Raw genomic sequence first — 115,343 nt, forward strand, 5'->3', positions numbered from 1 at the left:
AGACTTTATGGTGATTATTGCGGTGGGGTCCACCTCTTCCCATTCCGAACAGAGAAGTTAAGCCCACCAGCGCCGATGGTACTGCAGTAACATGTGGGAGAGTAGGTCGTCGCCAGCTTATTATAAACCCTGATTAGTTCTCTAATCAGGGTTTTTTTATGCCCTTTTGGATATGCTCTTATCCTTAATTACGGGTTCTACGGTATTGTATTCACACGTAGTTTTATTGAACTTTCAATCTAAAGTTCAATAAATGCGACAAACAGTAAAGCTCTCCTTTGTGTGGTTTTTGATAGGTGTATGTTCATCTGTGTATAGCCAAGACAAGAAATTTGAGAAGGCCGTCCAGGATTATTATAAGTTCCAATATGTAAGTTCTATTAATGGTTTTGATTCATTCTTAGAAAGAGATGATCTAATTGGTATAAAAGCCAACTATTATACTGCCATGTCTTTTTATGAACATGGGTACACATCTGAAGGCTTGAACTATGCTGTGCAATCATTAGATGTTGCGGCTGCTAAGTATGGGGAGAGTTCACCAGAAGCAGTATATGGCTATATTGGATATGGTAAGTATTATCACGAAATGCAGAGCTATGATACTGCTAAACTTTTTTACAGGGCCGCATTAGAATTAGTTGATCCTTCTAACAGAACAATTGTAGGTGAAATTTTCTGTAATCTAGCTTATGCAATGGATTACAATGGTGAATATGATTCAGCATTAGTCTATTATCAAAAGGCGGCTGATCAAATGGAACAATCACTTGGATTAATCCATCCATATACAGATTGGGTATACAGTTCGATCCCTTATGTAGCCCAACATTCGGAGCAATATGAAACACAGGTAAATACAGCTTTAAAAAGTCTGGATATTAAACGACAGTTACGGGGGGAAGAATCTGAAGATTATGTACTTGCACTAAAAGAAGTAACGGTTGCCTATGAGTGGTTGGAGGATTTTTCTCAAATGGATATTTATGCATCAAGGTTGCTGGAATATGGAAAGTCGTTTTATGGGGAAAGATCAAACGAATATGCTAACTATCTACGGATTAGAGGTAATGCTCAATTGGCTAAGCAGGAATACTCAAAAGCGTTTGATAGTTATAAATCCTCTTATTTACTGCTAAAGGAAATTGCAGGAAATAAAGACGAGAACACTCTGCTATCTTTAGACGCTTTGGCTGATGCTTACTACAGTTTGGGTGATTTTGCAATTGCTCTTGATTACTACATCGAATATCTAAACGCAGTTAAGAAATCAGCTAATTTGTCCGTACAAATCGAAAAAATGGAAGATATCGCTCAGTGCTATGAGCGAATGGGTAAGCTAGAGGATGCAAAAGACTTGTATCAACAGGCATTGGAAAAGAAGAATCCTGATTATTTAAATCAAATACCCAGATCATATATTGCACTAGCTAGAATCGCTGAAAGATATCAAAACTATACTGCTGCAGATGATTACTTAGATAAGGCGATTAGTGCTAACAATCGATACAATAGCGGTGACAATGCTACATATTCCTTCATTCTCAATAATCGGGGAGTTTTGCTGCAAAATCAAAACAAGTTCGCTGATGCACTGAAACTATTTGAACAGGCTCTAACAATTAGAAAGGAACTATTTGGAGAAGATTCTAGAGAATATGCTCAAACAAGTAATGGACTTGGGAATGTTTATCATTTACTAGGCAATAACCAATTAGCGTTAGAGTATTTTCAGAAGACTTTGCTAATTGAACAATCTGAATATGGTGTTAATCACCATTCTGTAGCGAGTACATTAGTCAACATAGCTAATTGTTATTCAGAGTTGGATCAACATTTTGTTGCATTAAAATATTTAAAAAGTGCTGAACAAATATTGGATAAATATGACTTTGGTCCTGCTCTTATAAGCGTTTATTCCAATTTAATTATATCATATATCGAATTATCCCAAACTGGAGATGCTGAGAACTATTTAAAAAAGCATCATGACTTAGTAACAAAGTTATATGGTGACTTTTCGTTGGATCTGGCCAAGAATTATAATTTAAAAGGAATGCTTCTGCATGAAGGAGGAGAAACCGAATTGTCATTTCTTGCCTTTAAAAACGCCATTGATATTTATGAAAAACTTGGTTTAAAAGAGTCGCTGAACATGGCGTCTGTACTTAATAATGTCGGAGTAGCGAATTTGGAATATCATGCTTATTCTGAAGCAAAAGACTATTTTGATGAAGCTCTAAGAATATATGAAACGATTTTGCCAAAGGATCACCATGAGATAATTACCACAAAGATGAATTTGGCACTTGTCGATGATGGAAAGAGGAATTATAAACGCGCCATTGAGCAATATGATGAAATTCTAAACGGGTTTACTACGGGAAAATTAGATACAATAAATGCAGCTACCACTTTACAGAATAAGGCTATTGCCGAACAAATGTTGGGGCTGACAGAGCAATCTATTTTGTCAACAACTCGTGCTATTGAATTGCTTTCTAAAAAACTAGGAGAAAATAATTCTTCTGTGGCAGGCTTAAATAATAATTTGGGTAATCAGCTAATAGCTAATGGACAATTGGATAAGGCTAAATCAGCATTTTCAGTGGCATTACAATTTTATAAGGCCAATGACGAAATGAATGGCCAAATTCGTGTGTACCTAGGGCTGGCAGAAATAGCGACGAACCGTGGAGACTTTATGGGTGCTTTAAATCTATTAGATGAGGCTCTTAAATTAAAAACTGATCCTGAAGTTACCTTAAATCAAACTTTGTTATTCAGTTCTTTAGTGGCTCAAGTTGATGTTTACTATCAATTATATCATAAGGAGAAATCTATAGACTACCTCCAGAAGTCACTGGAGTCGGCGGTTGAGGCAAATAAACAATTGGGGCTAGCTGAATCCGAGATTATAAACGAAGAGGACAGGGTTCAATTCTCAGTTTATAAAAGTTTGCTTACTAACATAGGTGTGAAGGCTGCTGTGGGCCTATATCAGGAAGCGGGTGATCAATCCTATATTTCACAGGCATTTTACTATGCGGAAAAATCAAAGGCCAATGTATTGCTTCAATCTATTCAAGAAAGCAACATTAGAACAATAAAAGGAGTAGATCGAGAGCTCCTTAAGAAGGAGCGTGAGTTACGCTATAATATTGAAAAGTTGGAGCAAGAAGTCTTCAAGTTAACAGGACGCGAGGATGAAAGAAATAAAATGCAAATGCTGTCTTCGAGACTTTTTGATCAGAAAAGAACTTATCAAGAGGTTGTTACAGATCTGAGGAATAATCCAAAGTATAGACAGTTGAATGCATCGCTGGAGATTTCTTCAATTAAAAGGATTCAGGATCGTTTAAATAATGGGGAAGCGGTTATCGAGTTTGCTCCTGGAGATTCCACTTTAATCACTTTCATTATCACAAAATCTGACATTGCGGTGTTCTCTGCGGTATACGATGAAAAATTTAGTGGTTTGGTGACAGCAATTAGAAATGCCATTATTTTCAAGTCAGATGCGGCATTTGACTATGTGTCTAATAAAATTTATGAAGTTGCTCTGGCTGAAGTGGAAACCTATTTTGATGAACAAAACCTTGCTATTGATCAGCTCACTATAGTGCCTGAGGGTTCACTGAATTACTTCCCGTTTGAGAGTTTGAAACGAAATGGAAGATATCTCATTGAAGACTATCAGATTAAATACAGCTATTCTACAACATTGTCAGGACTTCTTACGGATCGTGAGAATAAGTCAAATGGTCAGATATTGTCTTTTGCACCTGTATTTGCAGATCAATCAACGAGTAGATTAACTCCAGGAGCTTTAGATGTGTTTGAAGCGTCTCGTTCTGTGGCATCAGAAGAGTTTCGAGGTTTTAGTGCAAATGGTGAGTTTATTTCAGCGCTTCCAGGGACAAAGGAAGAAGTTGATGCTATTTATCAACTGGCAACCAATAAAGGGAGGAAAGCTGAATTGCTGGTTTATGATCAAGCCAAAGAAGAAGTAATCAAATCTGGAATCTTGGGAGAATATGAATTCATTCATTTTGCTACCCATGGATTTGTCAATGAATCTAACCCATCATATTCTGGTGTATTTATGAGTCAAAATGATAATTCCAATGAGGACTGTGTTTTGTTCTCTGCAGAAATATATAATCTCGAGATCAATGCTGATCTGGTTACTTTGAGTGCTTGCGAAACAGGTCTTGGTCGATATGCTGAAGGTGAGGGAATTGTAGGTTTGACTCGATCATTTTTCTATGCCGGAGCAAAGAATATGCTGGTGTCTCAATGGCAAGTGAGTGATGCAAGCACAGCAAAAATGATGGTTGACTTTTATGATGGTTTGCTTTCTGGAGAAACTAAATCAGCTGCTTTAAGAAACGCGAAATTAAATCTAATTAAGTCTGAGGAATATAAGAAGCCATACTATTGGGCTCCTTTTGTACTTATAGGAGAGTAAAAATAAGAGACATTTAAGTGCTTGTTTCAATCCACAACTATCACATGTGGCTTCATTACCATTCATATAATTCTAATCTTTTCTAAAATGTCCACGGATTAAATTGAAATGATTTAAACAATAAGGAATGACTATGAAAAGATTATTGATGCCTATAGTGGGCATTTTCTTGGCCACAGCTTTAATAGGTCAAACATCTGAAGAAATTGTTGATAAAATAGTTTCTGAAGCCAGTGATAATTCACAACTAGAGCGTCTAGCTCATGAGTTATTAGATGTGGTAGGCCCTAGACTAGTGGGTACTCCAGAAATGAAACAGGCCAATGATTGGGCGGTTAATCAATATGCTGAATGGGATATTTCTGCTGAAAATGAGCAGTGGGGGCAATGGAAAGGTTGGCAACGAGGAATTACCCATATAGACCTTGTTTCTCCCAGAGTTCGTACGCTTAATGGAATGATGTTGGCATGGAGCCCAGGAACACCTAAAAAAGGGGTGACAGCTGAAGTGATTATTTTGCCAGAAGTAAAGGATTCCTTGGCCTTTGCAAAATGGCTTCCTTCTGTAAAAGGTAAAATAGTATTGATATCACAGCCGGAGCTTACCGGAAGACCGGATGATAACTGGAAAGAATATGCTACAGAGGAGTCCTTCGAGAGATTGAAAGAACAACGTGACGAGGCTAGAAATGAATGGAATGACAATATAGAAAAGACTGGATACGGGAGACGAACATTGCCAGTCGTCTTGGAAGAGAATGGTGCTGTTGGAATCATAGCAAGTTACTGGTCTAAGGGATTTGGAGCCAATAAGATATTTAGCGCGTATACGAAAAAAATACCCACTATCGATATGGCTCTTGAAGACTATGGAATGGTTTATAGAATGGTAGAATATGGGGATAAACCTCAGATACGAATCGTAGCAGAATCAAAAAATCTTGATCCACAGCCTACGTTCAACACTATAGCTACGATACCAGGTACCGAGAAGCCAGATGAATACATCATTCTTTCTGCACATTTTGATTCTTGGGATGGAGGAACCGGAGCAACTGATAATGGAACTGGAACGATCGTCATGATGGAAGCAATGAGAATTCTGAAAAAGATATATCCTAATCCCAAAAGGACAATCATTGCAGGGCATTGGGGTAGTGAAGAGCAAGGTTTGAATGGCTCTAGAGCATTCGTAGAGGACCACCCGGAAATTGTTAATGGAGTTCAAGCATTGTTTAATCAGGACAATGGGACAGGACGTGTCGTAAATATTTCTGGTCAGGGTTTTTTACATTCTTACGATTACATTGGTCGTTGGCTACAGCCAGTTCCAAAAGATATCAAATCAGAGATTGAAACCAATTTCCCAGGAACTCCAGGTGGAGGTGGGTCGGATTATGCGTCATTTTTGGCGGCTGGCGCACCAGCCTTTTCATTGAGTTCTTTGAGTTGGGACTATTGGAATTATACCTGGCACACCAATTTAGACACCTATGACAAGATTGTGTTCGATGATGTGAGATCTAATGTAATATTAACAGCCATTCTTGCATATATGGCTTCAGAAGACCCTGTAACTACATCGAGAGAACAGAGTGTTCTTCCGATTAATTCTAGAACCGGTGAGCAAAGAACATGGCCAAGTCCAAGATCTCCGGAAAGAAAGGGAATGTTAGAAGAAAATGACTAAAGTAAAGTTTAATTAAAAAGAGAAGGCCAATCCTACAATTAGAATTGGCCTTCTCTTTTTACTTATTAGGTAATGATAGGAATTAGTCTTTTTTCTTAGATGACCCACCTTTTTTACCAGTTCCAGCGATCGATTCTCTCATATCCGTATCGGCTTGAATGTTCTGGAATTTGTAGTAGTCCATTACACCAAGGTTTCCAGATCTAAATGCTTCTGCTAATGCCTTAGGAACTTCTGCTTCCGCTAGGATTACTTTTGCTCTAGCTTCCTGTGCTTTGGCAACCATTTCTTGTTCTTCAGCAACTGCCATTGCTCTTCTCTCTTCGGCTTTTGCTTCGGCTACTTTTAAGTCAGCAGATGCCTGATCAGTTTGAAGTTTAGCTCCGATGTTTGCTCCTACATCAACATCAGCAATGTCAATTGATAAGATTTCAAATGCTGTACCAGCATCCAATCCTCTTTGAAGTACCAACTTTGAAATTTTATCCGGATTCTCTAATACATCCTTGTGACTTGATGCAGAACCGATAGAAGTTACAATACCTTCACCAACACGAGCAAGAATAGTGTCTTCACCAGCTCCTCCAACTAACTGTTGGATATTAGCACGAACTGTAACTCTTGCTTTAGCTACCAACTGAATACCGTCTGCAGCTACAGCCGCAACAGAAGGTGTGTTGATTACTTTAGGATTTACAGAGATCTGTACAGCTTCAAATACATCCCTACCAGCTAGGTCAATTGCCGTGGCTTGCTTGAACGTAAGGTTGATGTTCGCTTTATCTGCAGAAATCAACGCCTTAATTACTTGAGGTACGTTACCTCCTGCCAGATAGTGTGTTTCCAATTCCTGTGTTTTCAAAGGTCTTGGAGGTGCACCTTCAGTTTCAGGTATAGTCAACCCTGCTTTGGTAGCTGTAATTAATGAATTTACAATAACTGATGGTGGTACCTTACGAATACGCATGAATACCAACTCAAGTAGTCCAACTTTTACTCCAGAAAATATCGCTGTAATCCATAGATTAACAGGGACGAAATAGAGAAAAGTGAAAAAGAGGACAATCCCTCCGATAATTACTACAACGAGCATTATACTGCTTCCCATAGTGTATTAGGTTAAATAGGTTCTACAATTATTTTATTCGGTTCAATTCTTTTGATTTCGATGGTTTGGTTCTCTGTTATGTAATCACCATTAGATTTCACTTCTACAATTTGATTATCAAAAATAGCCTTACCAAATGGCTTCAAAGAAGAAATTGTCTTCCCTCTTTGAGCAATTTGCAAGTTGATGGTAATTCCATCATTATACTTACTTCGATGTTCATCTTTGAGTGAGAAGCGTTCCCAAGCCTTTGATTTAAAACTATAAAAGATAGCTCCACAAGCAAATAGTACAGAGAATACCATGATTATAGTGCCAGTTGTTGCTCCGAAATAATCATATCCAAGATATATGCCAAAGCCACCTGCGGCAAAGCCAAGTATGCCGACAATAGTGGTTCCAGGAACGAATATGATTTCTAATACAATTAGAACAATTCCCAGAGCAACGAGTAGAAGTACACTAAACCATTCCATTAATCAATATGCTTTTGCGAAAAGTACTTTGCCTTTAGACGGTTTACCCGAATACATGCAGGTACCTTCCTCTGATGTTGAATTTAACGGAATACAACGAATTGTGGCTTTAGTTTCTTCTTTTATTTTCTCTTCCGTTTCAGAAGTACCATCCCAATGTGCATAAATGAAGCCACCATCTTTCTCAAGAACTTCTTTGAACTCTTCGTAGGTATCAACCGTACGAGTGTTTTCTTCCTTGAAAGAAGCCGCTTTGTTATAGATGTTTTGTTGAATTTCTTCTAAAAGATTTGTTACGAAATCAACGGTTTCTTCTTGCGCAACAAATTGTTTCTCTTTCGTGTCTCTTCTAGCAATCTCAACAGTACCTTTCTCAAGGTCCTTTGGTCCAATTGCAATTCTTACTGGTACTCCTTTAAGTTCATACTCAGCAAATTTCCAACCAGGCTTATGAGTGTCTCTATTGTCAAACTTAACAGATACATTTCTAGCCTGCAGTTCCTTTTTGAACTTCTCAGCAACTTCTGAGATTGCAGCCAGCTCTTCATCCTTTCTATAGATTGGAACTATCACTACTTGTATTGGAGCCAATTTGGGAGGTAAAACCAATCCATCATCGTCAGAGTGAGCCATGATTAAAGCACCCATCAGTCGAGTAGATACACCCCAAGATGTTCCCCAAACAAACTCATCTTTACCTTCTTTAGTAGCAAATTTCACATCAAATGCTTTAGCAAAATTCTGACCTAAGAAGTGAGAAGTTCCTGCTTGAAGAGCCTTACCATCCTGCATCATTGCTTCTATACAATAAGTTTCAACAGCTCCAGCGAATCTTTCGTTTGGTGTTTTAACTCCTTTTGTAACTGGTACGGCCATGAACTCTTCAGCAAACGTTGCATAAACTTCTAACATTTGTTCTGTTTCAGCTATTGCCTCCTCTTTAGTAGCATGTGCTGTATGACCTTCTTGCCATAGGAACTCTGCAGTTCTTAAGAAAAGACGGGTTCTCATTTCCCATCTTACCACGTTAGCCCATTGGTTAATCAACAATGGGAGGTCTCTATATGACTGGATCCAGTTTTTATAAGAATCCCAAATTACGGTTTCGGAAGTTGGTCTAACGATCAATTCCTCTTCTAGTTTGGCGTCGGGATCAACTACTACACCACCTTTTTCTTCATCATTTTTTAATCTGTAGTGAGTAACTACGGCACACTCTTTGGCAAAGCCTTCTACGTGATCTGCTTCTTTACTCAAAAAAGATTTTGGTATAAATAACGGGAAGTATGCATTGGAGTGACCGGTGTCTTTGAACATTTTGTCAAGGGTCTGTTGCATTTTTTCCCAGATGGCAAAACCATACGGTTTTATTACCATACAGCCCCTTACGGGGGAATTTTCAGCCAATCCCGCCTTCTTTACCAGCTCGTTGTACCACAAAGAATAATCTTCATTTCTGCTTGGAATTGCTTTACTCATGTTAGCTTTATGTTTTTGGTATAGTAATTGCTTGTTAATTCATTGAATATGAGCTCACAAATATAGCCGTCCAAAGCGGAAACTAAGAGGGCCAATTCATTGTATTAATGATATAACGTAGGAATTATGGAAGCTTTTAACAAACTCAAACAATTAACAATGCTTTTTGCATTGGTTATGGTGGCAACGTCCTCCTTCGCTCAGGAGTATGACGATCTTTATTTTACGAAGAAGGATCGGAAAAAAGTGGAGAAGTTGGAAGAAGCTCAAAATAAAAGTACTTCCACTTACGAAGCATATACTAATAACACCTATTCTGATAATTACAGTACTCATCAGGTAAATCCTGAATATATCGCCAGATATCAGTCTGATGAATACTATGATGAAAACGGATATTATCCAGCGGATAGTGTAGAATATCCTGAGCCAACTATGTCGAATATTTCGTATTTCGATGAGGATTTGGCTTACGCTAATAATGATCGTGATCAGGGTACAACTGTTATTAATAACTATTATGGAAATAACTCAAATTGGGGAAATCCATATTATAACAATTCCTGGTATGCCAACTCATGGAATGATCCATGGTACGGATGGAATTCTGGCTGGAACGTGAGCATAGGCTTCGGTTATGGCTGGGGAGTAAGAACTGGATTCTATGATCCATTCTGGGGATATGGTTATCCAGGATTTGCAGGAGGGTATTTCGCATATGACCCATGGTATGGCGGATATTATAATCCATATTATTCATCTTGGGGCTATGGCTGGAATAGATGGAACAGATACAACTTCGCTTATACCAATGGATTCTACGCTGGTTATTACTACGGAAACAATAATGGCTACTACGAAGGAAATTCTTCAAGAAGAAATGTGGTAGTGGGTAGCAGAGCTGTCAGAGGTGGTAGTGTTGCTCAAGGTTCCAGAAACTCTACAAATAGCCGCATAAGTACAGCGAATGCTAGAAATGAAGTGAATTCTAGAGATTATTCGAGAACTCAAAATGAATACTTTAGCCGTTCTAGATCGAGTTCAGGAGGAAGAGTAACTTCAACATCTTCTGCTTCCTCTAGAAACACCGGAGCAACTTACACTGGAAGAACAGCTACTTCTGGACGTAATAATTCAAGCTATTCATCTAATTATGGTTCAAGATCAAGCTCTAGTTACGGTTCTCGTTCTAGTTCCTCGTCGGCAACTAACACAAGATCTTCAGGGGTTGCAAATTCCTCAAGTAGAAGATATAGTACGAATACTTCAAGAAGCAATAGCAGTTATTCATCAGGAAGAAGTAATAGTAGTTATTCTTCAGGTAGAAGTTCTTCTTCAAGCTCTCGGAGCAGCTATACTCCTTCTAGAAGTTCATCAAGCAGTTCAAGTTCAAGAAGTAGTTATTCTCCATCAAGGAGTTCATCTTCTTCAAGATCTTCGAGCTCAGGTTCAAGTAGTAGATCATCGTCATCTTCTAGTTCAAGAAGTGGTGGTGGATCATCTAGATCAGGAAGAGGTGGCTAATAATGGGTCTTAATTCTCGTATTCAGATTCATTTATTCTATTAACTATTCGTCATGAAAAAAGCTTTAAATATACTTTTCACAGGATTGCTATGTCCAGTAATTGGGATGGCACAAGTAGCAGATGGTGCTTTCGGCTATTACAACGATGCTTATATGTTCGGCAGAGCAAACTACACCTACGGAAGTACTGCTAGAATGCAGGCATTGGGTGGTGCCCAAATTTCACTAGGTGCAGATATGAGTTCGGCAGGATCTAACCCGGGAGGCCTGGGTATGCTGAATAGGAGTGTATTTTCCTTTACTCCAAGTCTTAACAATCACAATACAGATGCTACCTATCAAGGAGGAACTTTAGGTACTTATCGAAACAACTTCAATTTTGCCAATTTGGGTGTTGCGTTCAATACGAACAAAGGAGATTATACCAGTGAGAAATTCAAAGGAGGAACATTTGCGATTACTCTGAGTAGGACCAATGATTTCAACGATGAAATTACTTATACAGGTAGAAATTCGGATAACTCAATTATTGATTCATTTATTGAGCAAGCTGGAACAACTAATCCAGAAAATCTAGGTGGTTTTGCTGGATCTGCATATGAAAATTACTTAATAGATCCACTATATGATGATAATGACAACTTGACGGGTTATGGCTCATTGGTACTTGGGTTTCCCCAGCAATCGGAGACAATAACGAGAAGTGGCTCTCAATATGATCTGAATTTTGCTTGGGGTGGTAACTATGATGATAAGGTGTACTTTGGAGCAAGTTTGGGATTTGTTACAGCTAGATATTATACCAAAAGAGTCTATACAGAAGAACAGTTTATTTACGAGGATGAGAACGGTACTCCCATGGAAGATACTTGGATTTTCGATACGAAAATCACAGATGAACTGACTATCAATGGAAGTGGAGTTAATGGAGCTATTGGGCTGATCGTTCGGCCAATAAGTACAGTAACTTTTGGAGTGACTTACAAGACACCGACATTCTACTCAATGGATGAAGAAAGTGAATTTAGACATGATACAAGATGGAATAATGTGATGCTTGATGATGGTACGATATTAAATGATCGAAACTTTACTAGTGACTTATATGTAGGTCAGTACAATCTTAGAAGCCCAGCGAAACTAACTGCAGGAGCATCTTTCTTCATGGGTAAACTAGGATTTATAAGTGGAGAATTTGATATGGTTGATTACTCAAGTAGTCAATTGAAATCATCAGATTTTAGTGTCATTGCAGATAATCAATCTATTCAGGGTATTTATGGTACCACCTTTAATTACAGAGGCGGAGCAGAATTTAGATTGGATAATTTGAGATTTAGAGCCGGATATGCCTACTTTGGTGATCCTTATACTGGTGATGATGGGTTTGATAGAAGCAGTAGAAATATAACGGGAGGTGTTGGTTACAGATCTCAAGATTTTTTCATTGACTTAGCAATAATAAATAGTAAATCACAGGAATTGTACACTCCTTATTCTATTACAAACAATCAACCGGAAGCGGCGTTTGATAAAACAACAACGACTGTAGCAGCTACTGTAGGATTTAATTTCTAAGAGAGGTTTTTTATATCATTAAGCAAAAGGTCCACTTCTCTATGCGCTATGGAGATTTGGGCTTTTTTATATATTGGGAGTCTTGTTTTAAGCAATTTGTCCACTCTGGCTTCGGTGTCCCCTTGCATTAAAGGTCTATGACTTTTTCTGGCTATTCGCTCAATCAAAAGCTCTCTTTCTGTCTCTAGAAAAACCGTAATGCCATGTTGGTTCATATAGTCTATGCCATCATGAAAACATGGAGTACCGCCACCAGTCGAAATGATTTGAAACTCACATTCATTAGTAGTTTCTTTCAAGACTTCATTTTCGATTTTTCTAAAGTAATCTTCACCTTTGGAAGAGAAGATTTCAGCAATCTCCATTCCTTCTTTCTCTTCAATTACTTTGTCCAAATCGATTAGGGCACAGTCAAGTTCTGTGGCTAACTTTTTACCAAAATAGGACTTACCACAGCCGGGCATTCCAACTAAATAAATGATGCCGGTTTTCACGGAACTAATCTGTTAATATCAGAAACTTCAGGAGTATCGTTGTGATGCCATTTTCCAAGTACAGTTCCATTAGATAGTAACATAATACCAGGATTTGAACGAATCATTGTTTTAAGTACTGTCGCATCAGCATAGAAGTATGGTACTGCTAACTGAGCTTCATGACGGAATTTCTCAAATTCTTCATGACCAGAAGCTGTCAAAACCCATGCTTCGGCAGTCTTAACCTGTGCTGCAAGTTGATTTATTTCTTCTATGTGAGCTGTAGATGCTTTATCTGCGCTGTATATGATGAAAAGAAGTTTATTTCCTGTCAATAAGTCATCTGTAAAGTCTCCTTCATCATTCCAAACGCTCAAGTCTGTGATTTTGGGTTGAGCTTCTGGATTTACCAAATTCATTGCTTTGAACTCATAACTCTTATCTGAAGGATAGCTATCAAAGGTGAATTCCTCTCCATCTTTGGTCATCACATACTCATACTTCAACTCTTCAGAAGGCTCCATCAATGTAGGTAAGTGATTGCCTATTGCGTAAGCTCTAAAATCAATGAATGGAAGATGTCTTACCGCATAGTTTGCGACAAGTGTCAAGACGATTGTTGAGCCAATTACTTTGAAGTATCCAAACTTCTCAGAGAACCATGAAGTGTACTGATTGCGACTGATGAAAATGACGATGATCAATACCAATAAAATAATGTCTTTATAGAAGGACTGCCATGGTGTTAACTTAATCGCATCTCCGAAACATCCACAATCTGTTACTTTATTGAAGTAAGCCGAGTAGAAAGTTAGGAATGTAAAAAACACAATCATCAACAGCAATGCCCAACTCGTTCTAGGCATTTTGAAGCCAATGATGAGTGCTATGCCTAAGACAACTTCTAATACACTCAGTAGGATGGAAAAGAAAAGTGCTGCAGGAACGAACCACTCAAAAAACGGAGCAATGTCATAAGCGAATACATCAAAGTATTCTTCCAGCTTTATTGCTGTTCCAATTGGATCATTAATCTTAATAAGTCCTGAAAAAATGAATAGAGCTCCTACAAAATAGCGAGCTACTTCTCTGATGATTTTCATGCTTTTCCTTCTTTCAATTTGATCATGCAAAATACTGAGTAATTGATCATATCCTGATAGTTGGCATCAATACCCTCAGATATAATGGTTTTACCAGCATTGTCTTCGATTTGTTTCACTCTAAGAAGCTTCATGAGAATAATGTCTGTGATAGAACTCACGCGCATTTCTCTCCATGCTTCACCATAATCATGATTCTTGTTTTTGAGTAATTCTAAAGTATCAGAAGCCGCTTTATCATACTTTGGTTCCAACGCTTCGTAGGAAATCTCCATTGGATCATTTTCCGTAAGCTCCATTTGAATCAATGCCATGATGCAGTAGTTGATGATACCAATAAACTCAGAGGTAATGTCCTCCTGCACTTTCATCGAACCTTTTTCTTGAATAGAACGGATCCGTTGAGCTTTGATGAAAATTTGATCGGTAATTGACGGAAGTCTCAGTATTCTCCAGGCTGTTCCGTAATCCTTGGTCTTTTTTGCGAAAATTTCTTTGCACGAAGCAATAACTTCGCGGTATTGCTCAATCGTCTGATCTTTCAACTTTCAGAAATGGTTATATTGTACTAAGTGAAACTAGATGGACAAATCTAATACATTGATTGCTCATACAACGATAAACATCCAAGGGACTCTTATGGATCTTTCTACGCCAAAGGTCATGGGGATCATAAATGTTACACCTGATTCTTTTTTCTCTGGGAGTAGAAAGGAAAGTGAGGCGGATGTTTTGCGTCAAGCTGAAAAAATGATTTCAGAAGGAGCTGAAATCCTCGATATAGGTGGTTACTCTACCCGGCCTGGGGCTGCAGAAGTGACTAATGAAGAGGAGATCAATCGTGTTTGTGGTCCAATCGAGGCGATTTCTAAACAATTTCCTGATATTCAGATCTCCATAGACACTTTTCGGGCTGATGTAGCTACAGCGGCTGTTGGAAGTGGAGCTAGTATTGTCAATGATATATCAGCAGGATTGTTGGACGCTCAAATGTTGGAAACAGTGGGTAAGCTGAAGGTTCCGTATATCGCTATGCATATGCGTGGGACACCTCAGACTATGAAAGAATTGACTTCCTATGATGATCTTCTGAAAGAAGTAATGCAATATTTTTCAGAAAGGATCGCTAAGTGTAAGGAAGCGGGGATAAAGGATATAATTGTAGATCCTGGTTTTGGATTTGCTAAAACAATTGAACAGAATTATTACTTGTTAAATAGTGTTGATTATTTAAAGCAGCTAGGTTTACCACTTTTGATTGGAGTTTCGCGAAAATCAATGATTTATAAGGTATTAAATATCGAACCAGAAGCTGCATTAAATGGTACAACTGTATTAAATACACTAGCTTTGCTCAAAGGTGCATCCATACTGCGAGTGCATGACGTGAAAGAAGCAGTGGAAGCCGTCAAACTCATAAACCAAATAACAGCTTGATCTTAGGATTCAACATCGGATTTCTAGAAGTAGGGTGGGTCGATATCATCGACATCCTGTTTGTGGCCGTGTTGTTGTATCAGGTATACAAGCTGATGAAAGGTAGTGTGGCGATCAAGGTATTCCTTGGCTTCCTGATTCTCTATCTTATTTACCTTGTGGTAAATGCGGCCCAAATGGAGCTCCTTAGTAATATCCTGGGGCAGTTTATGGGCGTTGGAGTTATTGCTGCTATCATTCTATTTCAGCCAGAAATACGAAAATTCCTATTACTTCTTGGGCGAGCCCCGATTTTTAATGAAGGGAATATCCTTGAGAACTTTAAGTCAATCTGGACAAGCCGAATCGGTTATAAAAAAGCGGATATTACTCCATTGATTGAAGCGGCAAAAACTCTTGGGGGTACGAACACTGGAGCATTGATCGTGTTATCAAAGAACTCAGAGTTGAAGTTTTTCGCTGAGTCAGGAGACAGAATTGATGCTGTCGTTTCTAAAAGATTGCTGATGGCGATCTTTAACAAATACAGTCCTTTACATGATGGTGCGGTTATTATTTATGACAATAAGATCATCGCTGCTAGATGTATATTACCTGTAACAGAGCGTGACATGCCTGCTCAGTTTGGTTTGAGACACAGAGCTGCTTTAGGTATGTCTGAAAATACAGATACTTTGGTCATCGTAGTATCTGAAGAAACCGGTCAATTGTCCACCATGAGAAATGGTGAAATCACACATAATCTTTCTACTCAGGAATTGAGAAAGGCAATCAATGAATACTTATATGAAGAGTCCAAAGAAGCTTCTTCAACAGATAGTATTCTGAAAAAGGCCAAAGAAGAAGGCTCCACCAAAAAGGAGGAGCCTAAAAGTTCTGATGCGAAGAAAGAAAAAGAATCCGCCTGAATTATTTAATCACTCCAAGCTCTTTTCCTACTTCGGTAAATGCTGCCACTGCTTTGTCTAGATGTTCTCTTTCATGAACTGCAGACATCTGTACTCTAATTCTTGCCTGACCTTTTGGTACCACAGGGAAGTAGAATCCAATGACATAGATTCCTTTATCTAACAACTTAGCAGCCATTTGCTGTGAAAGCACTGCATCGTAAAGCATGATTGGGACAATCGCATGATCTCCTGGTTTGATGTCAAACCCAGCAGCTGTCATTTGCTCACGGAAATATTTGGTGTTGCTCTCTAGTTTGTCTCTAAGTTCTGTGGTTTCAGAAAGCATATCTATCACAGCGATTGATGCACCTGTAATAGATGGGGCCAATGTGTTTGAGAACAAATAAGGCCTAGATCTCTGTCTTAAAATATCGATGATTTCTTTTTTACCAGAAGTAAATCCGCCAGAAGCACCTCCAAGTGCTTTGCCTAATGTTCCAGTGATGATGTCTACACGATCCATGCAGTTTCTGTATTCGTGTACTCCACGACCAGTTTTGCCCATAAATCCTGTTGAGTGACACTCATCTGTCATTACAATCGCGTCATATTTGTCCGCTAAGTCACAGATTTTGTCCAGCTGAGCAATAGTGCCATCCATAGAGAATACTCCATCAGTCACGATAGCTTTAACCTTAGCTCCAGACGCTTCTTTCAGCTTCGCTTCCAGGTCATCCATGTCGTTGTGATTGTAGCGATATCTCTGAGCCTTACAGAGTCTAACTCCATCAATGATGGAAGCATGATTCAATGCATCGGAAATGATCGCATCTTCTGGGCCAAGTATTGGTTCGAAAACTCCACCATTTGCATCAAATGCTGCTGCGTAAAGGATCGTGTCTTCTGTTCCTAAAAACTCAGAGATCTTTCTTTCTAGTTCTTTGTGGATGTCCTGAGTTCCGCAGATAAAACGCACGGATGACATACCAAAACCATGAGAATCAATGGAAGCTTTTGCTGCCTCAATTACTTTAGGGTGAGAAGACAGGCCAAGGTAATTATTTGCACAAAAATTGATTACTTCTTTGCCATCACTAAGCTTAATAACAGCGTCTTGAGGTGAAGCAATAATGCGCTCTTCTTTGTAAAGACCAGCTTCTATGATTTCAGCAATTTCCTTTTCCAGTTTTGACTTTAAGGATGTATACATGTCGTCTATTTTTTGATTTTTGGAACGATCTTAGGTTTAACACTTTTTGGTTTGACGATAGTCTTTTCTTCTGGCTCCTTCTCCAATTTAAATTTTCTTCGAAGCTTATTAAGTAAAAACAGCTTCTGAGCGGTAAAACTATCTGGATGCATTTGAGAGAACTGCAAGTTGAACTCCTTGTACTTCTCAGGCTCCGCTTTTTTCAGCAGATCCGGATCTATTTTTTTGGTTATCAGGTAGGTTCTCAAATTCATCAGAACAAAGTTATAAGGAATGAAGATTATAAGTTGTGAGAAAAATCAAATTACTACTTTTGCAGCCACAAACGACATTACCCCATGGATAAAATATTAGTCATCGGTGCATGCGGCCAACTCGGTACGGAGTTAACCTTAAAGCTGCGCGAACTGTTTGGTACGGAGAACGTCATTGCGTCTGATCTTCGTGAAGCAGCAGACTTGATAAAAGACGGGCCTTTTGAGTCACTTGACGTGATGAATAAAGAGGCTTTAGATGCTTTAATTGCCAAGCATCAAATCACACAGATTTACCATTTAGCAGCCATACTTTCAGCCAAAGGTGAGCAAAACCCCAAGTTTGCCTGGGATCTGAATATGACCAGTTTGCTGAATGTTTTGGAAGCAGGGAAAAATGGTGTGTCTAAGATTTATTGGCCATCATCGATAGCGGTTTTCGGGCCTGGTACACCAAAGACAAAGACTCCACAAAACACAGTAATGGATCCAAATACGGTTTACGGAATTAGTAAACTAGCAGGAGAAAGATGGTGTGAGTGGTATCATCAGAAACATGGAGTAGACGTAAGATCTATTCGTTACCCTGGCTTGATTGGGTATAAGGCTCAGCCTGGAGGAGGTACTACAGATTATGCCGTGGATATCTTCTGGAAGGCTATTTTGGAAGGAAATTATGATTGTTTCTTGAAGGAAGACTCATTGCTCCCTATGATGTACATGGACGATGCTGTCAAAGCTACTATAGATATCATGCAAGCAGATGCTCAGCAGGTTAAAGTACGTTCTAGCTATAACGTTTCTGCGATTAGTTTCTCTCCAGCGATGATTTATGATGAAATTGTCAAGAGATATCCTGATTTCAAAATCAATTACGCTCCTGATTTCAGACAGCAAATTGCGGATAGCTGGCCAAATAGCATTGATGATACAGAAGCAAGAAGTGACTGGCAATGGAAGCCAGATTTTGATTTGAAAAAAATGGTTGACACCATGTTGGATAATTTGGAGTCCATCCTGGTGACTGCCAAATAAAATGTAACGAAATAGGCTTAATGGCAAATTTGTTATCAAATGAATATAGTCATTAGGCCTTATCTCTGAAAATATTTGAATTAATCTTAAATTTGGTTTTTCTTTCGAGTTCATTTGAAATCCAACTTTATGGCTGACTTGCAGAATCTCTCTTTATCTACTGAAGGTAGTATTCTTACGATTACCATCAATAGAGAGTCCAAACTCAATGCGCTAAATACTGAAACCCTTGCTGAATTGAAAGAAGTCTTTCAGTCTGTATATGACGACAAGGACATCAAAGGTGTGATTATCACCGGAGCAGGTGAAAAGGCATTCGTAGCAGGAGCAGATATTTCACAATTCTCGGAGTTGAATGAAATGAACGCAAGAAAGTTTGCGGAAGCAGGTCAGGAAGTATTTCAGTTGATCGAAAACTGTCATACTCCAGTTGTAGCAGTAGTGAATGGCTTTGCATTGGGCGGAGGATGTGAATTGGCTATGGGCTGTCACATCAGAGTGGCTAGTGCTAATGCTCGTTTTGGTCAGCCGGAAGTTAATCTTGGAATCATCCCGGGATACGGCGGAACGCAAAGATTGACTCAATTGATTGGTAAAGGAAGAGCATTTGAGTTCCTGATGACAGGAGATATGATGGATTCCTCTACTGCATTGAACTATGGTTTGGTCAATTATGTAGAAGCAGATAAAGCTGCTGCTGTTGAAAAAGCCAAAGAGATTTTAGGTAAAATTACTGCCAAAGCTCCAATTGCAATTGGGCTGGTAGTAGACTGTGTGAATGCAGTATTTAATCATGATGAAAATGGCTATCAAACGGAGGCCAATGCATTTGCGACATGTTGCGGAACGGATGACTTCAAAGAAGGAGCTGCAGCATTCATGGAAAAAAGAACCCCTGAGTTTAAAGGAGAATAAGTGAGCCAACTTCGGCAGCTTGCTAGCCAAACGGTAATTTACGGAGCGAGTAGCGTTTTGGGGCGGATTCTCAATTACGCTCTGGTACCACTATATACTAGTGTATTCGTTCCAGCAGAATATGGAATCGTAACGGAGCTATATGTATTCGTAGCGTTTCTTAATATTCTATATACTTATGGTTTCGAGACTACCTATTTCAGGTATGCGAGCAAATCCAATGAAGGAGTTGACTATTTTCAGATAGCACAAACTTCCCTACTCATTACTTCCCTATTGTTTAGTTGCATCATCATGCTATCCTCCACCTGGATTGTAGAAGCACTCAATTATTCGGGAAAGGAAAAATATGTCATTTGGTTAGCGATTATATTGGCGATTGATGCCATTGTTGCGGTGCCATTTGCTCGTTTGCGACTAAAAGGAAAAGCCTTCTTTTTTGCCTCTCTTAAGCTGAGCAACATTCTTGTTAATATCGGACTGAACTGCTTCTTTTTATTGTTCTGTCCGTGGTGGTTGGAGAGCCACCCAGATTCCTTTGTTTCTGCTATCTATAATCCCAAAATGGGAGTGGGATATGTTTTTTTGTCCAATTTAGTTGCCAATGCTCTATACCTCATTCCACTTGGTCGGGATACTTTTTTTGTTCGACCGAAACTTGGAGAGGAGTGGAAAAAGATGCTCAAGTATGCCTGGCCACTGATGATTTTGGGTTTTGCTGGAGTGACAAATGAAATGCTTTCCAGAGTATTGTTGAAATATTTATTGCCCAATGATTTTTACGAAGGTTATTCGAATCTCCATATTTTAGGAGTGTTTGGGGCATGTTACAAGCTGTCGGTTTTTATGACTTTGGCGGTACAGGCGTTTCGTTATGCTTTTGAGCCGTTTTTCTTTTCGAAATCAGCTGATAAAAATTCACCGCAGTTATTTTCGGTAGTGATGCACGCTTTCATCATTTTTGGTGTGCTTGCCTGGATGGTTATTTCTTTATTCTTACCGATAATAGCTCCAATCTTTCTTCAAAATCCAGACTACTTAATGGGGCTTGATATTGTTCCGTGGTTGTTGTTCGGGGGCTTGTTGTTAGGAATTTATTTTAACTTATCCATCTGGTATAAACTAACTGATCAAACAAAATACGGAGCATGGATTTCTATAATGGGAGCGAGTATTACCATTGTAGCAAACGTCGTTATGATTCCTGTATTTGGATTTATGGGGAGTGCTTATGCAACGGTGCTGAGTTACTTGGCTATGGTGGCAGTGAGCTATCTATTAGGTCAGAAACATTACTATATACCTTATTTGACAGCAAAAGGCCTTTTTTACATGATCTTTGGTGGCGTTTCCATAACGGCTCTTTACATTTACGACTTCAATCAAACTTATAAATACATCTTTGCCTCTTGTTTGTTGATCACATTTCTAATATTGGTGTGGTTATTGGACTATCGTCGAGGTACTTTCAAAATCAAATAATCATATGAATCTAGTCATTCCTATGGCAGGTATGGGTAAGCGGTTGAGACCTCACACACTTACTGTACCAAAACCTCTGATTCCGATTGCAGGAAAGCCAATTGTACAGCGATTGGTTGAAGATATAGCTGAAGTTACTTCTGAGAAAATCGAAGAAATCGGTTTCGTAATTGGTGATTTTGGAGAAGAAGTAGTGAAGAGTCTGCATGAGATCGCTGAGTCTGTAGGAGCAAAAGCAAGAATCTTTTTTCAAGAGGAGGCATTGGGTACAGCTCATGCAGTGCATTGCGCTAGAGAAGTTTTGAAAGGAAAAGTAACTGTTGCTTTCTCTGATACTTTATTCAAAGCAGACTTTAAGCTAAACACTTCAGATGATGGAATTATTTGGGTAAAGAAAGTAGAGAATCCTAGTGCTTATGGTGTGGTTAATTTGGATGACAGAGGGATCATTACAGAGTTTGTAGAGAAACCTCAAACTCCGGTTTCTGATTTGGCTATCATTGGGATTTACTATTTCAAAGAAGGTGAGAAACTGAAAACTCAGCTCGATCACATCATTGATAACAACATCATGGCAAGTGGTGAATATCAATTGACAACTGCGTTAGAAAACTTAAAGCAAGAAGGTGTGAAATTCACTGCGGGTACAGTGAATGAATGGCTCGATTGTGGGAACAAAAATGTTACTGTTGAGTCTAATAGTAGATATTTAGGATTTATTGGTGAGAATTTAATTCATGAATCCGCGCAGATAGAAAATTCAACAATCATTCCACCGGTGTTTATTGGACAGGGAGTAATAGTGAAGGAGTCAGTTATTGGACCACATGTTTCCCTGGGGAAAGGATGTGAAGTTCAGGACAGCCGAATCAAAGACTCTCTCATTCAGAACGATACTAAGCTAAAAGGAGTTAATTTAACTAACTCCATGATAGGTAATCACGTTAAGATGGAGGCAAACCCAATGGATGTGAGTTTGGGGGATTATAGTGAATGGAAGAAATAAGTTTATGAGAGCATTTATTATTGGTGGATTGGTTTTGTTGAGTTTAGCCGCTTTTTCACAGAAGAAGAAAAAGGGAAGCTCAGACTTTTCTCCTATTGATGTGACGGAATTGTCGCCTGGGGAAAAGTTAAAAGCTGAAACCATCATAATTGATGCAGAGCGTGAACTTATACTGGAAAACTACTTCAAAGCACTTGAGCTTTTTAAGTCAGCACTAGAAATTACTCCAGATGATGCGGTAGTTAATTTCAAAATAGCAGAGATTCTGACCAAAAACGGAGATAACTCCGGAGCTCTGGTTTATGCAACCAAAGCTGCTGAATTAGATAAGACCAATAAATATTACCTGCTACTTGCTGCAGAAATTCATAAATCTCTTTCCAATTATAAGGAAGCCACTGCTATCTATCAACGAATGATTGATAATGTAGAGGGTACAGAAGAATATCTTTTTGACCTGGCAATCTTGTATCAGTTTCAAGGAGAAGATCAAAAGGCACTTGAAACTTATAGTAGAGCGGAAGCGGTCTTTGGTGTGAATGAAATTGTCCTAAGAGAGAAGCAAAAAATCTATCTAAAGAAGAAGGATTACGAAGGCTTGATGAAGGAGTGGGATAAGTTGATTGCCGAGCACCCGGGAGAAGATACTTATACTATTGAGTTAGCACAGTTTCTGATCACTCACAACATGATTGACGAGGCTAAGGAGCGATTGCAGCAGCTTCATAGTGGCCAGCAAAGAGATTTGCTAATGAGTCAGATCATGTTGACCGAGGGTAAAACTGGAGAGGCATTGGAATTAGCTTCCACCACCCTGGAATCTAAAGACATTGACTATGCATCCAAACTTCAAATCCTTAATAGTTTGTTGCAAAATGCACTGACAACAGAGGATTTTGATATGATCATGACGTTAACTGATGGGTTGGCGGATCAATATCCAGAGATTTATGAGGTTCAGGCATTTTCTGGGGATGTGATGTATCAATTGGAAAATCAGGAGAAAGCACTGGAGTACTATGTAAAGGCTGTGGAGGTAGACCCTGCCCATTTTGAGACCTGGCAAAATATACTTCAGATCGAAGCTAGCTTAAGTGACTTTGATGCGATGATCAAGCATTCTGAAAAGGCGATGGAATATTTTCCTAACCAGGGAGCTCTTTATTATTTCTGTGGTACTGGGTATCTAGTGAATAAGGAATACAAAAAGTCTATCCAGATTTTTGAACAAGGGAAACGCTATGTGACGAACAGTCAGTTGAAGTCTGTCTTTTATGGTCAAATGGGCGATGCGTACAACAGTTTGAAGCAATATCAGAAATCTTATGATTCGTATGAAAGCGCTTTAAAAGAGAATCCTACGAATGACCATGTGCTCAATAATTACAGCTTTTTCTTGAGTTTGAAAAAGGAAAAATTGGATAAAGCCATAGAGATGTCAACCAAGCTTGTGGAGCTACATCCGGATAATCCAACCTACCTTGATACGCACGGCTGGGTGCTGTATACTTTAGAGAAATACGATGAAGCCCTTGTATATTTAAGAAAAGCAGCAAATTTGCAGGAAGATGGCACAGTCATTGAGCACTATGGCGATGTGTTGTATAAGCTTGGCAAGGTTGATCAAGCAGTGGAACAGTGGAGAAGAGCAAGTTTATTAAATGATGCATCTGAACTTATTAATCAGAAAATTGAGCAGAAGAAACTTTTGGAATAAGCAGTTAACGATTGCTTTGTTGGCCTTACTAGTACTTAGTGGCTGTAACAAGAAATTTTCAGATATTTTTGATCGAGTTGGTAACCGCCTTGTTGTTGACGATGTGGAGTTTACCTATTTAACAGCTAAGGCTAAAGTTGACTTTGATTCTGATAAACAAAGTGTTTCAGGTACGGCCAACATGCGAATCCAAAAAGATAGTATTATTTGGGTGTCGTTATCTCCTGGATTAGGCTATGAAGCAGCTAGAATTCTGATTACCACAGATTCTGTTTTCATTCTAAACAAGCACGAGAAGACCTATATGGATTTCTCATTCCCTGAACTAAGTAAGAAGCTGGATTTTGACCTGAATTATTCATTGGTTGAATCTGTCATTATCGGCAACTTGATCTACCCTTATGTGCGTGAGCGTGTGGTAAAGTCAGGAGACATGTATACATACAGTCAGGTGCATAGCGCATTCCAGTTTGATAATTACATCGGTGCCAAAACCATGAAATTGGAAAAAGTGAATGTCAAAGACACTTTAACAAACAATACCGTTTCTGTAACTTACAGTGACTTCCAGCTGGTCAATGAAGAGGTTTTTCCATTTTTGATTAAGGCGGCACTCGAATATCAGAAGGAAGGCAAAAAGAAAACAACCATCGATTTGGAGTATAAGCAGGCAACAATTGAAGAGAAGCCTATTAAATTCCCGTTCAATGTTCCACAGAAATATGAGCATAAATAGACTGCTTTGCGTTTTATTTTGGAGTGTACTCATCCTGTCTGGAGGAAATGCTTTTGCTCAAAAGACTAAATCCCAATTAGAAAAAGAGAAACGAGAAAACCTGAGCAAAATCGCTGAAGCGGAGAAGATTCTTAGTGATACTGAGTCTGAGAAGAAGGCCACAATCGGACAGTTAAGAGCACTTAATCAACAAATTTCAGCAAGAGAAGGTTTGATCAATTCATTGAATCAGGAAATTGGATTGCTCGATGGGGAAATCGGTGATTTAAATATTATCGTTTCTGCACTCCAAAATGATTTGAAGAAGCTGAAAGAGGAATATGCTGCCATGATCTACAGCAGTTACAAAGCCAATCATGGTTTTTCACAGCTTACCTTCCTATTTTCTGCCAATACGTTCAATCAACTATTCATGAGATTGAAGTACCTGGAACAGTATTCAGATGCTCGGACATTGCAAGCGCAGCAAATAGAGGAAGTGTCTAAAGAATTGGATGGGCAGAGAAACGAAGTTCAGATCAAACGAGCTGAGCAGCAAACACTTTTGGACCAGCAATTGGCAGAAGCTAGAAAGCTCAATAAGCTAAAGTCGAAGCAAAGTGGTTTGGTGCAAGAATTGACCAAAAAAGAAAAAGAACTAAAGAAGGAATTAGCTGAACGAAAGCAAGCGCTTGATCGTTTAGATAAGCTCATAGCTGAAATTGTTCGTAAAGAGATAGAACGTTCCAAAACTTTGTCTTCTAAAGCATTGGCTGATGAAGAGGAACTTTCTACAACTTTTGAGCATATGAAAAACAAACTTTCCTGGCCTGTTGAGTCAGGTTTTGTGTCGTCAAAATTCGGTAAACAGCCACACCCTGTATTGAAAGGGATCACAGTTGATAATCGAGGAGTAGAGATACAAACAGGGAAGGATGCACAAGTGAAAAGTGTGCATCAGGGCAAGGTCATTACGGTGGCTTTTGCACCAGGTATGAACAACGTGGTGATGGTTCAGCACGGAGAATATTTTACCCTTTATGCTCGCTTAAAGGAGGTTCATGTAAAAAAGGGCAGCATTGTGGGTAAAGATGATTTAATTGGAACGGTTTATACAGATAATAGTGGAGTAACAGAAGTACATTTCGAGGTTTGGAAAAATTTTGCCAAGCTTGATCCGGAAAAGTGGCTTTCTCCAAAATGATTTTTTAGTAGGAACCTTTTATAGCTATCTTTGAATCAAATTAATATGAACGATATGAATACGGTGTTAGCATTTGGAATGCCAGGAGGTTGGGAACTGATTGTCATTATCTTGTTTGTTATCATATTCTTTGGCGCTAAGAAAATCCCTGAGATCGCAAGAGGTATGGGAAAAGGTATCCGTGAGTTTAAGGATGCTACCAAAGAGATTAAAAACGAAATTGACGAAGCTTCCGTCGATACTGGCGACTCGAAAAAGAAATAACACTTGCAAGCAAACTCTTCATTCTCTGAAATCCGAACAGGGCTGGAAAATGGGACGTTCTCTTGTGTGGATGTAGTTAAGCACTATTTATCAAACATCCAGGAGAAGAACCCAAAACTGAATGCATTGCTTTCAGTTTACGATGAAGAAGCCCTTTCCCAAGCTGAAATAGTAGATCAAAAGATCAAGAACGGTACCGCTGGTAAACTGGCGGGCATGATCGTTACCATCAAGGATGTTCTATGTTATAAGGATCATCCTTTGCAATGTGGTAGCAAGATTCTTGATGGATTTGAATCTCAGTTTACGGCAACGGCGGTTCAGCGATTGATAGATGAAGATGCAATCATCATAGGACGTAATAACTGTGATGAATTTGCGATGGGATCTTCCAATGAGAATTCGGCATTTTCACCTGTGATTAATGCAGATGGAGAAAACAGAGTGCCGGGAGGATCATCAGGTGGTTCAGCAGTAGCTGTTCAATCTGGAATGTGTACTGTTTCGTTAGGAACAGATACAGGAGGTTCCGTCAGACAACCAGCTTCTTTTTGTGGATTGGTAGGGTTAAAGCCTACCTACTCCAGAGTTTCTCGTCATGGATTGGCTGCATATGCCAGTACGTTTGACGTGATTGGTGTGTTTTCACATACTGCGGAAGATGCTGCTTTGGTTCTTGAGGTGATGGCTGGTGAAGACGAGTACGATAGTACGGTGTCTAGAGAGCCAGTTTTAGAGTATAGCAAAAACCTGTCTCAAGAAGGAACCAAAAAGATCGCGTACATTACTGAGACTGTTGATAATGACGCATTGAATGCTGAAGTAAAAGACAGTTTTGTATCTAAAATAGAGCAACTAAAAGCTCAGGGACATGAAGTAGAAGAGGTTTCTTTTCCACTGATGGAATATGCCCTTCCTACGTACTATATCTTAACTACCGCAGAGGCAAGTTCGAACTTGTCTAGATATGATGGAGTGAGATATGGATATAGAACACCAAATCCGAAAAATCTTGAAGAGATGTTCAAGAAAAGCCGTTCGGAAGGATTTGGTCCTGAGGTTGCTAAAAGAATCTTATTAGGAACAGCCGTATTGTCATCTAGTTATCATGATGCGTATTATCTGAAAGCACAGAAGGTTCGTCGCATGATTCAGGAGCAATTGAATGCTTTGCTGGAGCAATATGATTTTGTGGTGCTTCCAACGGCACCAACTACTGCTTTCGAATTGGGTTCGAAAACAGATTCGATGGAAATGTACCTGGCAGATTTATTTACGGTTCAGGCATCTGTTGCCGGAGTTCCTGCCGTATCTATTCCTATAGGAAGAGATTCTGATGGAATGTCAATAGGACTTCAGGTAATTACCAGAGCTTTTGAAGAGCACAAGTTGCTGGCATTTTCAAAGTATCTTTCGGATAATTAATAACATTCAAACTCGTTAGACTTTCATGAGACGATATATCGTAGGATTGCTTGTATGTGTGAGTTTTGTAGCATCAGGTCAGAGTTATTTTAAGTATGACCCAATTCCTGATGCTTCGTACGATGAGATTGAAGATCGACTATCATGTATCGAAAATGAGGTGCCGCTGCACTTCAATGAAAAAGTCAAAGGGTTTATTGATTATTTCACTATTAGAGACAGGCCGTATACTCGAGATGTATTGAGTAAAGTGGATCTGTTTTTCCCAATTTTTGAGGAGGCGCTGGAGCGCTATGGACTCCCTGAAGAATTAAAATATTTATCCATTGTAGAGTCAGGCTTAAGACCAAATGCCATCTCCAGAGCTAATGCTGTTGGATTATGGCAGTTCATGTCGGCAACGGGAAGAATGTACGGTTTGCACAATGACTGGTACCTGGATGATCGAATGGATCCGTATGCGTCGAGTGATGCTGCTGCCAGACACCTAAGAGATTTGTACAGCATGTTTGATGACTGGGAGCTTGCTTTGGCGGCTTACAATTGCGGTCCGGGAAACGTACGTAAGGCCATCAGAAGAAGTGGTTATCAAAAAGAATTCTGGCAGATTTATAATTATCTGCCAAGAGAAACCAGGTCATATGTGCCTCAGTATGTTGCGGTTCTATACACGATGAACTATGCTGCTGAGCATAACTTGTTCCCTGAAAGTAGTCATTTGCTGCCAGCATATGACACGGTGATGGTAAGTCAATATTTTCACCTGGAGACTTTCGCTAATCAATTGAATGTATGTTTGGATGACTTATTGGATTTGAACCCAAATATTAAAAGAGGTGCGATTCCGGAAGGAACGAAAGATTTTGCATTAAAAATCCCTTCAGACTTAAAGCCGTTCGTGGCTCAGAATAGAAGTATTTTATATGATACTGCCGGTAAGGTGGGTAGAGAACACCTTGATTATTTAGCAAGAAACACTCCTGGAAGCACGTATGGCCGTGTACGTCAGGTTTACAGAGTAAGAAGTGGTGATGTGTTGGGTACTATTGCTCAGCGGTACCATGTGAGAGTGTCAGATCTTAGATCATGGAACAATATTTCTGGAAACATGATTCGTGTTGGACAGAATCTCAATATTTGGGTAATGCCTACTTACAACAGCTCTACTAAGGACTTGTATACAACCACCTCTGCAAGAGATGTCAATACGGTAGTGCCTCAAGCCGGGCAGAAAGTTCATTATGTTCAGCCTGGGGATACCTTATGGGAAATTGCCAAAAAGGCGGACGTTTCAATTGAGAAATTGAAGTCAATGAACAACTTAAAAGGCAATACCATCCAGCCAGGACAACAACTTATCATATCTTCCAAGTAAATTCGTTGGTTATAATAGCATCATTGTTAACCTTTACAATAGATCAAAACCCGAATTACTATGAAAACCATTCTTCCTGCAGTTTTTCTGCTTGGCCTGACCTTATTTAGCTGCGGTACCAAGACAGGAGAAAAAATCAAACAGGACTTTATGCCTGTCGCTCGAGGCGAAAATGATGAAATTATTCTAGTTGTAGATTCTGCTCAATGGGCTGGTGAAATTGGTGATGAGTTGAAAGAAACCTATCAGCAATACATGCTCTTGTTGCCACAGGACGAATATGAGTTTTCTGTCAATAAAGTCAATCCAAGAAAATTAAATGATGTATTCCGTCATGCGAAAAACATGATTTTCGTAATGACTTTGGATTCCAGAACTGGAGAAAGTGCGAGTATCAGAGAGAACTTTACCGATAATTCTCTTAAAATGATTCAGCGCGATAGTTCACTGTTCTATACTGTTCGTCGTGATGAATGGGCCAAAGGCCAAATCGTTTTGTACCTGTTTGCTCAAGATGAAGCAACTCTTGCTCAGAAAATTGGAGACAATAGAGCTTCTTTGAAGAGTCTTTTTGCTTCAGCGGTTCGTGAACGGACTAGAGACGAAATCTTAGCGAAGCCTGAAAAAGCAGCAGTTGATGCGATCAAAGAAACTCATGACTATAGTATTGAAGTGCCATTTGGGTATGATATAGCGAAAAATGAACCAGATTTCCTTTGGATCCGCAAATTAAACTCACAATCGGAATGGAATGTGTTCGTTCATGAAGGGACTTATAACGATCGTTCAGTATTCAACAAAGTGGATGTTTATAGAGATTCTATCACATCCAATTACCTAAGAGATGGTGAAAAACCCGAGATTTTCATCAAAAGACAGCCTCAGGTTCCTGTCCTGACTAACCGGGTTTCCTTCAAAGGAATGTTCGCTGTAGAATCTCGTGGATTATGGAAAGTGAGTGATAGTTCTGGGGGAGGACCTTATGTGAGTTACACATTTGTCAATGAAGAGACTCAAAAAATCTATTATATCGAAGGGTATGTTTACTCCCCAGCGACCAAAAAGAAGCATTTGATAAGAGAAGTGGAGGCAATACTTTCTACTTTTGAGCTGGAAAAGCCAACAGAGGCTAACCCTTCATAACCCAAACAAGAACTAACCTAAACCTATAATGGGCGCTAAAATTAGAAAGAAAGAGGCCTTAGACTTCCATGAAGTTAAGCCAGCAGGGAAGATAGAAGTTACCCCAACCAAACCACTTAGCAGCCAGCACGACCTTGCACTTGCCTATTCTCCAGGAGTGGCAGAACCATGTAAAGAAATTGCTGAAGATAAAGAGAAAGTATACCGATATACTGCGAAAGGAAACCTTGTAGGAGTAATTTCCAATGGTACTGCGGTATTGGGACTTGGAAATATTGGGCCGGAAGCATCTAAGCCCGTGATGGAAGGAAAAGGCGTTCTTTTCAAGAAATTCGCTGGTATAGATGTATTTGATATTGAAATCAATGAAACAGATCCAGATAAATTCATAGAGATCGTTAAAAGTCTGGAGCCAACATTCGGTGGTATCAACTTGGAGGATATCAAAGCGCCAGAGAGTTTCAAGATAGAACAGGAGCTTAGGGATAAAATGAATATCCCGGTAATGCACGATGATCAGCATGGTACTGCGATCATTTCATCTGCAGCATTGATCAATGCACTAGAAATCAATGGTAAAAAAATTGATGAAATCACGATCGTTGTAAGTGGTGCTGGTGCTGCTGCAATCGCATGTACGGATTTGTATGTATCTCTAGGTGCCAAGGCTGAAAATGTTGTCATGACTGACAGTAAGGGAGTCGTGAAGAAATCCAGAACGAATCTGGATGAAACAAAGGCTCGTTATGCTACACATCGCGAAGAGTTAGATACTTTGGAAGACGCATTAGTTGGTGCGGATGTATTCCTGGGATTGTCAATAGGAAATATTCTGAAGCCGGCCACTTTGAAAAAGATGGCTAAAGATCCTATCGTTTTCGCGTTATCAAATCCAGATCCTGAGATTGCCTATGATTTGGCAATGAAGACTCGTGATGACATCATCATGGCTACAGGTAGGTCAGATCATCCTAACCAGGTGAATAACGTTTTAGGTTTCCCTTACATCTTTAGAGGAGCCCTGGATGTACGTGCTACAGCCATCAACGAAGAAATGAAATTGGCTGCCGTGAAAGCGATTGCCGAATTGGCCAAAGAAGCAGTACCAGAAATGGTATTGAAGGCTTATGGTCAGAATAATATCAAATTTGGTCCGGAATATCTGATTCCAAAACCATTGGATCCACGATTGATTACAGCGATTTCTCCAGCTGTTGCTAAAGCAGCAATTGAGACAGGAGTAGCTCGAATCGAAATCAAAGACTGGGCTAAGTATGAGTTAGAACTTCAGGAAAGAATCGGAATCGATCAGCGATTGATTTCAAGAATCATCACCAGAGCAAGAAGACATCCTAAGCGCGTTGTTTTTGCTGAGTCTGATGATGTTAACATCTTGAAAGCGGCTCAAATGTCGTATGACGAAGGAGTGGCTATTCCTATTTTGCTTGGAAACGTTGCGAAAATTCGAAAGCTCATTGCTGACAATGAATTAGATGGTCTGAATGACTGTCAAATCATTGATCCTTACATGGAGGAAGAAAAAGTTGAAGAGTTTGCACTTGCGTTTTTCGAGAAAAGGCAGCGCAAAGGAATGACTTTGAAAGGTGCTCGTAAGTCAATGACCAGAAGTAGAAATCATTTTGGCTGTATGATGGTCGAGAAAGGTGAAGCTGATGCATTCATTTCTGGTCTTTCAAATGATTATCCAAAAACAATTTTACCAGCACTTCAAATTATTGGAGTAGAGCCAGGAGTTAATCGAGTTGCTGGAATGTATATCATTAGTAATTCGAAAGGTAATTTCTTCTTCTCTGATACGACTGTGAATTTAAATCCTAACGCTGAGGAGCTGGTAGATATAATTGGCTTGACTTCTCGTGTGGTTAGATTCTTTGATACCGAGCCGAGAATAGCGATGCTTTCTTACTCCAACTTTGGTTCTGCTAGAGGTGAGGTACCTGAAAAAGCGGCTAAAGCGGTGAAACTTGCCAAGCAAAAATGGCCAGATTTAGTGATCGATGGAGACATCCAAGCCAATACCGCTTTGAATAAAGAATTGCTTCAAGAAAATTATCCTTTTAGTGAATTAGCGAAAAATCCAGCAAATACGCTTATTTTTCCAGATCTTGCTTCAGGTAATATTGCTTATAAGTTGTTGATGGAGTTAGGTAGTGCTGAGGCAATCGGCCCAATCCTAATGGGAATGAACAAATCTGTCCATGTATTGCAGGTGGGTAGTACGGTTCGTGATATCTTCAACATGGTAGCAATAGCTGTGGTAGATGCACAGTTAAACGAAAAGCGAGAAAAGAGTCAAAAAGCATGATTAATTACTTAGAGGGCAAGCTCGTTGTAAAGGATCCAACTTATGTTGTGGTCGATATCAACGGGATTGGATACGAAGCTAAAATCAGTTTGATTACTTATTCAGCGATCAAAAATCTTGATGCTGGAAAAATATACACGCATCTTCACATTAAGGAAGATGCGCATACGTTATATGGTTTTGCCGAGGAATCTGAAAAGAGAAGATTCCTCGACTTAATCAGTATTTCAGGAGTAGGGCCCAGTACTGGCTTGATGATTTTATCTTCTTTATCTCCTGAAGAATTGCAGCAGGCAATATTGAGCGATGATGTCAAAACCATTCAAGGAGTGAAAGGGATTGGCTTGAAAGGTGCTCAACGAATTGTATTGGAGTTGAAGGATAAAATGAAAAAAGAAGGTCTGTTAGAAAAAGCAGGCGAATTAATCCCATCTTCTCACAATACTCTAAGAAGTGAGGCGTTATCCGCTCTGACAACTTTGGGAATTGCCAAACCTGCTGCCGAAAAAAGTATCGACATTATTTTGAAACAACATGGGCAGCAAATTAAACTTGAGGAGCTGATCAAATTAGCACTGAAGAGGGCCTAACTTAATTTTTTGCTTGGAGAGGAAGTCGTACATACAGCTGCTTGTGAGTGTGGTGTTTTTGTGTTTCTGTTCTACAGAACTAGAGGCAAAAAAACGCCTGTTTGCTGCTACACTAGTGTTTCAGCAAGAGCAAATTCCGCAGGACACTGTGAAGACGGATACTATTCCTCCTTACGCTCCTAGTAAGAAGTCTACGTATGAACCGTCCTATAGGTTCGGAGATCCTTTCTCAAATCGTATGAGCCCAACTCCGCTACAGCTAGCGGATCCATCATCTATAGATCTGGAAGTGGAATATGATTCATCGATCAACTACTCTGTATATGAGCGAATAGGCGATGTGAATTTCCGACCAGTGACTACCATGAGTTTTGAAGAGTATGATCGATACAATGATCAGCAGATTCAAAAAGATTACTTCAAACAAAAGTCTGCGGGACTAGATGGTGAAAGTGCTGTAAGTGGTAGAAGCTTGATTCCTCGTCTGTATATAAGTCCTGTGTTTGATAGGTTGTTTGGAGGTAGTTATGTAGACATTCAGCCAAATGGGTTTGTGAACCTCGATTTTGGAGGTCGATTCCAGCGTGTAGATAATCCTTCTATCCCGAGACGTCAGCAACGGAACGGTGGTTTTAACTTCAATCAACAAATCTCTCTAAACCTGGTAGGAAAGATTGGGGAGAAACTCCAGGTTACTGCCAACTTTGATAACAACAATACTTTCGACTTTCAAAACAACCTGAAGGTAGAGTATACGGGATACGAGGAAGATATTGTTAAGAAAATAGAGATTGGTAATGTGAGCATGCCTGTAACCAATAGTTTGATGACAGGAGCACAATCACTGTTCGGAGTGAAGACGCAATTGCAGTTTGGAAAGTTATTCTTAACTGGAGTAGTGTCTCGTCAGCAAGGTAAAAGTGATGTGTTGACTATTCCAGGAGATGGAGGAGGAGCACAGCAGAGTGAATTTTCAGTAAGGGCTTCTGATTATGACGACAACAGACACTTCTTCTTAGGGCATTTCTTTAGAGACAACTACGAGTACTGGCATAGAAACTTACCACAGATTGTATCAGGTGTTAACATCACACGAATTGAAGTGTATGTCTCAAATAGAAGTAACGACACCAAATCTACTCGAGAGGTTCTTGCTTTGATGGACTTAGGTGAGGGTGATAACTCTCATATTTACTCTGACCGTGTAAACGCTGCAAGCGGTCAGCAGGCTGGAAATCCAACACAAAACACTGCTAATAATTTGTATAGTGATGTATTGAATACCGGAGGATTTCGAAATAGTAATGATGTTTCTAAGATTTTGGAAAATCAATTCGATTTTACAAATACAGTAGATTTTGAAAGAATTAGTCCGGCGAGAAAATTAGACGATAATGAATATGAATTGAATTCAGAGTTGGGTTATATCACTCTTCTCCGTCCATTAGCTAATAATGAAGTGCTGTCGGTATCTTATGAATATACCTATAACGGTCGAGTGTATCAGGTGGGTGAATTGACAGATGACTACTCTGGGCTCAGCGATGATCAGGTAATTGTTTTCAAAATGTTGAAGCCTTCAAGAGTGAATGTGGAAGTGCCAACGTGGGATTTGATGATGAAAAACATTTATCCAATCACGAATGGAAGAGCGGTAACCAAGGACGGATTCCAATTGAGAATTCAATATCGCGATGATGCTACTGGTATAGATAATCCGTCACTTCATGAAGGTAGAAATACGAAGGACATTCCATTGATTGAGTTACTCGGACTTGATCAACTCAACCAAAACAATGACCGCTCCAAAGACGGAAACTTCGACTTTATTGATGGAGTAACAGTAGATATAGATAGAGGAAATGTGATTTTTCCAGTTTTGGAGCCATTTGGATCTACACTTGATGATCAGTTCACTGATTCTGAAAATACCCTGAAAGAAAAGTATGTATTCGAAGAGCTGTATACGAAAACACAGGTCGAAGCTGAGCAGTTGGCCTCGTTGAATAAATTCTTCCTTGTAGGTAAGTACCGTTCATCAGGAGCATCCAGCTCAATCAGTTTGCCAGGTATTAATATCGCTGAGAATTCAGTAGTTGTCACCGCAGGTGGAACGTTGCTCACAGAAGGTTTAGATTATCGTGTAGATTATAATTTAGGAACTGTTACAATCACCAATGAGGAATGGTTGAAATCGGGAAAGGATATTAGTATTTCCTATGAAAAAGCAGATCTGTTCAATTTCCAATCGAGATGGCTGTACGGTGCTCGTGCCGATTATGTGATCAATGAAAATTTCAATATTGGAGCTACCATTCTTCACTTAAATGAACGGCCTGGAGGTGTGTCGAGGTACACCATTGGCGATGAGCCAACAAAGAATACCAAATACGGATTTGATGTGAACTTTCAGGATGAGGTTCCTTTCCTAACTAAGGCCATGGATTTCCTTCCATTGGTAAGTACCAAAGCACCATCGAGTATTTCTTTCAATGCCGAGTTTGCACAGATTGTTCCGGGTACTTCCAATCTTGTAGATGGAAAGGGAACATCTTACATTGATGACTTTGAAAGCGCTGCGACACCAATCAACTTGAGTGGAGCGACAGGTTGGAAATTGGGAACTACTCCATATACGGAGAATAACCGATTTGATTTATCTACTAGTGATAACCCACTTGGGTTTAACTATCGAAAAGCAAAGATTGCATGGTATTCGATTGATCCATCTGTATTTTATCAGGCTGGTCAAAGACGTCCTGATAATATTTCGGAAGAAGATCTTGATAACCACTATGTAAGACCAGTATTACCACAAGAAATATATCGTCAGCGAGATCGAAATGTTTACATCGTTCCCGAAACCATATTTGACGTAGCGTATTTCCCAAGTGAAAGAGGGCAGTATAACTACAATCCTGACCTGACAGAATTTGCTAATGCAGATGGTGAAGTTTATCCTGTAATGAATTCTCCAGAAAGAAACTATGGAGCTATATATAGAAACATTTCTACAGAGACCAACTTCGTTACCAATAACGTAGAATACCTTGAATTTTGGTTGTTGGATCCGTTCATTGATGATGGAAATGGTCGAGTTTTGGATGGATTGTACAACACAGAAAATACTACTGGAGGACAATTAATTTTCAACCTGGGAGATATCTCAGAAGATTTTAACAATGATGGGCGAAAGGCTTTTGAAAGTGGATATCCGTCCGATGGGGATATAAATAAAACAGTTACTAATGATTGGGGACGGGTTCCAGATGAACCATTCCTTACAAATAACTTCGAACAAACAGGCCGAGACAATCAAGATGTGGGATTTGATGGCTTGAAGGACGAGGATGAGCAGACATTCTTCAATGATTACTTCAGTGCTCTAAACTCTAATGGTGCACTTTCCCAAGATTCACGAAATGCTATTCTGAATGACCCTTCTGGAGATAACTTTAAATACTTCCTGGATACAGACTATGATACGAGGGACGCAAAAATTCTAGAGAGATACAAAGAATTCAATGGATTGGATGGTAACAGCCCGACGCAAAGTGGCAACAATGTGCAGTCCTATACCATCCTTCCAGATAATGAAGATTCCAATATTGATGGAAATTTTGTTACCACAGAAAGCTATAACGAGTATAAAATCGACCTGAAAAAGGATCAGTTAGATGTAGGTAGTAATTACATCGTAGACAAAATCCAAAGTGTTAACACCGAGGACTACTGGTACCTTTTCAGAATTCCTATCAAAACAGCAGGATCTCCTGTCAATGGCGGAATGGATATCAATACGGTTCGATCATTGAGAATGTATTTGACTGGATGGAGACAGCCAGTTGTATTGAGAATGTCAAAACTGCAGTTGGTTGGTTCTCAGTGGAGGAAATATGATGAGACTCCTTTGAATGAAATAGGCCTTAACGAAGTGCCGGAAACTTCTTATTCAGATTTCACCGTAGCTGTAGTTAACATCGAAGAAAACAGTGGTGGAGCAGATAAAATTCCTTACGTAGTTCCTCCGGGGATTAACAGAGATAGAGACAATACCACCATCATTAATCGTCAGCAAAATGAGCAATCGCTCCAGGTTTGTGTAGATGATTTGGCTGACAAGGATGCTCGCGCGGTTTTCAAAAACACTACCATTGACTTGATCAATTACGGAAGAATTCAGATGTTCTTCCACGCTGAAGAATATCAGGGAAAGACCTTGCAGGATGATGAGATGACTGCTTTCTTGAGAATCGGTACACAAGGAAATGATCAGTACTACGAAATAGAAGTTCCGCTTAAAGTCACTCCACAAACGGCAAATACTGCAGAGGAAATCTGGCCAGAACTGAATGAAATTGACCTTTCAATTGATGAGCTTTTAGGTATAAAGTCGGAACGGAATAGAGGAGGATTTAGTGAGACTACTGTTTACTCCACGCCTTCCAATGATGGACGTTACAAATTAAGCATCAAAGGAAATCCGGATATGAGCTCTATACAGACATTGATGATAGGGGTTAGAAACCCAGCAAGTGATGATGGAGCACCAAAGTCAGTTTGTATATGGGCGAACGAACTTCGAGTAACAGATTTTGATAAGAAAAGAGGTTGGGCAGGAAAGGCAAGGATGAGTGCCAAACTTGCTGATGTGGCCACAGTTTCAGCATCAACAAGCTATACATCGATTGGTTTTGGAGGCATACAGCAAACTATTCAGCAAAGAACCAGAGAAGAGACTACTCGATATGACGTAACTGCCAATGTGAACATCGACAAGTTCTTGTTCCCAGAAAAGACGGGATTGAAAGTGCCGATGTTGGTGAGTATGGAAAAAAGTCGAAGTATTCCTCAATACGATCCATTGGATCCGGATGTGCCATTAGAAGCGTCACTTGAAGCGATTGATTCACCAGAGGAGCGCGAAGCTTATCGACGAATTGTTGAAGATCGATCAGAGCGAAGAAGTATCAACTTTACCAATGTTCATAAAGAGAAAACCAATCCTGAAGCAAATGACCATTTCTTTGATGTAGAGAATCTCTCTTTATCCTACGCGTACTCAGATATTACCACGAGTAACGTGAATACAGAAACCTACCTTCAAAAAAGTGTCAGTGGAGGAGTAGCTTACAATTATTCTCCAAATCCTGTAATCATTGAACCGTTTGCCAAGTCTGAAGGATTCAAAAGTCCTTATTTGAAAATGATTAAAGACGCGAACCTCTCCCTATCGCCAAGTAGCATCGCAATACGAGCTGATCTGGCAAGGAATTTCCGAATGACAAGATATTATGAAGAGAATTTGGTTGCAGGAGACGAGTTCTATGAGCGCTTATTCACTTTCAATCGTAACTACGCCTTTAAGTGGAATATCTTCAAGTCACTGAGTATCGACTATTCAGCTAGAGCTAATGCGGTTATTGATGAGATAGAAGACGAGAATGGGCCAACATCTGACAACCCAATAGAGGGAGATCTGGACACTCAGGAAGAAATGCAGTATATATGGGGACAGATAAAGGATCTTGGTAGGATGAAAAACTTCACTCAGGACATTTCTGCAACTTATAAACTGCCATTCGATAAACTGCCATTGACAGACTGGTTAAGTGGGGATATTCGTTATTCTGTTGGATACAATTGGTTAGCAGGATCACTTGGGCAAAACGATGATTCAGGAGATTTCTTTGGGCATACCATTGATAACAGACGAGATCGTGGCTTGACTGGAAAAGTGGATATGGTGAAGCTTTACAATAAGGTAACCTTCTTAAAGAACATCAATCAACCAACACGCAAACGTTCCAAAGATGATGAAGAAAAGCAAGGGCCAAACTTAGGAAAGACATTTTTGCGAATGATGATGTCCCTTCGAAGTATTAATGTGACTTATAATATTCGAGAAACAACTTCCCTTGCCGGATTTACTCAAACACCATTCTTACTAGGTATGGATAGTAGCTGGAGTGCTCCGGGCTGGGGATTCATACTAGGAGAGCAGGATCCAGACATTAGAAATCGGGCTGCTGCCAATGGTTGGATCACACGAAGCCAGAGCTTAACAACACCATTCGTACAGAGCTACACTAATGATCTTTCTGTCCGAGCGAACATTGAACCTCTATCTGATTTTAAAATTCAGTTGGATGCGCAAAGAACCAACAATGCTACTTTCCAGACGCTATTCCGATTTGATACTACGGCAGCTAACCCTGGTTTCAATTCATTAACCCCATCAAGAAGCGGAAGCTATAACATGAGTTTTATCGCTATTAAAACGGCGTTTGATAAGAAAGGGAATAATAATAGTTCGGAGGCTTTTGATGACTTTGCATCCTACATTGATGTGATTCAAAGGAGACAAAATGCCACGGTCAATACTGCTGAGGGATTCTACGATACACTTTCTCAGGACGTATTAATTCCAGCCTTCATTGCGGCTTATACAGGCCAGTCGAGTGCAGAGGTTAATCTTTCACCATTCCCTAAAATTCCATTGCCAGGCTGGCGTGTTGATTATAATGGATTGTCTAAAATTCCTGCCCTTGCCGAAGTGTTCTCATCCATTACAGTTTCACATGGATATCGTGCTGCATACAATGTGAATAATTACAATTTCAATATAGAGAGGTATACCAATAACCCGAACAATGCTTTTGAAGTCACGCTCGATAACAATATCATCGATTACCCAACGGCTACCGTGGCCAATGACTCCAATAGGTTAGTTCCTGTTTATGTGATTTCGCAAGTGACACTTTCGGAGCAATTTGCACCGCTTTTAGGCATAAATGTGCGGACTAAAAACAACTTGACAACAAGACTTGAATACAAGAAAGACCGAAATCTTTCTCTCAATATGTCCAACGCTCAAGTAACTGAAACCGCAAGTAATGATTTTACGATGGACGTTGGGTTGACAAAAGATAAATTTAAGCTACCATTTAAAGTGAAGGGAAGGACAATCTCGCTAGACAATGCAGTGACCATGCGGGTAAGTTTGACTTTGAGAGATTCTGAAACTATCCAACGCAAGGTGGATGGCGAAAGTAAAATCACCAATGGTAATACCAATTTTCAGTTTAGGCCATCCATGACCTATAAACTCAACAACAGTCTTGACCTTACCATGTACTTCGAGCGTAGTGTCAATGAGCCAAAAGTAAGTTCCTTCAAAACAGCAACCACCGCTTTCGGAACGCAGTTAAGATTTAGTCTAGCTCAATAGTTTCAAACTCATTCTTTTGCGTAATTTTGGCAGCTCAACTTTTACTGTGAAGTTGAGATAGAACAAATTCAGATAAACAATCTAATTATGAATATTCCTGATAATTTACTTTACACAGAAGATCACGAGTGGGTTAGAGTAGAAGGTGATGAAGCGTACATTGGTATCACAGATTTTGCTCAAGGTGAGCTAGGTGATATTGTTTACGTAGAGGTAGAAACTGAAGGTGAAGAATTGGAGCAAGGTGCCGTATTTGGAACAGTAGAAGCGGTTAAAACAGTTTCCGATTTGTTCATGCCTATTGCAGGTGAGGTTTTAGAATTCAACTCAGAACTTGAAGGTAGTCCAGAGTTGGTAAATTCTGATCCTTATGGTGATGGTTGGATGATTAAAGTAAAAATCAGTGATAAAGGAGATCTTCTTTCTCCAGAAGCTTACAAAGAATTAATTGGGCAGTAAAACGATACGTAGAATTAGCGTCATTCTGTTGGTCTTATGGACTGCAGAGATGTTTTTTCTTTTGTTCACTAAGCATACACCGGGTAAATCCTGGTTTCAATTCGAGCATGCTGATAAAGTAGCTCATTTTGGTTTGTTTGGTGGATGGAGTTTTCTGTTCTATTTTGGATTTGCCCAGTACTTTAATCGAAAGGTGCTATGGGCATTGCTCGTTTCGCTCTTCTTTGCCATTAGTACCGAGATTATTCAGTATTTCATTCCGCATAGAGATGCGGATTGGCTGGATGGTATGGCTGATATGGTAGGAAGTACAGTCGGTGTTTTATTTGCATTTTTTGTCAAAAAGGAACTTAACCGAGTGGGAAAAGAGTTGTAATAAGTATATATTTGAGATCACTCTTGTAGTAAAGGTCAAAAAACAATTATATGGAGCCAAAGAAAAACCCTAAAGTAGATCTTACGCGCAAGTCCGGAATGTTGATGAACATCGGTCTTTGTGTAAGTTTACTGTCGGTTATCGTTGCATTTGAGTGGAGAACCTACGACGAATCAGGTATTCTGGATTTAGGTCAGGTGCAAGATGACTTTGAAGATATTATGGAGATTCCTCCAACGGAGCAACCGCCTCCCCCACCACCAAAAATTCAGCTTCCTGAAATCATAGAGGTTCCAGATGAAGAGGAAATCGAGGAGGAGATTGAGGTAGAACTTGATGTTGAGGTTACTGAAGAAACGGTAATTGAAGATATCGTGTTCGAAGAAGCTCCAGAAGAAGAGGTAGTTGAGGAGGTATTCACGATCGTGGAAGACCAGCCTGAATTCCCTGGAGGAATGGCAGCATTCTACAAGTATGTTGGAGACAACATGGATTACCCTTCTCAAGCAAGAAGAATGGGTATAGAAGGTAGAGTTTATGTTCAGTTCGTTGTTGACAAGGACGGTACAGTAACTGAAGTAACAGCTGTAAAAGGTATTGGCGCAGGATGTGATGAAGAAGCTGAAAGAGTACTTCGTCAAGCACCTAAGTTCAAGCCTGGTAAGCAAAGAGGTAGAGCGGTAAAAGTACGTATGGTTCTTCCAATCATCTTTAAGCTAAGCAACTAAGAAATAATCTTATTCTTAATAGAAAGACCCTGACAAAGCATAGCTTGTCAGGGTCTTTTGTTTTATAGCTGATGTAGTGATGTAGTGTTATTTATCAAGCTATGCTGTAGTGTTGATGTGGTGGTTTTCTGTCATACAGTTGGGTCTCTGCATACCTTGCTAGATCATATTAACTGATAAAAAACCCACTATGATAAAAACTCTACGAACTGTAGTATGCTCAGTACTATGTTTATTTTTTTGGTCTTCGCACGCTCAGGTAGTACTACGTGATACACTCATTTCCTGGCAGCATCATGATTTTGTACTAGGCGAAGATCACGCCATGTTAGGTTATACCACCAATGATGATGAAATAACAGAGGTTGCTTTCAATGGAAAGGTTATAGAGAATGAATTGATACGTCTTGTTTTGATTCCAGAATATGGCGGTAGAGTCCTTTCCTACGTCTACAAGCCAACGGGCTATGAATATCTATATCAGGCTGAGTGCGGCTCTCCTTATGGAATGAATGACGGTAACTTCTATTATGATTGGTTGATGGTCTATGGAGGGATCTTTCCTACGTTTACCGAACCAGAGCATGGTAAGGCATGGTTGATACCGTGGACATTTGAATTGACTCAAGAAACAGATGATGTCATTTCTATAAAGATGGCACAAAAGGACACGATTGATTTTTCTGGAGCTCCTGGTAATTTCGATAATGGTGTCACAAATATCACGTGTGAGGTAACCATCTCAGTTTATAAGAACAGTTCTGCATGGGATTTTGATGTCAATCTCATAAACAATAACTCCTTTTCACAGAAGTATGAGTATTGGACTTGTACAACGTTAACTCCAGGGTCAGAAATTGGTAAAACAGCTAGTCCTTTAGAATCCAAGATTGTAGCTCCAGTAGAAGAATATAGAGCAGGATGGAGTCCCAATAGTTGGATAGGTAACTGGGGCAGCTCCAATAGCTTCTCAGACATTGATGTATTGGATGAATGGTCCGATATGGGTATTGCCTATGCAGATGAGATATTAGATAACTATTGGGGAGTCATCAATCAGGAAAATCAAGAAGGCATTATGCGAATTTCTCCCAATGAAGAAACACCTGGCCTTAAACTTTGGACCTGGGGAAGGGGAAACGTAGATAATGATCTGTTTGATTTTAGTAACGGTGGTGCGGATAATTACATAGAATTATGGGCTGGTGCATCAATGGAATTTTTTCAGGATGCGACTTTAGCTTCAGGTAGTTCCAAATCGTGGAAAGAGACCTACGCTGCCACTACGAGTATGACAGATATTAAAGGAATAAATGAATTGGCAGGGGCTAATTTTTATTGGAACGATGAAGATCAAGCATTGGATTTTGAAGTCAATGTTTTTAGTAGTGAATTAAATCCTAAGGTAGTTATTACTCTCAATGGTGATCAAACCATTTATGAGGAGCAACTGGACTTTGATCCAATGGGATATGTGGAATCCATCGTTCTGGATGAGGTCACTGCGCGTGTATCGGGTGATTACCTTGTCAATGTATCCATTTACAATGAGCAATCTGAGTTGGTTCTAGAAATAGAAGATGATGTATTTATCAATAATAGTGGTCCTCTAGAAGTGTCTGCTATTTCTGAAATGATAGTTTATTCTAAAGTACCAGGAGAGGTTTCTGTGGAGTTGACCGACTCGAATGGCGTTTTGCAAATTGTTGATATTCAGGGAAGAGTTATTTCTAGAGTGAATGTTACTCAAAAGGATATGGATGTTAGGGTGCCGACTTCAGGTCTTTACATCGTGACTTATGAAGCTGAAGACCAAATCACTTCCAGAAAAGTAGTAGTTAAGTAAAAATAATGGAGGCTGACTTAAAAGATCCTTTTAAGACAGCCTCCAAATACTTAGTTTAGGCTTGATAAGATTTGATCATCTACTAGATTCGGTAGAGTAACTTTAAGTCCTGGAGTTCTCTCCATTTCTCTTTTAATAGCGAAAAGGGCTTCTTCATTTCTAGCCCAGCCTCTTCTGGCTATGCCATTGTTAACATCAAAGAACAGCATGTTTTTAATGTTTTCATCTGCTTCTTTGGATCCATCTAGCAGCATACCGAAGCCTCCATTGATCACTTCACCCCAGCCTACTCCGCCACCATTGTGAATGCTCACCCAGGTTGCGCCTCGGAACCCGTCACCAATTACATTGTGAATGGCCATGTCAGCGGTGAACTGAGAGCCATCATAGATATTGGAAGTCTCCCGATATGGGGAATCAGTCCCACTAACATCATGGTGGTCTCTTCCTAGCACTACTGGTGCGGAGATTTCTCCATCTCTAATGGCTTTGTTAAAGGCAAGAGCAAGTTTCATTCTTCCTTCTGCATCAGAATATAGAATACGAGCCTGTGAGCCAACAACCAATTGATTTGATTCTGCTTCTTCTATCCACTGGATGTTGTCTTGCATCTGCTGTTGGATTTGCTCTGGAGATTCTGCTGCGATCTCTTTTAGAACTTTCGCTGAAAGTTGGTCGGTAGTTTTAAGGTCTTCAGGATTGCCAGATGTGCATACCCATCTGAATGGTCCAAATCCCAAGTCAAAACACATAGGACCTAATATGTCTTGTACGTAGGAAGGATACTTGAAGTCTTTTTGATTGTCTGCTAAAATATCGGCTCCGGCTCTGGAAGCCTCTAATAAAAAAGCGTTGCCATAATCAAAGAAGTACGTGCCTCTTTCATGGTGTGCATTTACTGCAGCTACATGACGCCTTAAGGATTCCTGAACGTGTGACTTGAAAGCCTCTGGATTGTTAGCCATCATTTCTTTCGCTTCTTCAAATGACAGGTCAACCGGATAGTAGCCTCCAGACCATGGGTTGTGAAGTGATGTTTGATCAGAACCTACTGTAATCTCCACGTTTTCAGATAGAAACTTTTCCCATACTTCCACCACGTTACCTACATAGGCAATGGATACTGTTTTCTTTTCGTGTTGGAAATTTTTAACGGTAGATACTAACTCATCAATATCCTCAATCAGAACATCTACCCAGCCTTGTTCATGTCTTTTGTGGGCAGCCAAAGGGTTCACTTCTGCACAAATTGTGATACATCCAACTATGTTCCCGGCTTTGGGTTGTGCTCCGCTCATACCACCTAGTCCGGCAGTCAAGAAAATATGACCAGCAGGAGAAGCACTATTTCCTAGTTTTTTTCTAAATGCATTCATCAAGGTGATCGTCGTTCCATGAACAATGCCTTGTGGCCCAATGTACATGTAAGAGCCGGCCGTCATTTGACCATATTGTGTTACCCCAAGTGCATTGAATTTTTCCCAATGATCTGGTTTGGAGTAATTCGGAATCATCATGCCATTGGTAATGACTACTCTAGGAGCATTGGGAGATGAAGGAAATAATCCCATGGGATGACCAGAGTACATGTGCAACGACTGGTTTTCATCCATTTGAGATAAGTACTTCATGGTTAGTAAGTACTGTGCCCAGTTCTGGAATACAGCACCGTTTCCTCCATACGTGATTAACTCTTCCGGGTGTTGCGCCACTCTGGGATCCAAGTTGTTTTGGATCATCAGCATGATGGCTGCGGCCTGTTGACATTTAGCCGGGTATTCTGAAATAGGTCTTGCGAACATCTCATATTCGGGCATGAATCGATACATGTAGATTCTGCCATAAGTATTCAGTTCTTCCAGGAATTCACCAGCTAGTAAAATATGCCATTCACGAGGGAAATAGCGCAATGCATTTCGGACAGCTAGTATCTTTTCATCATCCGATAAAATATCCTTTCTTTTTGGTGCATGACTTACCTCAGGGTTAGGAGTCTTCGGTTGAGGTAGTTCCGCTGGAATACCTTGTTTTAGTTGTTCCTGAAATTCCATTTGAGATCTATTTATCGGTTGCATTAATATTGATCAAAGTCGTTGTAATATTCACTTGCCTTAGAAAGCTCTTTCATTGCCTCAGTTAGTTTTCCTGAGTGGACCAACTCTTTTGTTGAATCCATAAAGCCAGTCATGATCTGATCTTTTTCTATGTGAGGAACCGATTCACGAACCAGGGCGTGGATTTCTTCCATTTTCTCACCGGATTTCAATGGTCGGTGATAATCCATTGCCTGAGCGGCACACATCAATTCAATTCCAAGGATTTGCTCTGTATTACTAATTACCTTAAGTGCTTTTCGTCCACCAATTGAACCCATACTTACATGATCTTCCTGACCCAATGAAGTGGGAATGCTGTCAGCGCTTGCCGGGAAACAAAGTCCTTTATTTTCACTTGCTAATGCGGCAGTGGTATATTGAACAATCATAAACCCAGAATTTGTCCCCGTTTCTTTCATCAGCAGTTTTGGAACACCAGGAGTGTCTCCTTCAAGAGATAGATAAATTCTCCTATCTGAGATATTGCCAATTTCAGATGCAGCAATACAAGCATAATCAATTGGTAAAGCCATTGGTTGACCATGGAAGTTTCCACCACTGATAGTGTTTTCACGATCTAAAACTACTGGATTGTCAGTTACAGAATTGAGTTCAATCTCTAACATATCACGAAGGTGCTTCCAGCTGGTGCGGCTAGCTCCATGCACTTGCGGCATACATCTTAAGCTATATGGATCCTGAACGCGAGCGCAGCCTATGTGTGAGTGAACAACCTCAGATTCGTGAAGTAGGGTTCGAATACGTTCGGCCACATATTGATTTCCCGGATATGGTCTTAATTGGTGCAGTTCAGGGCTAAATGGCTTGACAGATCCTTTCAGACCTTCAATCATCATTGCTCCGGTAATGTCAGCACATGTCAATACATTGTGAAGCTGCTCTACCATTTGCACAGCATGCGCAGCGATGAATTGAGTTCCATTAATGAGTGCAAGACCTTCCTTTGGAGACAATTGAATTGGTTCTACACCTAAAGAAGCCAAGACTTTGCCAGCTTCCTGAGTTTTGCCATTGTAGTCTACCATACCCATTCCGATAAGCGGTAAGAATACGTGAGATAGTGGAGCCAAATCTCCAGACGCTCCTACAGATCCTTGAGCCGGAACTATTGGAGTGACATCTTGCTCCAACATCCATATCATTCGTTCCAGAGTGTGGAGAGCAATGCCTGAGAACCCTTGAGCTAATGCTTGAAGCTTCAATACCATCATGAGTTTGACCTGTTCATTGGTCAACAATTCTCCAACTCCAACTGCATGACTCATCAGGATGTTGGTTTGTAATTGAACTAAATCCTGTGCGGAAACACGGGTGGTGCATAAAGGACCAAACCCAGTATTGATACCATAAACAGCGCGTTCTCCTGAAGCAATCTGAGCAACGTCCTGATAGCTCTTCAGAACTTTACTTCTTACTTCGTCCGTTAAAATTCCTTTTACTTCACCTCTTGCAATAGAAAGAGCAATTCCTGCAGTCAGTTTTTGGGAGCCGTATTCAAAGATCTTTGACATATATCGATTGGGTAATTGTCCACTTTCAAAATTATGAGATACTTTTAATATCTCTAAATACCATTTTAGTCATTATGTAATAACTATGAGTTATCAGATAGAGCTAAGACATCTCCGTTATTTTCAGGTTTTGGCTGAAGAATTGAACTTTAGAAAGGCATCAGAAAGATTGTTTATTGCTCAGCCAGGCTTAAGTAGACAAATCAAACAGCTTGAAGAAATTCTAGACGCTCAGTTGTTTGCTCGTACGAAAAGATCGGTGAAATTGACCACTGCAGGAGTGTATTTGAAAGAGGAGGTAGATCGGATATTGAATCAGTTGGATCTGGCGAAAAAGCAAACAGCACTTATTCATCAAGGTGATTTTGGAGAGATTAGAATTGGATTTGTTGGCTCAGCTATTCATCACGTATTGCCTAAATTAATTTCCAGGATCAATAAACAATATCCTAATATTCATACCTCACTCGATGAGTTGGCTAATCATGTACAGCTTTCCATGTTGCAAAATGGTCGATTGGATTTGGGGTTTGTACGTGTAACATCCATTCCATTGGGATTGGAATCTAAAGTAGTTCATGAAGACTCATTTTCAATTGTTCTTCCTCAGAATCATGAGATGTCAGCCAAGGAGTTTGAAAATATCGGACAGCTAAAAGACGAGAAATTCATCTTGTTCTCGAGTGAGTATAGCTCAGAGTATTATGATAAAGTGGTGAGTATTTGTCGGGATCAAGATTTTGAACCAACAGTTTCTCACAAGTCCATCCATGCATTTACCATCTTCAAACTGGTTGAAAATGGATTGGGGATAGCAATTGTTCCTACTTCCCTAGTGGATGGATATGAATTGAAAATCAAAGCAATTGCATTGACCAAAATACCTCAACGAACTCAACTGGCAGCAGTTTGGAAGAAATCCAATCGTAATTCTTCGCTTTCAAAAGCGTTGGAATTTTTGTTCGATACTTGATTTACCAGGCAGATTCGGCAAGCGTTTCTTTGAGAGCGCTGGCAGTATTGATCAACTGCTGATGTTCCGATGGTGATATCATTGTTTTCAATTCATTCAGCATGTCATTGGCATAATTATTCAAGCCAGATTTGATAGCTGCCATCACATACCGCTTACGATATACAACATTGGTTTTGTTGATATCAATTGCTTCTACCAATATCTGGTATGCAGTGTTGAGATCACGGGATTCAGCATAATTGACGATACCCAGCACTAGTGGTTCATTGTATGCATTGAGGTTGGCTATGTTGACCAACTCGTGAATTTTAGAGGTGTCACCAGATAATACAATTTGACTAACCGGATGGTCAGATGCAGGAACTTGCTTATTATTTAGTAACGCTAAAACGAGTTCCGGCTCAGTAAAGAATTCCTTCTCCAAATAGCTGTCGAAGACACCCTTGTAATGAAGGTAAGTTTCAATATCGCCTGTTGAGATGGTCTCTTTAGCAACCTTAGCCCACATACTTTGAACATATGTGTCAGGAGCATCTTTAAGTAACACACTTATTTCCGCTAATGAGTATTGCTTGTAGTAATAATACAATCTCATCTTTTGAAGATCTTCAGAAAGGCCAGAAGGAGTTTCAATAGCCGAAAGATCTTGTTGCAATCCCTGGTATGACGAGTCTATAGAAACCAGGTATTCAGACCAGTTTGCCGCTTCCTCAAAATTGGCGATCTCTAACAAACTAGCTTGTTTATTGAGTAGTGCAGCCTGGCTTCCTTCTGCCACAGCTTTCTCAAAGAAACGAAGAGCTTCTTCAATGCTGTGCTGAGATAAAGCAATCAATCCCATGTGGTTGAAGAGTCGAGCTTTTTGATCTTCAGTTGATTCAGGAATTAATTGATCGATCGTTCTTAAGGCATCATTGATTTTACCTTGTCCATAAAGCGAAAGTGCTGCAGCCCATTTCGCCTTCCAAAATACTGTTTCATTTACTGGATTCGCTAGAGTCCTTTCTATTTCTCTTGGTATTTCTTCATTGGTAAAATACCAGCTGGCATTGATGAGATAAGCCAATCGATGCAAAGGATATGATGGATATAAGCTCGCAGTGTCAAAGCTAATATTCGACTGATTTCCAGATTTTAGGAGGTTGTTTAGGACGTTGGCTTTAACCGCTACATTTCCTCTATCAAAATCTTCTTCTGCCGATTCGGTAGTCGGCTTGATTTTCCACAAGTTCACCAAATTGGCATTGGTCCATTCGCCACTTAATGAGTTATCACTAAGTAACTCCACCGCTTCATTGATTTTGTCCTGATCGATATAGGTTAGTCCGAGGTTGTTCTGAAGTTGTGGGTTTTTAGGAAAGTCTTTCAAGCCTTCTTTTAACGCTACCAGCGAAGGTGTCGCTTCAGACATTAATGCATAGGTGCTTGATTTATTGATATATGCTTGTGGAGAAGGATATCTTAATGCCGCTCTTCCAAATCGGAAGTTGGCTTCCTGAAAATCACCTTTTTGAAGCTCTCGATAGGCTAGTTTGTAATTGGAGAAGTGATTGTCATGTCCAAAAACTGTCCCTTCATCATAATATCCAACTGCCAAAAGGTCTTCACCTTTTGCTTCTGACTGAGCTCCGAGATAATTGTATTGTCCTGCTTTAAAAAGTAGCAGCGGCTCTTTGTTAGCCAAGAAGAAAAATGCGGCTACTCCAACCATTCCAGCTAATCGTGCGCTGGCGTATGGGAAGTTTTGAGACTTGTAAACCACTTTATAGACCTCCAATCCACTAACCAATGGAGTGAGTAAATTGATCAGCACATAGATCAGGAAGAATATGCCAAAAGCTAAATGTGCATACACAATGACATAGTGAAACCCTTCATAGATCGCATCATTGCCTCGATACATGGCCAAAGAAAGAAAGCCAAAGGTGATGATTCCCAATGCAGCGATCAGATTTCTCATCTCTTCACTGCTGAACAGGTTTTTGTATAAGTCTACTTTGTGACCGTAGCTCCACAAAGCGACCAAACCACTTACTACCAAAAGGACAAATGGATCGAAGAAAGCTACTTCTGTAGATATGCTCCCAGATTTCTTTCCATAATACAATCCTAAAATGCCCAGGTAAACGAGGCTAAAAACAACGAAGTGAATGTGATTATTCTTACCACCCTTAGATTTTGTGATCAGATATAAAATCGCAAAGACATTCTCTTCTGCTATGAAGAATAAAAATAAAATGCCAATAATGATCAGTCCAAAATTGCTGCCAACTGTGAATTGATCAACAAGCTCTTGCTGAGAAACTCCAGAGAAAAGAACAATTCCAGCGATAACTATACTGAAAGTAAGAAAACGAATCAGCGTTTTGACTTCAGGAAAAAATGCATGGAATAAGTAGGAAGGCAATACAATCAATGCCATGACTACTATTGAAGCAAATGAGCTTTCTGAATCAAACCCGAAAAAGCCTATGTCTTGCAATTTTAACCCAATGATGAAAAGTATGAACAGCGCCATCACTCCTATGAAGAAGGTGCGTGATAAGGTTGTTACCACACTCAATGTCAAAGCCAGTCCAATTAGGATTAGAATTAAAATGCCAGTCTCGGCATTGATATCTCGGGTGATAGGTCCTGCGGCAAATACTTCTGCCAGGGAATAGGTGTCTCCTTTAAAGCTGAATTGAAAAGGTCCTTTGCTAAATGGATATGCAGCGAACTCTGTAGATTCCGCAGAAGTAGTGACATTGTAGGCTATACTGTCATCATATCCACGGTGATATCTGTATAATAATAGGATGGTTGCTCCTATAAAAAGAGCAATGATGAATCTGCTAATCTGTTCTTTCATGTAGGTAGGTCTTACTCCAGCACTTTAGGTACTTTGAAGTAATCTTCGTCCTTGTCTGGAGCATTTTTTAACGCTCGATCATGCTCAATCGTATTTGAAACCTCATCGTTTCTAAATGCATTCACTTCAAAAGACATGTTGGTAAGTGGTTCCACACCTTCGGTATCCAGTTCATTCAACTTCTCCACCCAGGTCAAAACTTCTTCAAGATCTTTGATATAGGTATCCTCTTTGGTATGGTCCAGTTCTAATCGGGACAGATGTGCCAATTTTTGTAGTGTTTCCTTATCTATTTTCATATACCTATGATTGTAACAACAATATTAACCAACACTTTTGATTTTATCAGGGTGATGCTTGAGAAGTTCCTCTTGTATCACATTGTACACCTGTTCTTTAAGCTTTGGAATCTGTTTTTCACCAGAATCGTCCGGGAAAATAGGATCGTGAATGATGAGTTTACATTTATGCGGATGTAACCTTACAGGAGACTCATCTGGTAATATCAGAAAGTTATAAGGCATGGTCACCGGGACTATCGGAACGTTTTTCTCAACGGCTACTTTAAAAGCTCCATCTTTGAAGGAGTTCATATAGGGAAGGTTTTCTCCTCCCACAACAATTCCTCCTTCAGGGAAAAAGGAAACACTATAGCCTTCATCTATAGCATTTTTCGTTTGTTGCAGACTCATTCCACGGCTTTTGGCACTTTCTCTGGTGACTGGAATGTGGATTTTCTTAAAAAAGTAGCCAAATAAAGGGATTTTAGTCAACGAGCTCTTTCCAATGAATTTCGCATGATAAATCAAGTAGAAAGCAGGGATGTCCAGATAGGAGAAGTGATTCGCACAGAAGATGTATTGACGATGCCGTTTGAGCTTTTCTTTTCCGATAACTTCTACAGGCATAACAATCGTAAAAAATACTTTAGCCCAGATCAAATGTAGCTTCAGTGCAGTTTCATGCCACTTTTTGTTAGTAGCCAGAATGGCTAACGATGGAATGATCACCGATGAGATGATCAAAAATATGATCAGTGCATAGGAGGTGTATAAAAACAGCCGTAATTTCACTTTCTGATTGACTTCTTGAGTTTGTGAAAAGATTTTTCGAGATCAAGTGTAATAAATTCAAGACATATCAGACTAATCTACCGTAACTAAAATTTCATACAACTTGGAACTACTACGTATTGAAAACCTTAGTAAATCCTATAGCAACCACCAGGCTTTAAGTAATGTCAGTATGGCAATTCCGAAAGGAAGCATATTTGGTTTACTGGGCCCCAATGGTGCAGGAAAAACTACCTTAATCCGAATTATCACCCGTATTATTGAGCAGGATAGCGGCGAAGCTTACCTGGGAGGAGAGAAAATCACTCCGGAACTGGTAAGACGCATCGGATATCTTCCAGAAGAACGAGGCCTCTACAAAAAAATGAAAGTAGGAGAGCAGCTGCTTTATTTAGCCCGTCTAAAAGGTCTTAGCAGAACAGACGCCGTAGATAAAATCAAAAACTGGCTTAGAAGACTTGATTTAACGGAGTGGCACAACAAGGCTATTGAAGATCTGTCTAAAGGAATGGCGCAAAAAGTACAGTTTATTGCAACAGTGCTTCATGAGCCAGAATTGATCATTTTGGATGAGCCATTTTCAGGTTTTGATCCTGTGAATGCCAATTTGATCAAAGATGAAATCTTTAAACTTCAAGAAGCAGGAGCAACTGTGATATTCTCTACTCATAGAATGGAGTCAGTTGAGGAGCTTTGTGATCACATTGCCTTGATCAACAAATCGCAAAAAATTCTCGATGGTAAAAAGCTCGATATCAAAAATGATCATAAAGATGGTACTTTCATTGTAACGCATGAAGGAAGTCTCGTCGGTGGTGCGCATTTTGAATTACTCAGCTCATCCAGAACTGAAATCGGTCTTACAGAATCTATTATCAAAGATCGTACTGCCGGAGGACCTAATAATTTGGTGAAGGAATTGATCAACCATGTAGAGATTCACTCTTTCATTGAAAAAGTACCAACCATAAATGAAATTTTCATCAGTAAAGTGAAAGGAGGAAGCCATGAATAATATTGGACTGATCATTGCTAGAGAGTATTTGTCAAGAGTAAGAAAAAAGTCATTCATTGTGATGACCTTGCTAGCTCCTATTTTATTTGGAGGGTTCTTCTTTTTCATTGGGTGGTCTGCAACTAGAGAAGCAGACACACAAACTATAGTGGTAGTTGATGAAAGTAAACTGTTTGAAAGTGTTTTTGAAAATGACAATGAAACAGTCTTTAGTTATACCAGTACAAGTTTGGATAACGCTAAGGAAGAAGTGCTTACTGGTCTTTTTGACGGATTGTTATACATACCATCTGTTGATGTAGAGAAACCCGAAGGTGTTGCTTTTTACTCTACAAATAATCCTAGTATTACCATGATGCGTAAACTAAGTAGACGGATTGAAGGTGAAATTGAGAACATTAAGTTAACAAGATCTGGAATTGATAAAGAAGTACTGGATGGATTAAAGGCTGATGTTGATATTTCTACATTTAATTTATCAGAATCAGGTGATGAGGTAGTTAGTAGTTCAATCGGAGCAACTGCCATTGGTTGGGCTTCAGGATTTATCATCTACATGTTCATTTTCGTTTATGGAGCTATGTGTATGCGTGGTGTCGTAGAAGAGAAGACCAGTAGAATAATTGAAGTCGTCATTTCTTCAGTAAAACCATTTAATTTAATGCTTGGTAAGGTACTTGGTATTGCGGGAGTTGGGTTGTCTCAGTTCATCCTGTGGGTTATTCTTAGTATTGGAATAAGTACTTTTGTGGGTGGAATGTTTGCTGGTAATGCTACTTCTGTAAAAGATGCTCAGGCTCAACAATTGGAACAAATGGATATCCCACAGGATGAGGGACAGTTAGCTCAACAAGAAGCACAAAATACTGTTTTCTCTGATTTTACGGGGGCTCTTTCTACTGTGAATATTCCATTAGTAATTATATGCTTTTTGTTTTATTTCTTAACGGGATATTTACTCTATGGAGCATTGTTTGCGGCAATTGGTTCAGCTGTGGATAGTGATGCAGATGCGCAGCAGTTTATGTTTCCTGTCACAATACCTTTGATAATTTCAATTGTTGCTTTGAATGGAGTAATTAATGATCCAAATGGTTCTATGGCATTCTGGATGTCTATCATTCCATTTACATCACCAGTTATTATGATGATGCGAGTGCCTTTTGGTGTGCCTGTTTGGGAACTTGCTTTGTCAATGGTATTGATGGTAGGTGGATTCTTATTTACTATCTGGTTAGCAAGTAGAATTTACCGAATTGGAATATTGATGCACGGAACCAAGGTGAACTACAAGACACTTGGTAAGTGGATTATGATGAAGAATTAGTAAAAATATTTGTCAAATAACTCTTTGTTGGTTAGTTTCAAATTTTGATTTAAATGTTTAACTAATTTTTACTCTAACTATGAAACAAATTCGAAAATTTATGCTGAAGTGGTATGTAGCAACTGTATTATCAGTGCTAGTATTAACTATTCAGAGTTGTAATACTCAAACAAAAGATACAGTTGTATCAAATGTGTCTGGAGAGGAACTATTTACAGCTATTTATTTCTTACAAGGACCAATTGCTAATCAGATTGAATTCTTTCAAGGGATGATTGAGTTTAGAGAAGAATATTTTAATTCAGATCAACTTGCTGCTCTTGATGAGACTAGAGAAAATATCATTTCTAAGATGAAGGAAAATGATCCGGCCTTTTTTGATGCCTTTAAGGAGATGATTGTTAGTGGAGATCATTATAGAATTAATGAGGCAATCGATTATGCAAATTCGTCTTTTAACGCTGCTCTTGATGAAAGTACACGAGAATTAGCTGAGCGGTACCAGAGTATTCAAGTTGATATACGAGATTTAAACATTAATTCTGAAGATGGATTTCAGAAAGGAGAATTAGAACTACTTGCCCATGAGTATGAAACTCAAATAATGTTGATGGACTCCCATAGTACTTCTGATCGAATCGATGACAATACATGTCTAGCCTTAGCTATTGCAGCTGTAGTTGTTATGGCGGTTTATAAGTATATTGATTTTTGGGAAGATTGGGGGCCTTTTGAGGAGGAAATAGCTAGAACGAGTAACATTCATAGGGAAACACTAGTAAACAATATAGCTGAACTTACTTTTGAATAAGGTAAGACTAATTTTTGTTGCCCTAAGCTTTTTATACATCTATCTTATAGTTGGAATAGCCCTTAGGGTTGTTCCAACAAATCCAATAACAATTTCGAGTAGTCGTGGATTGTGGGTTGGTTCTTTGTTTCCAGAGGGATTCAAGTTTTTTACAAAAAACCCAAGAGAACCTGTTGTTCAAATATACGAGAAAGGTTTAGATGGCTCCTGGGAGGTAATACGCCACTATCCGAATTTTAAATCGCAAAATCTTTTTGGAATTAAGAGAGAGTCTAGAGCAATTGGGCTAGAGGTTGCTAATATATTGAAATACATTAAGCCAGAGGAAATGATTTCAATAGCAAGAAGAGAATTGAAAAATATAGATATTGATTTAATCAATGTCCCAGCTGATGAAAATAGTCCAATTATGTGTGGAGAATTTTTAATCTCAAGTGAAGAGCCCATTCCTTGGGCTTGGCTATCAAGTTTTGATATGCAAAATCAGAAGCTTAATGTGGTTCACATTAACATAGATTGTAATTCTAATAATTGATCAGCGATGATTTTTGATAAGGTTATAAACAACATACTCGAAAGAAATATTTGGACCCCAACTTTGGGGCTAGGAAGAAGTATATTGGCTTTTGGTACGTTGTTAACTCTTGTTTTTAATGAAGTATCTGTATTGTTTAAGTCACTTGGCAAAGAAGAGTTAATCATAGAAAAGTCAGCAATAGCTAAAGTTAGTTTATTTGAAATAATGCCTTTGGGACCTGCAAAATGGCTAGCAGTTGTGCTCTTAATTGTGGTGATTTTGGGGTATTTGCCTAGAATAATGGGGGTAGTACATTGGTGGATTTCGTTCAGTTTTATTAATTCAGCCACGGTAATTGATGGAGGTGATCAAATAACGTCAATAATTACGCTATTACTGATACCAGTTTCTTTAGTGGATTTTAGAAAGAATCATTGGAACAAGCCAATTACATTAACGAATGAATTTAATGACAACTTGAAACAACTTATTGGTTTCTTTTCAATGATATCAATAAAGCTTCAAGTAGCATTTATCTATTTTGACGCTGCAATAGGTAAGTTTTCAGTCAATGAGTGGGCTGACGGCACAGCTATTTATTACTGGTTTACTAATCCTGTTTTTGGAATTAATAAGTTATTTGCTTCTGTTTTAAATCCTTTACTTGCAAACAAATACTTTATAGTACTTTCTACATATTCTGTTTTATTACTTGAAGTTCTTCTTTTTATGGCTGCTGTCATGTCATGGCAAAGGAGAAAGTATTTATTATTTGTTGCGATATTATTTCACCTCTCAATTGTATTTATACATGGTCTTGCTAGTTTCTTCTTTGCGATGGCAGGATGTTTAGTATTATATCTAGTGAAATGGGATAATTATAAATTTATATATTCATTTAAGGATCTGGTATTAAGAAATGAACGTTTTGGATTTTTAATTAATCTGCTCGATAACCATGGATCAATCAACTCCAAAAGCACAAACCAATAATATGTTTCCTGTTCATTATAGAAAGTTACTGAAGGTGATTCGGGGAATTGTTAAATTTTTCGAGGGTGGATCATGATGAAGAATTAATTAAGCCAATTAGAAACGATTTGAAAAAAGCATTCTTCATTTGAGGAATGCTTTTTTGTTTGCCTCTCCGGTTTTTACATAATGTTATACGTGATTCTGTGTTATTCATCAGTCTGAATTGATCTTTCCGCTTTTCTTTGCTCTAATTTGAAGAGCTGATAGTAAGCCAATTGTTAATCAGTCTCAGATTCAAACTGTTAAAGTGTTTCATTGTATGTTTCCCGAATCATTCGGGTTAAATTGCCCAGTAGAAGAAGGTTAAGTGAGCTTAAAAGAAGACCCTACATTCAATATTTATTCGGAACGGTCCAGCTTCAAGTGGATTGTATTGGCTATTTCTGTGGTGATTAGTGCAAGTTCTATTGTCTACACCAGTCAGCTAGTTCAAAAAATTCGTGCACGAGAAAGTAAGCAGATTGCTTTATATGCAAAAACACTCGAATACTTGTCTCACGAGGAGGAACTTCCTAATGCAGTATTTATCCTCGAGGAGATTGTTGATGCCAACAATACCATTCCAGTTATTGTGGCCAATGAATATGGCGAGCCTGACTTTTATAAAAACATACCAAAAGCGGATGGAATAAGTGATCCTGCCAAAAGGAAAGAATTTTTGTTGAATGAGATTCAAGAAATGCGAGATCAGCATGAGCCCATTTTGGTGACTCTTGCGGATCAGGGTCAAATTCTAGGTTATCTAACGATCTACTATAAGAATTCGCAACTCCTGGCTCAGCTAAAGTATTATCCATACATCCAACTATCTGTAATTGCCATTTTTGGACTCATCGTATTTGCTGTATTCAACTATTCCAGAACTGCTGAGCAAAACAGGGTTTGGGTAGGGATGGCAAAAGAAACAGCTCATCAGTTAGGGACACCTTTGTCTTCTTTACTCGCTTGGACAGAATATTTTAAGGAACAGTTTCCTGATCATCGAGATGTGTTTTTGGAATTGGAAAAAGACGTGGATCGATTAGAAATGATCACCGAGCGCTTCTCCAATATTGGTAGTGTGCCTCAGCTTAGAGAGGAGAATGTGCCTGATGTAGTTACTGAAGTGGTAAAGTATCTTCAGAAAAGGATTTCCAGAAAGGTATCAATTGAAATAGAAACATTTCCATCAGATGATATTCTAGGAGCGCTGAATCGATCGCTTTTTGCCTGGGTTATCGAAAACATCATCAAAAATGCCGTGGATGCTATGGGTGGAGTAGGCAGTATTCATGTAAAGATCATGAAGGTGAGCGAAGGAATGGTGTCTATAGATATTAGTGATACTGGGAAGGGAATTGCAAAAAATAGAATCAAGCAAGTGTTTGAGCCTGGCTTCACCACCAAGAAGCGTGGATGGGGTTTGGGGTTGACGCTAACTAAAAGAATAGTAGAGAATTACCACGGCGGGAAGATCTTTGTGAAGTCCTCAGAAGTGGATAAAGGAACAACTTTTAGAATATTACTGAAAACATAGTGAGTTTTCAACTTCATTTTTTTCAGTTAATCAATTTTAGGTTAATTTCGCACTCGATTCGAGATACGCTGATTTAAATCAATAAATAATGGCTAATACAGGTAAAATTACCCAAGTTATCGGTCCAGTTGTTGACGTAAGCTTTGAAGCTGAAGGCTCTAAGCTACCAAACATCATGGATGCATTGCAAATCACTAAGAAAGATGGTACCAAAGTAGTGTTAGAGGTACAGCAGCACTTAGGAGAAGATACTGTTAGAACCATCGCGATGGATGCGACTGATGGTATGATGCGAGGAATGGAAGTAGAGGACTTGGGTAGCCCAATTCAAATGCCGATTGGAGATGACGTAAAAGGTCGTCTATTCAACGTGGTAGGACAGGCTATCGATGGTATTCCACAACCTGCTACTACTAAAGGTTTACCAATCCACAGACAAGCACCTAAGTTTGAAGACCTATCTACTTCAACAGAGGTACTTTATACAGGTATTAAAGTTATTGACTTGATCGAGCCATACGCTAAAGGTGGTAAGATTGGATTGTTCGGTGGTGCCGGTGTAGGTAAAACCGTATTGATCCAGGAGTTGATCAACAACATTGCAAAAGCTTACTCTGGACTTTCTGTATTTGCCGGTGTAGGTGAGCGTACTCGTGAGGGTAACGACCTTCTTCGTGAGATGATCGAAGCTGGTATCGTTAACTATGGCGAAGACTTTAAACATTCAATGGAAGAAGGTGGATGGGATCTTTCTAAAGTGAAAACTGAAGATCTTAAAGAATCTAAAGCAACCTTCGTATTCGGACAGATGAATGAGCCTCCAGGGGCACGTGCTCGTGTAGCTCTTTCTGGTTTGACCATTGCAGAATATTTCCGTGACGGAGATGGTGAAGGACAAGGTAGAGATATCCTTTTCTTCGTAGATAACATCTTCCGATTCACACAGGCTGGTTCTGAGGTGTCTGCACTTCTTGGACGTATGCCATCAGCGGTAGGTTACCAGCCTACTCTAGCAACTGAGATGGGTGCGATGCAGGAGCGTATTACTTCTACTAAGAACGGTTCCATTACTTCAGTACAGGCAGTATATGTACCTGCGGATGACTTGACTGACCCTGCTCCAGCAACTACATTCTCTCACTTGGATGCTACTACAGTACTTTCAAGAAAAATTGCTGAGCTTGGTATTTATCCAGCGGTGGATCCTTTGGATTCAACTTCAAGAATTCTTTCTGCTGAAATCCTTGGTGATGAGCACTATGACTGTGCACAGCGTGTGAAGGAGCTTCTTCAGAGATACAAAGAACTTCAGGACATCATTGCTATCTTGGGTATGGACGAGCTTTCTGATGAGGATAAGCAAGTTGTACACAGAGCTAGAAGAGTACAAAGATTCTTGTCTCAACCTTTCCACGTAGCAGAGCAGTTTACTGGACTTAAAGGTGTGTTGGTAGACATTAAAGATACTATCAAAGGGTTCAACGAAATCATGGATGGTAAATATGATCACCTTCCAGAGGCAGCGTTCAACTTGGTAGGTACTATCGAAGATGCTGTAGCTAAAGGTGAAAAACTAATGGCTGAGGCGTAAGCCAAAGTCTTTGAGATCTAAACAACTTAGATATGTTTTTAGAAATAGTAACTCCTGACGAGAAAGTATTCGAAGGTGAGGTAGATAACGCTACTTTTCCAGGAAGCGATGGGTCATTCCAGGTTTTGGAAAACCACGCTGCTATGATCTCTACTTTAGGAGACGGAGATATCACTTATGTTAGAATAAAGGAGAAGAAGCCAGTTGCTACGCACATTCACGTGAGTGGTGGTGTGGTAGAAGTGCTTAATAACAAAGTGACTGTACTAGCTGAAAAAATCGTTTCAGAGTAAGATTTATAATTTCTTGATATAAATAAAAAGGGACCTAATTGGTCCCTTTTTTTATTCCTCTTTAAGCTGATCCACAGGATTTAACCTGGACGCTTTGATCGTTTGAATGCTGGTGGATAGCACTGCGATGAGTACCATTAATAGGCCCGCCATAAAAATTGTGAATAGAGAGATGTCTGTACGCAATTCATAGTTTTGAATCCACCGACTCATCATATACCAGCTAAGTGGTGCGGCAATGATAAAGCCGACTAGCAAGAGCCTTCCAAAATCACTGGAAAGCATCATCCAAATATTGGCTACCGTAGCTCCTAGTACTTTTCTTACGCCAATTTCCTTTGTTCTTTTTTCTATGACATAAGCTACTAGTCCAAACAAGCCTAAACAAGCGATGATCACTGCGAGTATTGAGAAGGCTGTTAGCAACTTTCCGAAATTGATGGTTTGGGTAAAAATCTCAGCATATTCTTGATCAGCAAATGTGTAGGAGAATGGACTTTTTGCAGTAATCGTCTGCCATTTGCTTTCAGCAGAATTCAAGATATCTTGTATCTCATCGCTTGTAGCTGATTCATTAAGGTCTACAACCATCTTTGTTTGAGGGTTTCTAAAAATAGGGGCGCTATGATCTAGAATGGCCACTGGGTATTTCGTTTGCGAAAGCGAGGTGTTGAAATCATTCATAACACCCACTATTTTGAAATCCACAGAATGGTACTGAATGTCTTCCCCAATAGCATCTAGATTGGATTCGAATCCGAATGCCTTCACAAAGTATTCATTCACTACAATGTTCGTAGAGTCAAAAAAGGACTTTTCTAAACCCCGACCTTCGATAAGTTGGATATCAAAACTAGGAATGAATGATTCATCAGCGGTGAGGTAGTTTACAGACAGGTTATAGTCTTTGTCTCCTCGCCTCTTGAAATTGTCAAAGTCAAAGATCATAGGAGGAGTATCACTAACGATGCTCACATATTTCACCTTAGGGTTAGATAAGAGTTCGTTTCGGTAAGTTTCCATCTGAGATTCTGAGCCCAATCTATTCACATGCTCTACAATGATTTTATTTTCCTTGTCAAACCCAAGATCATAATTCATCCAGTAGCTCACTTGATCCTTAACTATGAGTGTACAGGCAATCATAGTGATGCTAATGGCAAATTGCGCTGTTACGAGTATATTTCTAATCTTTCCATCTTTCAGGCCGAGAGAAAGCTTTCCTTTAAGCACTTTGGCTGGCTGAAATGATGATAAGTAAAATGCAGGGTAAAGTCCACCTAGCATCCCTACAAGAAGTGTAGAAAACACGATTGTGAGTAATGCAATTGGTGAGAGCATTGTAGATGTTGTTAATTCTGTGTCCACAATACCGTTGAAGAATGGAAGAATAAGCTCAGTTAAGAAAAAGCCAATAAGAACTGAAGCAACTACATAAATCAGGGATTCCGTCAGGAATTGGTAGATAAGATTAGATCTGCCTGATCCAATAACTTTTCGAATGCCCACCTCCTTTGCACGGCTGGCAGATTTGGCGGTAGAGAGGTTGATGAAATTGATTAGTGAGAGAATAAGAATTAGGCTGCCAATTCCCCATAAGACATAAATATTCTGAATGTTTCCGACCTGATTCAGTCTGGAATAAACATTAGTAGACCGCAAATGAATGTCTAAGAGAGGTTGGATATAAAGATCCCATTCCTCACCGGATGCAATAAACTCCTGATAACTGATACCTCTATACTTCTGCAGGAATGCTTCCAGGTATTTACCAGGGACTGCCGCTACTTTATCAGCAACTGAAGTTGGGTTTGCATCTTCTCTAAGTAATCCGAATGTCACAAAAGTGGTCCACATCCAGGAATCTCTTCTATCTGCTACATTTGGAAGAGAAGTCATAGAAATAAGGAAATCAAACTCAATATGAGATGTAGGAGGTACATCTGTGGTGATACCAGTAACCTTATATGATTTTTTATCCGCACCTTCACCTATTTCCAAATATTCGCCGAGTGCTTCTTGATCCTTGAAGTATTTCTTGGCTGTTTCTTTTGTGAGAATTATCGAATTTGGGCTAGAAAGAGCGGTTGATTGATCTCCTTGTAAGAGAGGGAATGTAAAGATCTCCAGGAAGTTCTCATCGACAGCTAGGACTTTTTCTTCTTCAAATACAATGGGTTGAGAGCCAATAGAGCGACTGATCACCTGAGGTCCAGTTGGGTGTGCCCTCGTGAGTGCTTCGAATTCTGGTACTTCTTCACGCAAAGCATGAACTACAGCAGGTCCAGTGGAGCCAAACAGAGCATCGTCATCTCCCCAGATGAAGGTTTGATTGATTCTGTAGATACGCTCTGCATTGGAGTGAAACTTGTCGTACTGCAATTCATAACTAGTATAAAGGGCGATGGTAATGCATACCATAATCCCTAGAGATAGGCCTAGTATATGGATAAAGGCAAAGAATCTTTGTCTTTGAATAGAGCGGATAGCAACTGTGAGTAAATTCTTAAACATGGACTTTCGGTTTGGATTTACCATACCAAAATTGCTGCCACATAATGTAAGTGGTTGATAAATAATGTGTTGTGTGTTTTGGTGTGCTGGATGACTGCTCGAATATGGACAGTTTTGTTCGATATTATGATGAATTTACGTAGGCTTTAAGGGAAACGCGTAATTTCAATGTTTAGGCGATACCCTCTTATAATCCTCTTGCGTCATTCTCATCTTTGTATTGTAGTTATGACAAATAAACGCAAACCGACTAAAAGACTAAAAAATATGACAACTTCAAGCATCGCAGCCCCAAGTTACCTGACATCTTATACCAATACTATGACAGGTTTTTCATCACAGTCACAAGGGTTTGTTCTGGATGCAACGTCAACTACCCCATTGATTAAATACAGCAAAAGTCATAATTCACTTGTGGTACGTGGAAACTCTATATCCACAAACATGGAAGACTTTTATAAGCCAATCATGGCTATGTTAAAAAATGATGCGCTCACTAGCAGATCGGTAACTGTTGAAGTGAGTTTGATCAACATGAATTTGCCGACTCTAAAGGTATTGTTTGACCTATTCAAATACCTGGAGCTAAAGAAATTAACAGGTGGCAATGTAGAGGTGATTTGGAGAGTTGATGCCACCAATCCTGAAATGATCGATACAGGTTTGAACTTTTCAGACCTGTACGATTTGGATTTCAAAGTATTAACGAAATAGGTTTTTAGATTAGTTGTTAGTTAGGTTTTAGCGATTAAGGGGTGCACAATAGTGCACCTCTTTTTTTGTAAATAGGGGAAGTGCCTATCCATTCAGGTGAATTGCGTAATCTTTCAAGATGAGTAAAATGCTCTAATAATTCCTTGATTGATACAATAATTTAGTGATCGTAACCACTTTGAGTATTTATTGAAACTATAACTATCACGATTATGAACACCAACCAGATTGTTCACACAGGTTTACGTGTGTCTAAGCCGCATGGCAATTATTCTGAAACAACTAAAGCTCACAATTCACCCGTGAAATTCGACCCGATAAATGGAACATTGATCTTAAAAGGAAAAATAACGCAAAGGGATTTGCATCACTTTTATTTTCCAATTAAAAGTCAATTAGCAATGCATCTTGAGAAGAAGCAAGAGCTGATTGTAGGTATTTTCTTGTCTGATCTTGATTTCGCGAATGTGAAGATGTTATTCGAGCTTTTCACATATGTGAGACGGGTGAAGAAGAGTGGAGCTAGTATTAAAGTAAAATGGTTTATCAGTCCGTTTGATGCTCACTTGTTAGATATAGCTCAAGATTTTGAACAATTGTTTAAAGTAGGTACAGAAAACGTTTTGACTAGAGTTCAATACTAGAAACCGGAATTTCTATTTCCCCGAGATTCAACATGGCGTTGATTAGCGATATCTTTTGAAATGACTGAATATCGACTAAGGAAATCTCTATCTCGGAGATCAGCCCCATTTCCAATAAATATTGCCTCTTTACCCCAGGTAGTAGATAACTTTTTGGAGTAAGCCAATTGGAGCCGTCATAAAAAGCCAGGTTGGCATAGTAAGAATCTGTGACTAAGTTATTCTTCACTATGATGATGTCGTCAAAAGCACCACGTTTTTGAAAGAGACTCGTAAGGTATTGCCGATCTTCAAACTTATACTCATATTCTACTGTGTCGTCCTGAACTACTTTTAGGGATTTGATCGGATTTACCTTGTATTCTGAGTATTCAATATCAATTACGTCCTGCGAATACACTACACGTACTTTGTGGCGTTCATCAAAATCGATTTTTGGTAAAACATCTGCCAGATCAATGGGGTGGATATTTGGGTAAAACTTTTCAAAAGTTCGGTTGACTCTCTTCTGGTGATATTTAATTAATTGATATTCACCGTGTTGAAAACAGATGGATTCTATAAATTTCTGATCTAGATTCATTTCACTTACCGTTAAGATAACCTAATCCGCCGTTATGAGACGATTTCTATTGGATACTGTCTTATGCTCTCTTTTCATTTTTAGTTTAATGGGCTTATTCTCCAGTGTCACTTATTTTCGAATATTTGATGTTTTAGATCCTGTTGGAGAAATGTTCGCTGATTTTGAGATGAGTGACTTAGTCATGTCTCAATTGAGAGAAGCTCCACTTGCTAGTGAAGATATAGTTGTTGTCAATATTTCTAATGCTAACCGTGAAGAAATAGGCTACATGATTCAAATTTTGGAGCAGTATCAACCTGCTGTGATTGGCGTAGATGTCACCTTTTCTGTACCAAAATCATATGCTGAGGATAGTGTGTTTGCACAAACGCTAGCCATGTATGACAATGTGGTTATTGGTAGTGAGTTGAGGCTGCCTGTTATGGATGATACTAAGGGATATGGGTTTGATACATTAGTTATTCCGGTGCCTCGACTAGCAGAGCACGCAGATTTTGGTTTTGTGAATTTGTTGACTGACGCAGAAAATCAGGATGATGTCAAGTTTTGTCGAGAATTGGTTTTAAGAGCGAAGGTGCGAGGAATAGAAGAAGAACAACTGGCATTCGCAGTAAAGCTGGCACAATATAAAGATCCAGAAGCAACTCAGGTCTTTCTCGATCGCAATAACTTGATTGAAACCATCAATTATAGAGGAAATGTGATGGATTTTGGTCGATCAGAGTTTGGGACCAAATACTTTGCATTGGATATTCATGAGGTGTTTGATGAGAACTTTACTGAAGATCTGCTTAAAGACAAAGTGGTCATCATGTGCTTTTTAGGAAATTATATCGGTGACATGAACACACGTCAGGATTTATATTTTACACCATTAAATAAGAACTACGTTGGTAAATCTGAGCCTGATATGTTTGGTGGCGTTATTCATGCTAATACTGTTTCGATGATATTGGAAGAGGATTACATTGAATACATGCCATCTTCTTATGGAATTGTGTTAGCCATTTTTGGTTGTTTGATAACTGTCTTTTGCTTCAAGTGGGTGTATGGAGCCTTGCCTAGCTGGTATGATGGAATCACTAAGATTGTTCAATTGGTATTGGTGGCTAGCTTGACTTTATTAAGCATTTACATGTTTATCAGCCATAATTACAAAACCGAACTAACTCTACTGTTAGTGGTGATAGCTCTTTCTGGAGACTCTATTGAGGTCTATCATGGGGTGGTCAAAAACCTGTTCTCTAGAAAAAAGAGATCTCAACTCTTTAAGTTAAACCGCCATTTTTGGAAAGAATAAGGTGTTACACGCGTAAATCTCGTGTGTCTACGAGAAGTACTTAGTGTGATAGATGCGTAATGTCCTTAGCCGTATCCCTCATTTGTTTTGAGGCTGTCTCGCGTTTTTTGAATTCAGTGTTTCGCTCTCGTTTTCAGGTAGTTAAAGTGGCAACTTTGATTTGTAATAAAAACACAAAGAGACCATGAAAACTATATTCACAACATTCGCACTAGTAGTAATAACAACATTCGCATTTGGACAGGACTTATCTCTTAAAAGCTACATTGAGCAAACAGAAGTTGGTCCAAAAGTAGGGTCAGCTTTAGGTTTCAATACCAAATCAGGAATTGAAATTGGAGGTTTTTTCCAAAAGGCAGTAGACGGTATGTTAACAGAAGAATCCACTCCCTGGAACTGCGAAAAAGAATTTTATGGAGCCTATTTTACCTATCCGGTTGTTTCAGGACAATTCTTTGATTTAGGCTTCAATGTAAGAACAGGAGTGAGTAACGGCGAGAACTTCACCATTACTCCAAGTTTGCTGACGAGCGTATCACCAATCAAACAGGTAAAAGTAGGTGCAGGACTTGGCGTACGTGCCATGAGACCTACAGTACAAGGTATGATTACTATCCGATTGAACGCTGGAAGTAAAGGCGGTGTGTTAGCTTCTAATTAATCAGTGGTAAAAATTAATAAGACGATGATAAGCGCATTAAACTATTCCTTGAGTTTAGCGATTTTCGCAAGTACAATTGAAGAGATCATCGAGCCAACGTTGACTACTCCCTATGTGAAGTATGACCGAAGCAGCAACTACCTAATGATAAAAGGAACCTCAACAAGAGACAACATAGAGTTATTCTATGGCAAAGTGTTGAAGGAGTTCAAACAAAAAATCAAACAAATGAATACGGGTGTATTGCACTTGAACTTCAAGACGTTCAATACCTCGACTGCCAAAGTATTGTTTGACCTGTTCAGAAGTTTGCTGGATGCGCAGAATGCAGGTCACCTTGTAGCCATCCAATGGGATGTGTATAATTCGGAAGAGGATATGATAGACACAGCAAGGGACTTTGCTGAGCTATTTGATCTGAAGATCAAAATAAAGTAAGTGTTTTAGTATATAGTTTCATGGTGATATGGCCGGCCACGCAAGTGGTCGGCTGTTTTTTTGTATCAATATTTGATTTTTAAACAGCCTGTTTCACTTTGAGTATCACAAGCTATAAGTCGAGTAATGATCCTGTCCTCTTCTTGAAACCACCTTTGACCTTATTGCCAGGATTATTGGGTTCAATTCTATGGGTTCTGTAGTTAATGACTATTCAATTCAATCAGTGGTATGAATGAGAAAGTTCTTCAAAATGTCGATTTGGAGGTTGATTGAAGGTGTTACACGCGTAAATCTCGTGTGTCTACGAGAAGTACTTAGTGTCATAGATGCGTAATGTCCCTAGCCGTATCCCTCATTTGTTTTGAGGCTGTCTCGCGTTTTTTGAATTCAGTGTTTCGCTCTCGTTTTCAGGTAGTTAAAGTGGCAACTTTGATTTGTAATTAAAACACAAAGAGACCATGAAAACTATATTCACAACATTCGCACTAGTAGTAATAGCAACATTCGCATTCGGACAGGACTTATCTCTTAAAAGCTACATCGAGCAAACAGAAGTTGGTCCAAAAGTAGGGTCAGCTCTAGGTTTCAATACCAAATCAGGAATTGAAATTGGAGGTTTTTTCCAAAAGGCAGTAGACGGTATGTTGACAGAAGAATCCACTCCCTGGAACTGCGAAAAAGAATTTTATGGAGCCTATTTTACCTATCCGGTCGTTTCAGGGCAATTCTTTGATTTAGGCTTCAATGTAAGAACAGGAGTAAGCAACGGCGAGAACTTCACCATTACTCCAAGTTTGCTGACGAGCGTATCACCAATCAAACAGGTAAAAGTAGGTGCAGGACTTGGTGTACGTGCCATGAGGCCTACAGTACAAGGTATGATTACTATCCGATTAAACGCTGGAAGCAAAGGTGGAGTGTTAGCTTCTAATTAATCAGTAGAAAAATTTAAAATTGACAAGACGATGTTAAGTGCGATCAATTATTCTCTTAATTCTGTACTGCACGCTTTAGTAGCAGAGGATATTATCGAGCCAACATTCACAACTCCGTTTGTGAAGTATGACAAAACAAGAAATGCCTTAACGATCAAAGGATCATCTACAAGAAAAAACATTGTTCAATTCTACGATCGCGTTTTAGGAGATTTTAAATACAATTTGAGAACTAAACGAAGAGGTGAACTTCATTTAAACTTCACCAAGTTTGGTCCATCAACGCTAAAAATATTATTCAGCTTATTACGCTTCGTTAGCAAAGAGCAACAATTAGGAACCAAAGTCGATGTTGTCTGGAGTGTAGCAGGAGCTGAAGTAGAGATGCTTGATACCATTAGGGATTTTGCTGAACTATACGATTTGAGATTAAAGATTAGGTGAGTTTTATTAGTTTCATGGTGATGTAGCCGGCCACTTAGTGGTCGGCTTTTTTTATATCGGAAGGTAAACCTTGTCTATTATTTCCTGATATTCACTTTCGGCTTTACTGAAAGATGTGGTTCCGCCACCACTTTTATAAACCAATGATCCGTCCTTGTTTTCGATGAAACGGATCATTACACCTGAGTCCAAAGACTCACCATCAAAAACGCCACACACTCCAGTGTAAAAGTTGCGATCATAATTTTCTGCTTCAGTGATTATTCGGATCGTTTCTTTCTTTGGAGCGCCAGAAATACTACCTGCAGGCAATAGCTTAAATAAGATGTCTCCCAGTTGGCTTTGCCAGTTTTCACTCAGCTCGCCAGCAATTTCTGAACTTACCTGAAACAGCGATTTTTCATGCGTGATGATTTTCGAAATAAATCGAAATTTGGGCACTGTCACTCTTTTGGCAATTTGACTGAGGTCATTTCGAATCAAATCAACAATAGTGACATGTTCAGCCGTTTCTTTAGGGTCATTCAGGATGATTTTTTCTGCATCAGGGATCGTGGCGTCAATGGTTCCCTTCATAGGATAGGAGTAGATTCTATTCTCCTTTATTTGAATGAAAGTTTCTGGTGAAAACAATACAAACTGATCCTGAAAGCGCATCTTGTACTTGGCGGAAACCATCTCGTAGATTTCCTCAATACTCAAGTTGGTCTCAATTGGCGTCTCAAATGTCAAGTTAACCAAATAGGAGTTGCCAATATTGATCTGATTGACGACATAGTTGAATGCGGGCAAAAACTCTTGAAAAGAGATCGGGTATTTCTGAAAAGAAAACGGCCACTGACTATCCTTATTGCCAGATTGTTCCGATCGGAATGTAAACTCTACATCATTTGGTAACTCAGAGAGAGGTTTTACAAATGCTTTGGTTCCTAAGAAATCTGTGAAGAAGAAAAATGGGGTTTTCGCTCTGCCCAAATTATTCATTTGGGTAATAGCAGCCTGTCTAATTAACATGTTACTTCCTACCTGTCATTCGGTTCCACATGCGCTTTTCAAACTGCCAAAAGAATTGAAATTGGCCAAAAACAAACCCATAGAAAAGTAAAATCACATTGTATATTGGAAGAATCAGGATGTAGTAAATGACTGTAAACCAAATGTTTTGTTCACCCTCAGAAGTGAAGAATGCGACGATTGGCTTTTTTAAGAACAGTACAGTGAATCCTGTGCATGCAAATACAACAAGCACAATGACTACTTGCCAGCCATTTTTGAGATTCCATCTATTTTGTAGTTTATCTATCCAGCCCATCTATTTGATGTTTGAACTCTCTCCATTTAGGAGTGCAGGTAAAAGTTACTGATTCTTTTTTTACGGGATGCACAAAACTAATTTGAAAGGCATGCAAATGAATGCTTTTGTCAGGATTTGCTTCTGGATATCCATATTTTAAATCGCCTTTAATACTTGTTTTCATAGAAGCTAGCTGCACTCTGATCTGATGTGAACGACCCGTTTTAGGCATTACTTTGAGAAGCGAATGCTTATCTTCATTTCCCAAAAGTTCATAATCAAGCTCGGCTTCCTTGGCACTGCCCATTGGTTTTTTATAGGCTTTGACTAAATTTTTTTGACCGTCTTTGTATAGCCAATGAATCAACTTTCCATGATCGTTTTCGGGTTTTCCTTTTACTACAGCGAGGTAAGTTTTTTGGATGTTGTCATCTCTGAAGAGCTTGTTCATTCGCTCCAAAGCTTTGCTGGTTCGTGCAAAAACAGTGATTCCACTCACAGGTCGGTCTAGTCGGTGGGTAGGATGAAGAAAGACCTCTCCTGGTTTATTATATTTCTTTTTGATGTATTCCCGGCCCCAGTCCGTAAGTGTTTTATCTCCGGTTTTATCACCTTGCACTAACCATCCAGATGGCTTGTTCAATAATAATAAGTGGTTGTCTTCGTATATAACTTGAGGATCTTTCACGACTATCATTTGAAAAAGGCAAAACTACTTACAATACTGTTCAGAGATTTTATTGTTTACAATTTCATTTTTACTCTGGCAGGTGGATACTACCTATGGTTCTTTGAAGCGAAGAGTTATCCCTATCTATTTTGGATCAAAATCATTGGCTATGCGGTCTTAGGGCTATGGTATTATCAGTCTAGAAAAGAACGATTGTACTTTTATCACAACATGGGATGGACGATTAAATCATTGATCCTTTATACGCTTCTGATCGATTCTTTCATCACTTTCGTTTTTTACGCACTTGTTTATGCAATTACTTGAAATAGATAGCGTCAATTTCAAATATGGAGATCGATCCATATTGAGTAATGTCTATTTGAAGGTATATGTAGGAGAAGCTGTAGGTTTTTTGGGACGAAATGGGTGCGGTAAGTCGACCTTACTCAAAGTAATTTTCGGCTCTTTGAAAGGTGAAAATCAATCCGTTCGAATTGATGGCGTTTATCATGCTACTCCTTTTGAATCTAGTCAGGTGATGTTCATGCCTCAAGAGGGATTGTTCCCAGGATTTTTAACCATTCGAAAAGCATGTGAGCTTTATCAAGCTGATTTTCAGCAAATGCAAAAGCATCCAGAGGTCTTGGAATACTTAGAGTTTCAGTTTGATCAGTTGTCCGGTGGCATCTCAAAGTTTATCGAGACGTTGATTGTACTTTATTCACCAGCTCCATTTATTCTGCTAGATGAGCCGTTCTCATTTATAGCGCCGGTGTTGGTGGAGCGATTGATTCCTACTATCAAGGAAGTTGCACAATATAAAGGAGTGCTACTAACGGATCATCAATACAAGTCCATCCTGGCAACAACTGATCGATTATACCTATTAAGAAACCAGAGTATTCGACCAGTGACTGAGGTACAAGAGCTAAGAGATATGGGTTATATTAGTTAAGGGAAACGATCCAATCAGGCGATTCGGTGAGTTCTAATGTCTGCTGAGAGCTGTTAACAGCATGGATCAAATCTATACTAGGGTTCCAAAACGCATTTTGATCAACTAGATCTGTTTCGCAAAATAAATACGCTCCACCGATTACCAGATTTCTATTTCTCGAGTCAAGTTCTTTCAGTGGTGAAACGGGGTCCTTGTGATGAGCACTCAATTGCAAAGATTCTGTCTTGACTTCTTGATGCTCTATCCATCGTGTTTTATTTGTGGGCAGGTGCGCAGATTCGTAAACATGACTCGCAAATTTGCGTCCAGCCGCATGGTCCTTTTCTCCAGTTATCACCATCAAAAAAGTATTGGAATCTATCCTTTTATAGGTGTCATGTGCACCAAGTTTTAGGTATTTGAATCCCGGTTGGCACAGTACTAAGCCAGAAACATGAAGACCATTTTCATTATGGTTATTGGCAATATTAGAAGCGATGACTCCACCAATGGAATGTCCAATCAGGATCAAAGAAGTCACATCTACTTGATGATCCGAATTGAGTTGTTTCTTTGCGTCACGAATCACTTCTTCTGTTCTATGGGTAAATGCGTTTGTTCTGGGAAGGAAAGTGCCAATTTGAAATTTCGGGAAAACCACGGCATTTCCTTGCTCGGTGAGCGATTTGATCCATCCTCCATAGCATCCAGGATTGGAAGCTCCATAGCCATGGAGAAACACCACCAGGTTTTTGTTGATATCCTGATCAGCGTCGTATATCAGCCAGTACTCATGAGCTCCTCGGCCATGTGCCGTCATTGTGAGCTTTGCGTGGCTCGTGGAAGATATACAAATCAGAACAATGATGGAGAGGTAGCTATGAAGTTTCATAGTCTACCTAACGATGTAAATATCCGACTTGTTGTTTAGAACTCGCTGATAAAGTGGAAGTTGATGTCTGGGAAGTTGTCCTGAACCATCTGTAACCAAGCTTTGGATTCAGCCATGAATACCAATTTTCCTTCTTTGTCTTTGGCGATGTGACGGTATTTGTCCTTCACAAATGCGTCTAACTTAGCAGGGTTTTCTGCACTGATCCAACATGCTTTGTAGATGTTCACTCCATCAAAACGAGCCTTGGCGTTGTATTCATTGAGCAATCGGTATTGCAATACTTCAAACTGTAGTGCTCCAACAGTTCCAACCACTTTTCTAGAACCCATCTCAAAAGTAAATAGCTGCGCTACTCCTTCATCCATTAGCTGGTTAAGTCCTTTTTCAAGTTGTTTGGACTTCATAGCGTCCATATTGATCACTTCTCGGAAAAGCTCTGGTGAGAACGATGGGATTCCTTTGTAGATCCCTTTTTCTCCTTCGTTAAGTGTATCCCCAATTTTCAGGTTTCCAGTGTCATACAAACCAACAATGTCACCAGGGAATGCCTCATCCACTGTTTCCTTCTGCTGTGCCATGAAGGCGGTTGCATTGGAGAAACGGAATTGCTTGTCCTGTCTTACGTTGTAGTAATTGGTACCTCTTTTGAAAACACCTGAACAAATTCTTGCAAAAGCAATTCTGTTACGGTGCTTCGGATCCATGTTCGCGTGAATCTTGAAAATGAAGCCGCTGAATTTCTTTTCATTTGGCTCCACCAAACGCTCTTCTGTCTCACGAGCTTTTGGAGATGGAGCGATATCGATGAAGCAGTCCAGGAGTTCTCTCACTCCGAAGTTGTTGACAGCACTTCCAAAGAATACAGGCGCAACTTCTCCGTTCAAATATGCATTGACATCCAGCGGATCATAAACTCCGTTAACCAACTCAACTTCTTCACGAAGGGTCTTTACTGCAGATTCTGGTAGTTGTTGATCTAGTTTTGGATCATCGACTCCTTTGATTTCTACTACTTCAGTTACTTTTTTCGTTTTATTAGGCTCGTACAAGTTTAGGTTGTTCTCATACATGTTGTAAACACCACGTAAGGATTTACCCATTCCTATTGGCCAACTCATTGGACGAACCTTGATGTTGAGTTTTTCCTCAATTTCATCTAGCAGATCGAAGGCATCTCTTCCTTCACGGTCCAGTTTGTTGATAAAACACAGAACAGGCGTGTTTCGCATTCTACAAACTTCCATGAGTTTCTCGGTTTGTTGCTCCACCCCTTTCACACAGTCAATAACCATGATTACAGAGTCCACAGCAGTCAATGTACGGTAGGTGTCTTCAGCAAAGTCTTCGTGACCAGGAGTATCCAGGATGTTAATTTTTAGGTTTTTATAGTCAAAACCCATCACGGAAGTAGCAACGGAAATACCTCTTTGCTTTTCTATGTCCATCCAGTCAGATCGAGTACTTACGTCAATCTTGTTGGACTTTACGGCACCAGCGGTTTGAATCGCTCCACCAAATAGCAAGAGTTTTTCAGTAAGTGTGGTTTTACCAGCATCCGGGTGTGCAATAATTCCGAATGTTCGTCTCTTCTGTATTTCCTGTTCTAATGTCATTCCCTGTCAATTCAGGGCGCAAAGTTAATTGATTCTACCACAAAATCGTGTGAATCGGATTGGTTAGCTATTGAGAATCTTACTCTTAACCTCAGGCTGATAGTTTCTGCCTATTGGTAAGTATTTGCCGCCAATCTCTACCTGGTTGCCATCAATCGCTTTGATTTTCTCTAAAGAAACCGTGTAACTTCTATGAATTCGCATGAAAGTTTCGGCTGGTAATAGCTCAGTAAACGACTGCAAGTTGTGATGTACTATCAAATCTTCGTTGATGGTATGCACCATCACATAATCTTTCAGACTTTCCACATAGAGGATATCCTTTAAGAATACCTTCACCATTTTCTTATCCACTTTAAGGAATAAATGATCTTGTTTGGGATCATTTGATGTGGTTGGTTGTGGCTGTGGAGAGTTTGGCTTTATTTTCAGACGTCCCATGACCTTCTGTACCATTCGGAAAAACCGTGGAAACTCAATAGGCTTGACCAGGTAATCCACAACATCATAATCATAGCTTTCTACTGCATATTCACGATAAGCAGTAGTGATGACTACTAGTGGAGGATCTTTTAGTGTTTGTAATAGCTCCATGCCGGTCAGTTTGGGCATGTTGATGTCCAGAAAAATAAGGTCTACTTTGTTTTCTTGCAGCATTTTTAGTGCCTCCAATGCGTTTTCACATTTCCCAACACATTGAAGCTCATCTACTTCATCTACATATTTTTCTATGACTTTGATGGCCAATGGCTCATCGTCTATAATCAAACACTTTATTTGCATAAGCTACTCATTCAGTGGTAGGGTCAAATGTATCTTGAACTTATCATTTATCTGGTCAATATCCAGTTGATAATTGTCTTTGTAAAGGAGTTTTAGTCTACGAATGGTGTTTTCCAGGCCAATTCCTTCTCCATTTAGACGTTCATTTTCTTCGGAATCTTTGTAGTTTTTCAACCAATTCTCAACTTCAAAGATCAAGGTTTTTTCTTGTACGTGAAGTTTGATGTTGATGTCAATCGTTCCTTCAGGAGATAATCCTCCATGTTTGATGCTGTTTTCTACAAACGGTGAAAGAATCAATGGTGGAATTTTACCATCAAGCTCTCCGCTTATTTCAAAGTCTATGTTGAGTTTTGATCCAAACCTGATTTTTTCCAGCTCAATGAAGTTTTTCATATGAGTCACCGTTTCCATCAAACTAACCACATCGGCTTTCGCTCGATAGATCACGAAACTCATCAGATTCGATAACTTCAAAATCGTATTAGGTGCCAATTCGGATTTCTCCAGGGTTAGAGCATACAAGCTATTGAGCGTATTAAAGAAGAAGTGCGGTTGAATTTGACTTTTTAGATAGGCCAATTCCGTTTCCAGGCTATTTTTTTCTAGCTCTCTCTGCGCATCTCGCTCTTTCAGTCGATCTATCATCAACTTAATGGCAGCGGTTACTCCAACAATATAGAGCTCACCAACATATACGGTGATGATATAGCTTAATCCAAACAAGTTGGTTTCCTCATAAGCAGACTCTGGCCAAATGTTAGTGGTCACCAATCCATAAGTTAACAATATCTTCACAAAGGACATGACCAATACAGAGACGAACAACCCAATAATGTAAAGAGTGATCTTCTTTTTAGATAACAATCTTGGTATCAACCAATACAAATGGAAATAACACAGGATGATATGAATAGGGAATTCTACCAGGTTGGATTTGATCGAATATTCGTAATCATCGAAGTAATGACCCCACCGTACATAGTTGAATGAAAAGTAACTCACCCAAAAAATGATGTGTCCGAGTGTTTCTCTATGTTCTTTAAGTTTATTCAATTTCAGGTTGCTGTAAAGGGCAGAATATGTTCAATATCATAAGACTAGTGCATTTTTGCTTATTTTGCTTGGAATCGCCTTTATTTTATCTAAACAGCTGGTTTTTAGCGCCTAATAGCTTGAATGCGGTTCGTAGTAAATCGTATGTCATTCAGCGATAGAACCTTGTCGTACTGCGAATAAATTTTCAAGAATTCTTAACACTATCTTAATTAGATGTCGAGGCTGCTTGAAACAGCCGCCTAACCACAATAAACTTAAAGTTATTCTTATGAGGAAAATACTACCATTTTTTATGATGATGCTGATCAGCGTCTTAACTTTTGGGCAGCGTACATTGTCCGGAACAGTTAAGGACGCGGGTACAGGTGAGCCAATACCTGGAGCGACAGTACTTATAAAAGGAACTAGTAATGGTACTACTACAGACATGTCTGGTAATTACCGTTTATCTGTTTCAGATGATGATGCTGTTCTTATTTTTTCATTTATTGGTTATACCAATTTTGAAGTAGCGATTGGAAGTAGGTCTGTGGTAAATGTAGACTTGCAGGAAGATGTTACCGAACTAGGCGAAGTTGTTGTTACTGCGCTTGGTATTGAAAGAGAAGAACGTTCACTGGCGTATGCCGCTGCTGAAGTAGACGGTGGTGAGTTAGCTCTTGCTCGTGAATCGAACATTGTGAACAACCTATCAGGGAAAGTGCCAGGTTTAGCTGTGTCACCATCCGGTTCTGGTATGGGTGGATCGTCTAAAATTACTATTAGAGGAAGTAGCTTTTTATCTGGTAATAACCAGCCATTGATCGTAGTAGATGGTGTGCCTATAGATAATATGGGAGCTGCAACTGACGATACATGGGGTAATAGACAGTTAGATTATGGTAATGGTCTGAATGATATTAATATGGATGACGTAGAAAACGTCTCTGTACTAAAAGGTCCTGCCGCATCAGCACTTTATGGTTCAAGAGCTGGTAATGGGGTGATTATGATTACTACAAAAAGTGCTAAGAAAGGAACTAGTGGAATTAATTTCAATTCCAATACTGTGGTAGAAATCCCAAGAGAATATCTTGAAATGCAAAACACGTATGGTCAAGGTACCAATGGAGTATTTGATGCAGAGTCAGGCGTAAGCTGGGGACCTGAAATGACTGGACAGTCGGTTACTGACTGGACTGGAGAAACCAAACCACTTGGAGCAGCTGATAATGACATCTTAGACTACCTTCAAAATGGGGTAACTACCGTAAATACATTAGAAATGTATTCTGCTGATGATAAAAAGAATATCAGAGCTTCAGTGGGGCATACTTATACAAAAGGAATATTTCCTACTAGTAACATTCAAAAACTGAATGCAGCACTTAAAGGAGGTAGTAAACTAAATGAAGTATTTTCTGCTGACTTCAGCATGAACTACAATAAGACACAGGGTGAGAATAGAATTAAGTTGACAAGAGACCCTGACAATCCATATTATTCTTACACCATCATGCCTCGAAGTGTGAGCTATTCTGATCTTGAAAGATATGTTAGAGATGAGACTACCTATGAGCCATTGCGTTGGGCTCAAAATGGAGGCGTGATTTTAAACCCTTATTTCACGACTAATTATAGTACAAATGAGGATTCAAGAAACAGATTCATTGGTTACGGTAAATTAGTTTATAGTCCAGTTGACTTCCTTTCTTTCCATGTACGTTATGGTTTGGATCATTATGATATGAGACAGAGAGATCAATTGGGTACAGGTGTTCCTTATTGGTTCTCGTCAGGTGATGTTAGACAAACTGTTACGAGTAGCACAGAAACTAACGTTGAATTTTTGGGTCAACTTAAGCCAGTTAATTTAGGTGGTGGATTAAACCTAAGTGTTACTTTGGGAGGTAACTTATTGGATGCGGAAAGTCACTCGCAAACATCGTCAGCTAATGGTTTAGTGGTGCCAGATTTCTATTCATTGAATAACTCATCTAACAAGGATGCTTCTGAATATATCTACAGAAGAGCGATCAATTCAGTATTTGGAATGGCTCAGTTGTCATTCAAAGAGTTTTTGTACCTTGATTTAACTCAACGAACTGACTGGTCATCTACCCTACCTGAGGAAAACAGATCATTCTCTTATCCCTCTGTTGGTTTGAGTTGGGTAATTTCAGATTCTTTTGATGGTATTCCTTCTTGGATGAGCCTGTTGAAAGTTAGAGGCTCTTATGCGGAAGCAGGAAAAGATGCGAACCCTTACAGCTTGTACTTGATAAATACTATTGGAGCATCAGGTGCTTCTCAGCCTAACACCAAGCCAAATGAAAATTTGAAGAGAGAGTTGGTGCAATCGAAGGAAGTTGGACTTGATCTTAACTTGTTTGAGAGTAGAGTGTCTTTGGCTTACACTTATTATCACAATAATACAGTTGATCAAATTATGCCAATTCCTGTGAATCCGGCTACAGGTTTCTCTTATGAGATGATCAATGCAGGTGATATGCAGAACTCTGGTCATGAGGTTGGGTTGAATGTTGGAGTGGTAAGATCTCAAGCGTTCAGAGCTAATATTGGCTTTAACTGGGCTAAGAATAAAAATAAAATCATCAAACTACATGATGAGCTAGATCGCTATTTGATAGGTGATGGTCTCGTACAGGTAGTAGCGGAAGAAGGTGGTACATATGGAGATATCTATGGATACACCTTTATGACGGATGATAATGGTAACATGATTTTGAATGAGGACGGTCAGTTTCAAAGAAGCAACGAGCGTGTTAAACTAGGAAACTTCAACCCTGATTGGACTGCAGGTATTACTGGGTCAGCTAGTTATAATGGTGACTTTGGAGCAGTATCTTTTTCAGTATTATTTGATCTGATGCAAGGTGGAGACATATACTCTTATACCAATGCGCAGGCAGCGGCATATGGAACTAGTGCTATCACTGCTGAAAATGGCCGAGGAGATTATACAATTTCTGGTGTTAATGCAGAAGGTGAGAGTGTAACAAGTACCTTGAATGCACAACAATACTGGACATCACTCTCTTCAATTGATTCTGAGTGGGTATATGATAAAAGTGAAGTTAACCTAAGAGAATTGACTGTGGGTTATAGTTTCCCATCATCAATGTTTGGTACAACTGGTATTAAAGGGGTTTCATTAAGTCTAGTGGGTAGAAACCTTGCCACTTTTGGAAGTAAACTGAATGGAGTTCCTCCTTATGCTTACACTACTTCCAACCAGCAGGGAGCTGAAGCATTCTCTGCACCGCGTACAGCAACTGTAGGTTTCAACTTAAAACTTCAATTCTAAAATTATGAATATCATGAAAGTGAAAATACTATCAAGTGTACTTGTTCTGACGTTCATCTTCACTGCATGTTCAGATTGGGATGAATTAAATACGGATCCAAATCACCCTTTAGCGGTTAATGTAGATCCTGGATTAAAGCTTGGAAGTGTGTTCAAAGAAGCATGTCTTAATGCACACTTACATCAGCGTGTTCACAACCTTTATATTGACATGTTTAGTCAATACTATACTGGAACTGGTTTTGGTACTTATCAAAATCAATCTCAGGATGGATGGACTACAGATTATTGGAATGACCATTATCGATGGTACAACTCATTATCCAATTTGATAGATCAATATAGTGATACAGAAACTTACGTTAATGCAGTAGCAGTGATGAAAATCTGGCGAGTATGGATCACGCACAGAGCTACAGATTTGCTAGGTGATATTCCTTACTCCAACGTTCTGGAAGGAGAATACGATTCTCAGGAAAGTATCTACAAAGACATGCTGAATGAGTTGGAGTTGGCAGTAGCTAATATTGATCCTAACTATACCATGTTTGATGATCCTATCTATGGTGGTGATCTGACCAAGTGGACGAAGTTTGCGAATTCTTTGAGATTAAGACTGGCTTTAAGAATTTCTGAAGTTGAGCCAGATTTGGCAAAAACACATGCTGAAGCTGCAGTAGCAGGTGGCGTATTGGATGCTCTTGCAGATATGCCAACCATGTATGCAAATACTGCTATCTGGGGTGAAGGCTATAGCTACAACTATTATTTCTGGTGGGGATCAGGTAATGGCGTTGGAATGACGAGTACATTTTATGACCTAACTGCAGGAATAGGGGGATTACCTTTTAACCTTTCAGATGTTGGGGATGCAACTGACTATCCTGCTGTTGTAGATCCTAGAGCGACCATAATTTTCGGATCTTCGGATCAAAATGGTGATGTTCAGGAAGGTTACCTTGGGCGTTGGTCAGGTATCGCTGCAGGGTTATCAGCAGATGCAAGACAGGAGCCAGAAAACTTCGTTCAGAATAACTCTAGAATCAACGTAACACTTAGAGGGGATTTTAACGGAGATAATGGAAGAGCATGGACTATTATGCCAATAGCAGAAATCTGGTTCTTGAGAGCAGAAGGTGCATTGAACGGATGGTCTATGGGTGTTAGCGCTCAAGAGGCATATGAAAGTGGAGTGGCTGCTTCTTTTGAATATTGGGGATTAGGTACGGCTAGCCAGTATTTGGCCTCAACTGATGCGAACATGGCAGGAATATCTGCTGCATGGGGTGATGGAAATGGTACGGATTTAGAAAAAGTGATGACTCAGAAATTTATCGGAGGTTTCCCTGATAATGGTTGGGAAGCATGGGCAGACTTAAGAAGGTTAAAAATGCCAGAAGTTGATTTTGGGGTACAGTTTAATACTAACGTTCCTCAAGGTGAAGTAATTCAGCGTGTTAAATATCCTTCATCACAAGCGATATTGAACGAAGCAAATTACGCTGAAGTAGCAGCATCTGACCATGAAGGAACCAAGATGTGGTGGGCTCAATAAGACTTGATAAGAAAGTAGATTACATTGTGTTTATAAGTTAGCGAAATAAGCCTCCCTCTGGGAGGCTTTCGCTTTTTATAATGAGTGGTAAAAAACAATCGCTAAACGGAGTAAATGCAGTTTAGGGTGTTTCAAATGTTGTTTAGCGATGATCCTATACCATACCGCTAATAAATTTTAAGGAGTGGTTTTAGACCTGTTATTTAGACCTTGAGAAGATATAAGAAACCACTTATGGACGTTAAAGGAACATCAGGAGAATTTGTCATTTCGGAAACACAGCAAGCTTCCAAAAACAACCATGGAGCCATTGCTTTGATGGTTTCTCTATTTTTCATCTTTGGGATCATTACCGTATTCAACGATGTTCTTATTCCTCACTTAAAGTCAGTATTTAATTTATCATACATTCAGGCCATCCTGATTCAGTTCACGTTCTTTAGCGCATACTTTTTGATGGCTATGCCCGCTGCTAAAGTGATTGCAGCCAAAGGTTATAAAAACTCTATTGTTATAGGACTTTTAGTGGTGATGTTTGGCTGTTTGCTTTTCTATCCAGCTGCCTCCATGGTGTTCTATCCATTGTTTCTTTTGGCGCTGTTTATCATGGCGTCAGGAATTACCTTGCTACAAGTTTCTGCCAATCCGTACTTATCAGCTCTTGGACCTGCTGAGACTGCTTCAGCACGATTGAATCTTGCCGGCGGTTTTAACTCTCTGGCAACTATCATTGGTCCGTTGATTGGTGCGCATTTTATACTAAGTAGTAGTGAAGCACAGCGAGGAGCAGAGGCAGTCCAGATTCCATATATTGTGCTTGCTCTTTTTGTATTAACGGTTGCAGTAATAATATACTTCTATCAATTGCCTGTCTTGTCCATAGAGAGCAAGTCATCAACGAAAAAAGGAGCCTGGAAATTTAAAAATTTAAGATTAGGAGTAGTTGCTATTTTCCTCTATGTAGGAGCAGAAGTTACTGTCGGTAGCTTCATGATCAACTACTTGTCTTTAGAAAATATTGCTGGATTAAGTGAGCAAACAGCTGCCAATTATGTTTCAATGTATTGGGGTGGAGCTATGATTGGGAGGTTTATAGGAGTCGCTTTCCTAAATCGGGTAAAAGTCACGAAAGCACTTACAGTCGTTTCTATAGTTGCATTTCTATTAGTGACCGTCTCGATCCTCTCATCTGGCTCCTTATCTGTGTGGACCATCGTAGCAGTTGGATTATTCAACTCAGTGATGTGGCCTTGTATTTTCCCATTAGGAATCAAAGGATTGGGAGAATACACCAGTGAAGGTTCTGGTCTAATGATTATGGGTGTAGTTGGAGGGGCAATTATTCCATTGATTCAAGGTGTGATGGCTGATTATTGGTCATTACAAGGTTCATTCTGCATTGCGCTGGTGTGTTATGCCTATTTGATCTACTTCGCTATAGTGAGTGGGAAAACGGAGGCTAAAGGATGAAAGCAGCCATTGGGATAGATATCGGAGGAACCAACGTACGTGTTGGACTGGTTCTGGAACTTGGCGAGGTTATTCATCAGTCAAGAATTGAAGTAGCTACTCATGCTGATGGAGAACTGTTCTTGAATCAGCTGATTCGTACTGTCCATGAGTTCTTAGCTTTTTCTGAAGATTTAAATGTTCTGGGAATAGGAATAGGTTCACCAGGAGCAAATATAGAAGAGGGAATTATAGAGCGGGCATCTAACTTGCCCTGGAAGAGACTCCCAATTGTTGAAAGGTTGTCCTCTGTTTTTGATTTGCCAGTCTTTCTGACCAACGATGCCAATCTGTTTGCGATTGCAGAAAAGGGATATGGTCATGCATCACAAATGACTGATTTTTTAGCTGTAACACTTGGTACTGGTGTTGGAGGAGGGGTTTATGCTTCTGACCAATTAGTCACAGGTGCGAACGGATTAGCGGGTGAAGTGGGACATGTGATCTATGAAAGAAATGGCAGAGCATGTAAGTGTGGAAGGCAAGGATGTCTGGAACGATATGTTTCTGCATCCGGTGTAGTGGAAACCGCTAAAGAATATATTCTAGCTAAAGAATTTCCAAGTGAATTATATGGCGTGCCTGAGCATTTGATCAACGCACAATTAGTAGCGGATTCTGCAAAGGATGGAGATGTACTTGCTATGAAAGTATTTGAAGATACTGGGAGAATTTTGGGTGAAGCACTAGCTGGTTTTGTAGCTGTTTTGAATCCAGAAGCCATTTTTCTCTCTGGAGGATTGTCCAATTCGGGAGACCTCCTTTTAAAACCAGCTCGAGCAAGTTTTTCTAAAAGCTTGCTTTCAATCTATCCCAACGAACCAGTAATTCGAACTTCTGCAATTCCAGATAATGATGCAGGAGTATTAGGAGCTTCAGCTTTGGTATGGGAATACAGTAAGAAATTGAATGAATCGTCTTTGACAGAGATATGATAGAAAACATGAAGATTAAACAATTTGACCAAAAGGAATGGGAACGTAGCTCATTCACCCAAAAGGAAAAGATTCATACGGCTATTTTCAGTCAGCCGGAGGAGGCATCAGCTCTGATTGCTAAAGAAATTGCGGACTTGATTCGCGAAAAGTCAGGTAAGGGAGAAAAATGTGTGCTTGGTTTAGCTACAGGTTCCTCTCCTAAAGGTGTGTACAAAGAGCTTATTCGATTGCACAAAGAAGAGGGTCTATCATTCAATAACGTATGCACCTTCAACCTTGACGAATACTATCCAATGAACCCAGACGAACTTCAGAGTTATGTCAAGTTCATGAACGAAAACTTGTTTGATCATATCGATATTCCTTCTGAGAATGTACATATTCCAGATGGTACATTAGCTCTAGAGGAGGTCGCTAATTACTGTGCGGAGTATGAGCAAAAAATCGCTGATCTTGGAGGATTGGATCTTCAGCTATTAGGTATTGGTAGAACAGGTCACGTTGGGTTCAATGAGCCGGGATCTACTGTGCATTCTAAAACCAGAATGGTCAATCTGGATAACATTACCAGAATTGACGCTGCTTCGGACTTTTTTGGTGAGGAGAATGTGCCAAGAAAAGCCATCACTATGGGTGTTGGTACCATCATGGCTGCTCGCCGAATTATCATCATGGCGTGGGGTGAAGGAAAGGCAAAGATTAGCCAAAAAGCTATTGAAGGGCCAATGGTAGAGCAAGTGCCAGCAACATTCCTTCAGACACATCCAAACACTACATTTGTAGTGGATGAAGCGGCTGCTGCAGAGTTAACCAGACAAAAAACGCCGTGGACACTCGGTACAATTAACTGGACTCCAGAATTAATCAAAAGAGCGGTTATTTGGTTGGCACAAAAGCTAGAAAAGCCTGTACTGAAATTAACAGATCGTGAATATTCTGATCATGGAATGAGCGACCTGATTTTGAAAGAAGGGCCAGCTTACAATATCAATTTGAAGGTATTCAACTTACTTCAGCATACCATTACTGGATGGCCAGGAGGTAAGCCAAATGTGGATGATACTAACAGACCAGAAAGAGCAAATCCTGCTAAAAAACGTGTATTGATTTTCAGTCCGCACCCAGATGATGATGTGATTTCCATGGGAGGAACATTCCTTCGTTTGGTGGATCAGGGTCACGAAGTACACGTAGCGTATCAGACATCAGGAAACATTGCGGTTTTTGACGATGACGTAATTCAGTACGCTGATTTCTTTGGTGATTTAAATAAAGAATTCAATCAGCCGAAAGATGGACAATCCATTTACGAGTTGGTAGTTGATCAGATTAAGAACAAAAAAGCTGGTGATCAGGACTCTTACGAGGTTCAAAAAATTAAAGGTTTGATTCGTAGAAGTGAAGCAAAAGCAGGAGCTAGATATGTAGGCGTTCCGATGGAGCAAGTGCACTTTATGGACATGCCTTTCTACGAAACTGGACAGGTTAAGAAAAACCCTCTAGGGCCAGAAGATATTAAAATCACAGCTGATTTAATTAAACAGATAAAACCACATCAAATCTATGCCGCAGGTGATTTGTCAGATCCACATGGTACCCACCGAGTGTGTTTATCGGCCATCTTCCAGGCGGTAGATCAGATCAAGAATGAAGACTTCATGAAAGACTGTTGGGTTTGGTTGTACAGAGGAGCCTGGCAAGAGTGGGCTGTAGAAGATATTGAGATGGCAGTGCCTATTAGTCCAGATGAATTGATGAGAAAGCGAAGAGCGATTTTTAAACACCAATCTCAGAAAGACAGTGCAGTGTTCCCAGGTAGTGATAAGCGAGAATTTTGGCAGCGTGCTGAAGATAGAAACCGAGGAACAGCCAAATTATACGATTTGCTCGGTATGGCAGAATATGAAGCTATGGAAGGCTTCAAGAGATACCATTTTTAAGAAAGAATTCTCTTCATACTCACTATAAATAAGGGAGGGCCTTTGGCTCTCCCTCTATTAACATTTTTAAGATGATCGATATGAGAAATATTTACCGCCAGTACATTTTTTCTATTCTCTTCTCTCTAGTGATAGTTGCTGCCCACGCTCAGACAGCATTGCCATTAATGCCGTATCCAAAAGAAGTACAGTTGTCAGAAGGGAAATTGTATTTAACCGAAGAAACAAGTCTTTCTATTAATGGCAAATACAGCGATCGACTATCAAAGGAAGGTACCCAATTTTTGCGCCAGTTAGTAGAGCAAACCGGTTTGTTCATTAATCAGAGCAAAGTGGTTGGAGCAATTGATCAGGCTACCATACAAGTTCAGTCATTAGCAGTTGGTCAGGTTGAAATAGGCGAGGATGAAAGTTATACTATTCAAATAGATCAATCTGGAGTTAAGTTGAATGCATCCAATGATATTGGTGCATCTCGTGGTTTGATGACCTTATTGCAGCTTGTTCAGGCTGATTCAAAAGGATATTATTGGCCTCACGTGGCTATTGATGATGAACCTCGATTCAGATGGAGGGGAATGATGATCGATCCTTCTCGACATTTTTTGCCAGTGACTGATTTGAAGCGAAACATCGATGCAATGGCGGCTGTCAAACTCAATGTGCTTCATTTGCACTTATCTGATGATCAGGGTTTTCGATTCGAATCGAAGGTGTTTCCAAAGCTCAATTCATTAGGGACGGATGGTAACTATTATTCACAAGAAGAGCTAAAAGATATTGTTGATTATGCCTCTCAAAAGGGGATTTTAATCGTTCCGGAAATTGATGTGCCTGGTCATGCTACTGCCATTCTCACAGCTTATCCAGAGCTAGGAAGTAAAGACACCACCTACGTGTTGGAGCGTTTTGCAGGTATTTTTGATCCAACACTGGATCCTACTAATGAGGAAGTGTATGTGTTTCTTGATAAGCTATTTGCTGAGATTGTAACCATTTTCCCAGGTCCTTATTTCAATATCGGTGGAGATGAGAATTTGGGTAAACACTGGAATGAAAGTGAGCACATACAAAAGTTCATGAAAAAGAATGGAATTAAGTCCAATCATGAGCTTCAAGGGTATTTCAATTTACGTCTTCAGAAGATTTTAGCTCAATACGAAAAACGAATGATGGGCTGGGAGGAGATTATGATAGATGATCTGGAGAAAAGTGCGTTGATCCACAGCTGGAAAGGTGCCTGGGAAAAGGCTACTCCAAAACAATCATTATATAAGGCTGCTGCTGAAGGTTATCAAACCATATTATCTAATGGCTACTATCTGGATTTGATGTTAACTACAGAGTCAAGCTATCTGGTCGATCCTGCTCCAAAAGCAGATAATCTAAGTGATTTTCAAAGAAGTAATATTCTTGGCGGTGAAATCTGTATGTGGAGTGAGTTGGTGATTCCTCAAACCTTGGAAAGCCGACTATGGCCAAGAGCTGCTGCTATTGCGGAAAGGTTCTGGTCACCTGAGGAAATTAAAGACGTGGAGGATATGTATGATCGAATGGATCATATCAGTCTTTGGTTGGAAAACTTCGATCTAAAGCATATTTCTGAACCAAATCGAATTATCCGTAAGTTGGCAGCTGGTCATGATACTGAGCCATTGCACCTATTATTAGATATGGTGGAGCCTATGAAAGGTTATACCAGAAATCCTGGTGGAACTATGTACAATACGTTCTCCCCATATACTAAGTGGGTAGATGCTGCTACTGCTGACGCTCCCGGAGCTAGAGCGTTTAACAACCAGGTGGATTGTTATTTAAATAGTAAAATAGGGTGTCAGGATCTAAAGCCAGTACTTGAGTCTTTGGCAGAAAATCATGATCAAATAATGAAAATTATTGCGGATTCTCCTTCTCTTCAAGAAATTCAGAGCTTATCAGCGAATGCATCCCGAGTAGCTTCTTTGGCATTGGAGACTCTTGATTATTTAGAAACGAATTCAAAACCCAAGTCTAAATGGTTTGTGGATGCTAAGGACATTCTAAATGAAGCTTCAGAGCAAGGTGGGCGCACTGAGCTCCAGGTAATTTCTGGAGTAAGTGATTTGGTAACTGCTTTGGAGGGAGAGGTGAAATAAATACCGCTACCTTAGTGGTATGAATAAATCTATTCGGCCTGTATTTTACCTACTATTAGGAGCTGCATTATACTGGATCATCGATGCAGATGACAATCCACAGGTAATTGACAAATTTCATCAATATGCACCTTTTGCAATCCTGATCTTATTCGTTTTGATTTTAGTGGTACGCCAGATTCGAAAGAAGCAGGATGGAGATCAAGAGGGTTAGTTAATTTGCCTGAGGCTATAAAAAGAAAGGCCCGGTAATAAAAAATGACCGGGCTATTCCTTTTGGTTGATGAGCGCCGTCCGTCGACTGACACTCAAATGCTCACTTTGAAACTATCTATCATTATGTCATCGTTGTGATGATTATGATAATGCTAAGGTCTACTAAATTTTTCGCCAGATATATGACGGCAGTCATTCCCTTATATGACATTTGTCATATAAAACGAAAGGGCTGGTGAAAACCAGCCCTTAGATATAGGTGAATGAATTTCTATAATTTGTGCTCTGCTTGTAGCTCTTCTCGTATTTCTACCGTTTTTTCAAGAGACGGTAATGACACATCGATGTGTTGTTTGTGACCGCAGTATGCGCATTCATAGTGTTTTCTCAATAATCCTTCATTAGATAAAGTAGGCTCATTGACCACTTCTTCATGCTTGTCCATTAAGGTTCTGTAGTTACATTCTTCACAGATCAAAGTATGAAAGTGAGTGTCATATTTCTCTATTACTTTCTCACCACTTACATGGTCGATCCAGACATCATAGTCGGCACTGAACTCATTTTCTTCGTCGATCATTTCAGCTGTAAGGTGAATGTCTTCTTCATTCTCATTGAGTAGCTGCATGTCATGACCGCCTACTGATTTCATTGGTCTAAACCGGATTTTATGTAAGCGCTTTTCCAAAACAAATGGGTAGTAGTAGTCCAGGTATACCTTAATGGCATATCCAACCGCCAGTCCTATGATGGCAGACACAAATACTACAAAAGCATATTGGTAGAGTTCGATGCTAGTGCCTAATGCTTTGCCTATAAGTCCTATTGCTGCCAGAGCTACGGAAACGCCAAACATGTTTCCTGCTCTTTCGTAATGTCTAATCTCTTTTTGAGAAGCAAATTTGTATTGCTCAGTACGTCGCTTCAGCGTTCTCAATTGATAATGGTAACCAATCAAAATCAAGCCTGAATATCCTAAAAAGAACCATCCCATGATGATGGAGAGGTTCAGCCAATTTTCAATGACATTTTCCATGATTGTTGATTTTAGAATTTCTGCTATGCTAATATGAAGTAAGTCACTTTAATAACATTTAACTATGACTGGAGATTCCTGATCAGTTGATAAATGTCATTTGACTGCCATGATCAGGCGATAAATAGCAAAGTGTCGGACAATATGGGAGTGGTGATTATAGATTTCTGACAATCTGTCACAATTCAACTGACATTGGCATTTTCTAAAGGTATTGGCACAACCATTGATCATTAGACTCTCGAAGACAAGAAATTTCAAAGAATTTAATAATAAATAGACACACAATGGGAAAAATAATCGGTATAGACTTAGGTACTACCAACTCCTGCGTGGCGGTAATGGAAGGTAACGAACCTGTAGTTATTCAAAACAGTGAAGGACGCAGGACAACCCCATCAATCGTAGCGTTTTTGGATAATGGTAATGGAGAGAGAAAAGTAGGTGATCCAGCAAAACGCCAGGCAATCACAAACCCTCAGAATACAATCAGCTCAGTGAAGAGATTCATGGGTAAAAAATTCTCTGAGGTATCAGAAGAAAGAAAAAATGTATCCTATGCATTAGAGTCAGGTTCTAATGACGTAGTAAGAGTTAAAATCGGAGATAGAAACTATACTCCGCAGGAGCTTTCAGCAATGATCCTTCAAAAAATGAAGTCTACTGCTGAAGATTTCTTAGGTCAGGAAGTGACTGAAGCTGTAGTAACTGTACCTGCATATTTCAACGATGCAGAGCGTCAGGCTACTAAAGAAGCTGGTCAGATTGCTGGTCTTGAAGTAAAAAGAATTATCAACGAGCCAACTGCTGCGGCTTTGGCTTATGGTCTGGATAAGAAGAATGCAGACATGAAAATCGCTGTGTATGACCTTGGTGGTGGTACATTCGATATTTCAATCCTTGAACTAGGTGATGGTGTATTCGAAGTAAAATCTACTAATGGTGATGTACACCTTGGTGGTGATGACTTTGACTCAGTAATCATGAACTGGTTGGCTGACGAATTCAAAAATGATCACAATGTGGATCTAAGAAAAGATCCTATGGCACTTCAGCGTTTGAAAGAAGCTGCTGAGAAAGCGAAAATTGAGCTTTCTTCATCTTCTTCTACTGAGATTAACTTGCCATACATCATGCCGATCGATGGTATTCCTCAGCACTTGGTGAGATCACTTTCTAGAAGCAAGTTCGAGCAATTGAGCGAAGACTTGATCAGAAGATCTATGGAGCCATGTAAGAAAGCATTGAGCGATGCTGGTCTTTCTGCTTCAGAAATTGATGAGGTAATTCTAGTAGGGGGATCTACTCGTATTCCTAAAATCCAGGAAGAAGTAGAGAAATTCTTCGGTAAGAAGCCATCTAAAGGTGTAAATCCTGATGAGGTTGTGGCAATTGGTGCTGCTATCCAGGGTGGTGTATTAACTGGAGAGGTTAAAGACGTATTGCTTCTAGATGTTACTCCACTTTCTCTAGGTATTGAGACTATGGGTGGTGTAATGACGAAGTTGATCGAATCTAACACTACGATCCCTACTAAGAAGTCTGAGACATTCTCAACTGCTGCTGACAATCAGCCGTCTGTAGAGATTCACGTACTTCAAGGTGAGCGTCCGATGGCGAAAGATAACAGAACGATTGGTCGATTCCACTTAGATGGTATTCCACCAGCACCAAGAGGCGTTCCTCAGATCGAGGTGACTTTCGATATCGATGCGAATGGTATCATGAACGTGTCTGCTAAAGACAAAGGCACTAACAAAGAGCAGAAAATCAGAATCGAGGCTTCTTCAGGATTGACTGATGAGGAAATCGAAAAAATGAAGCAAGAAGCTCAGGCTAACGCTGAATCTGATAAGCAAGCTAAAGAGAAGGTAGAGAAAGTGAATCAAGCAGACTCATTGATCTTCCAAACTGAGAAGCAGTTGAAAGAATTTGGTGACAAACTTTCTGATGGCAACAAAACAGCTATCGAAGGTGCATTGGCCAAATTGAAAGAAGCTCACGGTTCTCAAGATCTTGCTGCTATCGATGCTGCAATGGAAGGCATGAACAAAGCATGGGAAGCTGCTTCTCAAGAGATCTACGCTGCACAGCAAGCTGCAGGTGGAGCTGAGGCTGCTCAAGGTGCTGATCCTGCTGGAGATGCTAATGCTTCTGGAGGATCTGACTCAGACGTGTCTGACGTAGAGTTCGAAGAGGTAGACGAAGAGAAAAAGTAATCCCTTTCGGGATGGGAAAATAGTTGGGCAACTGACTATTTTCAACTTTCGGCCTTGTTTTCCAGGCGAACGCCGGGCCCCTGTTTAGTTGACGAACTAGCAGTGTTCTTGTAGTCACCCTACAGAGATAGATTAAGACCCTGACAAGCTATGCTTCGTCAGGGTTTTTGCTTTATATCCAATTGAGTAAACAATCGTATATTTACTTATTATGAAAGTGCTGTTAGATATTAAGGACGATAAGTTTGATTTTGTAATGGAGTTATTAGGTAACCTTAAATATGTGAAAGCCGAAACCATTACTCCTGAGAAGGCAGAGTTAATCTCAGAGATTAAAGAGGCCGTAGATAACTTAAATCAAGCGAAAAAAGGTAAGCTTAAACTAAAATCTGCCAAGGAGTTATTGGATGAGCTTTGAGATTTTAACAATCCCGCCTTTTGACAAGCAATTAAAGAAGCTTGCGAAAAAATATCCATCAATTAAACAGGACTTTACTTCACTACTAAAATCCTTGCAAGAAGATCCCCAGCAAGGAACTCTTTTATGTAAAGGCTGCTATAAAGTTAGAATGGCCATTTCCTCCAAAGGCAAGGGTAAATCTGGAGGAAGCCGGGTAATCACTCATTTGGTGATTGATGATCAGACTATTTACCTGCTCAGTATTTATGATAAATCCGAAAAGGCATCAATTTCAGATGCTGAACTAAAAGAATTGTTAGGCTGGATTGAGGATTAAGTGAAGCCAGATGCGTGAAATATGAATCCTCTGAAATATTAATGTGCTAATTTCTATGCTGCTATCATGGCGTTTATTATTAAAAAAGTATAATTAATTGTCATTTTAATATATCTGATTATTATTTAGTTAACTATTTGATATATAGTGTGTTGTGGTAATTTTATTTGGAAAATATCTTGCTTGTTAAGTTAGGAATTCTCACCTTTGTACAATAGATAATGGCAATAACCAAGCCATCAATTCCATTCTGTCTCGCCGAGACGTTGGGGTTGATGGCTTTTTTAATTTTATAAGTTGTGGAACAATTTAAACTGTTTATTAGAAAAATGGACCTATGGAATGTTCCAGCGATTATGATGTGGTGGGAGAATAATGATAAGATACATTTTATTATAATTTTCGTCATTATGATGATGGTACGGTTAGCTATTCTTTTTTCGAGACAGAAATTTGTAGCCAGCCAATCTTCGAAGATTAAAAAAGGAATAATTAGAAGTGGCGATATTGTTGTTGAGAAGAAGTGAACTCGTTTGTGGTCTGTAAGATCTAGGGTTGTTTCAGGTTGATAATTCCAAGAATTATATATTGTTGAGCTAAACGTTCATTGAGCCTTCTGTCATCCTGATACATATCAGGATCTAGAAGGCGAGCAGGGTAAAATGTGTTAGAAGATCCCGAAACTGGTTCGGGATGACACGACGGATTGGTGATTGTCTTAGTGTTGTTCGGTCATTCTTTGATGGAGCAGCAAAGAAAGGTCACCCTAAATCTTGTTTCAGGGTCTTTACAAATGATTGTGTTATTGACTTTCAGATGTGAAAAGTTCTTGAAGTCGAGCAGAGTAAATATTTAAGCAGATGCTGAATCAAGTTCAGCATGACACCACAGATTGGTGATTGTCAAAATTCATCATTGATCTCTTCAAATAGATCCTTCAGGTTAGGATTCATTTCTTTGATCAAATTCCATTTCCATTCTCTATGCCAGTTCTTTAACTGTTTTTCTCGGCCAATGGCATCACTGATTCTTTGGAAATACTCCCAGTAAATGAGATCATAACACTTGTATTTAGATGTATAGTTGGATTCATTACTGCGGTGTTGGAGAACTCTGGCTACTAGATTATTTGTCATTCCGATATAAAGAACTGTTCTATTCTTGTTTGACATGATATATACATAACCAGGTTTCATAGTGTGGAAGATAAGTGTTATTTCCTCGGCCTTTTGTCATCCTGATGCCTATCAGGATCTAGAAGGCGAGCAGGGTAAATATATCAGAAGATCCCGAAATAAATTCGGGATTACACCACGGAAGGTGAGCAATGTAAATGTGTTCGAAGACCCTGAGTCAAACCTGTTGCACATAGGTTTATTTCGGTATCTGAAAGATGCCTGGCTGGATTGACAAAGTGAGGATATATTGATTGGTTTTTAGATAAGGCTCTCTTATTATAGAATTTAGGACAAGTATGTCATATAGTATACTTTATTGTACTGGGAAATACATTGAGTCTCCTAGTCAATACACCAAAAACTGATAAAAATCAGGTATTTTATTAGTACTATTCAATCACTATAATTTCACTAAAATTCCTACCTGGAATGAGTCATTTCTCGACTAAACGAGGTGTTATATCGATTGCAATGTGAAATTGTACGACAATTTTCATGATAGTCGTTATTTGTGAAAATGGTATTTATCTAATAATGGTGGCAACTTTTAATTCGTTATTCCATCTTTGAATTAGCTTATCCTTCTGTAGTATTTCGAGTGAAAAAGACGAATAGGTAATTCACTTAAGTCACGTAAGAGATTTACCTATATACGCATTGCATTTACCGCTATGTGGTATGTGTTCTACTTGTTATGCATGCCGAATAAATCGATTAAAAACCTGAAAATAAAGCATTTATGAAAATTTGTTGAAATGTGTATTCGTTGAAAATTACCTATTCCTCGTTGACTCATCGATTATTCTCTTTGGCTCATCATTCCTTACAGTCAATTTCTTTTTGAAATCAGCCTTTCCAACTTTTACATCGTGGAATTCGGCAGCCTGACTAAGTCGATAGGATTTGTGAGATTGGATTATTTAGTGAAGGGCTTGCAGGTTGCAGAATGAAACAACGCCAAAGAATCATTAAAAACTATTACCACAATGCCCAGCCCGTTACAAATTCCGGAGGACATTATTAAAGACGATCTGAGAGTATCGTTTTCCCTTTCAAAAAGGAAAACAGTCAAGAAGATCTTCATTAACATCTCTGGAAATTTTACCATCAAGCATGTAGAGTCAATCTCCGATGCGATGCAGTTGGTGATCAATCAGTATGATCAAATTGCCCTTAAGCTTCAGGACGTAGAGCAAATTGATATAACAGCCGTACAGTTATTGTACAACTGTTTGAAGAAAGGAAGTCACATCACTCTTGAGGTAGATTTACCACCTATAGTGAGGCAATTACTGTCTATTACAGGATTGTCAGAAATATTTCAGCGCACGCAAACACCTATTTCAGCAGTTTAAGAACTCTAAGCATCAATTATTTAATCATGGGAGAAAGTACTAAGAAAATATTAGTCGTAGATGATTCCGAAAGTATTCGTGAAGCTATCGATATGGCTCTTACTGGGGCAGGGTATCAAGTACACAAGGCAATAGATGGTTTAGATGGAGTAAAAACATTAGGAGATAAGTCATTCGATCTAGTGATTACTGATTTGAATATGCCAAACATGGACGGAATTAGTTTGGTCCAGGAAATTCGTAAAAACGACAAGAATAAATTTTTGCCAGTATTGATTTTGACTACCGAATCTCAAAACGCGAAACGGATGGAAGCTAGAAATGCTGGAGCGACTGGATGGATTGTGAAACCATTTGTTAAAGACCAACTGATCGGAGTAGTAAAGAAAGTACTTAGATAATGGATAGTGTTCGGTCGACATTTATCAACGAAGCAACAGAGCTTCTGCAGGAGCTGGACGTAGCCTTGCTTACTTTGGAAAACAATCCTAACGATACAGTAGGAGTGGAACATGTTTTTCGGGTAATGCATACGCTCAAAGGCAATAGCAAAATGTTTGACTTTGCCATGATAGGAGACGCTGTTCATGATCTGGAAACGGTATATGAGGATGTCAGAACAGGTCAGAGAGCGATATCCAAGCCGCTTTTAGACTTATCCTTTCAGACTTTAGATCATTTAAAAGCCTTACTTGACGATCCGGACTGCAAGGATGAGGCAAACAAGACTAGACATATAACATTGCTGAAGGAATTACATGCATTGAGTGCAGAAGATTCCGGACATCAAAGTGTGAGTGAAGCGCTAAGCGCTACATTTCATATATTTTTCAAACCAAGTAAATCATTCTTACTGGATGGTTCTAATCCTCTGTATGTATTGGAAGACCTGGCTCAGGTCGGAAAGGTTTTGATGATTCCTCATTTCTCTGAAGGAGATTTTTCAGTAACTGACTGTCAGACTTATTGGGATATTCTCCTCGAAACCAGTGCAGGCTTAAAAGAGATTAGAGAGGTCTTTGTGTTTGCAGAAATGAATTCAGAGATCAATGTTCAGGAATTGAATTACTCTGGACTTATTGCCAATCCTTCCTTTGCAAAAGAAGTTCTCAAAACGCGATTTGATGATACACCTCTATCTCGAGAGCAGCTTCAGGTATGGGCTGAAATGTATGGTCAGCAAACACTTAGCAAGACTACAACATTAGATAAATCAAACACTTCATCCAAGGCTTTTTCAAGTGTTAGAGTGGGGTCAGAGAAGCTGGAGGAATTGATGAATTTGGTCAGTGAATTGATCACCACTCAAGCAAGTTTGAGTTTGTTTGCAGAGCAAGCCCAAAATCAGGAATTAGAGACCATTACGGAGATATTTGAGAAGTTGTCCAGAAGATTACGTGATGTGGCTTTTGGTATGACACTTATTCCTATCAATAACTTGTTCAATCGCTTTCAGCGAATGGTTCGAGATATATCGAACGATCTAGGGAAAAATGTGAATTTGATTTCACTAGGGGGTGAGACAGAGTTGGATAAGAACATCATCGAGAGTCTTTCTGATCCATTGATGCACATCATCCGCAATAGTGTAGATCATGGTATTGAGCTTCCGGAAGTCAGAGCGGCAAAAGGAAAAAGTGAAGAAGGAAGAATTACCTTAAAGGCCTATTACTCAGGGGTGTTTGTCTATATACAGATCATTGATGATGGAAAAGGAATTGATCTGAAGTCGGTGAGACGTAAAGCATTGGAGAAGGGACTGATCCAGGAAGGCGATGAGCATACTGAATCAGAAATTTATGATTTAATCTTTCATCCAGGCTTTAGTACGAGTGAGTCGGTTACCGACCTGTCTGGTCGTGGAGTGGGAATGGATGTGGTTTATCGTACTATTCAAGGACTTAGAGGTAGTATTTCTGTTGAATCTACACTCGATGTTGGAACAACCATGACAATCAAATTACCGCTGACATTGTCAGTGATTGATGGATTATTGGTGGCAATTGGAGGGGAAAAATACTTGTTGCCTTTATCAGTTGTTGAAAAGTGCTATGAGATTGAAAATAGCCGTTTGATTAACAATTTCAATGAATTGATTGTGCTGGATGGTGTCCAATATCCTTTCATCAACCTGTCAGGAGAATTTGGTCAGCAGTTAGATCAAGCGAAAAGATCACAGATCATTCTTGTAAAAAACAACGATTCATTTGTGGCTCTTACCTGTGATCACATCATTGGTGAATATCAGGCAGTAGTCAAACCCTTAGGTAAATATTTTCAGGATCAGGATTTTGTGTCTGGAGCAACCATCCTCGGAGATGGTACCATCGCCTTAATTCTTGATTCTCAAAAAATGGTGGAGCTCTATGTGGAGCGTCATCAGCATGTTAAAAAATTGGCTTAATCAAACTAAATATGAAACACCAACCGCACGATTTTCAAAAGGCCAGTGACACAGTGAGGTCTTACTTGTCATTTAAGCTTGATGAGGAGTTTTTCTCTATCCCAGTGATGAAAGTATTGGAGATTTTGGAAGTTCCAAAGATTACTAAAGTTCCTCATTCACCGGACTTCTTGAAAGGTGTCATTAACTTGAGAGGTGCAGTATTGCCAGTGATCGATACCAGGGTAAAGTTCGGCATGACTCCTACAGAATTTGGTATTAATACGAGCATTCTGGTGTTGAGTGTTCAGCACGAAGAGGATGTTTTAACCGTAGGAATACTTGTTGATTCTGTTGTAGAGGTCTTCGAAATAGACGATAACGAAATAAAGCCGTCTCCATCAATAGGAGCGAAGTATAAAGCCGAGTTCATCGAAGGAATGATCAACTATGAAGATCAGTTCATGATGTTATTGGATATCGATCAGATATTCTCTTTGATTGAGATCCAAAATGTATTGATGAATACGGAAGAGTTGCACGAGACATCCAAAGAAAACGCTTAGTCACTACGAAGATGAAACTTAGTATTCGTAATCGTCTGATTCTTGCATTTGCATTTTGTGTGGGAATGACCCTTATCGTTTTCTTCATAAGTCGATCTAATGGGATCAAATTCCAAAATCAACTGGATGAAGTCTCAAATATTAACTTCCAGCGAGTAATTCTTGCTACAGAGCTTGCCGAAAAGGTTCAGTTCGTCACCAAAAGAGAGAAGGATTTAATCCTAACAAATGATCTTAAGGAAAAGCGAGGGTATTTGGATCAGATTAAGCAGGAGAATGAAGAAATGTCGGCGGATCTTTTAAAATTGGAATCAATTTCCAGTGCCAAAGGGGTTGCCATCATCCGTGATTTTCAATCATATTATGCTCGATATCAGAGAAATTTTGCGGAGATCAGTTCATTGTCTTTGGTTAATACTGAAGAGTCTTTGAATCAGGCTAGAATTATTTCTGCAACTGATGCTCGTTCGAATGCTCTAGGTGCAATTGATGCTATTAAGCTCATTGTAGAAAAGAATCTGGGAGAACTAGAAGAAGCAAAAATTGAGGCAGAAAATTCATTCAACCGATCAAGTTTGTTGATGATAATTGTAATTGCTGTTAGTGTATTCTTTGCAATCGTAGTATCCGTAGTAATCATTCGAGGCATATTGAATGATCTAGGTGGTGAACCGGCATATGTGGCAGGTATAGTAGGGCTTATTGCACAGGGAGATCTATCAGTTTCTTTCGAACGAACAGATGGTAAGGAGAATAAAGGTCTTCTTAAATCAGTGGAAGAAATGACGACTAAACTTCAAGAGATTATTGGTTATGTAATCAATTCAGCAAACAACATCGCTTCTGCAAGTGAACAAATGTCAGCTTCTGCTCAAGATTTGTCTCAGGGAGCCAACGAACAAGCTAGTTCCTTGGAAGAAATTTCATCATCGATGGAGGAAATGGCAAGCACTATTCAGCAAAATACTGACAACTCCAGACAGACGGAAAAAATTGCAAAACAAGCGGCAACAGATATCAACTCCAGCAATATCGCAGTTGGTAAAACGGTAAAGTCTATGTTGACTATCACAGAGAAAATTAGCATCATAGAAGAGATCACCAGACAGACTAACTTATTAGCGTTAAACGCTGCCGTAGAGGCAGCACGAGCAGGAGAGCACGGAAAAGGTTTTGCAGTAGTTGCAGCTGAGGTCAGAAAGCTCGCTGAAAGAAGTCAGATAGCTGCCACAGAAATAAATGAGGTCTCATCTGTAAGTGTCAAAGTAGCGCAGGAATCAGGTGAAATGCTTAGAAATGCCGTTCCTCATATTCAAAAAACATCAGAACTAATATTAGAAATATCGCTCAGTAGCAATGAGCAGAACAGCGGAGCCGATCAAATCAATTCAGCTTTACAACAATTCAACCAGGTTGTACAGCGCAATGCCACCACAGCAGAAGAAGTAGCTGCAGGGGCGGAAGAGTTGGGAACACAGTCGGATAAACTTAGAGAGGTAATCAGTTTCTTCAAGACCAATGATCAACATGGGTTTCATCACTTGAAGAGCTCTCTTAAAAGCAAGCAGAAACCTGTAAGTACAACACCTGGAAGAGTAAAAATAGACAAGTACGCTTTGGAATATTAAGCGTCTCACTTCCATGTATTTTCCACCAAACCACAAAAAAAGTATTAATCATGAAAAAGGTAATTGTAATTGCTACATGGCTGATTTCTCTGGGCTTTCTTACGCAAGCTCAGATTACAGCTGATGCAGAATTCCGATTTAACCCTGTCTATAGCCGAGGATTTAGACAGCCTCTTTACGAGGGAGATAAGCCTGGCTATTTCACCATGCAAAGAACACGGTTTATTGTAAATTATAATGCTCCAGAAGATTTAAAAGTAGAGGTCGTTGTTCAGGATAGAAGGTTTTGGGGTGATCAAAATGAGAGAGCTGATGTGCCAAATATGGCAATCTTCAGAGCATGGGCAGAGAAGTTCTTCACTCCAAATTTATCACTGAAACTTGGTAGACAGGGCTTGATTTACGATGATCAATACCTTTTCGGAGAACTAAACTGGGGAGGAACCCTGGCACATGATGTAGCTCTATTGAAATATGAGAGTGAGGCAGGTAAAGTTCATTTAGGTGTTGCGTATAACGCCAATAGAGGTGAGTTGAAACGTGAGCATTATGAATACAACATGCCTAAGGCCATGCAATTCCTATGGTTGCATAAAGAGCTGGGTGCGTTGAAAAGTTCCATTATGATGGTTAACTATGGTTTTGAAACAGCAGATACTGTGGTTCACTTTTCACAGACTATAGGTACTAATACTTCCTATAAAGTGAGTAAGGCGTTGACCTTAAAAGGAATCTATTACTTCCAAACTGGTGAGGATATTAACTCCCTAGATCTGAGCTCCTATTTATTGTCTGCTCAGGCACTTGTGAAAGTATCAGATAACTTATCATTCAATCTGGGTGCTGACATAAGTTCAGGTACTGCACAGTCAACATTGGCGGAGCCAGAAAACACCGTAAGCAATACATTTGAGAGACATTTCGGATTGCTTCATGCACAGTTTGGATTGCTGGATTTATTCTTCGTAAAACCTACCAATCAGGGAATCAAGGATTTCTATATAAAATCAAAAATTAAGGCGGATGCATTGAGTATTACAAATGATGTTCACGCTTTTGCGTCTGATAAAACCTTGTTACATACCACCACCGGTGAGGAGATGGATGATTTTCTGGGAGTTGAAAATGACCTTAAAGTCAGCTACAAGTTTACAAGCACTTTCAAGGCCACACTTGGTCATAGTATCATGTTTGGCACCAATAGTCTGGATCAGTTATTTGGAGGTACGCCTATCAAAGACTGCCAGTATATCTACGCTGTAATCACAGCGAAACCAAGATTATTTGAATCTAAAAACTAACTAAGAATAACGTGGATTTTAGCAACTTAAAAGTAGGAACCCGAGTACTGATCACATTCTTGATTTTGATCGTTCTCTATGTAGGTAACATTGTCTACAACCTGATAAGTATCGATAGTATACGTGGAAATGTTTCCAGTATTTACGAGAATCGATTAGTAAGTATTAGCAGTCTTTTAGAGGCTGATAGAGATGGCTACCAATCTAGAATAGCTTTTGCAGAAACATTGATCTTAGCCAGATATCAGAATGACTCATCAGAGGACATCAGAACTGGGGCCAATGAAATTCTTGCAAAGAATTTTGTGGCTATTGATGAGAATGTCCAGCAGTTAAAGGAGCGTTTTTATAAATTTAAGGGCATCTATTTGGCCGCTGGAGGCTTAAATGATGGCAATTTCCAGGATTTTGATAGAAACTATGCTTTAATTCTTGAGCACACTGCAAAAATCAACGAAGCACTTGAAAAGGGAGATATTGAGAAAGCAAGAGAGATATACTTTAGTGACTATACACGTCATTTCGAAATTCTTAGAAACGCTATTGATCAATTAACTCAGGTCAGTGCTGATGAGGCGGAGCTGGAATATATAGCAAGTCAGGAAAAGTCAGATGAAATCACACAATTAGCCATTGTCTTTTTCCTTGTGGTTCTAGGTGCGTTAATCATTTCAGGAATCTTGTTGACCAGAAATATCTTGAATCTTTTAGGGTGTGAGCCATTCGAAGCTGCTCAAATCGCTAAAAATCTGGCTAACGGTCATTTGACAATCGGTATTTCCAAGAAACGTGAAGTTGGCCTATTCAAAGACCTGAAATCCATGGTACAGAGACTGAGCAATGTGATGGAAGAAATTATTTCTGTCTCAGACAATTTGGCAAACGCATCAGATCAATTATCATCAGGAACACAGCAAATATCGCAAGGTGCCAATGAGCAGGCTTCATCGGCGGAAGAAGTAGCTTCCTCGATGGAAGAAATGTCTGTATCCATTAGTCAAAATACAGACAATGCGAAGCAAACAGAATCAATCTCGTTAAAGGCTGCTGAGGATGTGACCAAAGGCAATGATTCGGTAATGCAGACAGCAACATCAATGAAAACTATTGCTGAGAAAGTGAAAATTATCGGTGAGATCGCCAGACAGACGAATATTCTTGCATTGAATGCAGCAGTAGAAGCAGCAAGAGCTGGTGAGCATGGTCGCGGATTTGCAGTAGTAGCAGCAGAAGTGCGAAAGTTGGCAGAAAGAAGTCAAAATGCAGCTTCTGAAATAGATGAGCTATCTATAAATAGTGTAGAGATTGCTGAAAATTCAGGACAATTGCTTCAGCAAATCGTTCCGGATATTCAGAAAACAGCCCAGTTGGTGCAAGAGATTGCGGCGAGCTCTTTGGAGCAAAGTGAGTCTTCTGGTCAGGTAAATATGGCCTTGCAGCAATTGAATCAGATCGTGCAGCAAAATGCCGCTAATGCAGAGGAAATGGCAAGTAGTTCTGAGGAGCTGGCAGCTCAAGCTGATAGTTTAAAGGATTTGATCTCGTTCTTTCAGCTAGAAGGGCAAGAAAAAAGAGCTGCACAAGTCAGACGAGTAAAAGTATCTTCAAATGGGCACTATGAAAATAGACAGCCAGTATCTAAGGTTTATTCTAAAGGAGAACCTGTTATCAATGGGGTGGACATTAAGTTGGATGAGGATCCTTCTGATAGTGAATTTGTGAAGTACTAAGTCGGAAAGCGCATCACCATGAACTCTTATCAAAGTAAATTAAGCGATACAGACTTCAGTCGATTAAGTCAATACATCTATTCAAACTATGGAATCAAGATGCCTGACTCTAAGCGTCAGATGCTGCAGGCAAGGCTTCAAAAAAGATTAAGAGCAAATGAACTTACCTCTTTTGAAGATTACTGTGATTTACTTTTTGCAGGTGAGTCGAATGGGCAGGAGCTCATTCACATGATTGATGTGGTAAGTACGAATAAAACAGATTTTTTTAGGGAACCAAATCATTTTGAGTTTCTGAAAACAGTGGCTTTAGGAAGCCTTACCAGATCATCCACTTCACCATTAAAAGTATGGAGTGCAGGGTGTTCTAGTGGTGAGGAGCCGTATACCATTGCTATGGTAATTAATGAGTTTTTGGGGGCGGGAAGTATTGTTGACTTCTCGATTCTAGGTACCGATATATCAACTAGTATACTTAGAAAGGCGGTCAATGCCATTTATACAGAGGAACGCGTTTCAGGTATTCCATTAGAAGTGAAGAAAAAGTACTTCTTACGCAGCAAAGACTCTGAAAAACAATTGGTGCGCATTGTTCCTAAAGTAAGGAGTAAAGTGAAGTTTCAGCGGTTAAACTTTATGGATCCTGATTATCCATCTGTTCCGATGGATTTTGATATCGTATTCTGTAGAAATGTGCTGATTTATTTTGATAAGCCTACCCAGGAGCGAGTTATCAATCGTTTGTGTGCACATCTAAAGCCAGGAGGTTACTTTTTTCTAGGTCACTCTGAGTCCATTATGGACATGAAAGTACCCCTGAAACAAATCAAGCCTACTATTTACCAAAAGGTGAATTAAACTGTTCGCAACATGAAAGAAAAGTTAAATGACAATGAGCTGATCCAGCAACTAGAATCCAGACCTGGACTTCTGGCTAAATACCTCAATGGAAGAGAGCAGAAGTTAATGGATGAATTGATGTCAGTCAATAAAAAATTGGTAGTGGCAGAGCAAATCAAGACTGATTTTCTGTCTAACATTCGCAATGAAATTATCAACCCGATAAGCGCTTTGTTGGAGTTGTCACAGAGTCTGGTCGATCAGTCCTCTGAGCGGTCCTCACGAATTGCCTCCCTCATTTATGATGAGACCTTCCAGCTGAATTTTCAAATGACCAATATCCTGGCCTCTGCAGAGTTGGAGGCTGGTGAAGTGGAGATGAAGGTAAGTAGAGTCAATCTGAAATCACTTGTCAATAGTGTGATTAATAGCTTTAAAAAGCTATTGAAAAAAAAGAAAATGAGCATTGAGTTAATTGGTCTCAATGAGAGTCAAGTTTTTGTTACTGATTCAGAGAAGCTGAACCTGATTCTTTCGAATCTAATATCAAATGCCATTCAGTTTAGCTTCACAGGCGGAAAAATTGAAATTTCCTGTCTAGTAGAAGAAGGAACATTACATCTAAGTGTTTGTGACTTTGGAATTGGAATAAGTAAGGCAGATCAGGAAGAAGTCTTTAGTCGATTTACGCAGCTTGATAGAGGAAGTGTAAAGGCACATCCAGGTCACGGTCTAGGTTTAAGCCTAACCAAAGCTTTGCTAGAGACATTGGATGGAAAGCTGACATTAGAAAGCGAGTCAAATAAAGGAAGTGTATTTGCTATTCATGTACCAGAGCTAACAGAGAGTCTAGACTCGTCAACATTCTCATCGGTTGGCAACGAGTTTTTATTTGACGATAACGACGGAGTTTTCTAATAGCCCAATGACAGACACGCTGCAGAAATATTATTTGTTACCGAGCGGGATTTTTGTGGAGAAAGAACCTCATGTGGTGGATACAGTTTTGGGGTCATGCGTGGCAGTTTGTCTGTATGATGATCGATTGAAGGTTGGTGGAATAAATCACTATATGCTGCCTTTTTGGAATGGGCAGGGATTGGCTTCTCCCAAATATGGAAATATTGCCATGGATAAGCTGATTGAAAAAATGGAGCTAATAGGATCCAAACGTACCAATATGATTGCCAAAGTTTTTGGTGGTGCCAATCAAATGCAAAGCAGTCTTGGAGTAGGGCAGCGCAATGTAATGATGGTAAAAGACTATTTGGCAGATGCTCGAATACCAATAGTTGCAGAAAATGTCGGTGGAGAAATCGGTAGAAAGATTCGATTTAATACGAATAATGGTCAGGTGTTGATGAAGTTCTTACAAAAGCAGACTCATGATAGTTGAAAAGGTTTCTAAGTCCGTAAGGACAATTGAAAAGAAAATAAAAGTCCTAGTTATTGATGATTCTGCTTTGGTGCGCAATACACTGAGCTCTATTTATAATTCAGATGAAGAAATTGAGGTAATTGGTACTGCATCGGATCCATATGTGGCAGTAGAAATCATACGTCAGGAGGTTCCAGATGTAATCTCTCTAGATGTGGAAATGCCTAAAATGGACGGAATCACCTTTTTGTCCAAACTAATGTCACAACACCCAATTCCGGTTGTGATTCTGTCTACTCTGACAGAGAAAAGTGCAGAAAACGCCATTTTGGCTATGGAATATGGTGCGGTAGAAGTGGTCGCAAAACCAAGGTTGGGTACTCGCCAGCAATTGGAAAACGTGAAAGCGCAGCTTTGTGAAAAAATAAAAGCAGCTTCTAAAGCACACGTTAGGAGAAGAGGTATTTCTTCAAATGCTTATAAAGCACCTGCAAGAACATCGCATTCTTCTCCTATTCAGACAACAGAAAAGGTTATTGCCGTTGGTGCCTCTACTGGAGGTACGGAAGCCATTCGCGTGATGCTCTCAGAAATGCCATTGGACTGTCCCGGGATCATTATTACCCAACATATGCCGGAGGTGTTTACCACACAATTTGCCAAACGTTTGGATGAAATTTGTCCGATAAATGTCAGGGAGGCCAAGCATGGAGATACCGTGTTGAGAGGAACAGCACTGATTGCTCCAGGGAATCAACATATGTGCCTGAAGCGAAGCGGAACAAGATATTATGTAGAGCTAAACAGCCAGCCACATGTAAACAACCATCGACCAAGTATTGATGTTTTGTTTCATTCGGTAGCACAATATGCTGGTAAAAACTCGATTGGAGTATTGCTCACAGGAATGGGAGCAGATGGAGCAAAGGGTATGAAAAATATGAGAGAAATGGGAGCCTATACTGTAGCACAGGATGAGGCTTCATGTGTGGTGTATGGAATGCCAAAAGAGGCGGTCAAATTAGAGGCCGCTTCGATTTCCTTGCCATTGGATAAAATTTCAAATCATATCATTCGGAAGATATTACAGACTAATTAATCACAGAAACTATGAGTAAAACAGTTTTAATAGTTGATGATTCCATTTACATGCGAATGCTTATTAAGCAAGCGGTGGAAAAAATTGGCTACACAGTAGTAGCGGAAGCTGCCAATGGGGCTTCTGCCATTGAGTTGGCTTTAGAGCATGAGCCAGATCTTATCACCCTGGATAATGTAATGCCAGATATGTTTGGCGCTGAAGTTTTGAAAACATTCAAAGATGAAGGACTAACCTCTGAAGTAATTGTCATTTCTGCAGTTGGTCAAAAAACTGTTATTGAAAAAGAAAAAGCACTTGGTATCGCTGAATTTATTGTTAAGCCATTCACGGAGGAGCAATTAATAGATGTGATAACTAACGTGATGCAAAGTAAAGCAGCTTAATAGCTGTTTGTTTTTACTGTTTCTGGCGACTGCCTCTGTACCTCTAGAGGCAGTCTTTTTACAATACACAGTTTGATGTGATTGTAACAATGATTAGTTTGGTGGAACCATCAACCTAGTCCCTATGAGTGTCATCTTTAACAATGATGACGATATTTCGCGTATTCAAAACCGTGTAATCGATCAATTATTGATTGCGGTAAGCATTTTGGGTGCCGTAATTATCGTGCTTTCCCTTCTTGGAGTCTTTCTTTTTGGGCCTCGCGTTACCACAATTGTTCACTCTACAGTGTTTGTTTTAGTGGTCGCCATAACAATTCTGAGGCATCGATTCAGGCCTGTGGTAAAACTGGCTTTCTTGCTTACCTGTCTTGGACTGGATATTTTATATAGTGTTTACCATGACGGGTATATTTCTTCGGCCAAGATCGTAATGACCATTTTGCCGGTTTTTATCTCCTTTATCTGTCCCATTCGCAGAGCCATTTACTTTTTAGTTGTCATGGTAACGGCCTATCTAACACTAGGCTATTTGCATATCAATGGAGTTTTGGAGTCGGCGTTAGCTGCTGGTGAGTTCATCACAAGACCATTCGCCTGGATCATGGATTGTGCCATTATTGCATTCTCATCAATAGGATTGATGTATGTTGGGAAGATGTATAATCAGGCTGTTCTAGAGAACTCTGAATTGATCAAATTACAGAATGCCGAGATTTTAAACCGAGGTAAGAAGTATGAGATGCTTTTTCAAAGTTCTAACGATGCCATCATGCTCATTCGGGAGATGAAAGTGGTTGATTGTAATGAGAAGGCACTAAGCTTATATGGGTATTCAAGAGAGGAACTATTAGGAGCAAATCCCTTAATGTTGAGTCCAGCATTGCAACCTGATGGGCAAACATCAGCTAGTAAGGCAGATTATTATGGCAAAGCGGTAGCTAAAGGGGAGCCTCAATTTTTTGAGTGGCTTCATTTTAAAAAAAGCGGTGAGTCATTTAATTCTTTTTTGAGTTTGAAATTGGTAAAGCTTGAAGGATCCAGGTTTGTTCAGGCAGTGATACGTGATATCACACGACAAAAACAGATAGAGAACGAGCTGCTAAACCACCAAAATCACTTAGAGAAACTGGTGGAAGAGCGCACTTTAAAGCTAGAACAGGCTAATAAAATGCTGTCTGATGCCAACAATGAATTAAAGGAAACACTCAGTCAGCTACAGCAAACTCAAGCACAACTAGTGGAAAGTGAAAAAATGGCTTCAGTGGGTATTCTTACGGCCGGTATTAGCCATGAGATCAACAATCCACTTAATTTTATTCTTGGTGGACTGTATAAACTAAAAGATACTTTTACAAATCCTGAAGAATATGAAGATGAGGATGAGTTAGAAGAAACCAGAGTAGAAACAATCGAAATTATTGATGATGGGGTTACTCGAATTCGGGATATTGTTAAAAGCTTAAATCATTTTAACCGAGCGAACGATCGCATCATGCAGCCCTGTGACATTCATTTGATTCTGGACAATTGTCTGCGAATTTTGAATCATGAATTGATGGGCCAGCAGGTAATAAAGAACTTTTATGAAGGTGATTTGAAAGTTTATGGGAATGATGGAAAATTGCATCAAATATTTTTGAATTTAATTCATAACGCCAACCAATCAATTCTAGGCAAAGGGGAAATAGAAGTGGTCACCAGTCTGGGCAAAGAATCTCAGAAAGTACTAGTCACAGTTAAAGATAATGGTACCGGTATATCCGATGAAAACATTAATCGAGTGTTTGATCCATTCTTTACTACCAAACCACCTGGAGAAGGGGTTGGTTTAGGGCTATTTATCGTCTATCAGATTGTGAAAGATCATGAAGGTGACATCCAGATTTTCTCTGACAAATCCGGGACAAGTGTCACTATTGAATTGCCAATTGGTTAGTCCAGATTTTTCAGCCATTGGATAAGTAGGTCTGGCCAGTCAGCAAGATGATCCTTTTCTAGTGCCAGGCTGAAACCATGTCCACCTTCAGGGTAAATGTGCATTTCTGCAGGGACCTTGTTTTTGACTAATGCTTTATAGAATACTAAACTGTTCTCCACTGGCACAGCCCCATCATCAGACGCATGAAGTAAGAAGGTAGGCGGAGTATTCGTATTGACCTGCAGCTCGTTTGAGTATAATGTCACTAAATGATTAGATGGATTTTTGCCAATTAAATTGTTTCGAGAACCCATATGCGTGAATTCAGAGTTCATGGAAATAACAGGATATATCAATGCCATAAAGTCAGGTCTTGTGATTTCATCAAAATGTGTACCTAACGTAGAAGCCAAGTGACCTCCAGCGGAGAAACCCATTATGCCCACTTTGCTCCTGTCGATGTTCCAGGAAGAAGCATTTTTTCGCACTAGTTTCATGGCTTGCTGTGCATCCATTAAAGGAGATTTATGAGGATCAATATTACTCTCATTTTCAGGTAATCGATATTTTAGTACAATAGCCGCAATACCATGCCCATTTAAAAACTTGGCAACGTCAGTTCCTTCCCAATCATATGCCAATATCTGATAGCCACCACCAGGGCAAATAATGACAGCTTGACCCGTGGCATTTTGTTTGGAAGGTAAGAATACATCAATGGTAGGATTGATGACTTTGGAAATACGGACAATGTCGCTTGAGTCACTGTATTCCTCTATGCTTGTTGATTTAGAGTTTGGCACTTCATCTGGCCAAAGTGGTAAAGTAAAGTTTTGAGCAATTACAGTAAAATTTATCAGTACCAGGGTGATGGTAATAACGGTTCTCATCATTGTTGAATTTAGATGATAAAGTTAAGAGACTTCTTGATTTGCCATTAATTTGAGAAATTAATCTCGTATATGATTTATAAAAGAAAAGAACCAACTCCGGAGTTGAGTGATTTCATAGAATGTTTTTGGATTGTGGATAGCGAAGGAGATACCACGCTTTTTCCACAAAAAATCATACCTGATGGCTTTCCTGAGTTGATTTTTCACTACGGGGACCCGTATAGAATTTGCATTTCTGGAGAATGGGAGCTGCAATCCAAGAACCTTATCGCTGGTCAGATAACCAAATATTTTTATCTGGAGAATTCTGGTGTTTCAGGGATGATCGGAGTGAAGATGAAACCCTGGGCAATCCATTCATTGTTTGGCTTGAACATGGCATCGTTGGTGGATAAAGTTTGGAGACTTGAAGAAATAGTTCCGGATTTCGTTTGTCCAGAACCTGCTCTTCACAGCTTTGATGAGTTTTGTGTTGCCATTGAATCATTGATTTTGAGTCGAAAGCCAAATGAATCTCGTGTCAAACGAGGAGTAGAGGCCATACAGTTGAATCATGGTATGTTGGATTTGTCTTATTTGTCCAGTCAAATAGGTGTTGGCGAGCGTCAATTGGAGAGGTTGTTCAAAAATGAGATTGGATTAAGTCCAAAATTCTATGCAAGAATTATTCGCTTAAGCTACATTTTCCAGCAAGTGGAAGAAGGTGACTATGGCTGGGCTCAATTGGCTTATCAGGCCGGATTTACGGATCAAAGCCACCTCATCAAGAACTTTAAGGAATTTACAGGTGAGGACCCTTCGAAGTACGATTTTGATCACCCTGATATGGCTAATTTCTTTATGAGGAAGTGATGTCGGTTTTTTACTAGATCAATTTTTGGAAGCATCCTTTATTTGACGTTAAAAAACTATGAGAGCTATACTAATGCTTGCGGGTCTGACACTTTTCATTTCTTGTTCTGGGCAAAGTGACATGTCGATAAAAGAAATTGCCTGGATGATGGGCAATTGGGAGCGGACTGACCTAAAACCAGGAAAAAAAGGTTATGAGATTTGGTCATTGGAAAATGCGGATTTGGTAGGTATGGGGGTTTCCATCACTGGAAGTGATACCACTTTTGTTGAAAAGCTAAGAATTGAACTGGTTAACAATGTTTTCTATTATGTTGCTGAAGTTCCTGGTAATTCGGAGCCAACCAGATTTGAGGTTACAGTTTTGAGGCAGAATTACCTAAAATGTGAAAATCCAACTCATGACTTTCCTAAAGAAATTATCTATGAGCGAGATGGTGAACGACTGACAGCTATTATTGCTGCCGGCCAAAAAAAGATGTCCTTTGCTTTCAGGGAAATGAAATAGATGTACAACTTTTCATCTATATCTGCCGCCTAACACCAATGAAAGCATGGTTGTGAGTGTCCTTCTCAGGGTATATATAAATGATAATATTGATCTATTGATTTGTTAGAAATGGATTAAGCTGACCATTCGTTTTGTGAGGTATGGACTGTTCACTCATTGGAATGGATAGGTCTTAAATTAAGGATTTGAAGAATATTCTTTTGTCAATCTTTAAAATGCTTATACTTTCTCCTACCTTCGTACCTTCATTTTTAGGGTATGAGACAGAAGTTATTAAGAGACGGAGCTAGTGAATTGTCTTATGAAATTCGCGGAATAGTAAAGAAGGCGGAACAACTGGAGCAACTTGGTTATGAGATTCTTTGGGAAAATATTGGCGACCCAATCCAAAAGAACCATAAGTTGCCTGAATGGATGAAGGATATCATAGCCGGCTTGCTTTATGAAGATAATACTTATGGATACAGTCATTCTAAAGGAGTATTGTCAACGCGTCAATTTTTAGCTGACCTTAACAATAAGCGTGATGGAGTACAGATTGGGGCTCAGGACATTACTTTTTTCAATGGCCTTGGCGATGCAATTCAAAAGATCTATCAATACCTATTACCCACATCACGAGTAATAGGGCCGTCTCCAGCATACTCAACCCACTCTTCTGCCGAAGCAGCGCATGCCAACCATCATCCGATGACTTATAAGTTGGATCCAGATAACTCCTGGTATCCGGATATGGATGATTTATATAATAAGGTAAAGTATAACCCTAGCATTGTGGGGATACTTATCATCAATCCGGATAACCCAACGGGAATGGTGTATCCGAAGCATATCCTACAGCGAATGGTGGATATCGCTAAAGAATTTAACCTGTTCCTGATCTGTGATGAGATCTACATGAACATCATCTACAATGGCGCTGAGACGTGTACGCTAGCTGAGGTGGTTGGCGATGTGCCAGCCATTTCATTGAAAGGTATTTCCAAAGAATTCCCTTGGCCAGGTGCCCGCTGTGGGTGGGCCGAATATTACAATCGTACTAGTGATACAGAGTTTTCAAGACTTTGTGATACCATTGACAATGCAAAAATGATCGAGGTGAGTTCTACCAAGCTACCTCAGTTGTCTATTCCCAGAATCATGCAGGATGACAGATATCCTCAGTTTATTGCAGAGACGAAGGAAAAAATTGGTAGAAGAAGCGCTTACTTGAATGAAGTATTCAAGGATGTACCTTACGTGAAATTCAATCAAACCAATGGTGCATTTTATAACACCATGATTTTTGAAAAGGACGTGCTGAAAGAAGGACAAAAATTGAAGATTGATGACCCTAAAGTACAGGCGCTTTTAGATAATTGGTTGGATAGTACGACCATGACTCAGGATAAACGATTTGTATATTACTTGTTAGCAGCCAAACAAGTGTGTATCGTTCCAATTTCCTCGTTTGCCTCTGATCTTCTAGGCTTCCGATTGACATTGCTTGAGGAAGATGAAGAATTGATTGCAAAAACCTTCAATAGAATCAAAGAAGGCGTAATCGAATACTGCGAGTCAGTTTAATTTAAATTGGCAAGAAATTCTTCTGCATTCATAACCGGAAGTGAAGAGGATTTGAAGTCTTTCTGATTTCTGGTTATAATGATATCAGCCTTGAATTCTGTGGCAGAGAAGTACTGCAAAGCATCTTCAAAATCCCTGAAATCGGAATTGAGTGATAGTTCTATGATTTTGCTGTTCAAATCAAGAATAGTGGTTAGCGATTTTAGATTTCTCAATATTTGACGTGTTTTCACGTCTGTTAATTGCTGAGATAAAATGTAGTAAGTGTTGGCGAAAGAAAGAGATGATACCATCAACGTTACTCTGCCACGATCTGCTAGTGAAAAGAGCTTGCTTGCTGCGTTATAGAATGGGGCTCTCTGTGAGAGAAGATCAATAATAATGTTGGTGTCAACTAAAAGTCTGCTCATTGGTATTTCTTATCCAGAAACTTTGTGTATTCCAGTTGATCTTCATCCTGAGGGATTTCAATTACACCAGATAAGCTTTTTACCAGAGGGGTTATTTCTTGATCATATGGATTTTGGGTAACAGCTAGTAAATAGTTTTCCACCATTTTGGAAACGCTAGTTTGATGCTTTTTGGCATACTTTTTCGCTTCCTCTATGATGCTGCTTTCTAGCTTAAGTGTCAATTTAGAATCCATTATACGTGCTTAATTTTATAATAGATACGTATAAAAATAAATAGAAGTTGCTAATTAATCAAAAATCACTGTCTTGTTGTTGTGAACCAGGGCTTTTCGTTCCAAATGGGTCCAAATAGCCCTGGACAACACGATCTTTTCCAGGTCTTTCCCTTTGCGAATCAAGTCTTCGACTGTGTCTTTGTGCGTGATTTTGGCGACATCTTGTTCTAAAATTGGACCAGCATCTAGATCGGCAGTGACGTAGTGACTTGTAGCTCCTATGATTTTTACACCACGCTCGTATGCTCGATGATAAGGCTTTGCTCCTGCAAATGCTGGTAAGAAGCTATGATGAATATTGATGATTTTGTTAGGATAGCTCTTGATGAAATTATCACTTAGGATTTGCATATACCTTGCGAGTATCATGAAGTCTATATCCAATTCTGTGAGCAAAGTCATCTGAGCCCGCTCTACTTCAGATTTGTTTTCCTTGTTGATTTCAAAGAAGTAAAAAGGGATTCCGTATCTCTGAGCTAGCTCTTCATGCATTTTGTGATTGGAGATGATCGCCGGAATTTCTACTTGCCACTCACCAGAATAGTGTCTGGATAAAATGTCATACAAACAATGGGAAGCTTTGGATACGAAGACGGCCATTCTAGGCTTACGATCTGTAAAATGCAATTGCCACTGCATTTCATATTCATTGGCTATTTGGTTGGCAAAGGCATCTCGAATGTCTTCTTTAGGAATGTCAAAAGCATCAAGTTCCCACTCCACACGCATGAAAAAGACACCATCTGATTTGTCAACGTGCTCATCCAGGTCAATGATGTTCCCATTGTGCTCAAACAAGAAATGTGTGATCGTACTGATAAGACCTTTACGGTCATTACAGTGAATTAATAAAATAGCGTGATTTTTCAGGCCCATATCCAATCAATTAGCAACAAAAAACGGGGTCTGTTTATTCTTGGGATGGTAAATCTATATTAGCTCTGGGATAAATCGGGTAGTTTCCAGTGGTATTTTACAGCTAGCACTCTGAAACTTACTATGAAAGAAACGGTGATCAATACATTGACAATTTGTTCTACTCCAAAGTGCTCCATGATGGCATAAATAATCCCTCCTGCGATACAGGTAAGTGCATAAATCTCTTGTCTAAAAATCAATGGAATATCGTTGCAGACTATGTCTCTAATCACTCCACCAAATACGGCTGATACCATCCCCATCATGATAGCGATTACTGGATGAACACCAAAAGTCAGAGCCTTCTGTAGTCCTAAAACTGTAAAAACGGCAATTCCTACTGTGTCGAATATGAAAAATGTTCTTCGAAGCTTCATGACTGTTTTGCCAAAGAATAAGGAGATAATCAGGCCAGAACCGATCATGATTAGGTAAATGATGTCTTTCATCCAGCCAACGGGGGTACTGCCTAGAAGTAAATCTCTTACCGTACCACCACCTATTGCTGTGATGAAGCCTACAGCAGCTATGCCGAACATGTCAAGCTTTTTATCTCGACCTGCCAGCGCACCACTGATGGCAAAAACCATAGTTCCGATGATATCGATAAAATAAAGAATGTTCACAGAAACGAAGGTAAGGGTTCAATTGGTCTTTTTAATGAAATCGAGATTCCTTTTCAATCCCCCAAACTTTGTTCGCTTAACTGCAGATTTTTTAAAGACTTTTTGGAACACTTCTTCAGTCATTTCTTCCCAGTCTCTGGAATTAAACCCTTCCCAACCTTGAGGTTGAAATTTGGGTTCATTGTGAGGTTTTGAAAAACGATTCCATGGACATACCTCTTGACAAATGTCACATCCAAATGCCCAGTTTTCCATTTTGTCTTTGAATTCATTCGGAATTTCCTCTTTTAGCTCAATAGTCAGGTAAGAGATACACCTGCTACCATCGATTACATATGGCTGAGGAATGGCATCGGTGGGGCAGGCATCCTGACAGGCGGTACAGGTACCGCAGTAATCTTTAATAGGGCCATCTGATTCTAGTTCCAGATCAATGATCAATTCAGCAAGGAAAAAGAAGCTACCCATATTCCGATTAAGTAACAGGGAGTTTTTTCCAATCCATCCTAAGCCACTTTTGGCAGCCCATTGACGCTCCATTACTGGAGCACTATCTACAAATGCTCTTCCTTCTACCTGTCCAACCTCTTCGGTTAATCGTAGGGTAAACTCTTTCAGTTTGTCCTTTATGACATGGTGATAATCTTGCCCATAGGCATACTTGGCAATTTTAGGGCCTGCCTCAGATTGGTGTGTCTTTTGTGGAGAGTAATTGTAAATAAGTGATACCACAGATTTTGCTCCAGGAACAAGTTTGGATGGATCCAGCCTTTTGTCAAAATGGTTTTCTAGGTATCCCATTTGACCATGGTAGCCTTTTTTGAGCCATTCTTCAAGTTTAGGAGCCTCTTGTTCTAGAAATTCTGCTTTAGAAATGCCGCAAAATGAAAATCCCAGCTCTGTTGCTATCGATTTAATTACTTCTGTATTGCTGTGGATACTCACAGCTCAAAGTTATTTCTTATCTGAATGACCTAAACTTTTTTGAGGTGCAATTTTGTCACGAACTAGTTGCTTGAGCTCAGTGATTTCAGGAAAACGCCCTTCCTCTTTTCTGGAAAAGATTAATTCTCCATCTGCATAGATATTGTAAATACCACCTGTATTTTGTTTGAGAGTCACTTCTTCCAGCTCATCAGAAAAAGTAGTGAGTAGCTCTTGAGCCATCCAGGTTGCTCGCATCATCCAGCGACAAAGCTTACAGTATTCTATCGTTACGTTATGCATTATGTGTTGAAAATAATAGATTATAATAGTATAATGACATTTCCATTGAATTAAAGTCTCAATAGAGACTACTTAATATTAAGTATTTTCAGGGTCAAATTTTCATCCAAAGGGCAGGATGGCTAACATTACAGGATTATGCGACTTGGTGGACCACTTTTCTTGGCATTTATTCTCCTTTCCGGATCAATATTGGCACAGCAAAAAATAGATAGCCTGCTTGCAGTCAGCGATGATTCTGTTGGAATTGAATTGGCTCAAGAGGCTTATGAAAAAGCTCTTGCCCTAAGTATAGAAACCAAGGACTATTCCAGATCTGGTCTTGCGGAGAAGAAGTTGGGAGAGCTGTTTGATAAACACTCCCAAAAGGATAATGCCAGCACACATTTTTTTAAAGCTTTAGCATATTTTCAGCAGGTTGAAAATACTTTAGAAATAGGTAGGGTGTATCAGCAGATCAGTAATAACTACTATTTAAAGGGTAAAAATGATAGTGCGACTACCTACATTCTCAAATCTTTGGATATAGTTAAAAAGTACGGAACCAAGCTCGATATAATGAAGTCTTTAAATACTAAGGCCAATATTTATACATCGGTTCAGCAATATACAAAGGCAATAGAGTTCTATGAAGAGGCCTTAGCTGTAAGTCCGGAGGATGAGTTTCATGCTGTGATATTTGCAAATATGGCCATGAGTTATGCGTATTTGAGAGAATATGATCTGGCTTTGAAATGTGTTGACTTGGGACTACAAGCTTGTGTTGACTCAGATGATGAATCCACTAAATACTTATTGCTCAGTCGAAAAACAATGGTTTTTCAGCGGGCAGAACAGCTTGATAGCGCAGAGATGTATGGGTTAATTGTTTTGGCTTATTCAGAAGAAAATGATCCTAAAATTGACTTGATGGTTAATTACAACCAGATGGGATTGATATATGTGAAACAAGAAAAATATGCTCTAGCCCAACAATATTATGAGAAAAGTTTAAAAGTAGCTGAAGAGTTGAAGTTTGACAGGATTCACTACATCGTGGCAAAT

At 39.5% G+C, this 115,343-nt stretch carries 101 protein-coding genes and 1 rRNA gene (1 of these 102 running past the window's edge); 71 read left to right on the forward strand and 31 right to left on the reverse strand.

The window, feature by feature from the left end:
* Window positions 1–6 precede the first annotated feature (6 nt).
* The 3 genes from rrf to NXS00_RS20875 all read left to right on the forward strand — a co-directional run bounded on the left by rrf (window position 7) and on the right by NXS00_RS20875 (window position 6,161).
* Window positions 7–118 (forward strand): 5S ribosomal RNA (rrf, locus tag NXS00_RS20865).
* A 135-nt stretch (window positions 119–253) separates the two neighbouring features.
* Window positions 254–4,471 carry a CHAT domain-containing protein gene (locus NXS00_RS20870; RefSeq protein WP_258101216.1) on the forward strand — a complete coding sequence of 1,406 codons (4,218 nt, stop codon included), beginning with the start codon at window positions 254–256 and terminating at the stop codon, window positions 4,469–4,471.
* Window positions 4,472–4,604: 133 nt separating this feature from the next.
* A complete protein-coding gene (locus NXS00_RS20875; protein WP_258101217.1) occupies window positions 4,605–6,161 on the forward strand; it encodes a M20/M25/M40 family metallo-hydrolase in 1,557 nt (518 codons plus the stop codon).
* Window positions 6,162–6,243: 82 nt separating this feature from the next.
* Here the strand turns inward: NXS00_RS20875 and floA are convergent, their stop codons facing one another.
* The 3 genes from floA to proS are packed head-to-tail and all read right to left on the reverse strand — an operon-like array spanning window position 6,244 to window position 9,224.
* Window positions 6,244–7,269: a flotillin-like protein FloA gene (floA, locus tag NXS00_RS20880; protein ID WP_258101218.1), complete on the reverse strand. Its 1,026-nt coding sequence runs from the start codon at window positions 7,267–7,269 to the stop codon at window positions 6,244–6,246.
* 11 nt (window positions 7,270–7,280) lie between these two features.
* Complete coding sequence (locus tag NXS00_RS20885; protein WP_258101219.1) at window positions 7,281–7,745, reverse strand: NfeD family protein; 465 nt, start codon at window positions 7,743–7,745, stop codon at window positions 7,281–7,283.
* Between the two features lie 3 nt (window positions 7,746–7,748).
* Complete coding sequence (gene proS / locus NXS00_RS20890; RefSeq protein WP_258101220.1) at window positions 7,749–9,224, reverse strand: proline--tRNA ligase; 1,476 nt, start codon at window positions 9,222–9,224, stop codon at window positions 7,749–7,751.
* A gap of 126 nt (window positions 9,225–9,350) precedes the next feature.
* On the opposite strand from proS, the gene NXS00_RS20895 reads away from it, so the two are divergent.
* Both NXS00_RS20895 and NXS00_RS20900 read left to right on the forward strand, forming a co-directional pair.
* Window positions 9,351–10,748, forward strand: a complete 1,398-nt coding sequence (locus NXS00_RS20895) for a hypothetical protein (RefSeq protein WP_258101221.1) — start codon at window positions 9,351–9,353, stop codon at window positions 10,746–10,748.
* Window positions 10,749–10,801: 53 nt separating this feature from the next.
* Window positions 10,802–12,328, forward strand: coding sequence for a hypothetical protein (locus tag NXS00_RS20900; RefSeq protein ID WP_258101222.1), 1,527 nt, complete (start codon window positions 10,802–10,804; stop codon window positions 12,326–12,328).
* Here the strand turns inward: NXS00_RS20900 and NXS00_RS20905 are convergent.
* The 3 genes from NXS00_RS20905 to NXS00_RS20915 are packed head-to-tail and all read right to left on the reverse strand — an operon-like array spanning window position 12,325 to window position 14,452.
* Entirely contained in the window at window positions 12,325–12,822 is a 498-nt protein-coding gene (locus NXS00_RS20905; protein ID WP_258101223.1) for a shikimate kinase, read from the reverse strand. The genes NXS00_RS20900 and NXS00_RS20905 overlap by 4 nt on opposite strands.
* On the reverse strand, window positions 12,819–13,907 hold the full coding sequence (locus NXS00_RS20910; RefSeq protein WP_258101224.1) for a BT_3928 family protein: 1,089 nt from the start codon (window positions 13,905–13,907) through the stop codon (window positions 12,819–12,821). The genes NXS00_RS20905 and NXS00_RS20910 overlap by 4 nt, the downstream gene beginning before the upstream one ends.
* The gene (locus tag NXS00_RS20915) at window positions 13,904–14,452 is read right to left on the reverse strand and encodes a DUF1599 domain-containing protein (RefSeq protein ID WP_258101225.1); all 549 of its coding nucleotides are present in this window, start codon (window positions 14,450–14,452) and stop codon (window positions 13,904–13,906) included. Before NXS00_RS20915 ends, NXS00_RS20910 begins: the two co-directional genes overlap by 4 nt.
* Window positions 14,453–14,489: 37 nt before the next feature.
* Between NXS00_RS20915 and folP the strand changes: the two genes are divergently transcribed.
* Together folP and cdaA are read left to right on the forward strand one after the other, a co-directional pair.
* Entirely contained in the window at window positions 14,490–15,344 is an 855-nt protein-coding gene (folP, locus tag NXS00_RS20920) for a dihydropteroate synthase (protein WP_258101226.1), read from the forward strand.
* Entirely contained in the window at window positions 15,341–16,252 is a 912-nt protein-coding gene (gene cdaA / locus NXS00_RS20925) for a diadenylate cyclase CdaA (RefSeq protein ID WP_258101227.1), read from the forward strand. The genes folP and cdaA overlap by 4 nt, the downstream gene beginning before the upstream one ends.
* Before the next feature lies 1 nt (window position 16,253).
* On the opposite strand, the gene kbl is transcribed toward cdaA, so the two are convergent.
* Both kbl and NXS00_RS20935 read right to left on the reverse strand, forming a co-directional pair.
* Window positions 16,254–17,444: a glycine C-acetyltransferase gene (kbl, locus tag NXS00_RS20930; protein ID WP_258101228.1), complete on the reverse strand. Its 1,191-nt coding sequence runs from the start codon at window positions 17,442–17,444 to the stop codon at window positions 16,254–16,256.
* 5 nt (window positions 17,445–17,449) lie between these two features.
* Window positions 17,450–17,698 (reverse strand): hypothetical protein, encoded by a 249-nt coding sequence (locus NXS00_RS20935; protein ID WP_258101371.1) that lies wholly within the window; start codon window positions 17,696–17,698, stop codon window positions 17,450–17,452.
* A gap of 84 nt (window positions 17,699–17,782) precedes the next feature.
* Here NXS00_RS20935 and NXS00_RS20940 point away from each other — a divergent pair, with 84 nt between their 5' ends.
* The 18 genes from NXS00_RS20940 (at window position 17,783) to NXS00_RS21025 (ending at window position 43,535) form a co-directional block, all read left to right on the forward strand.
* Window positions 17,783–18,733 carry an NAD-dependent epimerase/dehydratase family protein gene (locus NXS00_RS20940; protein ID WP_258101229.1) on the forward strand — a complete coding sequence of 317 codons (951 nt, stop codon included), beginning with the start codon at window positions 17,783–17,785 and terminating at the stop codon, window positions 18,731–18,733.
* A 129-nt stretch (window positions 18,734–18,862) separates the two neighbouring features.
* Window positions 18,863–19,648 (forward strand): enoyl-CoA hydratase-related protein, encoded by a 786-nt coding sequence (locus NXS00_RS20945; RefSeq protein WP_258101230.1) that lies wholly within the window; start codon window positions 18,863–18,865, stop codon window positions 19,646–19,648.
* Window positions 19,649–21,130 (forward strand): oligosaccharide flippase family protein, encoded by a 1,482-nt coding sequence (locus tag NXS00_RS20950; protein WP_258101231.1) that lies wholly within the window; start codon window positions 19,649–19,651, stop codon window positions 21,128–21,130. It begins immediately after the preceding gene.
* Between the two features lie 4 nt (window positions 21,131–21,134).
* A complete protein-coding gene (locus tag NXS00_RS20955; RefSeq protein WP_258101232.1) occupies window positions 21,135–22,136 on the forward strand; it encodes a sugar phosphate nucleotidyltransferase in 1,002 nt (333 codons plus the stop codon).
* A 4-nt stretch (window positions 22,137–22,140) separates the two neighbouring features.
* Window positions 22,141–23,853 carry a tetratricopeptide repeat protein gene (locus tag NXS00_RS20960; RefSeq protein WP_258101233.1) on the forward strand — a complete coding sequence of 571 codons (1,713 nt, stop codon included), beginning with the start codon at window positions 22,141–22,143 and terminating at the stop codon, window positions 23,851–23,853.
* On the forward strand, window positions 23,828–24,589 hold the full coding sequence (lolB1, locus tag NXS00_RS20965) for a lipoprotein insertase outer membrane protein LolB1 (RefSeq protein ID WP_258101234.1): 762 nt from the start codon (window positions 23,828–23,830) through the stop codon (window positions 24,587–24,589). The genes NXS00_RS20960 and lolB1 overlap by 26 nt, the downstream gene beginning before the upstream one ends.
* On the forward strand, window positions 24,576–25,772 hold the full coding sequence (locus NXS00_RS20970; protein ID WP_258101235.1) for a murein hydrolase activator EnvC family protein: 1,197 nt from the start codon (window positions 24,576–24,578) through the stop codon (window positions 25,770–25,772). The genes lolB1 and NXS00_RS20970 overlap by 14 nt, the downstream gene beginning before the upstream one ends.
* A gap of 45 nt (window positions 25,773–25,817) precedes the next feature.
* A complete protein-coding gene (tatA, locus tag NXS00_RS20975) occupies window positions 25,818–26,036 on the forward strand; it encodes a twin-arginine translocase TatA/TatE family subunit (protein WP_373418675.1) in 219 nt (72 codons plus the stop codon).
* Between the two features lie 3 nt (window positions 26,037–26,039).
* Window positions 26,040–27,461 (forward strand): Asp-tRNA(Asn)/Glu-tRNA(Gln) amidotransferase subunit GatA, encoded by a 1,422-nt coding sequence (gatA, locus tag NXS00_RS20980; protein WP_258101236.1) that lies wholly within the window; start codon window positions 26,040–26,042, stop codon window positions 27,459–27,461.
* 25 nt (window positions 27,462–27,486) lie between these two features.
* Window positions 27,487–28,836: a lytic transglycosylase domain-containing protein gene (locus tag NXS00_RS20985; RefSeq protein ID WP_258101237.1), complete on the forward strand. Its 1,350-nt coding sequence runs from the start codon at window positions 27,487–27,489 to the stop codon at window positions 28,834–28,836.
* Window positions 28,837–28,896: 60 nt separating this feature from the next.
* Window positions 28,897–29,979: a DUF4837 family protein gene (locus NXS00_RS20990; protein ID WP_258101238.1), complete on the forward strand. Its 1,083-nt coding sequence runs from the start codon at window positions 28,897–28,899 to the stop codon at window positions 29,977–29,979.
* A 28-nt stretch (window positions 29,980–30,007) separates the two neighbouring features.
* Entirely contained in the window at window positions 30,008–32,305 is a 2,298-nt protein-coding gene (locus tag NXS00_RS20995) for an NADP-dependent malic enzyme (protein ID WP_258101239.1), read from the forward strand.
* Entirely contained in the window at window positions 32,302–32,895 is a 594-nt protein-coding gene (gene ruvA, locus NXS00_RS21000) for a Holliday junction branch migration protein RuvA (RefSeq protein WP_258101240.1), read from the forward strand. The genes NXS00_RS20995 and ruvA overlap by 4 nt, the downstream gene beginning before the upstream one ends.
* A gap of 13 nt (window positions 32,896–32,908) precedes the next feature.
* The gene (sov, locus tag NXS00_RS21005) at window positions 32,909–40,126 is read left to right on the forward strand and encodes a T9SS outer membrane translocon Sov/SprA (RefSeq protein ID WP_258101241.1); all 7,218 of its coding nucleotides are present in this window, start codon (window positions 32,909–32,911) and stop codon (window positions 40,124–40,126) included.
* Between the two features lie 87 nt (window positions 40,127–40,213).
* Window positions 40,214–40,585: a glycine cleavage system protein GcvH gene (gene gcvH / locus NXS00_RS21010; protein ID WP_258101242.1), complete on the forward strand. Its 372-nt coding sequence runs from the start codon at window positions 40,214–40,216 to the stop codon at window positions 40,583–40,585.
* A gap of 49 nt (window positions 40,586–40,634) precedes the next feature.
* Entirely contained in the window at window positions 40,635–40,961 is a 327-nt protein-coding gene (locus NXS00_RS21015; RefSeq protein WP_373418676.1) for a VanZ family protein, read from the forward strand.
* A gap of 50 nt (window positions 40,962–41,011) precedes the next feature.
* Complete coding sequence (locus NXS00_RS21020) at window positions 41,012–41,689, forward strand: energy transducer TonB (RefSeq protein WP_258101243.1); 678 nt, start codon at window positions 41,012–41,014, stop codon at window positions 41,687–41,689.
* Window positions 41,690–41,879: 190 nt separating this feature from the next.
* Window positions 41,880–43,535: a T9SS type A sorting domain-containing protein gene (locus NXS00_RS21025; protein WP_258101244.1), complete on the forward strand. Its 1,656-nt coding sequence runs from the start codon at window positions 41,880–41,882 to the stop codon at window positions 43,533–43,535.
* A gap of 50 nt (window positions 43,536–43,585) precedes the next feature.
* Here the strand turns inward: NXS00_RS21025 and hutU are convergent, their stop codons facing one another.
* A complete protein-coding gene (gene hutU, locus NXS00_RS21030) occupies window positions 43,586–45,586 on the reverse strand; it encodes a urocanate hydratase (RefSeq protein ID WP_258101245.1) in 2,001 nt (666 codons plus the stop codon).
* A 23-nt stretch (window positions 45,587–45,609) separates the two neighbouring features.
* Window positions 45,610–47,163, reverse strand: a complete 1,554-nt coding sequence (gene hutH / locus NXS00_RS21035) for a histidine ammonia-lyase (RefSeq protein WP_258101246.1) — start codon at window positions 47,161–47,163, stop codon at window positions 45,610–45,612.
* Window positions 47,164–47,248: 85 nt separating this feature from the next.
* On the opposite strand from hutH, the gene NXS00_RS21040 reads away from it, so the two are divergent.
* Window positions 47,249–48,136, forward strand: coding sequence for a LysR family transcriptional regulator (locus tag NXS00_RS21040; RefSeq protein ID WP_258101247.1), 888 nt, complete (start codon window positions 47,249–47,251; stop codon window positions 48,134–48,136).
* 1 nt (window position 48,137) lies between these two features.
* Here NXS00_RS21040 and NXS00_RS21045 read toward each other — a convergent pair whose 3' ends face one another.
* The 3 genes from NXS00_RS21045 to NXS00_RS21055 are packed head-to-tail and all read right to left on the reverse strand — an operon-like array spanning window position 48,138 to window position 52,063.
* Window positions 48,138–50,990, reverse strand: coding sequence for a tetratricopeptide repeat protein (locus NXS00_RS21045; protein WP_258101248.1), 2,853 nt, complete (start codon window positions 50,988–50,990; stop codon window positions 48,138–48,140).
* Window positions 50,991–51,001: 11 nt separating this feature from the next.
* Complete coding sequence (gatC, locus tag NXS00_RS21050) at window positions 51,002–51,289, reverse strand: Asp-tRNA(Asn)/Glu-tRNA(Gln) amidotransferase subunit GatC (RefSeq protein WP_258101249.1); 288 nt, start codon at window positions 51,287–51,289, stop codon at window positions 51,002–51,004.
* Between the two features lie 24 nt (window positions 51,290–51,313).
* Window positions 51,314–52,063 (reverse strand): lysophospholipid acyltransferase family protein, encoded by a 750-nt coding sequence (locus NXS00_RS21055; protein ID WP_258101250.1) that lies wholly within the window; start codon window positions 52,061–52,063, stop codon window positions 51,314–51,316.
* A gap of 103 nt (window positions 52,064–52,166) precedes the next feature.
* On the opposite strand from NXS00_RS21055, the gene NXS00_RS21060 reads away from it, so the two are divergent.
* From NXS00_RS21060 to atpC, 8 genes are all read left to right on the forward strand, one after another.
* The gene (locus NXS00_RS21060; protein ID WP_258101251.1) at window positions 52,167–53,078 is read left to right on the forward strand and encodes an ABC transporter ATP-binding protein; all 912 of its coding nucleotides are present in this window, start codon (window positions 52,167–52,169) and stop codon (window positions 53,076–53,078) included.
* Window positions 53,071–54,405 (forward strand): ABC transporter permease, encoded by a 1,335-nt coding sequence (locus NXS00_RS21065; protein WP_258101252.1) that lies wholly within the window; start codon window positions 53,071–53,073, stop codon window positions 54,403–54,405. Before NXS00_RS21060 ends, NXS00_RS21065 begins: the two co-directional genes overlap by 8 nt.
* A gap of 79 nt (window positions 54,406–54,484) precedes the next feature.
* Window positions 54,485–55,216, forward strand: a complete 732-nt coding sequence (locus tag NXS00_RS21070; RefSeq protein WP_258101253.1) for a sporulation delaying protein family toxin — start codon at window positions 54,485–54,487, stop codon at window positions 55,214–55,216.
* Window positions 55,209–55,751 (forward strand): SdpA family antimicrobial peptide system protein, encoded by a 543-nt coding sequence (locus NXS00_RS21075; protein ID WP_258101254.1) that lies wholly within the window; start codon window positions 55,209–55,211, stop codon window positions 55,749–55,751. Before NXS00_RS21070 ends, NXS00_RS21075 begins: the two co-directional genes overlap by 8 nt.
* Window positions 55,752–55,757: 6 nt before the next feature.
* A complete protein-coding gene (locus NXS00_RS21080) occupies window positions 55,758–56,726 on the forward strand; it encodes a sporulation-delaying protein SdpB family protein (RefSeq protein ID WP_258101255.1) in 969 nt (322 codons plus the stop codon).
* A gap of 349 nt (window positions 56,727–57,075) precedes the next feature.
* Entirely contained in the window at window positions 57,076–58,284 is a 1,209-nt protein-coding gene (locus tag NXS00_RS21085; RefSeq protein WP_258101256.1) for a sensor histidine kinase, read from the forward strand.
* 88 nt (window positions 58,285–58,372) lie between these two features.
* Window positions 58,373–59,875: a F0F1 ATP synthase subunit beta gene (gene atpD / locus NXS00_RS21090; RefSeq protein ID WP_258101257.1), complete on the forward strand. Its 1,503-nt coding sequence runs from the start codon at window positions 58,373–58,375 to the stop codon at window positions 59,873–59,875.
* A gap of 32 nt (window positions 59,876–59,907) precedes the next feature.
* Complete coding sequence (gene atpC / locus NXS00_RS21095) at window positions 59,908–60,168, forward strand: ATP synthase F1 subunit epsilon (RefSeq protein ID WP_258101258.1); 261 nt, start codon at window positions 59,908–59,910, stop codon at window positions 60,166–60,168.
* 51 nt (window positions 60,169–60,219) lie between these two features.
* Here atpC and NXS00_RS21100 read toward each other — a convergent pair whose 3' ends face one another.
* Window positions 60,220–62,682 carry an ABC transporter permease gene (locus NXS00_RS21100; protein WP_258101259.1) on the reverse strand — a complete coding sequence of 821 codons (2,463 nt, stop codon included), beginning with the start codon at window positions 62,680–62,682 and terminating at the stop codon, window positions 60,220–60,222.
* 267 nt (window positions 62,683–62,949) lie between these two features.
* Between NXS00_RS21100 and NXS00_RS21105 the strand changes: the two genes are divergently transcribed.
* On the forward strand, window positions 62,950–63,396 hold the full coding sequence (locus tag NXS00_RS21105; protein WP_258101260.1) for a SiaC family regulatory phosphoprotein: 447 nt from the start codon (window positions 62,950–62,952) through the stop codon (window positions 63,394–63,396).
* A gap of 212 nt (window positions 63,397–63,608) precedes the next feature.
* Window positions 63,609–64,040, forward strand: coding sequence for a SiaC family regulatory phosphoprotein (locus tag NXS00_RS21110; RefSeq protein ID WP_258101261.1), 432 nt, complete (start codon window positions 63,609–63,611; stop codon window positions 64,038–64,040).
* Here NXS00_RS21110 and NXS00_RS21115 read toward each other — a convergent pair.
* Window positions 64,024–64,623, reverse strand: a complete 600-nt coding sequence (locus NXS00_RS21115; protein WP_258101262.1) for an aminotransferase class IV — start codon at window positions 64,621–64,623, stop codon at window positions 64,024–64,026. The two genes, NXS00_RS21110 and NXS00_RS21115, sit on opposite strands and share 17 nt — an antisense overlap.
* A 34-nt stretch (window positions 64,624–64,657) precedes the next feature.
* Between NXS00_RS21115 and NXS00_RS21120 the strand changes: the two genes are divergently transcribed.
* The 5 genes from NXS00_RS21120 to NXS00_RS21140 all read left to right on the forward strand — a co-directional run bounded on the left by NXS00_RS21120 (window position 64,658) and on the right by NXS00_RS21140 (window position 68,407).
* Window positions 64,658–65,926, forward strand: coding sequence for a CHASE2 domain-containing protein (locus tag NXS00_RS21120; protein WP_258101263.1), 1,269 nt, complete (start codon window positions 64,658–64,660; stop codon window positions 65,924–65,926).
* A gap of 184 nt (window positions 65,927–66,110) precedes the next feature.
* Window positions 66,111–66,587: a hypothetical protein gene (locus NXS00_RS21125; protein ID WP_258101264.1), complete on the forward strand. Its 477-nt coding sequence runs from the start codon at window positions 66,111–66,113 to the stop codon at window positions 66,585–66,587.
* Window positions 66,588–66,611: 24 nt separating this feature from the next.
* The gene (locus NXS00_RS21130) at window positions 66,612–67,025 is read left to right on the forward strand and encodes a SiaC family regulatory phosphoprotein (RefSeq protein WP_258101265.1); all 414 of its coding nucleotides are present in this window, start codon (window positions 66,612–66,614) and stop codon (window positions 67,023–67,025) included.
* 461 nt (window positions 67,026–67,486) lie between these two features.
* A complete protein-coding gene (locus NXS00_RS21135) occupies window positions 67,487–67,963 on the forward strand; it encodes a hypothetical protein (RefSeq protein WP_258101266.1) in 477 nt (158 codons plus the stop codon).
* 30 nt (window positions 67,964–67,993) lie between these two features.
* Window positions 67,994–68,407 carry a SiaC family regulatory phosphoprotein gene (locus tag NXS00_RS21140; RefSeq protein ID WP_258101267.1) on the forward strand — a complete coding sequence of 138 codons (414 nt, stop codon included), beginning with the start codon at window positions 67,994–67,996 and terminating at the stop codon, window positions 68,405–68,407.
* Between the two features lie 51 nt (window positions 68,408–68,458).
* On the opposite strand, the gene NXS00_RS21145 is transcribed toward NXS00_RS21140, so the two are convergent.
* The 3 genes from NXS00_RS21145 to NXS00_RS21155 are packed head-to-tail and all read right to left on the reverse strand — an operon-like array spanning window position 68,459 to window position 70,398.
* Window positions 68,459–69,421: an aminodeoxychorismate synthase component I gene (locus NXS00_RS21145; protein WP_258101268.1), complete on the reverse strand. Its 963-nt coding sequence runs from the start codon at window positions 69,419–69,421 to the stop codon at window positions 68,459–68,461.
* A gap of 1 nt (window position 69,422) precedes the next feature.
* Entirely contained in the window at window positions 69,423–69,719 is a 297-nt protein-coding gene (locus NXS00_RS21150) for a DUF6787 family protein (protein ID WP_258101269.1), read from the reverse strand.
* Window positions 69,703–70,398: an RluA family pseudouridine synthase gene (locus NXS00_RS21155; protein ID WP_373418677.1), complete on the reverse strand. Its 696-nt coding sequence runs from the start codon at window positions 70,396–70,398 to the stop codon at window positions 69,703–69,705. The genes NXS00_RS21150 and NXS00_RS21155 overlap by 17 nt, the downstream gene beginning before the upstream one ends.
* On the opposite strand from NXS00_RS21155, the gene NXS00_RS21160 reads away from it, so the two are divergent.
* Together NXS00_RS21160 and NXS00_RS21165 are read left to right on the forward strand one after the other, a co-directional pair.
* Window positions 70,399–70,698, forward strand: a complete 300-nt coding sequence (locus NXS00_RS21160) for a hypothetical protein (RefSeq protein WP_258101271.1) — start codon at window positions 70,399–70,401, stop codon at window positions 70,696–70,698. It begins immediately after the preceding gene.
* Entirely contained in the window at window positions 70,685–71,329 is a 645-nt protein-coding gene (locus tag NXS00_RS21165) for an ATP-binding cassette domain-containing protein (protein ID WP_258101272.1), read from the forward strand. Before NXS00_RS21160 ends, NXS00_RS21165 begins: the two co-directional genes overlap by 14 nt.
* Here the strand turns inward: NXS00_RS21165 and NXS00_RS21170 are convergent.
* From NXS00_RS21170 to NXS00_RS21185, 4 genes are all read right to left on the reverse strand, one after another.
* Entirely contained in the window at window positions 71,322–72,203 is an 882-nt protein-coding gene (locus NXS00_RS21170; RefSeq protein ID WP_258101273.1) for an alpha/beta hydrolase, read from the reverse strand. The genes NXS00_RS21165 and NXS00_RS21170 overlap by 8 nt on opposite strands.
* A gap of 35 nt (window positions 72,204–72,238) precedes the next feature.
* Window positions 72,239–73,819: a peptide chain release factor 3 gene (locus tag NXS00_RS21175; RefSeq protein ID WP_258101274.1), complete on the reverse strand. Its 1,581-nt coding sequence runs from the start codon at window positions 73,817–73,819 to the stop codon at window positions 72,239–72,241.
* 63 nt (window positions 73,820–73,882) lie between these two features.
* Entirely contained in the window at window positions 73,883–74,602 is a 720-nt protein-coding gene (locus tag NXS00_RS21180) for a LytR/AlgR family response regulator transcription factor (RefSeq protein WP_258101275.1), read from the reverse strand.
* Window positions 74,603–74,605: 3 nt separating this feature from the next.
* Window positions 74,606–75,658 (reverse strand): sensor histidine kinase, encoded by a 1,053-nt coding sequence (locus tag NXS00_RS21185; protein ID WP_258101276.1) that lies wholly within the window; start codon window positions 75,656–75,658, stop codon window positions 74,606–74,608.
* 271 nt (window positions 75,659–75,929) lie between these two features.
* Here NXS00_RS21185 and NXS00_RS21190 point away from each other — a divergent pair, with 271 nt between their 5' ends.
* The 7 genes from NXS00_RS21190 (at window position 75,930) to NXS00_RS21220 (ending at window position 87,259) form a co-directional block, all read left to right on the forward strand.
* Window positions 75,930–78,968 (forward strand): SusC/RagA family TonB-linked outer membrane protein, encoded by a 3,039-nt coding sequence (locus NXS00_RS21190; RefSeq protein ID WP_258101277.1) that lies wholly within the window; start codon window positions 75,930–75,932, stop codon window positions 78,966–78,968.
* Between the two features lie 13 nt (window positions 78,969–78,981).
* Window positions 78,982–80,523 (forward strand): SusD/RagB family nutrient-binding outer membrane lipoprotein, encoded by a 1,542-nt coding sequence (locus NXS00_RS21195; RefSeq protein ID WP_258101278.1) that lies wholly within the window; start codon window positions 78,982–78,984, stop codon window positions 80,521–80,523.
* Window positions 80,524–80,733: 210 nt separating this feature from the next.
* The gene (locus NXS00_RS21200) at window positions 80,734–81,993 is read left to right on the forward strand and encodes a sugar MFS transporter (protein WP_258101279.1); all 1,260 of its coding nucleotides are present in this window, start codon (window positions 80,734–80,736) and stop codon (window positions 81,991–81,993) included.
* Complete coding sequence (locus tag NXS00_RS21205) at window positions 81,990–82,967, forward strand: ROK family protein (protein WP_258101280.1); 978 nt, start codon at window positions 81,990–81,992, stop codon at window positions 82,965–82,967. The genes NXS00_RS21200 and NXS00_RS21205 overlap by 4 nt, the downstream gene beginning before the upstream one ends.
* A gap of 8 nt (window positions 82,968–82,975) precedes the next feature.
* A complete protein-coding gene (gene nagB / locus NXS00_RS21210) occupies window positions 82,976–84,910 on the forward strand; it encodes a glucosamine-6-phosphate deaminase (RefSeq protein ID WP_258101281.1) in 1,935 nt (644 codons plus the stop codon).
* A gap of 80 nt (window positions 84,911–84,990) precedes the next feature.
* The gene (locus tag NXS00_RS21215) at window positions 84,991–87,045 is read left to right on the forward strand and encodes a beta-N-acetylhexosaminidase (RefSeq protein ID WP_258101282.1); all 2,055 of its coding nucleotides are present in this window, start codon (window positions 84,991–84,993) and stop codon (window positions 87,043–87,045) included.
* 19 nt (window positions 87,046–87,064) lie between these two features.
* Entirely contained in the window at window positions 87,065–87,259 is a 195-nt protein-coding gene (locus NXS00_RS21220) for a hypothetical protein (RefSeq protein ID WP_258101283.1), read from the forward strand.
* A 273-nt stretch (window positions 87,260–87,532) separates the two neighbouring features.
* On the opposite strand, the gene NXS00_RS21225 is transcribed toward NXS00_RS21220, so the two are convergent.
* Entirely contained in the window at window positions 87,533–88,297 is a 765-nt protein-coding gene (locus NXS00_RS21225) for a hypothetical protein (RefSeq protein ID WP_258101284.1), read from the reverse strand.
* Between the two features lie 287 nt (window positions 88,298–88,584).
* Between NXS00_RS21225 and dnaK the strand changes: the two genes are divergently transcribed.
* The 3 genes from dnaK (at window position 88,585) to NXS00_RS21240 (ending at window position 91,253) form a co-directional block, all read left to right on the forward strand.
* A complete protein-coding gene (dnaK, locus tag NXS00_RS21230; protein WP_258101285.1) occupies window positions 88,585–90,516 on the forward strand; it encodes a molecular chaperone DnaK in 1,932 nt (643 codons plus the stop codon).
* Between the two features lie 211 nt (window positions 90,517–90,727).
* Window positions 90,728–90,934, forward strand: a complete 207-nt coding sequence (locus NXS00_RS21235) for a hypothetical protein (RefSeq protein WP_258101286.1) — start codon at window positions 90,728–90,730, stop codon at window positions 90,932–90,934.
* The gene (locus NXS00_RS21240; protein ID WP_258101287.1) at window positions 90,924–91,253 is read left to right on the forward strand and encodes a type II toxin-antitoxin system RelE family toxin; all 330 of its coding nucleotides are present in this window, start codon (window positions 90,924–90,926) and stop codon (window positions 91,251–91,253) included. Before NXS00_RS21235 ends, NXS00_RS21240 begins: the two co-directional genes overlap by 11 nt.
* 902 nt (window positions 91,254–92,155) lie before the next feature.
* On the opposite strand, the gene NXS00_RS21245 is transcribed toward NXS00_RS21240, so the two are convergent.
* A complete protein-coding gene (locus NXS00_RS21245; RefSeq protein ID WP_258101288.1) occupies window positions 92,156–92,449 on the reverse strand; it encodes a GIY-YIG nuclease family protein in 294 nt (97 codons plus the stop codon).
* A 1-nt stretch (window position 92,450) separates the two neighbouring features.
* On the opposite strand from NXS00_RS21245, the gene NXS00_RS21250 reads away from it, so the two are divergent.
* From NXS00_RS21250 to NXS00_RS21315, 14 genes are all read left to right on the forward strand, one after another.
* The gene (locus NXS00_RS21250; protein ID WP_258101289.1) at window positions 92,451–92,663 is read left to right on the forward strand and encodes a hypothetical protein; all 213 of its coding nucleotides are present in this window, start codon (window positions 92,451–92,453) and stop codon (window positions 92,661–92,663) included.
* 754 nt (window positions 92,664–93,417) lie between these two features.
* Entirely contained in the window at window positions 93,418–93,786 is a 369-nt protein-coding gene (locus NXS00_RS21255) for an STAS domain-containing protein (RefSeq protein WP_258101290.1), read from the forward strand.
* A 26-nt stretch (window positions 93,787–93,812) separates the two neighbouring features.
* Window positions 93,813–94,187: a response regulator gene (locus NXS00_RS21260; RefSeq protein WP_258101291.1), complete on the forward strand. Its 375-nt coding sequence runs from the start codon at window positions 93,813–93,815 to the stop codon at window positions 94,185–94,187.
* Window positions 94,187–96,190 (forward strand): chemotaxis protein CheA, encoded by a 2,004-nt coding sequence (locus tag NXS00_RS21265; RefSeq protein WP_258101292.1) that lies wholly within the window; start codon window positions 94,187–94,189, stop codon window positions 96,188–96,190. The genes NXS00_RS21260 and NXS00_RS21265 overlap by 1 nt, the downstream gene beginning before the upstream one ends.
* Before the next feature lie 11 nt (window positions 96,191–96,201).
* On the forward strand, window positions 96,202–96,735 hold the full coding sequence (locus tag NXS00_RS21270) for a chemotaxis protein CheW (protein WP_258101293.1): 534 nt from the start codon (window positions 96,202–96,204) through the stop codon (window positions 96,733–96,735).
* A gap of 11 nt (window positions 96,736–96,746) precedes the next feature.
* The gene (locus NXS00_RS21275; RefSeq protein WP_258101294.1) at window positions 96,747–98,363 is read left to right on the forward strand and encodes a methyl-accepting chemotaxis protein; all 1,617 of its coding nucleotides are present in this window, start codon (window positions 96,747–96,749) and stop codon (window positions 98,361–98,363) included.
* A 50-nt stretch (window positions 98,364–98,413) separates the two neighbouring features.
* Complete coding sequence (locus NXS00_RS21280; RefSeq protein ID WP_258101295.1) at window positions 98,414–99,664, forward strand: alginate export family protein; 1,251 nt, start codon at window positions 98,414–98,416, stop codon at window positions 99,662–99,664.
* A gap of 11 nt (window positions 99,665–99,675) precedes the next feature.
* Window positions 99,676–101,394: a methyl-accepting chemotaxis protein gene (locus tag NXS00_RS21285; RefSeq protein WP_258101296.1), complete on the forward strand. Its 1,719-nt coding sequence runs from the start codon at window positions 99,676–99,678 to the stop codon at window positions 101,392–101,394.
* Between the two features lie 18 nt (window positions 101,395–101,412).
* Window positions 101,413–102,252: a CheR family methyltransferase gene (locus NXS00_RS21290; RefSeq protein WP_258101297.1), complete on the forward strand. Its 840-nt coding sequence runs from the start codon at window positions 101,413–101,415 to the stop codon at window positions 102,250–102,252.
* Between the two features lie 12 nt (window positions 102,253–102,264).
* Window positions 102,265–103,152 carry a sensor histidine kinase gene (locus NXS00_RS21295; RefSeq protein ID WP_258101298.1) on the forward strand — a complete coding sequence of 296 codons (888 nt, stop codon included), beginning with the start codon at window positions 102,265–102,267 and terminating at the stop codon, window positions 103,150–103,152.
* A gap of 7 nt (window positions 103,153–103,159) precedes the next feature.
* On the forward strand, window positions 103,160–103,630 hold the full coding sequence (locus NXS00_RS21300) for a chemotaxis protein CheD (RefSeq protein WP_258101299.1): 471 nt from the start codon (window positions 103,160–103,162) through the stop codon (window positions 103,628–103,630).
* Entirely contained in the window at window positions 103,620–104,711 is a 1,092-nt protein-coding gene (locus NXS00_RS21305; protein ID WP_258101300.1) for a protein-glutamate methylesterase/protein-glutamine glutaminase, read from the forward strand. The genes NXS00_RS21300 and NXS00_RS21305 overlap by 11 nt, the downstream gene beginning before the upstream one ends.
* A gap of 11 nt (window positions 104,712–104,722) precedes the next feature.
* A complete protein-coding gene (locus NXS00_RS21310) occupies window positions 104,723–105,097 on the forward strand; it encodes a response regulator (RefSeq protein ID WP_258101301.1) in 375 nt (124 codons plus the stop codon).
* A 124-nt stretch (window positions 105,098–105,221) separates the two neighbouring features.
* A complete protein-coding gene (locus NXS00_RS21315; protein WP_258101302.1) occupies window positions 105,222–107,036 on the forward strand; it encodes a PAS domain-containing sensor histidine kinase in 1,815 nt (604 codons plus the stop codon).
* On the opposite strand, the gene NXS00_RS21320 is transcribed toward NXS00_RS21315, so the two are convergent.
* The gene (locus NXS00_RS21320; protein ID WP_258101303.1) at window positions 107,033–107,911 is read right to left on the reverse strand and encodes an alpha/beta hydrolase; all 879 of its coding nucleotides are present in this window, start codon (window positions 107,909–107,911) and stop codon (window positions 107,033–107,035) included. The two genes, NXS00_RS21315 and NXS00_RS21320, sit on opposite strands and share 4 nt — an antisense overlap.
* 69 nt (window positions 107,912–107,980) lie before the next feature.
* On the opposite strand from NXS00_RS21320, the gene NXS00_RS21325 reads away from it, so the two are divergent.
* The 3 genes from NXS00_RS21325 to NXS00_RS21335 all read left to right on the forward strand — a co-directional run bounded on the left by NXS00_RS21325 (window position 107,981) and on the right by NXS00_RS21335 (window position 110,840).
* The gene (locus NXS00_RS21325) at window positions 107,981–108,763 is read left to right on the forward strand and encodes a helix-turn-helix transcriptional regulator (protein ID WP_258101304.1); all 783 of its coding nucleotides are present in this window, start codon (window positions 107,981–107,983) and stop codon (window positions 108,761–108,763) included.
* A 58-nt stretch (window positions 108,764–108,821) separates the two neighbouring features.
* Window positions 108,822–109,271 (forward strand): DUF6265 family protein, encoded by a 450-nt coding sequence (locus NXS00_RS21330; RefSeq protein WP_258101305.1) that lies wholly within the window; start codon window positions 108,822–108,824, stop codon window positions 109,269–109,271.
* 261 nt (window positions 109,272–109,532) lie between these two features.
* Window positions 109,533–110,840: a pyridoxal phosphate-dependent aminotransferase gene (locus NXS00_RS21335; protein WP_258101306.1), complete on the forward strand. Its 1,308-nt coding sequence runs from the start codon at window positions 109,533–109,535 to the stop codon at window positions 110,838–110,840.
* Here the strand turns inward: NXS00_RS21335 and NXS00_RS21340 are convergent.
* From NXS00_RS21340 to NXS00_RS21365, 6 genes are read right to left on the reverse strand one after another with little or no spacing between them, the layout of a single operon-like run.
* Window positions 110,837–111,250: a PIN domain-containing protein gene (locus NXS00_RS21340; RefSeq protein WP_258101307.1), complete on the reverse strand. Its 414-nt coding sequence runs from the start codon at window positions 111,248–111,250 to the stop codon at window positions 110,837–110,839. The two genes, NXS00_RS21335 and NXS00_RS21340, sit on opposite strands and share 4 nt — an antisense overlap.
* Window positions 111,247–111,486 carry a DUF6364 family protein gene (locus NXS00_RS21345; RefSeq protein WP_258101308.1) on the reverse strand — a complete coding sequence of 80 codons (240 nt, stop codon included), beginning with the start codon at window positions 111,484–111,486 and terminating at the stop codon, window positions 111,247–111,249. The genes NXS00_RS21340 and NXS00_RS21345 overlap by 4 nt, the downstream gene beginning before the upstream one ends.
* Window positions 111,487–111,540: 54 nt before the next feature.
* Complete coding sequence (gene purU, locus NXS00_RS21350) at window positions 111,541–112,404, reverse strand: formyltetrahydrofolate deformylase (RefSeq protein WP_258101309.1); 864 nt, start codon at window positions 112,402–112,404, stop codon at window positions 111,541–111,543.
* 59 nt (window positions 112,405–112,463) lie between these two features.
* Window positions 112,464–113,072 carry a trimeric intracellular cation channel family protein gene (locus NXS00_RS21355; RefSeq protein WP_258101310.1) on the reverse strand — a complete coding sequence of 203 codons (609 nt, stop codon included), beginning with the start codon at window positions 113,070–113,072 and terminating at the stop codon, window positions 112,464–112,466.
* 18 nt (window positions 113,073–113,090) lie between these two features.
* Complete coding sequence (gene queG / locus NXS00_RS21360) at window positions 113,091–114,017, reverse strand: tRNA epoxyqueuosine(34) reductase QueG (protein WP_258101311.1); 927 nt, start codon at window positions 114,015–114,017, stop codon at window positions 113,091–113,093.
* Between the two features lie 9 nt (window positions 114,018–114,026).
* Window positions 114,027–114,299, reverse strand: a complete 273-nt coding sequence (locus NXS00_RS21365) for an Rdx family protein (protein WP_258101312.1) — start codon at window positions 114,297–114,299, stop codon at window positions 114,027–114,029.
* Between the two features lie 138 nt (window positions 114,300–114,437).
* Here NXS00_RS21365 and NXS00_RS21370 point away from each other — a divergent pair, with 138 nt between their 5' ends.
* Window positions 114,438–115,343, forward strand: the start of a protein-coding gene (locus tag NXS00_RS21370) for a tetratricopeptide repeat-containing sensor histidine kinase (protein ID WP_258101313.1). Its footprint extends 987 nt past the window's final position; 906 of the gene's 1,893 nt are visible here — the first part of the coding sequence; the start codon lies at window positions 114,438–114,440; its stop codon lies off the right edge, out of view.

It is taken from the genome of Marinoscillum pacificum (genome assembly GCF_024714495.1).
Classification (GTDB): Bacteria; Bacteroidota; Bacteroidia; order Cytophagales; family Cyclobacteriaceae; genus Marinoscillum; species Marinoscillum pacificum.

Bases quoted from the DNA above. Each gene is read 5' to 3' on its own strand.
- NXS00_RS20870 (WP_258101216.1), top strand. From the start codon at position 254: ATGCGACAAACAGTAAAGCTCTCCTTTGTGTGGTTTTTGATAGGTGTA.
- NXS00_RS20875 (WP_258101217.1), top strand. From the start codon at position 4,605: ATGAAAAGATTATTGATGCCTATAGTGGGCATTTTCTTGGCCACAGCT.
- floA (WP_258101218.1), bottom strand. From the start codon at position 7,269: ATGGGAAGCAGTATAATGCTCGTTGTAGTAATTATCGGAGGGATTGTC.
- NXS00_RS20885 (WP_258101219.1), bottom strand. From the start codon at position 7,745: ATGGAATGGTTTAGTGTACTTCTACTCGTTGCTCTGGGAATTGTTCTA.
- proS (WP_258101220.1), bottom strand. From the start codon at position 9,224: ATGAGTAAAGCAATTCCAAGCAGAAATGAAGATTATTCTTTGTGGTAC.
- NXS00_RS20895 (WP_258101221.1), top strand. From the start codon at position 9,351: ATGGAAGCTTTTAACAAACTCAAACAATTAACAATGCTTTTTGCATTG.
- NXS00_RS20900 (WP_258101222.1), top strand. From the start codon at position 10,802: ATGAAAAAAGCTTTAAATATACTTTTCACAGGATTGCTATGTCCAGTA.
- NXS00_RS20910 (WP_258101224.1), bottom strand. From the start codon at position 13,907: ATGAAAATCATCAGAGAAGTAGCTCGCTATTTTGTAGGAGCTCTATTC.
- folP (WP_258101226.1), top strand. From the start codon at position 14,490: ATGGACAAATCTAATACATTGATTGCTCATACAACGATAAACATCCAA.
- kbl (WP_258101228.1), bottom strand. From the start codon at position 17,444: ATGTATACATCCTTAAAGTCAAAACTGGAAAAGGAAATTGCTGAAATC.
- NXS00_RS20935 (WP_258101371.1), bottom strand. From the start codon at position 17,698: ATGAATTTGAGAACCTACCTGATAACCAAAAAAATAGATCCGGATCTG.
- NXS00_RS20940 (WP_258101229.1), top strand. From the start codon at position 17,783: ATGGATAAAATATTAGTCATCGGTGCATGCGGCCAACTCGGTACGGAG.
- NXS00_RS20945 (WP_258101230.1), top strand. From the start codon at position 18,863: ATGGCTGACTTGCAGAATCTCTCTTTATCTACTGAAGGTAGTATTCTT.
- NXS00_RS20955 (WP_258101232.1), top strand. From the start codon at position 21,135: ATGAATCTAGTCATTCCTATGGCAGGTATGGGTAAGCGGTTGAGACCT.
- NXS00_RS20960 (WP_258101233.1), top strand. From the start codon at position 22,141: ATGAGAGCATTTATTATTGGTGGATTGGTTTTGTTGAGTTTAGCCGCT.
- NXS00_RS20970 (WP_258101235.1), top strand. From the start codon at position 24,576: ATGAGCATAAATAGACTGCTTTGCGTTTTATTTTGGAGTGTACTCATC.
- tatA (WP_373418675.1), top strand. From the start codon at position 25,818: ATGAACGATATGAATACGGTGTTAGCATTTGGAATGCCAGGAGGTTGG.
- NXS00_RS20985 (WP_258101237.1), top strand. From the start codon at position 27,487: ATGAGACGATATATCGTAGGATTGCTTGTATGTGTGAGTTTTGTAGCA.
- NXS00_RS20990 (WP_258101238.1), top strand. From the start codon at position 28,897: ATGAAAACCATTCTTCCTGCAGTTTTTCTGCTTGGCCTGACCTTATTT.
- NXS00_RS20995 (WP_258101239.1), top strand. From the start codon at position 30,008: ATGGGCGCTAAAATTAGAAAGAAAGAGGCCTTAGACTTCCATGAAGTT.
- ruvA (WP_258101240.1), top strand. From the start codon at position 32,302: ATGATTAATTACTTAGAGGGCAAGCTCGTTGTAAAGGATCCAACTTAT.
- gcvH (WP_258101242.1), top strand. From the start codon at position 40,214: ATGAATATTCCTGATAATTTACTTTACACAGAAGATCACGAGTGGGTT.
- NXS00_RS21015 (WP_373418676.1), top strand. From the start codon at position 40,635: ATGTTTTTTCTTTTGTTCACTAAGCATACACCGGGTAAATCCTGGTTT.
- NXS00_RS21020 (WP_258101243.1), top strand. From the start codon at position 41,012: ATGGAGCCAAAGAAAAACCCTAAAGTAGATCTTACGCGCAAGTCCGGA.
- NXS00_RS21025 (WP_258101244.1), top strand. From the start codon at position 41,880: ATGATAAAAACTCTACGAACTGTAGTATGCTCAGTACTATGTTTATTT.
- hutU (WP_258101245.1), bottom strand. From the start codon at position 45,586: ATGGAATTTCAGGAACAACTAAAACAAGGTATTCCAGCGGAACTACCT.
- hutH (WP_258101246.1), bottom strand. From the start codon at position 47,163: ATGTCAAAGATCTTTGAATACGGCTCCCAAAAACTGACTGCAGGAATT.
- NXS00_RS21040 (WP_258101247.1), top strand. From the start codon at position 47,249: ATGAGTTATCAGATAGAGCTAAGACATCTCCGTTATTTTCAGGTTTTG.
- NXS00_RS21045 (WP_258101248.1), bottom strand. From the start codon at position 50,990: ATGAAAGAACAGATTAGCAGATTCATCATTGCTCTTTTTATAGGAGCA.
- gatC (WP_258101249.1), bottom strand. From the start codon at position 51,289: ATGAAAATAGATAAGGAAACACTACAAAAATTGGCACATCTGTCCCGA.
- NXS00_RS21065 (WP_258101252.1), top strand. From the start codon at position 53,071: ATGAATAATATTGGACTGATCATTGCTAGAGAGTATTTGTCAAGAGTA.
- NXS00_RS21070 (WP_258101253.1), top strand. From the start codon at position 54,485: ATGAAACAAATTCGAAAATTTATGCTGAAGTGGTATGTAGCAACTGTA.
- NXS00_RS21080 (WP_258101255.1), top strand. From the start codon at position 55,758: ATGATTTTTGATAAGGTTATAAACAACATACTCGAAAGAAATATTTGG.
- atpD (WP_258101257.1), top strand. From the start codon at position 58,373: ATGGCTAATACAGGTAAAATTACCCAAGTTATCGGTCCAGTTGTTGAC.
- atpC (WP_258101258.1), top strand. From the start codon at position 59,908: ATGTTTTTAGAAATAGTAACTCCTGACGAGAAAGTATTCGAAGGTGAG.
- NXS00_RS21100 (WP_258101259.1), bottom strand. From the start codon at position 62,682: ATGTTTAAGAATTTACTCACAGTTGCTATCCGCTCTATTCAAAGACAA.
- NXS00_RS21105 (WP_258101260.1), top strand. From the start codon at position 62,950: ATGACAACTTCAAGCATCGCAGCCCCAAGTTACCTGACATCTTATACC.
- NXS00_RS21110 (WP_258101261.1), top strand. From the start codon at position 63,609: ATGAACACCAACCAGATTGTTCACACAGGTTTACGTGTGTCTAAGCCG.
- NXS00_RS21115 (WP_258101262.1), bottom strand. From the start codon at position 64,623: ATGAATCTAGATCAGAAATTTATAGAATCCATCTGTTTTCAACACGGT.
- NXS00_RS21120 (WP_258101263.1), top strand. From the start codon at position 64,658: ATGAGACGATTTCTATTGGATACTGTCTTATGCTCTCTTTTCATTTTT.
- NXS00_RS21125 (WP_258101264.1), top strand. From the start codon at position 66,111: ATGAAAACTATATTCACAACATTCGCACTAGTAGTAATAACAACATTC.
- NXS00_RS21130 (WP_258101265.1), top strand. From the start codon at position 66,612: ATGATAAGCGCATTAAACTATTCCTTGAGTTTAGCGATTTTCGCAAGT.
- NXS00_RS21135 (WP_258101266.1), top strand. From the start codon at position 67,487: ATGAAAACTATATTCACAACATTCGCACTAGTAGTAATAGCAACATTC.
- NXS00_RS21140 (WP_258101267.1), top strand. From the start codon at position 67,994: ATGTTAAGTGCGATCAATTATTCTCTTAATTCTGTACTGCACGCTTTA.
- NXS00_RS21145 (WP_258101268.1), bottom strand. From the start codon at position 69,421: ATGTTAATTAGACAGGCTGCTATTACCCAAATGAATAATTTGGGCAGA.
- NXS00_RS21150 (WP_258101269.1), bottom strand. From the start codon at position 69,719: ATGGGCTGGATAGATAAACTACAAAATAGATGGAATCTCAAAAATGGC.
- NXS00_RS21155 (WP_373418677.1), bottom strand. From the start codon at position 70,398: ATGATAGTCGTGAAAGATCCTCAAGTTATATACGAAGACAACCACTTA.
- NXS00_RS21165 (WP_258101272.1), top strand. From the start codon at position 70,685: ATGCAATTACTTGAAATAGATAGCGTCAATTTCAAATATGGAGATCGA.
- NXS00_RS21170 (WP_258101273.1), bottom strand. From the start codon at position 72,203: ATGAAACTTCATAGCTACCTCTCCATCATTGTTCTGATTTGTATATCT.
- NXS00_RS21175 (WP_258101274.1), bottom strand. From the start codon at position 73,819: ATGACATTAGAACAGGAAATACAGAAGAGACGAACATTCGGAATTATT.
- NXS00_RS21180 (WP_258101275.1), bottom strand. From the start codon at position 74,602: ATGCAAATAAAGTGTTTGATTATAGACGATGAGCCATTGGCCATCAAA.
- NXS00_RS21190 (WP_258101277.1), top strand. From the start codon at position 75,930: ATGAGGAAAATACTACCATTTTTTATGATGATGCTGATCAGCGTCTTA.
- NXS00_RS21195 (WP_258101278.1), top strand. From the start codon at position 78,982: ATGAAAGTGAAAATACTATCAAGTGTACTTGTTCTGACGTTCATCTTC.
- NXS00_RS21205 (WP_258101280.1), top strand. From the start codon at position 81,990: ATGAAAGCAGCCATTGGGATAGATATCGGAGGAACCAACGTACGTGTT.
- nagB (WP_258101281.1), top strand. From the start codon at position 82,976: ATGAAGATTAAACAATTTGACCAAAAGGAATGGGAACGTAGCTCATTC.
- NXS00_RS21215 (WP_258101282.1), top strand. From the start codon at position 84,991: ATGAGAAATATTTACCGCCAGTACATTTTTTCTATTCTCTTCTCTCTA.
- NXS00_RS21220 (WP_258101283.1), top strand. From the start codon at position 87,065: ATGAATAAATCTATTCGGCCTGTATTTTACCTACTATTAGGAGCTGCA.
- NXS00_RS21225 (WP_258101284.1), bottom strand. From the start codon at position 88,297: ATGGAAAATGTCATTGAAAATTGGCTGAACCTCTCCATCATCATGGGA.
- dnaK (WP_258101285.1), top strand. From the start codon at position 88,585: ATGGGAAAAATAATCGGTATAGACTTAGGTACTACCAACTCCTGCGTG.
- NXS00_RS21235 (WP_258101286.1), top strand. From the start codon at position 90,728: ATGAAAGTGCTGTTAGATATTAAGGACGATAAGTTTGATTTTGTAATG.
- NXS00_RS21240 (WP_258101287.1), top strand. From the start codon at position 90,924: ATGAGCTTTGAGATTTTAACAATCCCGCCTTTTGACAAGCAATTAAAG.
- NXS00_RS21245 (WP_258101288.1), bottom strand. From the start codon at position 92,449: ATGAAACCTGGTTATGTATATATCATGTCAAACAAGAATAGAACAGTT.
- NXS00_RS21255 (WP_258101290.1), top strand. From the start codon at position 93,418: ATGCCCAGCCCGTTACAAATTCCGGAGGACATTATTAAAGACGATCTG.
- NXS00_RS21260 (WP_258101291.1), top strand. From the start codon at position 93,813: ATGGGAGAAAGTACTAAGAAAATATTAGTCGTAGATGATTCCGAAAGT.
- NXS00_RS21265 (WP_258101292.1), top strand. From the start codon at position 94,187: ATGGATAGTGTTCGGTCGACATTTATCAACGAAGCAACAGAGCTTCTG.
- NXS00_RS21270 (WP_258101293.1), top strand. From the start codon at position 96,202: ATGAAACACCAACCGCACGATTTTCAAAAGGCCAGTGACACAGTGAGG.
- NXS00_RS21275 (WP_258101294.1), top strand. From the start codon at position 96,747: ATGAAACTTAGTATTCGTAATCGTCTGATTCTTGCATTTGCATTTTGT.
- NXS00_RS21280 (WP_258101295.1), top strand. From the start codon at position 98,414: ATGAAAAAGGTAATTGTAATTGCTACATGGCTGATTTCTCTGGGCTTT.
- NXS00_RS21290 (WP_258101297.1), top strand. From the start codon at position 101,413: ATGAACTCTTATCAAAGTAAATTAAGCGATACAGACTTCAGTCGATTA.
- NXS00_RS21295 (WP_258101298.1), top strand. From the start codon at position 102,265: ATGAAAGAAAAGTTAAATGACAATGAGCTGATCCAGCAACTAGAATCC.
- NXS00_RS21300 (WP_258101299.1), top strand. From the start codon at position 103,160: ATGACAGACACGCTGCAGAAATATTATTTGTTACCGAGCGGGATTTTT.
- NXS00_RS21305 (WP_258101300.1), top strand. From the start codon at position 103,620: ATGATAGTTGAAAAGGTTTCTAAGTCCGTAAGGACAATTGAAAAGAAA.
- NXS00_RS21310 (WP_258101301.1), top strand. From the start codon at position 104,723: ATGAGTAAAACAGTTTTAATAGTTGATGATTCCATTTACATGCGAATG.
- NXS00_RS21315 (WP_258101302.1), top strand. From the start codon at position 105,222: ATGAGTGTCATCTTTAACAATGATGACGATATTTCGCGTATTCAAAAC.
- NXS00_RS21320 (WP_258101303.1), bottom strand. From the start codon at position 107,911: ATGATGAGAACCGTTATTACCATCACCCTGGTACTGATAAATTTTACT.
- NXS00_RS21325 (WP_258101304.1), top strand. From the start codon at position 107,981: ATGATTTATAAAAGAAAAGAACCAACTCCGGAGTTGAGTGATTTCATA.
- NXS00_RS21330 (WP_258101305.1), top strand. From the start codon at position 108,822: ATGAGAGCTATACTAATGCTTGCGGGTCTGACACTTTTCATTTCTTGT.
- NXS00_RS21335 (WP_258101306.1), top strand. From the start codon at position 109,533: ATGAGACAGAAGTTATTAAGAGACGGAGCTAGTGAATTGTCTTATGAA.
- NXS00_RS21340 (WP_258101307.1), bottom strand. From the start codon at position 111,250: ATGAGCAGACTTTTAGTTGACACCAACATTATTATTGATCTTCTCTCA.
- NXS00_RS21345 (WP_258101308.1), bottom strand. From the start codon at position 111,486: ATGGATTCTAAATTGACACTTAAGCTAGAAAGCAGCATCATAGAGGAA.
- purU (WP_258101309.1), bottom strand. From the start codon at position 112,404: ATGGGCCTGAAAAATCACGCTATTTTATTAATTCACTGTAATGACCGT.
- NXS00_RS21365 (WP_258101312.1), bottom strand. From the start codon at position 114,299: ATGCATAACGTAACGATAGAATACTGTAAGCTTTGTCGCTGGATGATG.